Raw genomic sequence first — 115,343 nt, forward strand, 5'->3', positions numbered from 1 at the left:
ATTAATAGAAGTTCATTTTAAACTCTACACCAACAATCCGCGGTTCATTCACAAACACTGTGTTGTTGTTAAAGTCGACTGCCCCTTTGATATTGTCCTCATCGGTAATATTGCGACCAAACAGGGCAACACTGTAATCGTGGCTGAAGTTTTCATAACCTATGCGCAGGCCGCCTTCAAAGTTATCTTTAGTGCGAAATTCAACGGCGTCATACAGAAACAGATTGGTTTCGCCCTGGAAGGCCCAGTCGGTGAAGACAAAGAATTCCCCGTCATCGCCCATAGGCACTGCGTAACGGGCGGTGAAGTTAAAAATCTGCTTGGGGGATTGCGGGAAAGGGTTGCCGTCAATCAGTGCTTCACCATTGACCATCCTGTCCACCACAGTACATTGGCCCGAACCGCAAGGGGCGACGGTTTGGTCAGCGTCCTGTAATTCGGTATCGCTCAAACCATAACCCGCGGTCAGGGTCAGGTTGTCGGTGGCCAGAAATTCCAAGTCCACCTCAAAGCCTTTACCTACGCCTTTATCGGCATTAAGCAAGCTGTTGCCCTGTGCTTCGCCACCGATGGCAGATATTTGAATATCATCAATTTCATAGTAGAACACCGCCACATTCAGGCGCAGTGTATCGTCAAGAAGATCAGATTTCATACCCACTTCAAACGAGGTGATGGTTTCCGCATCTGCGGTGGTGGGGGCGCCTTCAAATGCCACGTTACGGCCCTGAATGGTCTGCGCCCTGAAGCCACTGGCAACCCGGCTGAATAGGCTTGTGTCATCGGTCAGATTGTAGTTCAGGGCCAGCTCCCAGCTTACCTGCCCATCATCCACATTTATGTCCTGATAATCCTGAATCTGACATTCCATAATGCCGTCACCATTAAAGTCGGCAATCAGGCAAAAACCGTCAACGTTTTGGGCGCCAACCCTGAAATCTTTTTCGTCATAGGTGTAACGTAAGCCACCGGTCAGGCTGAGCTTGTCAGATAAATCATATGAGCCCTGGCCAAATATTGCCCAGGTGTAGTTGTCATGATAAACGGTGCTGGCACCATACAGGCCATCGATGCTGGTTACGCCAAAAGAAGAGTCAAAGTAAAAAGCACCAAACTGCCAGTCGTAACCGTGGGTGCCTTCACTGGCGATACGCAGTTCCTGGGTAAATTGCTTTAGATCTTCCAGTCTGTCTTCGGTGACTGCATCAAAGGGGATAAAACCAGGGCCAGTTCCCGCAACGCCACCGTCAATATCGCCTTTGCCACGGCCATCCGCTGTATCGTAGGCGGTAATCGAGGTCAGGCTAAAGCCGTCAAAGCCTTTTTCCAGTTTCAGTGAGGCACCATGGCTGCGATATTTCTGGAAATTATTATCGCCTTTGTCATAACTCACCGTATCTCTGTCATAGTTGGCATTCAGCTTATTGCTGCCTTTGCTGACGGCGTTGGCGCGAAAGATAGAGGCAGTACCGTCCAGATCCCGGGTATGCAGATTAAACAGGGCGCTAAAATCGTTGTTTTCGTACATTAATTGCAGACGCGCGGCATTTTCATGAAAGCCACCCATAACGTCTTTTTCACCGGTATGGGCGTTGGAAATCCAGTCATCGCGGTTTTGCGATAAACCCGACAGACGGAATGACCATTCATCGTTAATGGCGTTACCTACCGCACCTTCCAGATTCAGGGTGCCATAGCTGCCACCGGCGCCTTTCACATAGGCATCAAAACTCTGGCCCGGCTTGGCGGTATCGAACTTAACAATACCTGCCGTGGTGTTGCGACCAAACAGACTGCCCTGCGGGCCACGGATCACTTCGACCCGTTGCACATCAAACAATGGGAAGCTTTTCAGGATCACGTTTTCCATAACCACATCGTCCATAATAATGGACACGGGTTGCGATGCGGCTAAATCGAAGTCGGAGTTGCCTAAACCACGAATGTAAAAGCGCGGAGCCACCCGGCCATTTGACGACTCGGCATAAAGACCTGGAATACGATTGGCCAGAGCCTGTACATCGTCGCCGGCGGAAAAAATGGCGTCAAAACGTTCGCCACTTAGCGCGGCAATAGAGATAGGCACTTCCTGAATACTCTGTGTGCGCTTTTGTGCCGTGACCTGGATTTTTTCCAGTGCCTGCGCCTCTTTTTGGGCTTGTTGTTCCTGAGCCAGAAGTGGTGATGATATCAATGCGGCCTGTACGGCCATAGCCACAAGGGCTTTGTTCAGTGTGTTCATTGTGGTTACCGGTTAGTGTGCGTGTTTTTTGGGCTTTTATTGCTAGCTTATTATTTCTTAGACGAAATACCACGTAGCGCAATGAAATCTCGCCTGGTTGGCTAATTTTATCACCCATAGGCCAAGTTGTTTGTTTTGTATCGCAAAAAACGCCTTGATTGAGAATTTCCGGATGATTGGATGATCAAACTTTCATAAGCGCGTCTTTTCTGAAATATTTTTGCCATATTGCCCCAATTCAGGGCAAATCAACGCAGTTAAAATCGCCCTTGTTCAGCATGAAACGCTTGAGTAGAACATGCCAGTGGTCTTTTAATCACATTAATAGATTGAATCGTTCTTTTTTAATTGTTTTATTGTGGGGCCATGGCTGGCTTACCCTTCGCTCAGATACAGATTCTGAGGCTAATACCATGAGCAAAACCATCAGCTTCGCCATACTGCACTTTAGCGTGGCTTTTACTATTACTTATCTACTAACCGGCGATGTGTTAGTGGGTGGACTGGTGGCGCTAGTTGAGCCCACCGTTAACACGCTGGTATTTTACTGCCACGAGAAGGTCTGGAAACGCATAGAGTTGCGCGCCAGTTCAAAGGGATTTTCATCTAGTGCTTATGATGCTCCAGCCAGGCTTTAAGGGCCGCCGGTTTAATGGGCTTGGCCAGAAAACTCACGCCCATGTTTTGCGCCCGGATCTTCAGGCTTTCATCTTTGGCGGCTGTGACCAATAAGGCCGGTAAGGGCGATTGCCACTGATGGCGCAGCTTCTCAATCAGGACCAGACCGTCGGTGTGCTCCTGATCCAACTGATAATCAATAATCAGCACATCCGGGGCCGGGTGGCTTTGGGCATAGGCCAGGGCGTCGTCCACAGACTGTAAATATTCGCCCTGACAGCCCCATTTACCCAGCAGTGTTTGCAGTGCATCCAGGTTGGTAGGGTTATCGTCCACACACAGGGCCATCGTGCCGTTGAATTGCTGTTGGGTATTGTCTGTCTGACTCTGGCTTTTTAGCATCATGCTATTGCCCAAAGGCACCATTACACTGAAACAGCTGCCTTTGCCTGGTTCGGATTGCAGTTGAATAGGGTGGTGAAGCTGTTCGCTCATTTTCTTCACCACACTCAGGCCCAATCCCACGCCTTTAATCTCACCACGATGGGCGCGGTAAAAATCGCTGAACACATCAGCCTGTTCGGCCTCGCTGATGCCAAAGCCGTTATCCCAGACCTGCACCAGCAAATGCATGCCACGCTTACGACAGCCCACCAGCACCCGGCCTTTAGGGCTGTATTTAATGGCATTGGAAATCAGGTTCTGCAAAATACGGCGTAAATAGGTGGGGTCGCTGTACACCACCGCTGCACAAGGGCGAATCCGCAGACTAACCTGATTAAGCTCGGCCTGCATACGAAACTCCTGTTCCAGCGGCCGGATTAATTCCATCAGGCTGATATGTGACAGGGTGGGGGTTAATGCACCTTGCTCGAGCTTGGCAATTTCCAGCAAGGTGGAAATCAACTGCTCGCTGGAGGTTAGCGAAGAACTGAGTTTGTGCACTATCTGTTGATTGTGCTCAGACAGTTGCTCCTCATCCAGCGACGACAGATATAAGCGGGCTGCGTTTAGCGGCTGCAGAATATCGTGACTGGCCAGCGCCAGAAAACGGGTTTTTGACTGATTGGCCTGTTCGGCGGTTTGCTTGGCGCGTTTTAGCTCGTCATTAATTTCCCGGATCTGCCGGGTACGATGATCAATGCGTTTTTCCAGATCAATATTGGCATCTTCCAGGGCTTTCTGAATTTCTACGTGCTCGGTAATGTCATTAAAGCTGGTGACGAAGCCGCCCCCCGGTAAGGGGTTACCATTCATTTCAATCACCCGACCATCAGAGCGCCGACGGATAAAGCGGTGAGGTGAGCCCTGCTGCATATGGTCAATACGCTTTGCCACCAACTCGTCGATATCACCGGGACCACATTCGCCATTGACGGCATTAAAACGCACCAGATTCTCGATGGGCTGACCAATTTCCACCATGCCCGGCGGATAGTTAAACAAGTCCAGATAGGCTTTATTCCAGGCCACCAGTTTCAGATCTTTATCCACCACACTGATGCCCTGGCTGATATTTTCGATACTGGAAAACAAGATAGCCTGATTGGTCTTCAGGGCTTCGGTGGTGTCTTCAAAAAAGGTGAAGACTTCTTCCACATCCATTTGCTGACCAGATACCAGCACTTTAATCAGGGTGCGGGACGAACTGCCCCCCAGCACACCGGCTAAGGAGCGTTCACAAAACTGAATAAAATCGTCACTGGGCAGGCTGCCGCCATCCAGTGGTTCCTGATGCTCCCTGGCATAACGTTCCATCAGTTGCGCCGTTCGGCTTTGGCCGATAAAGGTATTCAGCAGCTCCTGCAAATCTGCTACCCGGATTTTACTTTGTGCTGTCACGCGCCGGGTTGCTGGCGGCAGTGCGTTTGGGGTAACAAAGGCACTGGCCTGCATACGTTCTAACAAACTGTGACCCGCGCTTAAGGAAAACAGCAGGTAACCGGCCAGATTAGCCAGCCAGCTGATGACCACTCCCTGGGTGATAATACTGATACTGCTGTCGCCGCTGTGCTGCTCCGCCAGCGGGAACATCACAAACAGCACCCAGCAGCCGATCCCCAGCGCCAATCCAGCCAGAACCCCACTGGCATGGCCCTGACGCCAGTACAGCCCGCCGAGAATCGCTGGCATAAGCTGCACGACCAGCGAAAATGCCAGCAACCCCATGCTGGACAAGGCGCTTTGATCGGCCCAGTTGCCAAAATAGGCATAGGCTAGCAGCAGGATCAAAAAGATCACCAGACGGCGAATATTCAGCAGTTTCTGCTTGTAGGTTTTATCTTTCAGCCAACGCTGCGGCTGTTTGCGCAGTAGCAGCGGCACAATCACATCATTAGTGAGCATGGTGGACAGGGCCAGACTGGAAACCACGATCATGGCGGTGGCCGCAGAAATTCCACCCAGGAAAATCAATAAACTGAGTAAGTGTTGCCCCTGTGCCAGCGGCAATTGCATTAAAAAGGTGTCCTGATCCACGCCGCTGCCAGCAAACAATAAATTCCCAGCAATGGCCACCGGCACAATGGCCACGGCCGTTAACAGCAAATACAGCGGGAACAGCCAGCGCGCCATGGCCAGATGTGACATCTTATGGTTGTCGACCACCATCACATGGAACTGCCTGGGCAGACAGAATATGGCCGCCGCCGCCATCAGGGCCTGAACCACAAAATCAAAGACTGAGCCCTGCCAATCGTGCCACTGGGCCATTTGTGCCGACACGCCCTGGGTCGATACGTCCGGGCCGGTCAGTAAGGCAAAAGCAAAAAGGGCGGCGCAGCAAAGGCCGAATAATTTAACTAATGATTCCGCGCCTATCGCCAGCATCAGCCCCGAGCGGTACTGGGTAATGTCTGAATGGCGGGTACCAAAAATGACCGCAAAAACCGCCATAATCAAGGTGGCTGCCAGGGCTTTGTAGTTGCCTTCACCATCGGCACTGAGGCTGGCAAACACACTAAAACTGGCATCCACCGCTTTAAGCTGCAAGGCGATATAGGGAATGGTGGCCAGGGTCATCAATAGGGTAACCACCACCGCTATACTGCGTTTTTTGCCATATCTGGAAGAAATAAAGTCGGAAACCGAGGTGATATTCTGCTTTTTACTGACCAGCAGCATTTTTTGCAGCATGGGGTAACCAAACAGAAACAGCAAAATGGGGCCAAGCAGAATCGGCAGATACTGCCACTGGGATTTAGCCGCCTGGCCGACCGCGCCGTAGTAGGTCCATGACGTGCAATAAATACCCAGTGCCAGACTGTAGATCACCGGCTGGCGCGCTAGGCTGTTTGCCTTTGAGCCGGATTTGTCTCCTTTTTGCGCCAGCCAGAACAACAGTCCTACATAGGCAAGGGCGGCCAGGATCCAAAATATTGTCATGAGTCACTACGGTCTTGATTGTTTTTTTGCAACTCTAGCATGGTCAGCAGGGTTGGTCCCTGTTATTCGACCAAGGTCGGTGTTCGACTAAAGTCGGGCTAACAAGCCGTATTGTCGCTGCTAAATTAACAACTGTTTTACAACAAGAACGATAGGAGTAAACAAATGGCGGACGACAAGAATATGGCCCAAGCCTACTGGCAGGCCAATTTACGTTTGATCGCCGGCTGCCTGGTTGTATGGGCACTGGCGTCCTATGGATTCGGTATCTTGCTACGCCCCATATTAGCGGGGATCAGCGTAGGCGGAACAGATCTGGGGTTTTGGTTTGCCCAGCAGGGCTCAATTCTGACCTTTATTGCATTGATCTTCTTCTATGCCTGGAAGATGAATCAGTTAGACAACAAATTCGGCGTGCATGAGGAGTAAGGCAAATGAGTCAATTTGCAATTAACCTGATCTTCGTCGGCGCGTCGTTTGCTCTGTATATTGGCATCGCCATATGGGCAAGGGCTGGCTCGACCAAAGATTTCTATGTGGCGGGGGGCGGTGTGCACCCTGTGATGAACGGAATGGCTACTGCCGCTGACTGGATGTCGGCGGCGTCTTTTATTTCCATGGCGGGTTTGATTGCCGCCGGTGGTTACGCCAACTCAACCTTTTTGATGGGGTGGACCGGCGGCTACGTGCTGTTAGCCATGTTACTGGCACCTTACCTGCGTAAATTCGGTAAATTTACCGTGCCGGATTTTATAGGCGATCGTTTTTACAGCTCCGGTGCCCGCTTAGTGGCCGTGGCCTGCCTGATTATTGCTTCTGTGACCTATGTTATCGGCCAGATGACCGGCGCCGGTGTGGCGTTCAGCCGCTTTTTGGAAGTCGACAGTAATACCGGTCTGATGATAGCCGCGGTGGTGGTGTTCTTATATGCCGTATTGGGCGGCATGAAGGGGATTACTTATACACAGGTGGCACAGTATGTGGTGCTGATCATTGCCTACACTATCCCGGCCGTGTTTATCTCCTTGCAATTAACCGGTAACCCGATTCCGGCACTGGGACTGTTCTCTACCCATACTGAATCTGGACTGCCGCTGTTAGCCAAACTGGATATGGTGGTCAGAGAGCTGGGCTTTACCGACTATACCGCCGATGTGTCCAACAAGCTGAATATGGTGCTGTTTACCCTGTCACTGATGATTGGTACTGCTGGTTTGCCCCATGTCATCATCCGCTTTTTCACCGTGCCTAAAGTGGCGGATGCGCGCTGGTCCGCAGGTTGGGCGTTAGTGTTTATTGCACTGTTGTATCTGACGGCGCCTGCCGTGGCATCCATGGCACGCCTGAATCTGCTCAACACTATTTATCCTGCCGGTCCTACTGTTGATGCAATCAAATATGAAGAGCGGCCTAACTGGGTACAAACCTGGGAGCAGACCGGCCTGATTAAGTTTGAGGACAAAAATGGGGATGGCCGTATTCAGCTTTACAAAGAATCGCCAAGCTTTGCCGCGACCGCCGAAGCGCGGGGTTGGAAAGGTAACGAGCTAACCGTAAACAACGACATTCTGGTGCTGGCTAACCCTGAAATCGCTAATTTACCCGGCTGGGTGGTTGGCCTGATTGCGGCTGGTGGTCTGGCGGCGGCGCTGTCCACGGCGGCTGGACTGTTACTGGCGATATCTTCGGCGGTGAGTCATGACCTGATTAAAGGCTCAATCAATCCGCAAATCAGCGAGAAGAAGGAACTGTTGGCGGCACGGATATCCATGGCCGTTGCCATTGTCGTAGCGACCTATCTGGGCATGAACCCGCCCGGCTTTGCCGCGCAGGTGGTGGCGCTGGCCTTTGGTATTGCCGCCGCATCTATCTTCCCGGCACTGATGATGGGGATATTCTCCAAACGTATCAACAATAAAGGGGTGATTGCCGGTATGTTGTCCGGACTGGGATCAACGCTGGTATATATCTTTATGTATCTGGGCTGGTTCTTTATCCCTGGCACCAACTCTTTGCCGAATACACCTGACAATTGGCTGCTGGGTATATCGCCCCTGTCGTTTGGTGCAATCGGTGCGTTGATCAACTTTGCAGTGGCCTTTGCGGTATCTGCTGTGACCGAAGAGCCGCCAGAAGGTATTCAGGACCTGGTGGAAAGCGTTCGCTATCCACGCGGTGCAGGTACGGCGGTAGATCACTAAGCGGGCTTGATAAAACCCAGGTGGCGGGTCTGGTGACCCGCCTTTTCGATGAAGTAGAAGGAATAGCCTATGATGTGGGAATTGGTGGCAACGCTGGTGGCCGGTGTAGGTGCGGCAGGTATCGCGCTGATGATCCGAAAACTCAGCAGAAACAAATCACCCAAGTGGCTGATACCGGTATTTGCAGCGCTGGGCATGCTGGGCTTTCAGGTGCAGGCTGAGTACAACTGGTATAGTCATCAGAAGGGCTTGCTACCTGATGGCGTGCAGGTGGTGCGTAAAGTGGATGAACAGGCCTGGTACCGTCCCTGGAGCTTTATCTGGCCACAAACCGTGCGTTTTATGGCAGTGGATACCAATAACGCGGCGGTGAATGAGCTGGACCAGACCTTATTGTTAGTTGACCTTTACCTGTTTGAACGGCGGATGGCGGCAAAACGGGTTTCGCAGGTGGTAAGCTGTGAACGTCGGGCCATGGCCAGTTTTACCGACACCTTACCCGGCGAGAGTGCCGAAATTGAGCCAAACTGGATACCGTTGCCAACTGACGACGCATTACTGAGGATCCTCTGCACGGAATCACTATGACCGATTCAACTCTGGGATTTTTGCGCCGCTGTGCGCCATTTGACCAACTCCCTGAAGCGCTGCTGCAGTATTGTCAGCGTCACCTTAGCTTGCACTATTTATGTCAGGACAATGTGCTGGATGTGGTGCCCCGTGATACACCCCAGTTGTACATTATTAAGCAGGGCGTATTTGATTTAACTGGCAGCAATGGCCAACTGATAGAACGTCTGGAGCCAGGGGACTTGTTTGGCTACCCGTCGTTAATGACCAAACGCGCCATAACCAATAGCCTTAAAGTGCTGCAGGACGGTTTTCTGTTTGCCTTAGGTCAGGCTGAGTTCGACTATCTTTGCCAGCAGGACCGTCAGTTTGCGGATTACTTTGCCAGGGCGCTGGGCGACAGATTACTGACAGAAACCCGCCGGGACATCAGCACGGACTGGACCCAGCTTGCCATTGCCGACATTATCGAAAGGCCGCTGATCAGCCTCGATGGTCAGCAAAGCATGGCCGATGCGGCATTACTGATGACAGAGCAAAAAGTGTCCTGCCTGCTGATTTGTGAGCAGGAAGATCTGGTGGGGATTGTCACCGACCGCGATATTCGCAGCCGGGTGGTGGCGGCTCGCCAATCATTCGACTTACCTGTGCGCCAGTTTATGACCTCGCCGGTTATCAATATTGATAGCCAGGCACCGTTGTTTGACGCGATGCAGCTCATGACCAGCCATAATGTGCATCATGTGGCTGTGGTGAGCGGTAATCGCCCTTTAGGTGTGATCACCGCCACTGACTTAATGCGCCAGCAGCGCAGTGAACCGCTGTTTTTGATTAACCTTATCCGCAAAGCCGAGAGTGCAGAGCAACTGGCTGCCATTGCCAAGCAGGTACCTGAACATCTGAATCAGTTTGCCAACCGGGTGGTGGATGTGCGTCTGGTGGGGGACATGCTGGCCACCTTTACGGATGCGTTTAATATCCAGCTAATCCGCTTGTATTTACGTGAACAGGGCCCGGCGCCATGTGCATTTGTATGGCTGACCTTTGGCTCGCAGGCCCGGCGTGACCAGTCCCTAAGCTCAGATCAGGACAATGGCCTGCTGGTGGATGACAGCGCTGATGATTCAGCGATGCAGTGGTTTGCCGATATGGCAGACTTTGTCTGTCAGGGGCTGGCCGCTTGTGGCCTGAGTCTGTGCAAAGGCAATATTATGGCCAGCAATCCCGAACTGCGCCTGCCTTTGGGTGCCTGGTTGAAGAAGTTTCAGCATTGGACTTTAGAGCCAGAGCCGCAGGCACTGCTGCGCAGCAATATCTTTTTTGACCGGCGTATGCTGTATGGGGACAAGCGGCTATTTGAACAATTCGACAAGCAGATTGCGCACCTGGCCACTAATCAGATTTTCCTCGCCAATCTGGCCGCCAATGCCGCCGATTTGGCCGTGCCTATCGGTTTATTTAACCGCTTTCGCACCCATCGCATCGGTGAGCATCGGGAGGTGCTGGATATTAAAAAAAGTGCCATTGCCATTATCAACGACATTGTACGTATTCATGCCCTGCACAATGAAATCAGGCCCTGCAGTACGCCGCAGCGATTGCAAGTTCTGGCTGACAATCCGGCTATGAATAACAAGGATTGCCTGGATTTATTGGCGGCCTGGCGCTTTTTAGTGCAGTTAAGGTTGCAGCATCAGTTGGGACAAGCCGAGCCGGATAACCTGATTGCTCCTGATGCCCTGGACTCATTGGCCAGGCGCCAGCTTAAAACGGCATTCAGGTTAATTAAGGATGCGCAGGAAGGCCTGGCGCTTAAATTCTCCAGGGGCGCATTTTGAGAGCCGTGGCCAGACGCCTGCAAGATTGGCTGAAACCCAAGCCGAGACTGGCGGATTGGCGTGAATATCGTTATCTGGCGGTGGATCTGGAATTATCCAGTCTGGACCCTAATCGGGGGCAAATCCTGTCCATTGGCTGGCTACCGGTTAAACCACCGCAGATTTGCCAGGGGCAGGGGACGGAACTGCTTATCAAAGACCCCGGTGACCTCGGCCAGAGCCCGGTTATTCATGGCCTGACCCAACAGCAGCTGGCCAAAGGTATAGGTTTAAAACAGGCGTTGTTACAGTTGCTGGAGGCGTCCCGCCAGCACAGTGACAATATCTGGATACTGCATCACAGCGCCCTGGACATGGCCTTTATTCAAAAAGCTTGTGCGGCCTGTGATATAGAATTTTGCGTCCCGCGCATTGTTGACACACTGCGGCTGGAAAAACGTCTGCTGACGCGCCAGGGTAAACACCCGCAGTTCGAAGGTTTAACCCTGGATAAATGCCGGTCACGTTATGGCCAGGACTCTCATCCGGCCCATGCGGCGCTGGAGGATGCGCTGGCCACCGCAGAGCTGTTTTTATGTCATGCCTACCGCCATTTCGGTGGGCGGGACAGTTCCTTATCTTATTTGCTGTCACCTTGAATTTTTGCTGTGGTGGCGGACAATTAGGCAACGACTCATCTACCCTGGAGCTGATTATGACTGTTGCTGCCCATCAGGCTGACCTGATTGGAAATACGGATTTGCTGCGCATCGATTCATTGTCACAGCTGACCGGCTGTGAGATTTTTATTAAGTGCGAATATCAGAATCCCGGTGGTTCCATAAAAGACCGGGCCGCGCTGCAGATGGTGCAGGACGCTATGCAAAGCGGTCAGTTAAAGCGTGGCATGACCATAGTGGAGGGCACGGCTGGCAATACCGGGATAGGATTGGCGTTGGTGGCAAAGTCATTTGGTTTGCAAATGCTGGCGGTGATGCCCAATGACCAGGCCAAGGAAAAAGAACGGGTACTGGAACTGTATGGTGCCAAGCTGATGACGGTGGACCCTTGCCCCTTCAGTAACCCCAATCATTTTTATCACAAAGCCTGCAAGCTGGCCGCACAGCACAAAGACCACTGGTGGGCCAACCAGTTTGAAAATACCAGCAATATGCGCGCCCATTATCTGCATACCGGGCCGGAAATATGGCAACAGATGCAGCACAAGGTGGACATTCTGGTGGCATCTGCCGGTACCGGCGGCACTATTGCGGGTACCTCAGTTTACCTTAAAGAGCAACATGCTGGTCTGCAGGTCTGGCTGGTGGACCCGGATGGTTCAGGCTTGTATCAGTATCTGAAAAGCGGTGAGTTTGCTAATCAGGGCAGTTCAATGACCGAAGGCATTGGGATTATGCGTTTGGTGGAAAACTTTCGTCAGGCCAAAGTCGACAGAGCGATAAATCTGCCGGATCGGGACCTGCTGACGTTGTCCCGTTTTGTGCGCAATAAAGACGGTATAGTGCTGGGCAGCAGCAGTGCCCTAAATGTAGCCGGTGCGCTGGCTGCGGCGGTAATATCGGGGCCGGGTAAGCGTATCGTCACTTTTGCCTGTGATTTGGGGGAGCGCTCTGCATCCAAGCTTTACAACCCCCAATATCTGCAACAACGCGGCTTGCTGGACTATGACAAAGACATTCAGCATCTGTTGGCTCGTTACCGCAGCGATGCATTCGCTGCGTCTATTGTTGGCAAATGAATGTGATTAGGCGTCATCGCGGATTTTCGCTATTATCCCCAGCCTTGATGCAGTGACGGAGCCATAATGAGCATTGTGTACTTGAACGGGCAACTGATGCCGATGCAAGACGCCCGTATTTCGCCTATGGATCGCGGATTTTTATTCGGCGATGGTATTTATGAGGTGGTACCCTGTTTCGCCGGTAAGCCTGTAGGGTTTAAGCTGCATATGCAGCGCATGCAGCAGGGGCTGACCGAGCTGGGCATTGCACAGCATTTTTCAGACGCCCAATGGCAGGACATTGTTGCGCAACTCTTGTCGGCCAATGGCGGCGGCAATCTGGGGGTGTACCTGCATGTCAGCCGCGGTACACAGATGCGACGTGCCCATGCTTATCCGTCGGATGTGACGCCGACCGTATTTGCTTTTACCTTTGAGATTGGTCATGCACCAAGCGCCGACCCTACACAAGCCCGCACCTTCAAAGCCGTGACCGAGCAGGACCGACGTTGGCGTCGCTGCCATATTAAGTCCACCGCATTGCTGGGTAATATTATGCATTATCATCAGGGCCAGCAGCAGGGCGCCGATGAGGTACTGCTGTTCAATGAACAGCAGCAATTAACCGAAGCCGCATCCTGTAATGTGTTTGTGGTAAAAGACGGGGTGATAGCCACGCCACTGCTGGACCATCAGATTTTGCCTGGCATTACCCGCTATATTCTGCTTGAGGTGCTGCGCAGGCATAGCCGCTTTGATGTGCAGGAACGTAGCATTAGCCGGGCCGAAGTGCTGTGCGCCGATGAGATATGGCTGACCAGTTCCAGTAAAGAAGTGGCGCCGGTTATTGAATTGGATGGCAAGCCAGTCGGACAGGGTGGGATTGGCCCTTTATGGTCTGAAGTACAGGCATTATTCAGTGCACATAAATACGATTTTTAATGGCTATCAGACTGCTTAAATAAAAAAAGCTGCCACGGCAGCTTTTTTTATTGAGATGCGGCTGTTTTACAACATACCAACCATCGCAAAATCTAATGGTTACATGTCGTCAGGATTGCACTGTGGCTCGCAATAGCCATATAAGTACAAACTGTGATGCGTCAGCTTGATGTTGTTCTTCTTGGCCACCTCGGCCTGACGCTGCTCGATGATCTCGTCTTCAAATTCAACCACTTTGCCACATTTCAGGCATACCAGGTGGTCGTGGTGTTTTTTATGGCCAATTTCGAATACCGACTTGCCACCTTCAAAGTGGTGACGATCCAATAACCCGGCGTCATCAAACTGGTTCAGCACCCGGTATACGGTAGCCAGGCCAATTTCCTCGCCCTGGTCCAGTAGGATCTTATACACGTCTTCGGCACTAATGTGCTGGTTCCGGGGATCCTGCAGTATCTCCAGGATTTTGATACGGGGCAAAGTGACCTTCAGGCCAGCTTTTTTCAATTCTTGGTTTTGATCCATGCAACATGTGCCAACATTATTCTCGGTGGTCTCATTATAGGGAAGTCGGGCAAGATGAAAAGCCATTCCGTGGTAAATGTACAACAATTCGGCGTGCCTGTTTACACCGCTAAAGTTTGCCGATTCCACGTTGGCAAGATGTAAACAGCCTGTTACCATTCTGGTCAGACCAGGAAGAAGCCTAAACAGTCTGTTAGTCATTCGTTATTTGCTGCTTCATGGGCTATATAAAATAACTAAAAAAGAGGACGTGAATCCTCATATATTCAGGTAGTTATCCATGCGAATAACGGTTGTTGGCAAGATTGTCGCCGGGTTTGTGCTATTCGGCTTACTGTTGCTTTGCACTAATGTATTGTCCTATTGGGGACTGTCCAGTATCCGCGACTCGGCGCTACTGGTTGCCAAAGAGAAAATGCCGGTGCAGGCCAGGATGCTGGCTGTGCAAACTCAAATCCTGACCCTGGCAAAAGTGTCTTTGCAGGGCTATTTCCTCAATCAGGCTGATTCGTTGGCTGGCAACACTGAGGAGTTCAAGCAGCTTTCCACGCAATTCAGGCAACAACTGGATGATGTTGCCAAATTGCCACTCCTGGAAGGTGATAAACAAATGTTGAGTCAGGCCATTGAGGCTTCAAAAGGCTATCTGGATGAGTCTGGTGCCATGTATGCCGCCAGAAGCCACTCTCTGACCGCCCGCGAAAAAATTAGCGCACTTTACCGGGAATGGCAGTTTGCCGGAGGCGATGCCGGGGCTAATTTACTGGATATGGCCGAACTGGATGGTGCAGAAGAAGGGCGTCTGGCGTCTGTGGTTGGTGCGGGTGCCAGAGTCGATAATATTATTATTACCCTGCTCAACGCTGCTAAAGAATATATCGCCGTCACCGACGCCGAGCTGAGCGTCAATATTGAAGAAAATCTGGTACTGACCATGGGGGACTTGACCAACAATGTCGAATATATCAACAGACTGGCCGAAGGGCTTGAAACCGACGGCTTGATGGACGCCTTTAACAGCCAGTATCAGGAGTTTGTCAGGCAGTTTCAGGGCCCTGGCGGGGTGCTTGAAAGCCAGCGACAGCGTATCGAACTGGTAAAACAGGCTGATGCGCATATGCAAAATGCGGAACAGCAACTGAATACCGCCAGACAACACCTTGCCGCGCTGTTTGCCAAGGTGAATACCGATACGCTGGATGGTCAGAATGCCATTTTGGATGCAGTACAAAGTAATATTGTCAAAAGCCTGGTGATACTGTTGCTGGCTCTGGTACTGGTCGGCTTTATCGGTGTGGCTGCGGCGCGCAGTATTTCCCGGCCGATGGAAAAGATTCGCGCCAGCCTGAGTATTATCAGCAGCGGCGATCTTACCCATAAGGCCGACAGTAACGGCTCGGATGAATTTGCCGCACTGGCCGCCGATGTGAACCAACTCTGTGATAGCTTACATGCGGTGGTGGAACAGATTACCCGCCAGGAAACCTTACTGGAGGAGGCGACTCGTACCAGCGAGGGACTCGCGCAAAAGACCCTTAAGCAAGTGCAGCAGCAAACCTCGCAGGTGCGCCACACCGCGGACAATACCGAACAGGTCAGACACACCAGTAAAAGTAACCTGTCACAGGTGCAGGCCAGCTCCAGGCAGCTTGACCAGGTATTACAACAATCCGCCAGCGCCGGAGATCTGGTCAGCGAGTCGCGTCGTCAGATTCAGGCTCAGGCCGAGCAGGCTGAGCGCTCCGGACAAATTATCAACCGACTGGACGATAACAGTCGCAACATCGGCGGCATTCTGGATGTGATTAAGACCATTGCCGAACAAACTAACCTGCTGGCACTAAACGCAGCCATTGAAGCGGCCAGAGCCGGCGAGCAGGGCCGTGGGTTTGCGGTGGTAGCCGATGAAGTCAGAACCCTGGCTAACCGCACTCATCAGTCCACCGAGGAAATCGAGCAGATGATTGCCAGTCTGCAGTCCGATGCCAAACAAGCGGTCGTTGCGATTGAAACGGGTCAGAAACAAGCGCAGGGAAGTGTGGGTTTAATTGCCAAGGTGAACGAAGAAATCAGCGCCATCCGTCTGGTGGTGGAAGAACTGGCGGCCATTAATACGGCCATTGTCAAAGACACCGAGGAACAGGACGCGTTACTTGAAGAAGTGACGCTCAGTTTGCAGCGTATTGTAGAACTGGCTGAGCAAAGCGGTGACTCCACCCGCCAGTCAGGTGATGCTATCGCTGAGGTAGGTCAATTAATGCGACAACTGAGTAAGGCGGTATCGCGTTTTAAACTTTAGGCACAGAAAAAGGGGCGCCGGACAGCGCCCCATTGAGCTTAAAAACTATAAGTCAGCCCTGCGCCATAAGTGGCTGGTGCGCCTACCAACCTGGCTCCGGCATTCAATTCCAGAAAATACACCTTATCCAGAATATTGCGCCCATAAGCATACAGGGTCAGGCCGCTGTGTAAGGCCAGCTCCAGACGCAGGCCCAGTAGAGAATATGACGGTGTCATATTGCCCTCACCGGCATTCAGACGATTTGACTCTTCATCATGGTAGCTGTAATCCAGTCGGGCTCTGAAATGGCTGTTGGCCAGCTGTTGCTGATATTGCAGGGCCGCATTACCACTTAACTTGGGTGAGCCGGGCAGGGGATCGCCCAGGGTGTTTTGCACGTCATTGACCCGATTGGAGTGAAACTCGGTAATCTCTGAATCCAGATAAGTGATTGATGTATCCAGACTGATGACGCTGCTGTCAGCTTGCCATAACGGCAGACTCAGTGCACCTTCCACACCTTTGACCTCAGCTTTACCCACATTAGTGCGGCCGTTGGTGTCATTGGCCAGACGCGCGGTGGCCTGTAATTCCTCAAACTCGTAAGCGAACAGATCCAGGCTCAGGTTCAGACCATTTTCATCTACATAGCGTAGCCCTGCTTCATAGGCCAGCACTTCTTCAGAATCAAAGGGTTGGGTTTCTTCCAGGGTAAATATAGAAGTGCCGTCAAAGCCACCACCACGGTAAGCCGTGCCAATGGAGGCAAACAGATTTAACTGGTCATTGACATAATATTTGGCAGACAGCTTACCCGACAGATTGTTGTCGCTGAATTCCCTGTCCCAGGCAAAGTTGGAGGGGGATTTAAAGTAGCTTTCGTAGGTGGAGACTCCCCAGGGGTTGTGGTCAATATTGCTGCCGCGGAATTTTACTTTGTCCGTGGTATAACGCAGCCCGCCGCCAAGGCTGAAATCGTTACTCAGATACCACTCGGCGTTAGCAAACAGGGCGACACTGTTACGGCGCTGGTTGTAAGGCGAGCTGTACTGGGACATCACCGCGTAGCTGGTCCAATCGCTGACAAAATCCACCGAATCGCTGACCATAAATACGCCAGCCAGCCAGTCTACATCGCTGCCACTGTTATTGCTCAGGCGCATTTCCAACGAACTTTGTTCCAACGCCTCGTCAAAATCATAACGAAATTTGGGAAAAGATGTGCCGTCGCCATTGCCGGATACGTCCCGTTCGCTCTTTTGATACCCCATCAATAAATCCAGATTCAAAGCATTGGAGAGCTGATGAGAGAATTCACCATGCAAACCGCTTACGTCAATTTGATGGGAATAGTACTCAGAGGCGTAGAATTTCAGCGGGTCACTGTCTTCACCGGCATTCAGCGCCGGGCTGTCTTCATTCAGGGCAATACGGTCATACTGGCGGGTATCGCCATTGTCCTGACTCATAAAATAGCGCAGGGTCAGCTCGGTTGTGGGGGCAAAGCTATAGTTCAAGGTACCGCGCAGGGCGAATAAGTCTGCATCACCAAAGCCATCGCGTTTACCCGGATCGGCGACAGGCGGGATCACCCCTTCGAATCCTGCTGGTACAAAGCCGGCAAAGTTGCCAGCTCCCTGGCCGTCCATAAAGCCGCCGCCTTGTTGCATGGTGACCGCCAGCCTGGCGCCCAGTTTATCTGACAACGGGCCGCCAGCCTGGCGCCCAGTTTATCTGACAACGGGCCGCCTGCCGCAAACGTGCCTTTCACATGGTCATAGGAGCCATACTCAACTGTCGCATAGCCTTCTAATTCCTCGGTGGGTCCTTTGGTAATGGCGTTGATGGCACCGGCCGTAGTATTGCGGCCATATAAGGTGCCTTGCGGTCCTTTCACTACTTCGATGCGTTCCAGGTCGAACAATGGCATACCCAGATAAGCATTAGACGTTTGATAAATGCCATCAATATGCAAGGCTACCGAGGGGTTGCCGTTGGGTTTGTAGTCATCTGCCCCGCCAATCCCCCGAATGGTAATAAAACTGTTCTGTGGCCCGCCAAAAGCCGAGTTAATGGATATGCCGGACAGGCTGTCGACCAAATCGGTAAAATTGTTGATGCCTTTATCGCGAATGGCCTGACTGCCCAGCACTGACAATGCCACCGGGGTATCCTGCAGGGTACTTTCACGTTTCATGGCGGTAACGACGATTTCATCCATGGAATTTAATGTGGTGCTGCTTTGCTTATCCTTCGCTGCTTTAACGGCTCTGATGACTAAGGCGCCGTTTTGGTCCTGGTAGGCTTCAAGGCCTGACCCTTTCAGCATCTGCCTGATTGCATCAAGGGTTGACGCGCCCTGTTGAACGGGGGCGGCAAGTTTGTCTCTGACCAGACGGGTGGGGGCGATAATCACAATATCCAATTGCCGGGATAATTGATTCAGCGCCTGTCCCAGCGGTTGACCGGCTAAATCGTCGGTGTCAGCCCTGGCATAGTTGCTGTGACTGGCGAGTAATGCCGAAGCCACGACTAGCTGGCACAAAGTGCGTTTAAAAAACACCGGTTTGGTTCTCATCTAAAGGTACTCCATTGGGGTTATCTGACGTTGTGTGTCATGCCAAGGAGCCTGGTGCGTTTCAGATTTTCCAGAGAATCGTCAATTGTCATGGAAACTTCATATAACTGCTGATTATTCAAGCGGTTTAATCAATAACCGGGCCTGACGCTTCTCCAGTTGCAAGTCGTTGGCCAGTAGCAATCCTTGCAGGATCTGCTCGGCCTGATCAATGCGACCCGAAGCGGTGACCAGCAAGGTATTCAGATTTTCAGCGTCGATTTCGACGGGCTGGCTCAGGTAACGATTTAACTCCTGAACCACGTCTGCCAGAGGTGTGCCGTCGTACTCCAGCCTGCCCTGTAACCAGGACAGCGCTTGTCGGCTATCAAAAGTTTGCACGTTACCCAGAAAATGCCCCGCAGCATCAGCCACAAGCTGTTGACCGGCGGTAAGTTGTGCTTTTTGCACAACTTTACCCTTGTCCAGCGCGGTCATTTCAACCCGGCCTCGCTGTACCGACAAGCGCAACTGATTGTGTGTCAGGCTGATTTCAAATGCAGTACCCAGCACTTGTACACGTGAACCGCCGCTGGTAATCACAAAGGGCAGTTCAGCATTGTGGGCAACATCAAAATACAATGTGCCTTGGTGCATTTGTAGCAGGCGTTGCTGTGTGTCCTGCAGGTAACTGAATCTGGCGCTGCCCGCTGATATCACCTGACTGCCATCCTCCAGCGTCAGTGTGCTGTTCATCTTTGCCGGAGTGGCAAAATGCTGAACTTGCGCAACCGCCACGGGGGCGGGAAAAGGCAAGCGCTGCCAGCCTAACACCACAATAAGCAGCGCCGCGGCCATACCAAGCCAGGTGGCCAGGGCAACACCAGGCTGCTTCAGCGGTTTCGCGGCAGGCTGATTTGCGGTGAGGGCCTCAAGATTGTCCAGTAGCCCTAATTGACGCCACAATCTGTCAATGCGGGAAAAGGCCTGTTTGTGCGCATCTGACTGATTTAACCAGCGGCTGAATTGAGCCTTTAACGGTGCATCAGGTGCTGCTTCCTGTAAACGTATCAGCCATTCTCTGGCTTCGGTGTCGAGCCGTTTTTGTTGTTCTGTCACAATGATTAGTCCTGTTGCTGGCTGCTAGCCAGGTGCGCCAATGCGCTGTTTAACTGACGGCTGATATCCGCCAGGCTCCAACCTGTTTGTGTGGCAATGTCGGCGTAGGTTTGGCCTTGAATGCGACAGCGAATCAGAATGTCACGCTGCTTATCTGTCAGGGCTGTCATGGCCTGCTGCAAGGCTTGCAACTGCTGTTGTTGCAGCAACTGGCTTTCCGGACTGATGTTGTGCATGGCAACATCCGGATCATCCAGTTGTTCGGCCAGAAACTCGCGGGTTTTTATCACGTGGCTGATGGAGCGCAACCCCAGATTAATGGCCACTTTGTATAAAAAGGCTTTAGGGTTCTGAACGTGCTGCAGGCTGTCCATTTGCGATAGCTTGGTAAAGGCGTCCTGAGCAATATCCTGAGGGTCTGGCGGGCCATTGCCGTAGAGTTTACGCAGCCGCGTGCAAAGCGACGACCAGCAACTATGGTAGAGCTGCTCAATCAATCGGGTTTGCCGCACCTTTTGCAATGAGGTTGATGGGGCTGCTGGATTTAGCAACAGGTTATCGGGGCAGGGCTCTGCCTTGTTCATTATGCATCCACAACTGAGCATGGGATGCGAACAATAGTGCGAAGTTGTTACAGATTTATGGCGACGTTGATACAGGTGGCGGATTGCGCCAGTCATTCACCATGCAGAGGCATTAAAAAAGGGAGTGTGTACTCCCTTTTTTATCGATTGCGAAATATCATTCCAGTTCCGCCAGACACATCTCTTCATGGATCTGCTTACACCAGGCTTTAACGCGCTGCTCGGTCAATTCTGGCTGGCGGTCTTCATCGATGCCTAAGCCAACAAAGTGCTTATCATCGGCCATGCCTTTACTGGCTTCAAAGTGATAGCTTTCGGTAGGCCAGTGCCCCACGATAATGGCGCCACGGGCTTCCACTATGTCACGGATCATGCCCATGGCATCAAGAAAGTATTCTGCGTAATCTTCCTGGTCACCACAGCCGAAAATAGCGACTAGCTTATCGGTAAAGTCGATTTCTTCCAGTTCCGGGAAAAAGTCATCCCAGTCACACTGTGCTTCACCGTAATACCAGGTGGGAATACCGAACATCAGCAGGTCAAAGTTGGCAATGTCTTCTTTGCTGCTTTTGGCGATATCCTGAACATCTATCAGGTTTTTGCCCAATTCTTTTTGAATCATCTTGGCAACATGTTCGGTGTTGCCTGTGTCGCTACCGAAAAATAGTCCCACACTTGCCATATGTTTTGATACCTCTGTTTGACGCGGTTAGCCACCCACGCCGGATGATTGCCAGAATACTTGAATCAGCCCTTTTGCCAGGAAACCTGCTGCGCCGAGAAACAACACCAGATAAACCACAGCCCGACCCGCCATGGGGACATTGTTTTTCTTCAGCACATCGTGCACTGCAAAACCCATTAGCAGGAACAGGGCCACCAGGGTCAGGTTGAGGACAATAGTTTCAATCTGCTCGTAATACTGACTCAACATGGCTCTGATACCTCTCAAAAACGGCGCGGACTATAGCATACCGACGCCTCAAATGCTAATGAGTCTCATCTGTGCGAATAAAGTCGCGAACAATTTTACCAAAGGCGGCGGGCTTCTCTGCATGCAACCAATGTCCCACATCTGCAATGATGCGGCCCTGGCTGCTTGGAAACTGCGCCGCGATTGTATCCCTATATGCCGCCTGTAGATAGTCCGAACGACCACCTTTAATAAAAAGTGTAGGGCCATTATAGCTCAGGCCTTTAAATGGCCAGTCAATTATATCGCCGTAGCATTGTTGCAGCAGTGCCAGGTTAAATCGCCACTGCCAGGTATCTTGTTCATACGCCAAGCTTTTAAGCAGGAACTGGCGAACCCCGGCTTCGTTGATATGGGTTGCCATCTGGGCGTCAGCCTGGCGTCTGTCAGTGAGATTGGGCAAATTGACGGCATTCAGTCCGGCGAACACCTGGCTGTGACGGTCGTTGTACGCCACAGGTGCAATGTCTGCCACGATCAGGCGGTTAACCATGGCAGGGTAGTGCAACGCTATGGTCATGGCCACTTTGCCGCCCATGGAATGGCCAAGCAGAATGACCTGTTCTAGGCCCAGTTGCTTACATAAGGCCAGGATTTGATCACTGTAAGCCTGGTAGCTGAACGTCTGGCCATGCTCAGAGCGACCATGATCAGGCAGATCCACAGCAATAATCTGATATTGGTCTTCCAGCTCCCGTCTGATGCCGCCCAGATTTTCCAGGCTGCCAAACAGGCCATGTAGCAGGACCAGAGGCTGTCCTTGTCCACTGATTTGATAATTCAAATTCATAAGTGTTGAGATTTGCCCAGTTTTTAATGGGCGCCGTTATAACAAATGTGTCATTAAAATGGCAATTGGATTATGGCACTGTACCCGGCAGCCTGGAAAAGTATAATGATGCCCAGGTGAATAATCAGCAGTACTAAAAATGAAAACTATTGAAATTGATGAAGAGCTGTATCGTTACATTGCCGCACAAACTCAACATATCGGCGAGAGTGCTTCGCAAATCCTGCGTCGTTTGCTATTTAGCCAGGCTGGCATTGCCATAGAAGCGCAACCGGTTGCAAAGCAAGAGAAGAAAAAAGAACCGGTTGCCAAATCGGTGTTACCGGTTCAGGAAGGTGCCCTATTTGATTACCTTGAACAGTCTGGCGTCAGTGACATGGGCAGCGCGGTTGAGCGTTTTATTGAAGTGCTGGCGGCCCTGGCACGTTTTCAGGGTAAAGAATTTGCCAAAGTGCTGGAACTGAAAGGGCGTAATCGCACCTATTTCGCCACCACTAAAGAGGCGTTACTGGCGGCAGGTAGCAGCACCAATCCCAAAATGTTGCCAGGCAGTTGCTATTGGGTCGTGACCAACAACAACACCCGTAAAAAACTGACAATGGTTCTGGAAGTGGCCAATTTACTGGGGTATAGCAATGAGGATGCGACCAGGCTGGCTAAGTATCTGGATCCTGAATTTGTCGGCGACACAGAGTAACTTTGATTAACAGGTTTTGAGAAAAAGGAGAATCGATGGCACTTCATCCCCAGGCAGGACAACCGGCCGACCTTGACAAACTGGCAAATATCCCCAGGCTGGTGGCAGCCTATTACAGCAATAAGCCGGATAAGGCAGATCCCGCTCATGCCGTATCTTTTGGCACATCCGGGCACAGAGGTAGCGCTTTGTTGTGCACCTTCAACGATGCACATATTGCTGCTATCTGTCAGGCGCTGGCTGAATACCGCCTGGCCAATAAAATAGATGGTCCGTTGTTTATGGGAATGGACACCCATGCCCTGTCTGAACCCGCCTTTATTACCGCTGTAGAGGTACTCAGTGCCAATCAGGTGCAACTGGTGGTGGAAGCAAATCGTGGCTATACACCCACCCCGGCTATTTCCCTGGCCATTCTCAGACACAATGTCGGGCGTAGCAGTGGGTTTGCCGATGGCATAGTCATCACTCCTTCCCATAATCCGCCCGAAGATGGTGGTTTTAAATACAACCCTCCTCATGGTGGTCCGGCCGACACCCAGGTGACCGATCAGATTCAGACCCGTGCCAATGACCTGATTGCCAAAGACCTGCAGGGCGTTAAACGCATGGACTTTGCCCTGGCATTGCGCAGTGGCTATGTGCATGAACGCGATTTTGCTCAGGACTATGTGGAAGAGCTGGATAAGGTGGTGGATATGCAGGCCATTGCCGCTGCCGGATTAAAGGTGGGGACCGATCCGCTGGGGGGCGCAGGTCTGGCATATTGGGATAGAATCGCCGAGCGGTATAAGCTGGATATTGAAGTGGTCAATCGCCGTGTCGACCCGGCCTTTTCCTTTATGCACCTGGATAAAGACGGCAAAATCCGTATGGATTGCTCCTCACCTTATGCCATGGCAGGTCTGATTGCCATGAAAGATAAGTTTGACCTGGCCTTTGGCAACGACGCCGATTTTGATCGACACGGTATTGTGTGCAAATCGTCTGGTTTGATGAACCCTAATCACTACCTGGCTGTGGCCATTGATTATCTCTATCGTCACCGTCCGCAGTGGAACGATAAGCTCAAAATCGGTAAAACCCTGGTCTCGTCCAGCATGATAGACAGAGTGGCGCATGCCCTGAATCGGCCACTGGCCGAGATGCCGGTTGGGTTCAAATGGTTTGTACCGCATATGCTGGATGGCAGTATGGGCTTTGCAGGAGAAGAAAGTGCCGGAGGCATTTTCCTGCGTCGTGACGGCAGTGCCTGGGCAACGGATAAAGATGGCATCATTCTGTGTTTGCTGGCGGCAGAAATACTTGCCGTAACAGGTCAGGATCCCGGCCAGGCTTACCAAGGCCTGACTCAGAAGTTCGGGGCCCCCAGCTATAAGCGTATTGATGTGCCTGCTACTGCGATACAGAAGAAACGACTATCCAGCATGACACCTGATGTTGTTAAATCCACTCAGCTTGCCGGGGAAAATATCGACACTATTCTGACCCGGGCGCCCGGCAATAATGCTGCCATTGGCGGGTTAAAAGTCAGTACCGAGAACGGTTGGTTTGCGGCACGGCCATCTGGCACGGAATCTGTGTACAAGATATATGCAGAAAGCTTTAACGGAGATGACCATCTTTCGTCATTGATTAACGAAGCACAAAGTCTGGTTCAGCAGGTGTTTGAAGCGGAATGATCTATTTGTGATCTTTTGATGTTGTAATTATGTTACATGATGATTGAAAAATGCCCGGTTATGCCGGGCTTTTTTATTTGTTAACGAAAAAACAACAAAAATACCATTTTAATTCCGGGTAAAAACAGTAAACTCAAATTTGCTTTGTAATTAAATTACAAAATGCGCCATGTGGAAACAGTTCGACTAGACTCTTTGAGTCGGTTCCACTCATCAGGGTGAATCAGGGTAGATAAGCGGATGGCCAGGAACGGCGACAAATTTTGACTTTGAGTAGGCCCATGCGGCATACAGATGCGGTGGGCACCCGGAGGGCTTAAAAATGAATAAGGCTGTGAAAGCGCCATTGCTAACGCAAAAATCTGTGACGGATCTGGACAAAAACGACATTAAACAAGCCATTATCCGGCACTTACATTGCACTTTGGGGACAGACGAAAACAAGGCCAATAACCATGCCTGGTGGAAGGCAACCTGCGCGGCAGTGCAGGAACAGGTGATGGAACGGCTGCGTACCACGCAAAAAACCCACTATATGAATGACACCCGGGCGGTGCACTATTTTTCAGCCGAGTTTCTGATGGGACGGCTGATGTCTAATAATTTGCAGAATTTAGGCTTGTACGAAAAGGCCTGTCAGGCGCTGCTAGAACTAGGTGTCGATATTGCCGATGTGATGGAAGAAGAGCCAGATATGGCGCTGGGCAATGGCGGTCTGGGACGACTGGCAGCCTGTTTCATCGATTCACTGGCAACACTGCAGATGCCGGCAATTGGTTATGGCTTGCACTACGAACATGGCTTGTTCCGCCAGGAAATCCAAAATGGCGCGCAGATAGAACGTCCGGATACCTGGCGAGACTACGGTAACCCATGGGAAATTTGCCGCCCTGAATCCATTCAGGAAATTCCACTGTATGGTTATGTGGAGACCAAATACGGTGAAAAAGGCCAGATGCGCAAAGAGTGGCACCCTGGCTCCATTGTAAAGGGCATTCCATGGGACATTCCGGTGGTCGGTTTTGGCGGTAAAACCGTTAATGTCCTGCGATTATGGGAAAGCCGGGCATCAAATTACTTCAACTGGGATGTATTCAACGCGGGCGGCTATCTGGATGCCCAGCGGGAAAACGTGCAGGCCGAAACCATTTCCAAGGTGCTTTATCCCAATGACGAAACCGAAGCCGGCAAAGAGCTGCGTCTGATTCAGCAGTACTTTTTCTGTGCCTGTTCTTTGAAAGACATTATTCGCCGCTACAAGCGGGCGCACGGTGATGACTGGAGTCGTTTTGCCGACCAGGTGGTGATCCAACTTAATGATACCCACCCGGCCATTGCTATTCCTGAGCTGATGCGTATTTTGGTGGACAGAGCCGAAATGGATTGGGACAAGGCCTGGGCCATTTGTACTAACACCTTTGCCTACACCAACCATACCTTGTTACCCGAAGCACTGGAGCGCTGGCCGGCAAGAATGCTGGAAAAGATCCTGCCCCGCCATTTAGAAATCATCTATGAAATTAATCATAGGTTTATGGAGTTGGTAGACAAAACCTGGCCTGCCAATGACAGCATTAAACGCAAGCTGTCGATTATTGAAGAAGGCAGCGAGAAAATGATCCGCATGGGCAATCTGTCGGTGATCAGCTCTTTTGCCGTTAACGGTGTGGCTGCCATTCATTCCAAGCTGGTTAAGGAGCAGTTGTTTCCTGAATTTGATCAACTGTGGCCGGGTAAACTGACTAATGTGACAAACGGTATCACGCCAAGACGCTGGCTTAAGGCCTGTAATCCGCGCCTGGCAACACTGATCAGCAGCAAGATTGGCGATGACTGGCCGGTGCATCTGGATAAACTGCAAGGGCTGGCGAATTATGCGGATGACAAAGAATTTCAGAGCCAGTTTATGCAGATTAAGCATCAGAATAAGTTGGATCTGGCGGCGGAGGTGAAACTGCTGACCGGCGTGGAATTAGATGCCAATATGATTTTTGATGTGCAGATTAAGCGTTTGCATGAATATAAGCGCCAGCATCTGAATTTGCTGCATATTATGGCCTTATATCGCCGACTGCTGGAAGATCCGGATTATGATATGCATCCCCGTGCGTTTCTGTTTGGTGCCAAGGCGGCACCCGGTTATAAACTGGCCAAGGATATTATCTATGCCATTAACAAAGTGGCAGATAAGATCAACAACGATAAGCGGGTGAATCATAAATTACGCGTTGTGTTCCTACCTAATTACCGGGTCAGCCTGGCGGAAAAAATGATCCCGGCTGCGGATATTTCCGAGCAAATCTCTACGGCCGGTAAAGAGGCCTCGGGCACCGGCAATATGAAACTGGCCTTAAATGGGGCGGTCACCGTTGGCACCCTGGATGGCGCGAATATTGAGATTGCCGAAGAAGTTGGCGAGGAAAATATCTTTATTTTCGGCCTGACAGTGGAACAAGTGCACAAAATGCAAAAGGCTGGTTACAACCCCTATGACTACTATGATACCAGCCGCGAAATCAAAGCCATTCTAGACTGGCTGGAAACGGACTACTTTACGCCAGGCAAGCCAGGTGAATTGGTTTCTGTAAAGCAGAGTTTACTTGATGGGGGCGACCCCTATATGGTACTGGCTGACTTTGATGCCTATTCGCAGGCTCAGAAAAAAGCCGATAAAGCTTACCGGGACAAGGCTGGCTGGGCCAGAAAAGCCATTTTCAACACTGCCAGAATGGGCAAATTCAATTCCGATCGTTCTATTCTGGATTATGTTGAAAAAATTTGGCGACTATCGCCTTGCACGGTAGACTAGCGCCCGCTACGGCCAGGGTAGGCCGGGCTTAGCTTTTTGACAGGAATACGCCGCCCAAATACGTGGGCGGTCTAAAGCCCCCATTTGGGCTTTTTTTTTATCGCGCAAACAGGATAAACTTTGCACGGTAAGCAGAGGTGTTGCAGTACTCAATGAGTGTTTTTTACCAGTCCCTGGCCACCATTCCCAATCGCTATGCGTTTTTTGAACGTATTGAGCAGGCTGTTAGCGAATCGCCTGAGCTGTCGCTGCTGTTTATTGATGTGGTGCGTTTTTCCGACGTCAGTAGCAGTTTTGGCTACAAGGTCGGAGATATGATCCTCGAAGAAGTGGCCCGGCGCATTAAAACCTTGTTCGGTAAGCAATGCCTGCTGGGGCGTATCAGTGGCGATATTTTCGGTCTGATGCTACCCGGATGCCATGGCGATACCCAACTGCGCGGTTTTTACAGTCATCTGGTTGAACACTTTAAGACACCCATCAGTTTTGACGATAATGCGTTTGTGGCCGACTTTAATGTCGGTGCGGTAGCCAACCTGCCGGACAATCGCGATCCTAGTCGATTGTTTTCCGGCGCTGAGATGGCGCTTAAACAGGCTAAGCAGAATAAGTACGACAATTTCCAGGTCATTCGACTGCAGGAAAAGCCTGAGACCGGCCGGTCACTTGCCCTGAAAGCCGACCTTAAACGCGCCTTTGCCAATGATGAACTGGAGTTATATTTTCAGCCCAAGGTGGATTTGCACAGTTTCAAGATAGTTGGTGCTGAATGCCTGCTACGCTGGAATCACCCCCTGGACGGCATTATTGTGCCTGGTAGCTTTATCGAAGCTGCTGAGTCGTACAATATGATGAACGAAGTAGGGTACTGGGTGCTGGAAAGGGCCTTTCATAGCGCCATGCTGCTGGAGGGGCTGGGACTGGATATTCAGGTTTCTGTGAATATTTCTCCCACTCAGCTTTATGATTCAAAGTTTGTTGCCAAAGTGAAACGGTTGGCCGGGTTGTATCGGGTCAATCTGGCCAATATTGAACTGGAACTCACCGAAGATGTGGCATTGTCGAATTCGTTGTTGGTTAAACGCCAGTTGGGACAAATAAAAGCCCTGGGTTTGTCCATCGCTGTAGACGATTTTGGTAAGGGTTACTCTAATCTTGCCTATATTCGCGATATAGAGCTGGATACCATTAAAATTGATAAAACCTTTGTGATGGGGCTGGATCGCAATCCGGTCAACAAGGCCATTATTCAGGCGTCGCAACTTATCGCCGGTGCGTTAGGCTGCAAAGTGATTGCCGAAGGAATCGAGTCAGTGGAGCATCTGCATGCACTACGTGAGATTGGCATAGATAAAGGTCAGGGTTTTTTGTTTTCCAAAGCGGTGCCGTTTGAACGTTTGGTTGAGTTGATCCATACCGACCTGATGGTCGGGGATTCACTGGCATATCGAAACCGGACAGGGTGATGCACCGCGCAGCCTGCTTCTGCTAGAATAGCGGCCAAAAGCAGACTCCTCAGGATTTCTATGCCTCTACAGCAATTGCGTCAGCATGGCCAGTTTCTGGCCTTAAGCCGCCAACAGCCCAACCTTTTTGCCAGCCCGATTGAATTTAGCCTGGACGATGGCACCCAAGTGTTTATTCGCTCCCCAGGTATTATCAGCTTTACCCCAAGCAAGCCCGAAGGTAAGGATATTGTGCTTTCCAGCGGGGTACATGGTAACGAAACCGCCCCCATAGAAATATGTGATGAACTGGTACAAGGTCTGTTGACAGGACAGTTTAGCGCGCGTCATCGGGTATTGTTTTTATTTGGCAACCTGCCGGCCATGGAAATTGGCGAGCGCTTTGTCGAAGAGAACATGAACCGTCTGTTTAGTGGTGCCCATTCTAAAGGGCCGGGTCTGGTTAACGCCGAGCGAGTCAGAGCCAAAGAGCTTGAGGATGCCGTGGCAGATTTCTACCAGCAAGGCGAGCAGACAGGGCAGAATTATCGCTGCCATTATGATCTGCATACTGCCATCCGTGGTTCAAAGAATGAGAAGTTTGCCGTTTACCCCTATCGTCACGGGCAGCCATGGAAGAAGTCGCAACTGCAGTTTTTGTTTGCCTGTGGCGTGAATACCTTTTTGTTGTCAAATGGTCCCACCACGACCTTTAGCTATTACTCTTCCAACGAATTTGGCGCCGACGCCTTTACCGTCGAACTGGGTAAGGTGGCGGCCTTTGGCGAAAATGACATGTCGCGTTTTGCACAGGTCAGGGAAACCCTGTTGGCGCTGATCAGTCAGGACGAAGTGGCTTTGCCCGGGTACGATCCAAACGCACTGCATGTGTTTAGAATCAACCAGGTGATCAATCGCACTAAAGAAGATTTTCGCCTTAACTTTGCTGATGATGCCCCCAATTTTACCGATTTTCCCCTTGATTATGTATTAGCGGAGGAGGAGGGCGTGCAATACAAAGTGCAGGAACAAGGTGAAGCCATCGTTTTTCCTAATGCCAAGGTCGCCATTGGTCAGCGCGCGCTGCTCACGGTTGTTCCCACCAGTTTGTAAAGATTATTCGCTGTCTGTGGCGACAGTGCACTGGGTGTGCAATCGATACTTTGTGGTTGTGCTAATTATGGCTGAGACAGTTGGAATTGCTGTTTTTGCAACGATTGTCTCAGGGCGTCCACCAGGCTGTCACTAGTGTTTAAGCTGGCCGCCAGGTAGGTGAGTTGCTCAAGCTCCGGGATCATATAAGCAAAGCGCACATCGGAAGTCTCAAGTTGCATGGATTGCAGCATATCGTCGATGGCGTCTGGGTCGTCTATCACCAGATCGACTTTGTTTTTCAGCAAAAGGGTCCAGGATTGCTGAATATCTGCAGTCACCAGTAATTGCTTGCCCTCTTCAAAACCATGTTGTTTCAATACTTCCAGTGCCACATCCTGACGTTGCACGGCTATCATATAGGCTTTGGCGTCCTGCAGTGTCTGGATTTTTACCGGCAGACTGCGGCTAAGTTGCATAAAGCCAAGGGCATAACGGCCTACCGGACCTATCCATTTAAACAGCGCTTCACGCTGAGGCGTTCTGGCCATCGCATAGATAAGGGTGTTGGGAGTGCTCAGGGCCAGGTCGTAGGCGCGAGCCCAGGGATAGGCCCTGATCTGAGCCGCTTGATTGGCATCGGTTAACACTTTACGTACCCGTGCGGTCACCACGCCTGACACCTGGCCGTCGACCAGGGTCTGTGCGGGTGGGGATATTTCCGTTACCACCTTTAATGGCAATGCCCGGCTTTGCAAAGGCATGAGTGATGTAGCCAGCGCAATCAGCAGGCAAGCGGCAAGTGAAATCGGAAATGGATTGGGCAGTTTGTACAACTTTAGGTTATCTTTGGTGATTACAACCTTCAGGCTAGCTACTTATATTCTATGTTTCAACTGGATCCCCGACTTAATCAGGATTGCCATCTGGTTACCGAACTGCCTTTATGTCTGGTACTTATGATGAATGACAACCAGTATCCCTGGATGATACTGGTTCCCAAGATAGAGGGAGCCAGAGAGATTCTTGATCTATCCATTGCCCAACAACAGCAACTTTGGCTTGAATCCTCACGACTTACCCGGGTGATGCAGCAGCGTTATGCGCCCGATAAGATGAATATTGCTGCCCTTGGTAATGTGGTAGAACAGTTGCACCTGCACCATATTGCCAGGTATAAAAAGGATATCGCCTGGCCTGCCCCTGTGTGGGGAAAATATCCCGCTAAAGGATACGATGCGGCCACAGCGCAGCAGGAAATAATGGCAATGAGTGAATTATTAGAGGACATCAAGGCATGATTATCAGTACGACACATCATCTGGACGGTAAGGAAGTTGAGGCTTACCTGGGCATTGTGGTTGGCGAAGCGGTGATGGGGGCGAATCTGTTTAGTGACCTTTTTGCCTCTATTCGTGACATAGTGGGTGGACGCAGTGGCTCCTATGAGGATGAACTGACCAAAGCCCGTAAAATTGCCTTCGCTGAACTGGAAGCTGAAGCCAGAGCGTTAGGCGCGAATGCCGTTCTGGCGGTGGATATTGATTATCAGGTAGTGGGCAGCAAAGGCAGTATGCTGATGGTGAGTATCAGCGGCACTGCGGTACGCTATCGAGGTTAATGCGCCTTTCTTAATCGTCTTTATCCCAATCTGGGTTATTGCCCTGCTGTTGTTTGTCCTTAAGGCTGGGCAGTTTGTGCTTGGCGCTTTGTTTGAGCAACAGCAGATTGCTGACAATCACCCCCAGCACCAGGGCAATGATCAGGGCGACAGTCCAGCTCATGGTTTTTCCTCATCGGGCAGTTGAACGAATCGGCGGTAAATGTCCGGCAGATGCTCAAGGATCACCCTTTTGCCCTCAATATTCAAGGCCTGTATGCAATCGCTCAGGCAGGTCAGACTCAGCTGTTGCTGCATTAATCTCGCCGATGCTTTGTGGCTGAAATGCCAGGGCTCAGGTGCGACACCGCCTTGATATTTCGCATAAGGACGGAAAAAACCGAAGTCTTCTGCATAGCTGTCCAGCCAGCAGCACAGCGCATAACATGGGCCTTCAGCAGCATATTCTTGCGATACCAACTGAAAAGTACGGCCGCTTTGCTGTACGGACGCTTTATCATAAAGATCCATATCTGTACCCCAGTGGTGGCGACTGGCACCGGGCAGGGCCGACCAGGTCAGAATGGCATAGAGCTTTTGTTTATCGCTTAATGATTCCATTGGCAGCACCTGGCTGTTGATATCCAGCACCGGTCGTTGCCCCAGCCACTTTGCATTCCAGATGGCCAACTGGCGCTGACAGTCCCGGTAACTACTGACTATGTCCAGTCCTACACCATCGGCCTGGGCGGCCTTCTGCATTTTCTCCAGGGCTTTTGCTACATCTGGTTGCAGCCAATGGCCGGGACGCCATTCAATCAGATGACTGGTATCCCGTCCTGTGAGCTGCAACGCCGTTAACATAGCAAACCTTCCAGCAAGGCTTCATAGGTGTCTGCCAGTTTATACAGATCCTCGATTTTGACACATTCGTTCACTTTATGAATAGTGGCGTTAACCGGTCCAAGCTCAATGACCTGCGCACCGGTTGGAGCGATAAAACGACCGTCTGAGGTACCGCCAGCGGTGGATAACTCGGTTTCCAGCCCACAGCCCTTGCGAATGGCGATACGGGTTGCATCCACCAGTTTGCCGCTGTCGGTTAAAAAGGGTTGGCCGTTAAAGGTCCAGTCCAGCTCATATTCAAGATGGTGAGCATCCAATATGCTGCGGGTGCGTTCAATCAGTTGTTGGTCAGTGACTTCGGTGCTGAACCTAAAGTTAAATTGCACCGCCAGCTCTCCTGGGATCACATTACCAGCGCCGGTTCCGGCGCTGATGTTGGAGATCTGAAAACTGGTGGGAGGAAAGGACGCGTTGCCTTTGTCCCATTGTACTGCTGCCAATTCAGCCAATGCGGGGGCTGCCTGGTGCACAGGGTTGCGAGCCAGGTGCGGATAAGCCACGTGCCCCTGAATACCTTTTACCTGCAAATGGCCGGTGAGTGAGCCGCGTCGGCCGTTTTTTACCACATCGCCTACCTTGGCGGTGCTGGAAGGTTCGCCCACCAGACACCAGGTGATCTTTTCGTTACGGGCTTCCAGGGTGTCAATAACCCGGGTGGTACCGTTGATAAAGGGACCTTCTTCATCACTGGTAATCAGAAAAGCGATGGAGCCACAATGTTGTGGATGCGTTTCCACGAAACGCCGGGTGGCGACTAACATGGCCGCCAGACTGCCTTTCATATCGGCCGCGCCCCGACCATATAAGTAACCGTCTTTTTCGGTAGGCTTAAAAGGGGGGAATTGCCATTTATCCAGGGGGCCCGGGGGAACGACATCGGTATGTCCGGCAAAGCAGAACAGCGGCCCTTGCTTGCCTTTTCGTGCCCACATATTCAGGGTGTCTTCAAACGGTAGCATCTCGATATCAAAGCCAAGTGGGCGTAAAAATTCCGTCATCATGGTTTGGCAACCCGCATCGGCTGGGGTAACAGAATCTCGTTCAATCAGGGCTTTGGCCAGTGCCAGTACGTCATTTTGCATGGAACAGGCTCGCATACTGATCGGCCTTAAAGCCAAGGTGATATTGCTGATTATGCTGAAGCAACGGGCGTTTAATCATGGCGGGAAACTCGCACATCAGGCTCAAGGCTTTGTCCATATTCATATCGGCTTTTTGTTTGTCACTTAACTGACGATAAGTGGTGCCGCGGGTATTCAGCAGTGCTTGCCAGCCCAGACTGCTGGCCACTTCATGTAACCAGGTTGGATCCAGACCATCTGCACGGTAGTCATGAAATTCATAAGCAATACTGTGCTGTTCCAGCCAGGTTCTGGCCTTTTTGATGGTGTCACAATTTTTAATGCCAAACAGCTTGGTCATGGGCGTTATTATCTGAGTGAAAGTGGGCTGCAAGCTTAGCTTAAAGTCATACTGGTTTGAACCGTTCGCGGTTGAGGTTGCTATATCATTTGTTTGCCGGAATATGGAACTGGTTATCGAAAGTGCAGCGTCATGCAGGGCTCCTGACAGGCCAGCACGCTGTGGCAATGTGCCTGAATAGCATTGAGTTTTTGTGTTTGTGAGGTCAGGACCAGACAATGTGCTGAGCGTGCGCGGTTTTTCAAAAGCCTCAGATCAAATTCCAATAAGGTCTCTCCCTGACTGAAACTACCAGTCCTGGCCGACTTGGACCGAAAACCTTGGCCCATTAATTTATGGCTGTCTATGCCGACTTGAATGAGCAATTCCAGTCCCTGACGGCTTTTAATCCGTAGGCACTCGCCGGTGACCGAATGGTCCAGCCATACCCCATCGAACGGTGCCTGGATCTTGTAGCCACTGAGATCAATGGCAATACCCGCACCAAAAAGGCCATTGGCATAGGCCGGACTGGGGACTTCATCAAGCAGGCAGACTCTGCCGCTCACGGGTGCCAATACCGGCAGTTGCAGGCGTGATACATCGGGCTGCTCGTGGATTACAAAACGGCGGATATTCCACATCTTTATCTTATCTACCTTGCGGACGTATTTTGACGAATGTCGGCTTATGCCATGGTTGCCTATTCTGCGTAAGGCCTGTGAGACCTGCAAGTTAACAGATCCGTCGATCCTGACAAGGTTATCCACTATATCTGTGGATAACCTTGTTGAGTTCTCGTTATAAATGATATAACTTTATGAAATAAAAAGAAAAAGATATTCTGTTCGGAATTTCTACAGTGGTTAAATAATACGCTTATTGTGCTTAAATTTACCAATGTCAACGAAAATTTTGCCGGAAATTGCCCTTGACGGCGATCATTTCTGCCCGTAAAAGGGGCCAACTGTGAATAACACTTGCTAAGGACTGAGAATGTCTGTGTTGCAGCTGTATGCCGGACCATCGGCCCTAAGCCGTATTCAGGAAGAGGGGCTGCACTCTGAGCTGTTTGACTACATGTTAGGGGCATCGGGTGGACCCAAGTGGTTTGTATTAGCCGGACTGGACAGAGTGATCTTTCCGGAGTTGTTTAAACAGCGGCGGCGGCCATTGCATGCGATAGGGTCGTCAGCCGGTGCTTTTCGTTTCGCTTGCTTTGCCCAGAATGATTCTCTGTCTGCCCTGAACCGCCTGGCAGAGCGCTATTCACAAACGGTTTATTCTGCCAAACCTGATGCCCTGGAAATCAGTGATAAGGGCCGACAATTGCTTGATTACGTGCTGGGTGAAACGGGCGTGGATGAAATCCTCAAGAATCCGGTGATCAAAGCACACTTTATTGTTGCCCGTTGCCGCCATCTGCTGGCCAGCGAAGGTCGCATGGCGCAGATGACTGGTTTGCTGGCCAGTGCCGGTGCAAACTTTATCCGGCGTAACTGGTTGGCGGGTTTCTATCAGCGATTCAGCTTTGGTGCCGTGGATGCAGGCCTGCATATTGCGGATCCATGGGGAATGTCTTGTCAGCACATTGCGCTGAGTGCAGAGAATCTGCACAGTGCACTGATGGCGTCTGGCTCTATTCCGCTGGTATTGGAGGGGGTAAAAGACATCCCAGGTGCGCCACCTGGTATGTACAGGGATGGGGGGATTATTGACTACCACTTTGATTTACAGTTTGGTCCAACCAAGGGACTGGTTCTGTATCCCCACTTTAACGCCAGACCAGTACCTGGCTGGTTTGACAAATCCCTGAAATCTCGCAGACCGGCAGCAGCCAGTTATGACAAGGTATTGATGCTGGTGCCTTCTGCTGAGTTTGTCGCCGCATTACCCTTTGCTAAGATTCCGGATCGCAAGGATTTTGAAAGCATGCCAGCGCCACAACGCATTGCCTACTGGCAAAAGGTGTTGTTGGAGTCAGACAGATTAGGTGACGCCTTTATGCAATTAATTGACAAGCGGGATATTGCTCATTTGGTTAAACCTATTGATTTTTGCCATACATAAGCCATTTGCTTGAGGAAGCTTTGAAGGAAATTGGAAATGGAAAATGCAGTGCAAGCGCGTTTCAGTGACTACCCTGAACTGGCTCGCCAGAAACTTAGTGAACTTCGTTGCTTAATTTTGCAATGTGCACAGGAGCTGAAACTGGGGAAGGTTGAAGAGTCGCTGAAATGGGGCGAAGCCAGTTATAAAGTTAAATCAGGAAGCCCTATTCGGATCGATTGGAAAGCCAAAACGCCTGAAGAGTATTACGTGTTTTTTAATTGTAATACCAAGCTGGTGGATACTTTCCGAGAATTGTATGGTGATGTTTTGGCGTATCAGGGCAACCGGGCGATAGTATTAGGGCTGACAGCGCCATTACCGCTAAATACGCTCAAACATTGCATTCAACTTGCCTTAACCTATCAACAGATCCGGCATTTGCCGCTGTTGGGGGCTGCACCGACAGGCTAGTCAACACCATTGCCCGTAATGGGCACTGAGCATAGGGGCAAATATTGTGGAGCGCGTTATGCAACCAAGACAGATTGTCGAACATTGGGTTGAAGCCTTTAACCAGGCAGATGCAAAAAGGCTTTCCAGCTACTATGCAGAGAATGCGATTAATCATCAGGTTGCCAACCAGCCAGTCTGTGGTAGAGATAACATCTATGCCATGTCGCCTGATTCACGGATTGGAACACAATGAATCTCATCAGCTTAATTCGCCGCAAGTATGTGGAACTGACGTTCAGACGCTATGACCTGCGTATTGTTGAGGCTATTGGCGCACAACAATTTGAACATATTATTCAGGTCTACCGGAACAGTGGTTGGGAAATCACCAATGCTTATCCGGCCTTTTCACCCGACGCGGAGCGCTGGCACTGTAAGTTAAGAAAAGGTACCAGTGTGCTGGAGTGCGAATGGCAGCATCAGCGTTTTGGCAGTATTAGCGGTGCGGCCAGAATCATTAACGCACTGGCTAACGAGTTCGGGCTGGTTGTGCTCGAATATCCCACTTGGCAATAGCCCCAGCTATACGATTAATCAGCTTTTTGCGTGGCCAACAAGGTCTTAATCAGGCGTTTTAGCGCACCGGCCTTAACCGGCTTATGCAGAAAGCTAAAGCCTGCCTCAATAGCGCTGGCGCGAATTTCTTCATCATGATTGGCGGAGTTGAGTATCGTGACAACTTTGCTGCGCCAGTGATGATAAAGCTGGTGGGCAACCTCAGTACCAATTTCACCCTGGTCCAAATGATAATCCATTAACAACAGATCCGGCGCATCAGGCGTTTTTAGTTTTGCCTGTTCGGCAGTGGCCGCCACTTCAATGTCAGCCCCCCATTGGCTGAACAACTGCTGCATGGCCAGCAAAATCTGTTGTTCATTATCTACCACCAACACTTTCTTACCTTTCAACCACAGGCTGTTATCTTGCTGTTCAGGCGTCATTTGTCGGGATAGCATGGGCTGACGTTCCCCCATAGCAATTTGCAAACCAAAACAGCTGCCTTTACCCGGCTGTGAATCCAGATGCAGAGTATGTCCCAGTAGCTTACTGATCTTGTCTACTATGGTTAAGCCCAGGCCAAGACCTTGTTGATTATGGCTTTGTAACTGATGAAACTCGGCAAATATCTCCGCTTGCTGGTCTTTGGCGATGCCCGGTCCGGTATCCCAAACCTGTAATACTAACTGGCCCTGCTTGCGCCTGACGCCAACCAGTATCTTGCCTTTATCGGTATAACGTACAGCATTGGAAATAAGATTCTGAATCACCCTTCGCAGTAGTTTTTTATCGGAACAGACACTTAAGTGAGTCGGCCGATAGTGTAAAGTAAGCCCTTTTTGAGACGCCAACAAACTAAACTCCGCTACCAGCGCATCAAGTATTTCCGCCAGGGCAAAGGTTTGCTGATTCACTTTTAGCACACCTGAGTCCAGCCGTGTCATATCCAGCAGGGTAGTCAGCAGCTCTTCCGCACTGTTCAATGATTGCAACAAGCCACGAGCCAGTTCTTCAGTGGGCTGTCCCTTGCTTTGCTGAGCAATCATGCCAGCAAATAACGTGGCTGCGTTAAAAGGCTGCATCAGATCGTGGCCCGCGGCGGCCAGAAATTTGGTTTTGCTCTCGTTGGCCCTGTCTGCATCCAGTTTTGCTTGCTGTAATTGCACAGTGCGCTCTGCGACCCGTTGTTCCAGGCCTGATTTGGCGTCCTGCAAGGCACGCTGAATTTCAACGTGATCGGTAATATCGGCATAGGTGGTCACAAAACCACCGCCCGGCATTGGATTACCCTGAAGTTCAATGACCCGCCCATCGGGCTGGCTACGCAAATATTTATAGCTGCTCCCCTGGCGAATAAGTGCAAGGCGTTTACGTACCTCGGCATCCACATCTACGGTGTCGCCGAGCATACCGCGCGAAGCGTTAAACCTAAGTAAATCCTCCAATGGCATGCCTGCATGAATAAAGCCTTGCGGGTAGTTAAACAGGCTGATGTAGCGGCTGTTCCAGGCCAACAGTTTAAGGTGTCTGTCGACCACACTGATGCCCTGCTCAATATGCTCAACAGAGGCCTGCAGTAATTCATGGTTAAATTGATAGCTCTGGCTGGCTTCTTCCACCAATCCCACCAGCTCATCGATCGGAACACTGTGCTGCTCTGTTAGCGCCGACAGTAAAATACGCGCCCCGGCATTGCCAACCTGAGCGGCCAGTTCCCGCTCCACTTTTTGAATCAGCAAGCCACTGGCATAAGCTTGTTTGTCTGCATCAGCCAGGCTTTTCTGCAGTGTTGTTTGCTGCGTGTTGGGCAGGATCCGCTGTGTCACAGCCAGTAAGGTGCCAATGCGAATGGTGGGCACTGAAGGCTGCGATGCCTCAAGCATGCTGCTCGTTTGTTTAAACCTGCCACGCAGCCAATTTACCAGCATAAAGGCGATGAGATTGATGCTGAGACTAGCTACCACCCCCTGACTCATCATGTGATCGCTGGGCACGGCCTCAAAGTAATAGCTGGCTTTAATACTTGGCCATAACAGCCATACGACCCAGCCCCAGCATCCGGTTACGATGCCACAAAGCGCCGCCAGACGACTGCTGTTCTGCCAATAAAGTGCAAACAGCATGGCTGGGGCAAGTTGAGCCAGCAGCGCCATGGCGATAATGCCGCTGTTGACCAGTGGGGCGGCCTGACTTAAATATTGGGAATACAGGTAAGATAAGCCTATTACCAATACTACGGTAAAACGGCGAATATTCAGCAGCACAGAGGGGCGCAGTACCTGGTGCTGATCGGCGCGAAAGTGTAGTTTCAGCCACAGCGGGGTAATCAGGTTATTGGCGATCATGACCCCCATGGCCAGAGTTGCCACAATGATCATACTTGATGCGGCAGACAGCCCACCAATAAATGCCACCAGCGCTGACCAACTGCTATTGGCCAGCATGGGCAAGGCTAGTACATAGGTATCGGCATTGGTTTCGGGCAGCAATAACTTACCCGCTAATGCAATGGGCAACACAAACAGATTAATGCTCAGCAGATACAAGGGGAACAGCCATCTGGCGCGTTGCAGTTCTAATTCACCATTGTTTTCGATGAAGTTCACATGAAATTGCCGTGGCAGGCAGAACATGGATAAAAAGCCCAGCAGCATATGGCACAGGTATACCAGAGGGGCCGACTGGGTACTGGACAAGATCTGCCGGGTGTCCGGGTTAACTTGTACTTGTCCGAGCAGATCCAGTATGCCATCAAACATCTGATAGCAAACAAACAGGCCTACCAACACCAAAGCCAGCACTTTTACCAAGGATTCGAACGCAATAGCCAGCATCAATCCTGGGTGTTTCTCCGTCAGGCTCAGGCTGCGGGTACCAAACAAAATGGCAAAGATAGCCATCAGCAGTGCTACATAAAAACTGATGCCACCAGGCCATTGGGTTTGATCATTGGCCAGCAGGCTGACACTGGTGGTCACGGCGTCCAGCTGCAATGCCGTGTAGGGCATCACACCGATAAGACAAATCAGGCTGACAAAGGCCGCAATAAAATGGGAATGTTTATACTGGCTGCCCATAAAATCGGCCAGCGAACTAATATTGTGCTGCTGACATAATCGGATAATACGCACCAGCAACGGGTAGCCCAGGGCGAAAGCCAGCACACTACCCACATAAGTTGGGGTAAAGGCCCAGCCATAAGTGGCCGACTGGGCGGTAGTGCCGAAAAAGGCCCAGGATGTGCAATGCACCCCCAATGCCAGACTGTAGATAACGGGTCGTTGTCTTTGGCCCGCAGAACTGTGGTAACGGTCGCCCCAGAATCCTACCGCAAACAGCAGGGCCAGGTAGATTACCGCTAGCAAGGTCAGAAGCCAGATACTAAACATAAGGCAACAACATGAAAAATAAGGGCTTTGTTACTATACGTCGGAGTATTGGGGATTACCACAGCACCAAGGTACAACTAAACTGCCAGGTTTAAGTAACGGGTTGGCGTGATATTTGCGTTGTTGAGCTGAGATAGCGAATAAAACGTTGGTCATATCCTAAATGAAACCTCTAGTCACAATGTGTTGCCTTGTCCTAAGCCTCTTTATGCTGGCGGGCTGTGCTAACAAAGCGGCACTCAGCACGCAGAGTTACGCAGACCAGCAAGATAATCTGCATCTGCACGTGGAACGCATGATTCGACAAATGTTTGACACTGCCGGGCGCATACATCCAGGCTCGCCACTGGCCATCGGCACGATTCTGCCCGCCCAGTTGGAAGGTGGCAAAAGTTTGCCGGAGCACCGCGCTCTGAGCCTGCAGATTCAAGAGAGTCTGGTTACTTTTGCAACGCAGGCCGGACTGAGTGTGATCGAGTTTAAAACCTTGCCAGCGGTGCATATCGAAAGCGGGCGGGACCTGATGTTGTCCCGTGACGTAGAAGCGCTCAGCGAGCAAGTAGACCTGCAGTATTTTTTAACCGGTACTTACTCGCAGCAGCAACATAGCCTGATGGTTAACCTGCGCCTGATTGAATTGCCAGCCAAACGGGTAGTGGCCGCCGCCACGGATTACCTGCCCAATGATGTGGCCTGGCCGCAGGGCAAGGTCGTCAATCGAAATAATTTGATCTACCGCGGCCAGTACTAGGGGGCATGATGAAAACATTGATTCCAGTTGTGGCGTTGAGCTTATTTCTGAGTGGATGCACGACATTGGCTGACAACGAGCAGGAGCAAGCGCTGTCAAAGGCACACCAGGCCAGTCTGGGGTTTGGGCAGCAATATCGGCCGCAATTTCAGCAGCAACCGGGGCAAAATACCGAGAAGCGGGATCCGCAGTTGCACAACATCAATCACTACGTGCGCGGCATCATGCAGGATTTAGTCAACAACCTGCAGTTTGTCAGTGTCAGGACGCCAGTGGCGGTAAGCAGTTTTGTTTTCCTGGATGGCCCTTTTGACCAGGCTGATCTGTTGGGCAATCAGATTGCAGAAAGTTTTATGCATGAGATCCATCAGTTTGGTATTCCGCTTATTGATATTAAGACCAGTGATTTTATCCGGGTCACTGAGCAGGGCGATTTTGTCCTGAGTCGCGATTATCTGGAAGTCTCACCTAAGCAGCCGGTTCAATATGTGATCACCGGCACCTTGGCAAGGCATCAGGGCGGGTATCTGATTAATGCCAGGGTGGTGGGTATGAAATCCAAGATGGTGGTGGGATCAGCGCAGGGCTTCTTGCCGGCTGATGTGGCCAATGCGTTGTTAAACAGTGCCAAGCCCGCTGAAGGCGTTAAGTTACTTAAGGGGTGAGCCCCTTTTTCTGACCAGGAGTGTCAAGCATGCAAATTCAATCTGGCCTGAGCCTGATGGATTATCTTAATGATCCGGCCAAATCTCAGGAAGCGTTGGACAGAGCTGTGCAGTCTCAGAAGCAGAACCTCGCCAAGGATCTGCTAGAGGTAGACAACAGTCTGGATAATGCCAGTGACAAGCAAATGGATGAAACCCTGAAAAAAATGGAAGAGGGGCAGACCACGGTCAGTTTGCAAAGTCTCGACAATATGATTTCTTTTCATATGAAACCTGTGGCAGAGCAGTTGCAGGACCTGGCCAAACGCTTCGATGTGAATCAGTCCGTTGAGATAAAGCTACAGGACGGTAAATGGCAGGTTGAAGGCGCCGATGCAGAGGATGCCGAGCCGGGATTAAAGCGTCTGCAGCAATACCTGGATGCCGACCAGGGCCTGCAGAAGCGTATGGATCAGTTAAACCGTTTGTCAGAGTTTTATGAATGGGGCAATACCCGCGAGTACGCAGCCCAACTTAAGGAAGCCAAAGTGTCGCAAGAGGACGTGGTGGCGTTTTTAAAGACGAGCCGCACACATCTTATGGGACTGGACAGCTTTACGGTATCGAGCGCTGAAGTCAGTATCAATTCAAGGGGCGAAGCCCTGAAGCTATTTGAGGCTGCACAAAAATCCTTTGGTTTGAAGACAGCGCCTTCAGACCAAACTAGGTGATGCAGGATTTGTTTAATAAGAGGAGAACAGCGGTGAGAGCCTGTTTACTATGTGCCTTGATATTAATGACGGGTTGCCAGACAACAGGAATGGCTCCGCAGCCCACTGACGAAAAGCCGCAAGAATCGGCTTTCCAACCAGCGACATTCGCCGGTACGCCTCAATCTGAAGTGACAACTATCCATCATCTTGTGCATGGATTGATAGAAGACATGATGGCAAGCATGCGCAGTACGGGCAAAGTTAATTCTGTGGTGGTGGCAGATTTTGTTTTTTTAGATGGCCAGTATGACAAGAGCGGATTATTAGGAAAACAGTTGGCACAAAGTATGATGTCAGAACTACACCAAAGTGGATTAAAGGTGCTTGACCATAAAGTGACGGACTATATCAGAGTCACCAGAGATGGTGATTTAGTCCTTAGCCGCGATTACAAAGAGCTACGACCCGATGTACAAGCTCAATTTGTCATCGCCGGTACCTTGACCCGGCACCAAAACGGTATACTTGTTCAGGCAAGAATGGTGAATCTACTTGGCAAGGACATTGTAGCAGCAGCCCAAACCTTATTGCCGACCCAGCAGGTGAGAGCGCTTTTAGCCAGCATAGGCGGCGAAGACATGCTACCTGGTTCGGCTTTATGAGGAACTTGACAGTGAAAGTGACAGCTTTTTTTCTGTGCTTATTTTTGACTAGCATTGTGCTTGCCACAGAATCGCCCGAAACTTCCAACGAACATTGGGCTTCACAAGGACAGCGCTATGTACCTGAACATCATTACAAGCGGTTAGCTGATTATGTTGAACAAATGGTGCTATCTATGGATGACAACGCTTTGTCTCAGTCCAATGAGGGCATTGTGGTCGCGTCTTTTGTAGATTTGGACGAAAGTCTGACTCATACCAGCATGTTGGGAAACCAGTTGGCAGAGCAATTTATGCAGCAATTGCGCAAGCAGGGATATTCGGTGACAGAAAGCAAAGCGACAGGCAGGGTCACTATTACAGAGCGTGGAGATATTGTTTACTCAAGGGATAACCGTACGTTGCGTCAAGGCGAGTATTGTTGCGTATTGTCTGGCACGCTGGTTTATAGTCCAGTTGGTATTGAAGTAAACAGCAGATTGTTTGATTTGCAAAGCCAGGCCGTTTTGGCCAGTGCAAGTACGGTTATCCCTTATTTTGTGGTCAGTCATTTGGGGCGTCTTGAATAGTGGCTTAAGTTTCGGTTTGTATGTTGCGATTTAGCGCAGTCGATGTTTGACTTAATGCACCAACACGTCGCAGGTATTCGGTACAACAGGTTAATCCATGAATATAAAACCCCTGACGCTTTTAACGACATTGGTGATTGCCGCTTGCAGCAGCACACCGGCAAACCAAACCAACAGTCTTGGTGTGCTTAACAGTACATGGCAACTGGTCGAATTAACCGGGCAGAAGATATCTGTGGATGCTCCCCCTTATCTGGTGTTTAACGACGAGGGCAAGGTAAGTGGTTTTGCTGGCTGTAACCGCATGTTTGGTGGTGCCGAAATAGGGCAGGGAATGCAAATCCGCTTTAGTAATCTGGCTACAACTATGATGGCCTGCCCACAGTTGACACTGGAAGGGCAGTTTATGCAAATGCTGGAAAAAGTGGACAACTATAGTCTCAGTGGCGATAGCCTGAGCCTGAATAAGGCCAGAATGGCACCTTTGGCCAGATTTAAGCGGCTTAAGGAGTAAAAGCCGCTTTGTTTTAAGTTCGCTTGGCCAATATTGCCTGCGCAACTTTAGATTGATTGTCGCGGCCCAGTGCCTGGGTAATGGCGTGCCCGGCGTCAACCAGCTTATCCAGATCAATGCCGGTGTCGATGCCCATACCTTGCAACATATAAACTACGTCTTCGGTTGCCACATTGCCTGATGCCCCTTTGGCATAAGGGCATCCACCCAGACCGGCCACCGAGCTGTCCAGTACTGCAATGCCGTGCTGTAAGGCGATCAGAATATTGGCCAGAGCCTGGCCATAGGTATCATGGAAATGCACCGCCAACTGCTCCACCGGGATCTGCCTTACCAGCAATTCCAGTAGCCGGGCTGTTTTTAGTGGGGTGCCTGTGCCGATAGTATCGCCAAGCGATACCTCGTAGCAGCCCATCGCCAATAGCTGCTTGCTGACGTTTAACACTTTTAGTGGATCAATATCGCCCTCATAAGGGCAACCCAGCACACAGGATACATAGCCCCGTACCCTGAGCCCTTTATCTCTGGCGGCTTCCATCAGCGGCGCAAACCGTTGCAAGCTTTCTTCAATACTGCAGTTGATATTCTTCTGGCTGAAACGCTCGGAGGCTGCAGCAAAAATGGCCACCTCATCCGCCCCCGCTTCAAGGGCGGCATTAAATCCCTGCATATTTGGGGTTAAAGCGGAATAGACCACGTCGGTTTTGCGACGAATTCCTTTAAACACCTGGGCACTGTCGGCCATCTGCGGCACCCATTTAGGTGACACAAAACTACCGGTCTCTACCATGGGCAGGCCACAGTCGGCCAGACTCTCCACCAGGCGGATTTTATCAGCAAGGGCAATAGTGCCTTTCTCATTTTGCAGGCCGTCGCGTGGCCCTACGTCTACGATTTTAACTTTTCTTGGGTACATAACAGTTTATTAATACACCGTAATCCAAACGCACAGAGATGGCACATAAGAGCATGCGGCATCTCTGTGATGACAGCAGTCGCGTGATTAGCTTTCACTGGCCTCAAAATTAACCAGCTCCGCACCGCCATCCACCAGTTCGCCTGGCTGATAGAAAAACTCCACCACCTTGCCGGCAGAAGGGGCTTTGAGGCTATGTTCCATTTTCATGGCTTCCATAATCACCAGTACCTGCCCCTTGCTCACCTGTTCACCGGGCTTAACCATCAGATTCACAATAGTGCCGTTCATTGGCGCCGTCAGACCTGTGCCATGGGCATCACCGTCCAGTAAGCCCAGGTCTGGCAAAATATGGCGAAAATGCAGCGCACTGTGTTGGGTGTACAATGAGCATCCTTCCTCGTCGTCGGCACCCTGGCTGCTGAAGGTGACTTTTTGCCGGTGCCCATCAATGATGGCAGTCAGCATATCCCCTTCAATATGTCCCTGACACTGAACCGTGAAGCCTTCACCACTGATTTGATAAAGTGACTGGGCAGCCGTATTCAACTGCAGAACTTTAACCTGGTGCAAGGTATCGTGGATCTGAATATCCAGTTGCTGTTCATGGCTTTCGTTGGCGCGCCAGGCACTGAGACTTTGCCAGGGACTGAAAGGGTCCTGGCTGTTCTGTGTCAAAGACAGTTGCCTATGTTCCTGATTCAGCACTAAATACAGGGCTGCCAAAGGCAGTAAGCTGGCAATGTCGCCCTTATCTTTGATAAAGATTTCGCTCTGGTGCTTATCAATAAAACCGGTATCCAACTGCGCCTGCTTAAAGGCTTTGGTATTGGCCAGGTTGTACAGAAAGTCGATATTGGTGGTGACGCCCCTGACCCGGTATTCAGATAAGGCTTTAACCAGGCGCCGCAGCGCTTTGGGGCGATCTTCATCCCAGACGATCAGCTTGGCAATCATCGGATCATAATACACCGATACCTTGTCACCCTGGCGCACCCCGGTATCCACTCTGACATAGTCAGATTCATCCGGTGGCTGTAAGAAGTTTAGTGAACCCGTGGCGGGCAAAAATTCGTTGTCCGGATCTTCTGCATACACTCTTGCTTCAAAGGCGTGGCCGTTAATCTGCAGTTCGCTTTGCTTCAGGGGCAGCTCTTCACCACTGGCCACCCGCAGTTGCCATTCCACCAGATCCTGGCCACTAATCATTTCGGTAACCGGGTGTTCCACCTGCAAACGGGTGTTCATTTCCATAAAATAGAAACGACCATCGGTATCCAGCAAAAACTCGACGGTACCCGCGCCCACATAACCAATGGCCGCTGCAGCTTTGAGCGCCGCTTCGCCTATTTGTGCGCGTAGCACTTCGGTCATGCCCGGCGCAGGGGCTTCCTCTATGACTTTTTGATGGCGGCGCTGTACCGAACAATCACGCTCAAACAAGTACACGCCATTGCCATGCATATCACAAAATACCTGGATCTCCACATGGCGTGGCTGCGTCAGGTATTTTTCCACCAGCATATGCTCGTCGCCAAACCCAGCCATGGCTTCACGCTTGGCGGCGGCCAGTGCATCATCAAAGTCTTCGGCGCGATGAACCTGGCGCATGCCTTTGCCACCGCCACCTGCGGCTGCTTTTAGCAGCACCGGATAACCCATCTTATCGGCATGCTGTTTAAGTAGTGCCGGGGACTGATCCTCACCATGATAGCCTGGTACCAGCGGTACACCAGCCGCTTCCATGATCTTTTTGGCGGCGGATTTTGAGCCCATGGCATCAATGGCCGGTACGGGCGGGCCGACAAATATGATCTGGTTGTCTTCACACAAACGGGCAAACTCGGCATTTTCTGACAAAAAGCCGTAACCCGGGTGAATCATATCGGCGCCCACTTTACGGGCCACTTCAATAATACGTTCGGCCTGCAAGTAACTGTCCTTTGAGGGAGCAGGGCCGATATGCACCGCTTCATCTGCCATTTGTACGTGCAAGGCATCGGCATCGGCATCGGAGTAGACCGCCACCGTATGGATGCCCATGCGCTTAGCGGTTTTGATAATGCGGCAGCTGATTTCACCGCGGTTCGCGATTAAAAGTTTGATCAGCATATTTACTCCTGATACCAGTTAGGCCGACGTTTTTGCAAAAAGGCCTGCAGCCCTTCCTGTCCATGTTCCGATACTCTGACGGTGGCAATACGCAGACTGGTTTTTTCCATCAATTCTTCATCGTCACTGGGTTCGGTAACGTCAAAAATCAGCTGTTTGGCGGCTGCCACAGCATCGGGACTGTTATGCAGAATATGGCTAACCAGATTATCCACGGTTTCATCCAGTTCTTCTTCGGTTACCGCTTCGCTTAAAAGACCAAGGCGTCTGGCCCGACGGGCCGAGAATACTTCTGCGGTGGTGAAATAGCGTCTGGCTACCCGTTTGCCCATGGCATCAATAACATAAGGGCTAATCGTGGCTGGAATTAAGCCAAGCTTTACTTCACTCAGACAAAACTTACTGAGTTTGCTGCCAATGGCCATATCACAACAGGCTATCAGGCCTACCGCGCCGCCGTAGGCTGCCCCTTGTACTTTGGCGATAGTGGGTTTGGGCAAAAAATTCAGAGTATGTAGCATCATGGCCAAAGCTTTGGCGTCGGCAACGTTTTCCTCAAAACTGTAGGACGCCATGCGCTGCATCCAGTTGGCGTCCGCACCGGCGCAAAAACTTTTGCCGTTGGCTGCCAGAATGACCACCCGTACCTTAGGATCCTCGCCAGCCTGCTTAAAAAGCTGGGTAAGGTGGTGAATCAGCTGATCGTCAAAGGCATTGTGTTTTTCAGGACGATTAAGGGTAATGGTAGCCACCCCTTTGGCATCCAGATTGTAGAGTACATCAGACATATCAGCCTCCTTACATACGGAACACCCCGAAACGGGTGTCCTCCACGGGTTTGTTTAATGAAGCGGACAGGCATAAACCCAGCACCTGGCGGGTATCCGCCGGGTCAATTACGCCGTCGTCCCAAAGCCTGGCCGACGCATAATAGGGGTGACCCTGATGTTCATAATCATCAATAATGGGTTGCTTGAAGCTTTGTTCTTGTTCTTTGCTCCAGCTTTCACCATTGCGCTCTTTCTGATCGCGTTTGACCTGGGCCAATACGCCTGCGGCCTGTTCACCACCCATCACCGAAATACGTGCATTGGGCCACATAAACAAGAAGCGTGGGTCGTAAGCACGGCCACACATACCGTAGTTACCCGCACCGAAACTGCCGCCAATCAAGATGGTGAATTTAGGCACCTTGGCACAGGCCACCGCGGTTACCATCTTGGCACCATGTTTAGCGATACCGCCGGCCTCGTATTGTTTCCCCACCATAAAACCGGTGATGTTTTGTAAAAACACCAAGGGGATTTTGCGCTGGGCACAGAGTTCAATAAAATGCGCACCTTTTTGTGCGGATTCACTGAAAAGTATTCCGTTATTAGCGACAATGCCTACCGGATAACCGAAGATGCGCGCAAAACCACAAATCAGTGTGCTGCCGTATAAGGCTTTAAATTCGTCAAATTCTGAACCATCGACAATTCGCGCAATAATTTCGCGCACATCATATTGCTGACGGCTGTCTTTGGGGATAATGCCGTAGATGTCCCTGGCGTCATAAATGGGATCTTGTGGCTGGCTCAGATTCAGGCTCACTGGCTTGACCCGGTTCAATCTGGCCACCGCATCGCGGGCCAGTTTCAGGGCATGATGATCGTTGTTAGCCAGATAATCCGCCACCCCTGAGGTGCGGCAATGCACATCGCCGCCGCCCAGTTCTTCGGCCGTCACCACTTCACCCGTTGCGGCACGAACGAGTGGTGGTCCACCCAGAAAGATAGTGCCTTGCTCTTTGACGATAATAGATTCATCCGCCATGGCGGGTACATAAGCGCCACCGGCGGTACAGGAGCCCATCACCACGGCAATTTGCGGAATATTGGCCGCCGACATGTTGGCCTGGTTATAGAAAATACGGCCAAAATGGTCTTTATCAGGGAATACCTCATCCTGACGTGGCAGGTTGGCACCGCCACTGTCCACCAGGTAAATACAAGGTAAGTTGTTTTGTTCGGCAATGCTTTGGGCGCGTAAGTGTTTTTTCACCGTCAGCGGATAATAGGTTCCGCCCTTTACTGTGGCATCATTGGCCACAATCATACATTCGGTGCCAGACACCCGGCCAATCCCGGCAATAATACCAGCGGCAGGGACATAATCCTCGTAGACGTCCAGTGCCGCCAGTTGTGACAGCTCCAGAAAGGGCGCGCCGGGGTCAAGCAAGGCGTTAATACGTTCACGGGGCAATAGTTTACCGCGATCGGTATGGCGCTTATTGGCCTGTTCGCCACCCCCCTGGCGGATTTGAGCAATTTTTTCGCGCAGCTCGTTTACCTGAGCCTGCATATGCTCGGCATTAACGGCAAATTCCTGGCTTTTTGTGTTTATTTTCGATTCTATCCTGGGCATGTAGCCTCTCCCTCAGTGGGTCGGGATTAACCCGACAGCCAGCCAATGATTCACTTGCGAGCCGGAGGTTAATCCAACCCATACCGGCAAAGGTTGCAAAAATGAGCAAATCAATATTGTGGTGTTGGCCTCCGACCTACATAGATTCTTTAAACAGCTCGCGACCGATCAACATACGACGGATCTCGGACGTACCGGCGCCGATTTCATACAGTTTGGCATCGCGCAGTAGCCGGCCCGCCGGAAACTCATTGATGTAACCATTGCCGCCCAGCAACTGAATGGCATCCAGCGCCATTTTAGTGGCCAGCTCTGCCGAATAGAGAATAGCACCTGCGGCATCTTTACGGGTGGTTTCACCCCGATCGCAGGCCTTGGCTACCGTATAGACATAGGCGCGGGCCGCATTCATCTGAGTGTACATATCGGCAACTTTGCCCTGCACCAGTTGGAATTCACCAATACTCTGGCCGAATTGCTTACGATCATGAATGTAAGGCACCACCAGATCCATACAAGCCTGCATAATGCCAAGGGGGCCACCGGACAGCACCAAACGCTCATAGTCCAGGCCACTCATCAGCACCCGCACGCCGCCGCCTTCCTGGCCCAGGATATTCTCTGCTGGTACTTCACAGTCCTCAAACACCAGTTCACAAGTATTGGAAGAGCGCATGCCCAACTTGTCCAGCTTCTGAGCCTGGCTGAATCCTGGTGTGCCACGTTCCACAATAAAGGCGGTAATACCTTTAGGTCCGGCACTGACATCGGTTTTGGCATAAATCACAAAGGTATGGGCATCAGGTCCGTTAGTGATCCACATCTTGTTACCGTTAAGAATGTAACGATCACCTTTTTTCTCGGCGCGCAGTTTCATACTCACCACATCCGAGCCGGCATTGGGTTCGCTCATAGCCAAGGCGCCAATATGTTCACCACTGATGAGTGTAGGCAGGTATTTTTGCCGTTGTATGTCATTGCCGTTTTTATAGATCTGGTTAACACACAAGTTGGAGTGAGCGCCGTAGCTCAGGCCGATACCGGCGCTGGCGCGGCTGATTTCTTCCATGGCTACCACATGTGCCAGATAGCCCATGTCGGCACCACCATATTGCTCAGAGACGGTGACGCCCAGTAAACCCATGTCACCCAGCTTGGGCCAAAGCGCGTTAGGGAAGGTATTGTCTTCGTCCGCCTGGGTGGCCAATGGAGCAATTTCACCCTGTGCAAAGGCATAAACGTGATCGCGAAGCATATCGATGTCTTCGCCCAGGCCAAAGTTCATTGTAGGGTAGGGGGCATTCATGCGAGTTTTCCTCTTAATTGTTGTTCCAGCTCGGCGCGGCAACGCTCTTCCAGATCATCCAGTTCGTTCATCAGCATACGAATATCTTCCAGTTGCTGATTCAGTACCGCGCGCTTGTCAGTAATCATTTCCAGAATGACCTGATTCTGCGCTTTAGAGTTCTGATCACTGTCGTAAAGGTTAAACAGGGTTTTGGTTTCTGCCAGGGAAAAGCCCAAACGCTTACCGCGCAGAATCAGTTTTAGCCGCACCCTGTCTTTGTTCTGATAGATGCGTACCTGGCCGTTACGGTCGGGTTCCAGCAGGCCTTGCTCTTCATAAAAACGGATGGAGCGGGGCGTAATGTCAAATTCTTTTGCCAGTTCGCCAATACTGAATGTCGGGTTGGTGGTCATGCGACTTTACGTTTACGTAAGCTGTAAGTTAACCTAAAGGTAAAGTAACAGTAACAAGGCGTCAACAACCGCGTGCCTATCAACAAGGTGATGACGCCAGGCAATATTGTTCAGTTAGCTGTACGTTAGACTTATGGCAGCCCCGCCTGCCGGTGCAGTAAACTGAGCCAGATATACACCGCTATGCAGAAAAGAGGATTAAACATGAGCCAGGATTCAATCGTTATCGTTGCTGCTAAACGCACCCCTATGGGGGGATTTCTTGGCAGCCTGTCAGCCCTAAGTGCTACAGAACTGGGTGCCAATGCTATCGCCAGTGCCGTTCAAGGTGTCGGCGCTGAGCATGTGGAAGAAGTGATTATGGGCTGCGTTTTACCAGCGGGTCTTGGCCAGTCACCGGCCCGTCAGGCGGCTATCAAGGCCGGATTACCGCTGTCTGCCGGTGTCACCACCATTAACAAGGTATGCGGCTCGGGCATGAAAGCGGTGATGCTGGCGCACGACCTGATTAAAGCCGGTTCCATTAGCACTGCCGTGGCCGGTGGCATGGAAAGCATGAGTAATGCCCCTTACTTGTTGCCCAAGGCCAGAAGCGGTTATCGCATGGGCCATGGCCAGGTGCTGGACCATATGATGCTGGACGGTCTGGAGAATGCCTATGACGGTAAGGCCATGGGCTGCTTTGCCCAGGACACCGCCGACAAGGAAGATCTGACCCGGGAAAAAATGGACGCCTTTGCTTTGTCGTCATTATCCAAAGCCAGGCAGGCCATTGAGTCAGGCGCCTTTTTGCATGAAATCAGTGCGGTAACGGTCAGTACCCGCAAGGGCGATATTGAGGTGAGTCAGGATGAAGGTCCGGGTAATGCTATGCCGGAGAAAATTCCTAACCTTAAGCCGGCTTTTAAAAAAGACGGCACGATTACCGCTGCTAACTCCAGTTCTATCTCGGATGGTGCAGCGGCATTGGTGGTGATGAGCGAGGCCAAGGCACAGTCCCTGGGCTTAACCCCTCTGGCGCGCATTCTGGGCCATAGCACTCATTCCATTGAGCCGGAAAACTTTACCGTTGCCCCTGTGGGCGCCATGCAAACGTTGCTGGATAAGCTGGGCTGGCAGGCGAGTGATGTGGACCTGTTCGAAATTAACGAAGCCTTTGCCATGGTGACCATGCTGGCGGTTCGTCAGTTGCAATTAGACGAGGCCAAAGTGAACGTTAACGGCGGTGCCTGTGCGCTGGGTCACCCCATTGGTGCTTCCGGTGCCCGTATTCTGGTGACCTTGATTCATGCCCTGAAAAATCGTGGACTGAAGCGCGGTATGGCCTCGTTGTGCATAGGCGGTGGTGAAGCCACGGCCATGGCTGTCGAGCTCTGCTAAATCCTGACAGCGGAAATAAGGCGGAGCCCAGGCTCCGCTTTTTTATGCAGCTATTTTAAATACTTACCTACAAACTCTCTGTAATTGCAGCAGACAGCGCTATACTGGGCAGCATAATTCCCTGGCTTTGGAGCGCCGATGAAGTTTCGTTTCCCCATCGTTATCATTGATGAAGACTTTCGTTCTGAAAATATCTCCGGCTCGGCGATTCGCGATCTGGCGACCGCCATCGACAAAGAAGGCATGGAGGTGGTGGGATTTACCAGCTACGGTGATTTAACCTCTTTTGCTCAGCAGTCCAGCCGCGCGTCCTGCTTTATTGTGTCGATTGACGATGAAGAATTTGAAGACGGCACCGACGAAACCGTCGCCAAGGCACTGATGGCGATTAAAGGCTTTATTCGTGAAGTACGTCGCCACAACGCGCATATTCCCATTTTTCTGTATGGTGAAACCAAGACCGCCAGGCATTTTTCCAATGATATTTTGCGCGAACTGCACGGCTTTATTCATATGTTCGAAGATACGCCGGAATTTGTGGCCCGGCATATCATTCGCGAAGCGCGCAAATACTTAAATGCCCTGGCGCCGCCATTTTTCAATGCCCTGATGGAATACGCCAGCGACAGCTCCTATTCCTGGCACTGCCCAGGTCATTCCGGCGGCGTGGCGTTTTTGAAAAGCCCTGTGGGGCAGATGTTCCATCAATTCTTTGGCGAGAATATGTTGCGTGCCGATGTCTGTAATTCGGTGGATGAGCTTGGCCAGTTGCTGGATCATACCGGCCCGGTGGCCGCCAGTGAGCAGAATGCGGCGCGGATTTTTGGCTGTGATCATCTGTTCTTTGTGACCAACGGTACCTCGACTTCCAATAAGATTGTCTGGCACAGCACGGTGGCGCCCGGGGATATCGTGGTGGTGGACCGCAACTGCCATAAGTCGATTCTGCACTCCATTATTATGACCGGTGCCATTCCGGTATTTTTAATGCCGACCCGCAACCACTACGGCATTATCGGACCCATTCCCAAGTCAGAGTTTTTGCCTGAAACCATTGCCAAAAAGATTGCCGCCAACCCTTTTGCCCGTAATGCCGCCAATAAAAAGCCGCGTATTTTGACCATCACTCAAAGTACCTATGACGGCATTGTGTATAACGTGGAAGAGATTAAAGACGTACTGGGCGACAGTATTGATACCCTGCATTTTGACGAAGCCTGGTTGCCCCATGCGGCGTTCCACGAGCTTTACCACAATATGCATGCCATCGCTCAGGACCGGCCGCGCTCCAGCGATCCGCTGGTGTTTGCCACCCAATCCACCCATAAGTTGCTGGCGGGTCTTTCCCAGGCATCACAAATTCTGGTGCAGGACAGCGATACCCGTAAACTGGATAAACACCGTTTTAATGAATCCTATCTGATGCACTCCTCTACCAGTCCGCAATACGCCATTATTGCTTCTTGTGATGTGGCCGCGGCCATGATGGAACCGCCAGGGGGGCGCACATTAGTGCAGGAATCCCTGACCGAAGCCATCGATTTTCGTCATGCCATGCGTCAGGTGGATGACGAATTTGGCGAAGACTGGTGGTTTAAAGTGTGGGGACCAGATGAGCTGCCCGGTGACGGCGTACCCAAACAGGAAGACTGGGTAATTAAGGAATCCGATGAATGGCATGGCTTTGGTAATATTGCCACCGGCTTTAATATGCTCGACCCCATCAAGGCCACTATTATTACCCCCGGACTGGATATGGACGGGCGCTTTGATGAAATTGGCATTCCGGCCGCCATCGTAACGCGCTATCTGGCCGAACATAACATTATTATTGAAAAGACCGGTCTGTATTCCTTCTTTATTATGTTTACCATCGGTATCACCAAAGGTAGGTGGAACTCGATGGTCACTGAATTGCAGCAGTTCAAAGACGATCACGACCAAAACCTGCCACTTTGGCGGGTTATGCCGGAGTTTGCCGCCAAACATCCGCGCTACGAACGGGTGGGACTGAAGGATCTGTGCCAGCAAATCCATCAGGTATATAAAGAATTTGATGTAGCCAGGATCACTAAGGATATGTACTTGTCCGACTTTATACCGGCCATGACCCCAGCCGACGCCTGGTCACATATGGCCCATCGTAACGTTGAGCGGGTATCTATTGATGAGCTGGAAGGGCGTATTACCGCCATGCTGGTCACGCCGTATCCTCCGGGTATTCCGCTGCTGATTCCCGGTGAGTGCTACAACAAGACCATAGTCAATTACCTGAAGTTTGTGCGCGAATTCAATCGTCGCTTCCCGGGTTTTGAAACCGATGTGCATGGCTTGGTGCGTGAAGAAGTGAATGGCAAGGAAGAATACTTTGTTGACGTGGTGAAAAACCCTTAAGCACAGCACAAGGACGTTACCAATATGCAGTTACAGTGTGACGTATCAGCAGCCCGTAGCGATATGGACAAGCTAGGGCGGGTTCGGTTACCTGCTGTCTTAACACAGCAGGACTTAGCAGCCCTGCATCAGGAAATTGTCCAGATAAACAACTGGAATCTGGTCACCCGCATGCAGGGACGACATCTGGATTTGGATGCCAACGCTATGCAGATGCTGCCACAAGCGCAACTGCATGAGTTTCAGCAACGCCTGGCAGCGGAGCCAGGCTTTACCTATTTATTTGAAAACTACCCGGTATATGACAAATGGCATGCCGGGCAGTTAGCTGCGACCCCGCAGCTGGCGCGATTATTCAGCAGCCTTAACAGCGATGCGTTTTTAGACAATATGCGTGAGCTTTTGCGGGCTCCTGATATTGGTTTTGCCGATGCACAGCTGACCTGTTACCGCAGTGGTCATTTTCTTAAATTGCATGATGATGCAATAGAGGGCAAAGCCAGGGTGGCAGCCTTTGTCTTGAGTCTGACCGATAACTGGCAGGAAAGTTGGGGCGGTATGCTGGAGTTTTATGGTCAGGATGGGCAGGTCACCGAACGATTTTCTCCTGAGCTAAATTGTTTGTCGCTGTTTAAGGTGCCGATACCTCATGCGGTATCCCGAGTACAGCCTGGCATTCCCAACAGTCGCATTTCAGTGACCGGATGGTTAAGAAGTGGCAGGGACCCAGGCCCCTGAGCATCAGGGAAAGGTGATGGCTGGCAGTCCTGCACCTATGGCAATGTTCCATGGTCGTACCTGCCAGGACGTCACCAATCCCGCGACTACATAGGGATCCTGTCTGGCAAATGCCTCTGCCACTTCTGCTGAATCACTTTTAAATAGCAGCACGGCCTGATCCACTGGCTCAGCAAGCGCACCGCCAGCCAGCAACTGGCCCTTGCTGGTGGCCTTTTTAGCCAGGGCAATATGGGCATCGCGAAACAATGGGCGACGCTGCAAGTAATCCTCAACACGCTCTAGTAAGTAGTACAGAGCTTATCCTGTTTGTGCCAGCGCCGGCCTTTGTTCCCGTTGAATATAGGCCAGACGCCAGCCTAAGAAAACCGCTGCCGAGGTCAGACCGACAATAAAGCCAATCCAGAAACCGCTGGCGGCCATATGCGGCACCAACCAGTCTGTCAGGCCCAGAATACAGCCGGTGCTAAGGCCAATCACCCAGTAAGAAACAAAACTGATTAAGAACATGGCTTTGGCATCTTTATAGCCACGCAGGGCACAGCCTGAAATGACCTGAATGGCATCTGAAAACTGAAAAACCGCGGCCAGGAACATCAAATCGGCGGCCATTTCCACTACTTGTCGGTCGGTACTGTACAAACCGGCAATTTCATAGCGTAAGAAAAACGACAGGGAAGCCGTGAGTATCGCTGAGCACATACCCACCAACCAGGCACCCTGTACCGCGCGTTTAGCGTTTAATGGCTGTTCTTCTCCCAGCAGGAAGCCGACCCGGATGGTCAGCGCCAGGCCAATACTCAGTGGTGCCATAAACATTAATGAGGACAGGCTTAGCGCCACCTGATGGGCTGCCACCATCGTAGCGCCATAGGGGGCCAGCAACAGGGCAACCACCGCAAACAGTGACACTTCAAATAATATGGTCAGCGCAATGGGCACACCCAATTTCAGTATTTCGCTGATTTCCCCCAGACGCGGTGCATACCAGGTCTGAAACAGATGGAAGCGGCGCATAGACGCGGAATAGTGCGTATATAACCAGGTGCTTAGCATCATGGCGGCAAACACCAAAGACGTGGCGATACCACAACCGGCCCCACCAAATGCCGGCACGCCTAACTTGCCGTAAATAAATACATAGTTGGCGGGAATATTGACCAAGAGGCCAATGGCCATAATCACCATGCTGGGGCGGGTAACAGACAGACCTTCACAGTATTGCCTGAATACCTGATAGGCGGCAAAAAAGGGTGCGCCCACCAGTAAATACTGAACGTATTCCAGGGTGATGCGCTGAAGCTGTGGCTCCATATTCAACTGCCCCTGCAAATTAGGCACAAATGGCGCTGACAAGGCCAGTGGCAGGGACAACATCAGGGCCAGCCATAATGTCTGCTGGCCTTTTTCCGGGATCTCATCCAGTTTGCGGGCCCCTCTAAGCCTGGAAATAATAGGTGGCAGGGCCAGAATAATACCCTGCAAAAAGAACAAAATGGGCATCACCACACTGGCAGCAATGGCCACTGCCGCCATATCGGTCGCCGACACCCGGCCAGCCATAATGGTATCCGACACCCCCATCAGTGTTTGGGTGACCTGGGCAATTAACAGCGGCCAGGCTAGCTTAACGAGTTGGCGGATTTCGTGGTTCAGGCTCATTTGGGCAGATCGTCAAATATCGGAGCGTTGTTATACCACATTCGCCACCCAAGCATGCCGGGCTTTAATTGAGAAAATCCCCTTTTTGTCGCATTGGCGGCGTTATGTGCACCGAACTGGTGCGAAAGCGTATGGAATCTATCGTTAATAGCGTTACTTTGGTGGAAGAATTGCCTTAGCACTATGATTTTAAAGACTAAAAACAAAGTGGTGCGCATTTTGCGAAGGCCTCACTACTATTTTTCAGTTAATCATATTGAATGCCGTCAAGCGATGTGTGTTTAGAAAAACCACTGGATATTCTGCTGATTGACGATGACTTGGACAGGGCAGCCGCCTTTCGCTCCGCATTGGATAAATCACGTTATCAGGTGTCGCATCTGGTCAGCTCCCGCACCGCCTTGCTAAAAGAGGTGGACAGGCTGAAACCCGATATTATTGTGATCGATATTGAGTCACCGGATCGGGATATTCTGGAGAGCCTGAGCACCTTATCCAACTTCAACCCCAAACCAGTGGTGATGTTCTGCGATCAGGAGGACACCGGACTTATCAATCAGTCTGTGCAATCCGGCGTCAGTGCTTATGTGGTGGGAGATGTCAGTAGCAGCCGGGTGCGCTCAATTCTGGATGCGGCGGTCGCGCGCTTCAACCAGTTTCAGCATCTTAAACAGGAGTTGGACGAAACCAAGCGTAAATTGGACTCCCGCCGTTTGATAGACAAAGCCAAACACCTGTTAATGACACAAAAGTCCTTAACCGAACAGCAGGCATTCAGCAGCCTGCGCAAAATGGCCATGGACAGCGGACAAAAAATGGAAGATGTCGCCAGAACATTGATTTCTTTATTTAACACATTGGATTAAATAGATGTCTACAACTGACAAAGCGCCGCTTGAAATAGGTTTTATGCCCTTAACCGACAGTGCGCCATTGGTCGTCGCCAAGGAACTGGGGTTCTTTGCGCAATGTGGCATACAGGTTAACCTCAGGCGGCAAAACTCCTGGGCGACCTTGCGGGATAAGTTGCATGCAGGTGTGCTGGATGCGGCACAGATGCTTGCGCCGATGCCACTTGCCAGTCGGCTTGGGTTGGGGGGCACGCAACGCCAATTTATCACGCCGTTTGTGCTGAGTTTCAACGGCAATGGTATTACGTTGTCCGAGCGCTTGTATCAACAGGTCACCAGTCTGAATGCGATGTCCTGCCGAGCCCCAGCTATGCCGTTGCCAGCCGAAAGCTTGCGAGCCGTGATCCGTCAGCGGCAAAAAGCCGGGCAGAGTAAACTGCGTTTTGCCACGGTTTTTCCCTTTAGTTGTCATTTCTATCAGCTTTGCGACTGGCTGCGCAGCGGGCAAATTGTACCTGGGCAGGATGTGGACATTCAGGTGATCCCGCCCACCAGTATGGTGGCTGCTTTGCATGAAGGCAGTGTCGATGGTTACTGTGTCGGTGGTCCATGGAATGCCAAGGCCGTCAGGGTCGGGTTGGGGGTCACGGTGGTCACGTCCTGTGATATCTGGCCGGATATGCCAGAAAAGGTGTTGGGGATGCTGCAAAGCTGGCAAACACATAATCCCGACAGTTGCCAGGCCTTGTTACAGGCATTGGATATGGCCTGTCGTTGGCTGGCATTAGTGCCCAATCGCTTCGAAGCTGCGCGAATACTGTGTGATGAGGCATACCTGCATGCCGATCTGGATGTCGTGGCACCCGCTTTACTGGGCAGTTGTTTGGTGCAGGAGTCGGTGGCGCCCAGGTATATACCGGCCTACAACCGGTTTGCTAGCTCTGGCGAGACGCCGGACAATTGTCCCAACCCTGGCTATGCAGAGTGGTTTTTGTCTCATATGCAGTCATCTGGACAGCTGCAACAGAATATTGCCGGTCAGAATATTGCGGCCGAGGTGTACCGGGCCGATCTCTATCAAGGAGTATTTGCCGACAAGCTGAACGCTTGATTGCACTGACGCGGGGCAAGGTTGCACTCAAACCGACAAGTTGCTCCCTAACCTGTGACAGTGAATTATTCTAACTTTATGATAAATATACAAAAAATATTCTGGCATTCAATCTGCATTAGCTGTCAGGCAACAAGTGGAACGGTACAACTCCGCCAATGGGAATTGCCGGACATGGCACTGGTATCGCGGCAAAGATGCTGCAACGGCAACAATAATAATCAGAGCCGCCAGGCCCAATAACAATAAGATACCGCCACCACCAATCAGGCCCAGGTCTGTTGGTTTAACAACTTAGTGAGTCGGTCGTTTGGCAATGACGCCTGCCACCGACAAGGCAACGAAGCCCGGAGCGCTGTGCATAGCACGGCCTCTGGGCTTTTTTTTGAACTCAATATAGCCGGGCAGCCTGGGTATGGCGGGATGCGGGAGTGAAAAATGACATCAGCAGACACATTTAACTTATTGTCGTTCAAGGGCAGGATGAAGATATTACATCTGTCCTGGATGGCTTTTTTTATTACCTTCTTAGTGTGGTTCAACCATGCGCCCTTGTTACAGGCCATCGCTGTCGACCTGGGGCTGGACAGTCAGCAGATTAAAACCTTGTTGATCCTGAATGTGGCGCTGACCATCCCAGCCAGAGTCGTGATAGGCATGCTGACCGACAGGTATGGGCCACGACGGGTATACTCTGTATTGCTGGCGGTCTGTTCGTTACCTTGTCTGGCCTTTGCCCTGGCAGACAATTTTATTCAGGCCGCCATTGCCAGATTTTTGCTGGGCTTTATTGGTGCCGGTTTTGTTATTGGCATTCGCATGGTCAGTGAATGGTTTCCCAGTCATGAGTTAGGCACAGCCGAAGGGGTGTATGGCGGTTGGGGTAACTTTGGGTCGGCCGCCGCTGCTTTCAGCTTGCCCGCGTTGGCCTTGCTGTTTGGCGGCGATGAGGGTTGGCGTTATGCCATCGGCCTGACCGGTCTGCTGAGTCTGGTTTTTGCCTTTGTGTATTATGCCAATGTCTCTGATACCCCCAAGGGGGCAACGTATTTTAAGTCACGCCAAAGTGGGGCCATGGAAGTGACCAGTCGGCAGGATTTTTTTCTGCTGCTGATTATGAAGCTACCTATGTATGGCGCATTGGCTCTTTTGGTCTGGAAACTCTCTGCCAGCGGTGTCGGCCTGCTGTCAGACAGTTTTTGCCTGCTGGCTTATCTGGGGCTGGTGGTATTGTATGGCATCGAAGTGCAGCAAGTCTGGCGGGTGAATAAGTCGGTGTTTTCAACCCCAGTGCCTGAATTGCACCGTTATTCCTTTAAACAGGTGGCAGTGTTGAACATCCTGTACTTTGCCACCTTCGGCTCGGAGCTGGCAGTAGTGTCCATGTTGCCGTTGTTTTTTGCCGAAACCTTTGCCTTGGCGCCGTTAGTGGCAGGTATGGTGGCATCGGCTTATGCCTTTATGAATTTGATGTCCCGACCTGCCGGCGGTTGGTTGTCAGATCGTTTTGGCCGAAAATCCGTCTTGCTGATCCTCACCGGCGGACTGGCGCTGGGTTACCTTATGATGAGCCAGGTCGATAGCAGTTGGCCGCTGCACTGGGCCATTCTGGCGGTTATGCTTTGCTCTTTCTTTGTGCAGTCTGGCGAAGGTGCGGTGTTTGCTGTTGTGCCGCTGATTAAGCGCCGCCTGACCGGCCAGATAGCCGGTATGACAGGTGCCTATGGTAATGTCGGCGCGGTTACCTACTTAACTGTGTTGTCGCTGGTAGATTATGCCAGTTTCTTTATGGTGATTGCGGCCACGGCAGTACTGGGTTTTATGGTGCTGCTGCTGATGGATGAACCTAAAGGACATATGGCCGAAGTTCGTGAAGATGGTTCGGTAGAGTTGATCACCCTGTCATGAGCAACGCATCTGCAGTGAGCCTGGCTAACCCCGAGAGCCAGGCTGATACAACTGGCAAGTTGGACTTGTGTTTTGGTGGTGCCAGCCTGGCCGGGCAGAAAGTCATCAACGACGATGCCTTTGCCGCCCATTTACCCAGTGGCTGGTTGTTGCAAATCAAAGGTGGGGTGGCCTGCATTGCCGACGGGGCCAGCCATACCGGGCAGGGCCAGCAAGCGGCACAGTTAAGTGTGCAGCATTTTATTCAGGACTATTTGAGCACGCCCGACAGCTGGCCGGTTAAAACCAGTGCTGCCCGTATTCTGACATCACTGAATAACTGGCTGTATCATCATGGTCGCCAGGCACCAGGTCAGATGGGCATGTTAACCACTTTCAGCGCCCTGATCTGCAAGTCCAATACCGCACATTTGCTGCATGTGGGAGACAGTCGTATTTACCGCTACCGGGGTGCGGAGCTTGAGCTGCTGACAATTGACCATCGGCTGAACCGGCCACCGATGCCGCTGTGCAGGGCGCTGGGCATGGACAACTATGTGGAAGTGGACTATCGCCAGACCGATCTTAAGCCAGGTGACGTATTTCTGCTATGCACCGATGGGGTGCATGATGTCTTGCCGGATGTGCGCCTTAAAGCGCTGCTTGGCAATCTGCAAAGTGATCTGGAAGCCGGGGCGCAGAGCATAGTGGACGCCGCGCTGACGGCGGGCAGTGCGGATAATATCAGTGCGCTGTTGCTGCGGATTAACAGCCTGCCACAGCAAGATGAGCAGGAAATATTGTCTGAACTCACCTCGAAGGTTATCCCGCCGGTGTTACAAAAGGGCATGACGCTGGATGGTTTTGTGGTGCGCCAGGTTTTGCATCATGGTATGCGCAGTCATGTTTATCTGGTCAGCCATAAAGACTGGCCTTACCCTTTGGTGCTTAAAGCGCCGGCGCTTAACCATGACGACGATGCCGTCTATCTGGATAGCTTTATCAAAGAACAATGGGTGGCGACAAGACTGCAGCACAAAGGCATTATGAAAATGTACTCCGCACCGCCCAGTCGTTTTCTTTACCATCTTTGCGAATATCTGCCGGGGCAGACACTACGCCAGTGGATGCAAGACCATCCCAGTCCAACTTTAGGGCAAATCAGACCAATATTAACGCAACTGATAGACGTGCTCAGAGTTTTGCAAAGACAGGGGATGGTGCACCGCGATTTACGCCCGGAGAATATCATCATCGGTGTGCAAGGCCAGTTAACCCTGCTGGACTTTGGCGCTGTGCAAGTGGCGGGCTGGCAGGAAGCCGGAGCCGCTGTACGAGCGGACGAGCCGCGGGGCGCGATGGAATACAGCGCACCCGAATGCTTATTGGGGCAGCAGGCGAGCATGTATAGCGATCAATTTTCGCTGGCGGTACTGCTTTATGAACTGTTTAGCGGCAAGCTGCCTTTTTCCGCCCCCGCACTGTCTCGTAGCAGCCAGGACAAAGTCACGTCGCGACGTTATCACAGCCTGACGGCACACCGGCCGGATCTGCCTGCCTGGCTGGATTTAGTCCTGCAAAAAGCCACCCGCTTTGAACCGCGCCAGCGTTATGCTGCTCTGTCAGAATTTGCACAGGACCTGACTCAGCCCAGTGGCCGACTATTGGCCAGACAATCCAGCTTGTCCCTGCTGGAGCGGCAACCAGTACGATTCTGGCAGGCGGTGTCGGTGTTATTGGCGCTATTGCTGGTTTGTCAGTGGCTGATGTAAGGCATTGTTCTGGAAAGACGTAGGGTGCTGCACCAGTGAAGTGCAGACTTGCACCCAAGTGGTTTGCGATGACCTTGTTCAGGCCTGCTAATTTCTTGTAATGCGTTGATAATTAAGGATTTAATAAGTTGGCATTATGTCTGCTTAATGGTTTTCAGCGCTAAGGCCCGGACGCTTGGCCGTCCACGGACAGTTAGATCCACCCGGCCTTTAAAGCCGGTGTATAACAGGTCGTCGCCGCGTTAATACAATTTGTCATACGACCCGCACAGACGATGAAGTCTGCTGCCGGGCCGGGCAACGAAGCCCACAGATACGCATCCCATCAGGGATGGACGGTCTGTGGGCTTTTTTATTTTGGGCCAAAACCCATGGAGTTGAGCATGAGCAACACAAAGAAAATACTGGTGGTGGGCAATGGTATGGTTGGTCACCATTTTGTTGAACAACTGGTTGGTGCCTGTCCTGGCGCAGAGATCACAGTGCTAAGCGGTGAACCCAGACTGGCGTATGACAGAGTGCATCTGTCGGAATTTTTTGCCGGTAAAAGCGCCGAGGATCTGATGCTGACCAGCGAATCCCACTATCAGCAACTGGGAGTTCACTTTTTCTGCAATGCCTGGGTGGAGAGAATTGACCGCCAGGCCAAGCAGGTTTGGCTGAAAGACGGGCGCCATCTGGTGTACGACAAGCTGGTTTTGGCCACCGGATCTTATCCTTTTGTGCCGCCCATTCCCGGCAATGATCAGCCCCATTGTTTGGTGTATCGCACTATCGAAGATCTTGAGGCCATTCAGGCGTCGGCAGCGCAAAGTCGCGTCGGCGTGGTGATCGGCGGCGGGTTATTGGGGCTGGAAGCCGCCAATGCCCTGAAGCAAGCCGGGCTGCAAGCCCATGTGGTGGAGTTTGCCCCCCAGCTAATGGCGGTGCAACTGGATGAAGGCGGCGGTAAACAACTGCGCAGCAAAATTGAAGCGTTGGGTGTCAAGGTACACACAGATAAGGCCACGCAGCAAATTGTGGCAGGTAAACACTGTCGCTATCAGTTGCAGTTTAAAGATGGCGAGGCACTGGAGGCCGATCTGATATTGTTTTCCGCCGGTATTCGCCCGCAGGATTCGCTGGCGCGCCAGGCAGAGCTACAAACAGGCGAACGCGGCGGCATTATTATCGATGACCAGTGCCGCACCTCAGATCCTGATATTTACGCCATTGGTGAATGCGCGCTGTGGCAGGGCAGGATTTTTGGTCTGGTGGCCCCCGGTTATCAGATGGCCCGTGTGGCTGCCAGCCATATCAGCGCTGGGGAGCTGTGTTTCCAGGGCGCAGATATGAGCACCAAACTCAAATTACTCGGGGTTGAGGTGGCCAGTATCGGCGATGCGCATGGGAAAACCCCTGGGGCCTTGTCTTACCAGTATCAGAACCAGCCGCTGGGCATTTACAAGAAACTGGTGGTAGATGCCAGCCAGCAAAGATTGCTGGGCGCGGTGCTGGTGGGTGACAGCTCCGATTACGATACCTTGCTGCAATATGCGCTCAACGGTATGGATCTACCGGAATTTCCGGAAAGTCTGATTCTACCCGCAGCTGGCAGCAAACCCGCATTGGGTGCCGATGCACTCCCCATCACGGCCACTATTTGTTCCTGCCACAATGTCAGCAAGGGCGATGTTCTCGGTGCCATGGATGCGGGCGCTTGTGAACTTGGCGCGATTAAAAGCTGCACTAAGGCCAGCACGGGTTGTGGTGGCTGCGCCGGATTACTGAAAACCCTGGTGGATGGCGAATTGGCCAAACGTGGCGTGGAAGTGAAAAAGGATATCTGCGAACACTTTGCCTATAGCCGCCAGGAACTGTTCCATCTGGTGCAGGTGGAAAACATCCGTACCTTTGAGGCGTTGCTGGAAAAGCACGGCCAAGGGCTTGGCTGCGATATCTGTAAGCCTGTGGCGGCGTCGATTCTGGCCTCCAACTGGAATGAGTTTGTGCTGGCCACCCCGCATGTGGGCCTGCAGGACACCAACGACACCTTTTTGGCCAATATGCAAAAAGACGGCACCTATTCTGTGGTACCCAGAGTGCCGGCCGGTGAGATTACCCCGGATAAGCTGATTGTGATTGGCCAGGTGGCGAAAAAGTATCGGCTCTACACCAAAATTACCGGCGGTCAGCGTATTGATTTGTTTGGCGCCAGAGTCGAACAACTGCCGGATATCTGGCGGGAACTGATCGCAGCTGGCTTTGAAACCGGCCATGCCTACGGCAAGTCGCTGCGCACGGTGAAATCCTGTGTCGGCAGTACCTGGTGTCGTTATGGGGTGCAGGACAGTGTTGGCACCGCCATTGATATAGAAAACCGTTATAAAGGGCTGCGCTCACCGCACAAAATCAAAATGGCGGTATCCGGTTGTACCAGGGAGTGTGCCGAGGCGCAGAGTAAAGATGTGGGGGTGATCGCCACCGAAAAAGGCTGGAATCTGTATGTGTGTGGCAATGGTGGCATGAAGCCCCGCCATGCCGACCTGTTCGCCCAGGACCTGGATACCGACACCCTGATCCGCTATATCGACCGCTTTTTAATGTTCTATGTGCGCACCGCAGATCGCCTGCAGCGTACCTCGGTATGGCTGGAAAGCCTGGAAGGCGGCCTGGATTACCTGCGAGAGGTGATTATTGACGATTCTTTGGGCCTGGCTGAAGCGCTTGAAGCACAAATGCAGCAAATCATTGGCAGCTACCAATGTGAATGGAAAACCGCTATCGGCTCTGAACAGAATCTCAAGCGCTTCCGCCAGTTTGTGAATGCTGATAAGCCCGACAGCAATATCCAGTTTGTTGAAGAGCGCGGCCAGTGGCGCCCCGCCAGCGAACAGGAAAAACTCGCTTTCGCCGCTATTGATGTCCGCCAGATAAGCAGTGAACCCCAAAATGTCTGAGGAGCGCATGATGCAGTGGATAACCCTTTGTAAACTCGACGACCTTATCGACAATTCAGGCGTATGTGCCTATTTACCCGATATTGAAGGGCAGGGCAGGCAACTGGCTTTGTTTAGCCTTAGGCATGGCGATAAGCAGCAGCTGTTTGCGGTGGGAAACTGGGATCCTATTGGTAAAGCCAATGTGATCAGTCGCGGTATTGTGGGCAGTATCGCCGGGGAGCCGGTGGTGGCCTCGCCATTATATAAACAGCATTTTTCGCTGCTCAGTGGCCAGTGTCTTGAAGACAACAATATCGCGCTACCGGTGTTTGCGGTCAGGCTCAGCGGTCAGGATGTGCAGATTGCTAATCCGTCTCAGCCTGTGACAAAAGGAGTGTGCTGATGCAAGCGGCCGCCCGCCTTTGTGCCACCACCTGTCCGTATTGCGGTGTCGGTTGCGGTGTGGATGCGCAGCTAAGTACCGATGCACAAGGGCAAAAATACTTGGATGGCGTGCATGGCACGCAGAACCACCCCGCCAATTATGGTCGGCTATGTATCAAGGGTAGCAAGCTACCGGAAACGAACGGCCTGCAGGGCAGACTCCTCAGCCCGACGATATATGGCCAGCCAACCAGTTGGCAGCAAGCTATCGACACCGCGGCGCAGGGTTTTACTCAAGCCATACAAAAATACGGGCCGGATTCGGTGGCCATTTATGTCTCGGGGCAACTGCTGACCGAGGACTATTACCTGGCCAATAAATTAATGAAGGGCTATATCGGCAGCGCCAATATTGATACCAATTCAAGGCTATGTATGTCCTCGGCGGTGGCAGGCTACAAACGTGCCTTTGGTGCCGATGCCATGCCATGTTGTTATGACGATCTGGAACAAACCGAGTTACTGGTGCTGGTTGGCTCCAATGCTGCCTGGACCCATCCGGTGCTGTATCAGCGCATGGAGCGGGCCAGGGCCATAAATCCGGCGTTGAAACTGGTGGTTATCGACCCCAGAAAAACCGCCACTGCCGAACAGGCGGACCTTTTTCTGCCGATTAAAGCCGGTACCGATGTGGCGCTGTTTAATGGTTTACTGGCGTATCTTGCCGAACATCAGGGGCTGGATCAGGCCTTTATCCGTCAGCATACCCAGGGCTTTGCAGCCACATTAGACTGCGCCCGTGACTGGACCGTGGCAAAAGTGGCGCAGCTTTGTGAACTGGACAGCCGCGATATCCGCCTGTTTTATCGCTGGTTTTGTAACAGCCCAAGCGCGCTCAGTTTCTTTTCCATGGGGGTAAACCAGTCCAGCAGCGGCACCGACAAGGTCAACGCCATTATTAATTGCCATCTGGCCAGCGGCAAAATTGGTAAACCCGGTAGTGGCCCGTTTTCTGTTACCGGTCAGCCCAATGCCATGGGCGGCCGTGAGGTGGGTGGGCTGGCCACCATGCTGGCCGCGCACCTGGATATTCAGTCCGAGCGGGACAGGCAGCTTTTACAGCAGTACTGGCAGTCCCCTGCCATGGTCAAAGCCCCTGGTTTACCTGCGCTGCAACTGTTCAGCCAAATGGCCAAAGGCAAGATCAAAGCACTGTGGATTATGGGCACTAACCCCATGGTCAGCCTGCCGGACCGTCAACTGGTGGCGCAGGCGCTAGGCCAGTGCGAGCTGGTGGTGGTATCAGACGCTGTGGCTAATAACGATACCCTGGCCTTTGCCCATATTGCGCTTCCTGCTTGCCCCTGGTCGGAAAAAGACGGAACGGTAACCAATTCCGAGCGACGTATTTCCCGTCAGCGAGGCTTTTTAGTGCCTGCCGGTCAGGCCAAGCCCGACTGGCAGATCCTCTGCGAGTTTGCCAGGGCCATGGGTTTTAGTGGTTTTGATTACGCCCACCCCAGTGACATTTTTGCTGAATATGCGCGGCTGACCGGGCTTGCCAATCAGGGACAGCGGGCGCTGGATATCAGTGGCCTGGCGGGATTAACGCAGCGTCAGTATGAACAACTGTCTCCCATACAATGGCCGGTGAATAGTCATAATCCGCAGGGTTGCAAACGTTTGTTCAGCGATGGGCATTTTTACACCCAAAGCGGCCGGGCCAATTTTGTGCCACTGACGTACCAGCCGCCCAAGCAACTGACCAGCGAGGCTTTCCCATGGGTGCTGAATAGCGGCAGAGTGCGTGACCAGTGGCATAGCATGACCCGCACCGGCACCGCGCCTGAACTGTTGCAGCATCAGGATCGCCCCTGGCTGGCCATGCATCCCGAGGACGCCGCCGTCATGGGTTTACAGGAAGGGCAACTGGTGAAGCTAAGGTCAAAATGCAGTGGTGAGGCACAGGTGATGCTGCAAATTAAGCTGGAAAGTAGCCAGCGGCGCGGCGAATTGTTTGCGCCCATGCACTGGAACCAACAGTTTTGCAGCCACGGCGCTATTGGCGCCCTGTTTGCCGCGGTTGGCGATCCTTTGTCATTTCAGCCCGAACTTAAACACGCGGCAGTGGCGGTATTGCCGCAGCACTTCAGCCAATACGCCATCCTGCTGTGTCGCAATACTCTGAGTGCCGTGCAGTTAAATCAGTTGAGCCAATACTGGTTGCGCCTACCCCTGGCTGGTGGGCAATGCTATTTGCTGGCCGGTAAAGATCGACCCGATTGGCAAGGCATGTTGAGCGATTGGCTGGGTGCAGAACAAGGACTGGGGCGGAGCGGCCAGCACACCGGCTATGTGGCCCTGCACGGCCAGGCACTGCACTGGGCCTGGCAAATAAGTGAATTGCCCTGGCCTGTGCTGCCAAGCGCCTGGCTACAAAGCATGCTGGATAACGATGCGTTGGATGACACCGAGTTGTCCGCCTGGTTAAGGGCGCAGCCACCCGCGTCTTTTATGCAAGGCAGGCAAGTCTGCAGCTGTTTTAAGGTGCACGAACAGGCTATTTGCCAGGCCATAAATGATGGGCATAACAGTGTGCAGAAGCTTGGCAAGTACCTTGGCTGTGGTACAGGTTGCGGCTCCTGTAAACCGGAGCTGGCCAAGCTGGTGAGCAGTCAACAGCCAGCCTCAGCCAGCCGTTTGGCGCTGGAAACACAAGCGGCGATTATCTTTCAGGAGGCTATATGAGGTTGTCGTTGTTTAAATCCCTGCCATTTTTACCCCAGGCTATACACCGACGTTGGGGCTTTCGCATGCTGCTACCTGGCAAAAGCCAACAATCTGGCAGGGTCTACCTGGTGGGTGCCGGACCTGGCGATGCCGAGTTGCTCACCCTCAAAGCCTGGCGATTGTTACAGCAGGCCGATTTGGTGTTGTATGACGATTTGGTCAGTGACGAGTTACTGGCCATGTTACCGGCAAAACTGGATAAACGTTATGTGGGCAAACGCTGTGGCGTCCACAGCCTGAGTCAGCAGCAGATCTGCCGGTTGCTGGTTACCGAAGCGCAGGCAGGCAAATGCGTTGTTCGTTTAAAAGGCGGCGATCCCGCTGTGTTTGCCCGTAGCGCAGAGGAGTGCGCGGCCCTGGAAAACGCCGGAATTGCCTTTGCCATTGTGCCGGGGATTACCGCCGCTTCGGGTTTGTCGGCATGGTGTGGTATCCCCCTGACGCACAGAGACTGCGCGCAATCGGTACGCTTTATTACCGCCAGAATGAAATGTCCGCAAAGCGAACCCAACTGGGCCAATCTGGTGCTGGGCAGCAAAGAGGGGGAAACCCTGGTGTTTTATATGGGGTTAAACCGACTTGATTTAATTTGCCAGCGATTGGCCGGGCATGGCATGGCGGCAGATATGCCGGTGGCGGTGGTGGAAAACGTCAGCCAGCTTAATCAGCAAAGGGTAACCGGCCAGCTAGAAGATATTGCCGCTAAGGTGGCGGCCAGACAATTCCAAGGGCCTGCCCTGATTGTGGTGGGCAAGGTCGTCAGCCACAGGGTAAAGGTCAGTCCGGCGCTGCTGGATCAAGCTGCTGCCTTGTCAGGCAACAGGGGGTATTGATATGCCATGCAGGGCTTTATCACTCCACTGGCGACCTTGCATAAGTTTCAGGGCTTTGCCGATAAGTTTTTGGCTACCCCGGCCGGGGGCATAGACGACCAATGGCTGAAACTGGCAGCTAAGCTGTCTGATATAGAGCTTTCATTGATCTATCATAGCTTTAGTGCCGCCAATGGTGGGCTGGACTATGGACGGGAATGGGACGCCCAGGCCAGTGTCTGGTATAAACGGCATTATCAGTTTCTGTTAAAACTGGCCCGCTATCAGGCCGATGGTTTTGCTACGGATACCAGTAAACTTTGGTTGCAAATGAGCGTGGTTTATTAGTCAGGATGCATAGATCAACAGATGCGGGATCAGCTATGCTGAAGGCGTTTGCAACTATGACCGCCAAACCCCGGTCAGGGTAACAGACAATATTAACTACCGAGCCGTTACACCTAAGCCAAAGGTATGGTGTGACGGCCGCAGGTCACCATGGCCTGCCAGGGTTGCAAGAGAAATCGACCAGCCTCCCATATTTGGAAAGGTAAGATGCAAGAAAACAACGCTCTTATAGACAGGTACGGGCGCAGGTTTCGCTATCTGCGGCTGTCGATTACCGATGTCTGCAATTTTAAGTGCAGCTATTGCTTGCCCGATGGTTATCAGTGCGACAGCGAGCGGGATTTTCTTCGGCCAACTGACATTGCTACCTTGGTCAGCGCCTTTGCCGGCCTGGGTACCCGTAAAGTGCGTATCACGGGGGGCGAGCCGTCGCTACGCAAAGACTTGCCAGAGATTATCGAACTTTGTGCACAGACACCGGGTATTGAGCAGGTCGCTATGACCACCAACGGCTTTAAGCTCAAACAGCAGGTGGCCCGTTGGCAACAGGCCGGGCTGACAAAGCTCAACCTCAGTATCGACAGCCTGGATCCGCGCCAGTTTAACGCCATTACCGGCCATAACAGTTTGCAAGACATACTTGCAGGGTTGGAAGATGCGCTGGCGCTGGGACTTGAGGTTAAGGTTAATGCGGTGCTGCTGAAACCCTATAGCGAAGGGCAAATGCACAGCTTTATGGCCTGGCTTAAATCCATGCCGGTGACCCTGCGTTTTATTGAATTAATGCAGACCGGTGATAATCAGCTTTACTTTAAACACAATCACCTGTCCGGCCAGCCGATTAAACAGCAGTTGCTGGAACAAGGCTGGGTGCAGTTGTTGCGCGATAATACCGCCGGTCCTGCACAGGAATTTTCCCATCCGGACTATGCCGGTCGAATCGGGCTAATCATGCCCTACAGTAAAGATTTTTGCAGTAGTTGTAACAGGTTGCGCGTATCAGCCCTGGGCAAACTGCATTTATGTTTGTTTGCCGAACAGGGGCTGGATTTACGCGCGTTGATTCAACAGGGAGACGTGGCAGCGCTGCAACAGCAACTGATGGACTTATTAGGCCATAAAGAAGCCAGCCACTGGCTGGATCAAGGTTATACCGGCGCTACCCGTCACCTTGCCATGTTAGGCGGGTAACGGAGGACGATATGTTAACAGGAATGGTACTGGCGGGCGGGCGCTCAAGCCGCATGGGCCAGGACAAAGCCATGATGGAACTGGGCGGGCAAACGTTGTTGGCCCGGGCCACCATGTTACTGGAACACACCGGTTGTGACGAAGTGCTGGTCAGTCGTAACCAGCCGGGTTATGTGCAGGATCTGGTCTGTGAAGCCGGGCCACTGGGTGGTATCTATACGGTGCTGCAGCAAATTCCCAGCCGTGGTGGCCTGCTGATTGTACCGGTGGATATGCCAGCCCTGAGCACCGGTTTATTGCAAGCGCTGGTGGAAGTTGGCCGTATCAGCGGGCGGCCCTGCTGCTATCAAAATTGCTATTTGCCTTTATATTTGCCGGTCAGTGCCACCACCTGTGCCATAGTGCATCAGGAATTACAGGAAGGCGGTGGTTCGGTCAAATCCCTGCTTGACCATTTCGGCGGCATTCAGCTGGTTTGCCAGCGGCCCAGCCAATTGCAAAATATTAATAGCCCAACAGACTGGCAAGGTTATACCAGTCAGTTCACCCCAACCGAGAAGGAAGCCATTCGACCATGAGTCGACTTAGTCATATTAATAGCCGCGGTGAAGCCAGTATGGTGGATGTCACAGACAAAGCCGTGACCCAGCGCAGTGCCATGGCCGAAGGCTATATCTGTATGTCAGATGCCACCTTGCAGATGATTAGCCGCGGCGAACATGCCAAGGGTGACGTATTTGCGGTGGCGCGTATCGCCGGTATTCAGGCCGCCAAGCAAACCGCCAGCCTGATCCCCTTATGCCATCCATTGATGTTATCCAAAGTGCAGGTGGACTTTGATTTGCAGCCACAGCATGGCCGGGTCAGGATCAGCAGCTTATGTAAGCTGGCCGGTCAGACCGGCGTGGAAATGGAAGCCCTGACCGCTGTGTCGGTGGCGGCCCTGACCTTATTTGATATGTGCAAAGCGGTGGACCCGGCCATGTGTATTGAAGGGATCCGGGTACTGGACAAGCAAGGCGGCAAAAGCGGCCACTGGCAGGCGGAGCAACTGGCATGATTAAGGTGTTGTTTTTTGCCCAGCTGCGCGAAGTGCTGGATTGCGCCAGTCTGGAACTGGATACCAATGTCAGCAGCGTCGGTGAGCTACGCATCGCGCTGATGCAAAAGGGCAGGGACTGGCAGGATTTTCTGGCTGCGGGCAAGGCCCTGGCGGCGCTGAATCAAACCCTGGTGGCAGATGATGCAAGGCTTAAAAGCGGTGACGAAGTGGCGTTTTTCCCGCCTGTCACGGGTGGTTGATAAGCCCTGGCAGAGCTTGGTATGGGGAAAGGGCACAGATGAGTCGACAGATGGGTGTTTACTGTGGCTAAGTTACAAGAGCAAGACCATATAGCGGTGCAAAATCAGGACTTTGACCTGGCATTGGAATACCAGGCGCTGACTGAGGCAAATCAACGTGATGGTGCGGTGGTGCATTTTGTCGGCCTGGTGCGGGATAACAATCTGGGTCGCCAGATACAAGCTTTGGAGCTGGAGCATTATCCGGCTATGACCACTAAGGCGCTCACCGAACTGGTGGCTGAAGCGCGTCAGCGCTGGCAATTGGGCCGAATCCGCCTGATTCACCGGGTGGGCAAGCTGAGCCTGGGTGAACAGATTGTGTTTGTCGGGGTCACCAGCACGCACCGTGGCAGCGCCTTTGCTGCCTGTGAGTTTTTAATGGACCAGCTTAAAACCCGGGCTCCGTTTTGGAAGAAGGAATATACCAGCGAGGGGGCGCATTGGGTGGCTGCTCGGGATTCTGATCGGGTTAAGGCTGGTGAGTGGTAAGTTTTTATTCACCGCCGAGGCGCAGAGAACGCAGAGTTTCTAAAGGCATGGATTGAATTGGCTCCTGCTTTTCTCTGTGGACTCGGCGACTCTGCGGTGAGGTTTTTCGCTGTGACGCTGTGGAAAATCATCAAACTATTATCTACCGCGGAGGCGCAGAGAGCGCAGAGTTTTTGAAGGCATGAATAGGATTAGCTTCTGTTTTTCTCTGTGGACTCGGCGACTCTGCGGTGAGTTTTTTCGTGTTTTTCGTGTTTTTCGTGTGGTTCGTGGTGGTTAAATGGTCACCTGTAAAAGGCTTGGATACCTGACCTCCTTGTCTTATATGACACGCCGTCCTTGGCGCGCCAGTCACTTTTACAACAAGCGTCCTGCCTGTTGCCCTGCGGGCCAGCTAAAACTGTTCAATCTGGTTCCGGACCAGATTGTCTTTACTGCGAAGAAACGAGACGCAAAGACCAAATTTTCAGGAAAAATTTGGGACAGCATTACGCTGGTCCGAAGGAAAGCTACAGGGAGGTAGCTTTCAAAGCGCGCCCGCTGGATTCCCAACAACGACCGGGAATTTTTAAGCGGGGGGCAAAGCGGCTCGGGCCGATTAAGGGGCATCATCGGTTTATTTAACTAACAATTGGTCTTCCAACGGCCAACCAACCTTTTACCGCTACAAGTGCGAGGATTCCGGTGCATATGGCACCTTGTAACAACGGCATGACGAATTGAATCTAATATAAGTGGGCATTATCAACCAGCAGCTCTTCGTATTATCCAACATAATGAAGGTGCTGTATATAAGTCCAGTATTGGTGTCTGAGCCGTATAACAGCAATGGTACGGAACATGTCCGCCTTTCCCCGGCACCATCTTGGGGCAGCCTAAAAACTCTTGCTAGGCAACGGGTTATAAGCATGCTAAAAAATGACTATGTAAAAGTACGGCGAAACGCCGTATTTAAACATGGCGCTTAGCCGTCTAATAATATTGTTACAACTATTAGGAGAATCGATGAAAAAGTACTATTTGTTAATTTTAATTGCAATTTCAGGGGCTGTTCATGCGGATAATGGTACGAGTGAATACGTCTCATTAATAGACAAGCCATTTCAAATTATCTCGGCAGGCGATGAGTCACGAGTATTTGTATATGGGACACAAATTAATAATAGTGGCTGCACTACTCCTTCATCCCCTGTGCTTTTTATTGGCCCAAATGAAACAATAGGCAAGGAATTGTATTCAGCTTTGTTAACAGCAAAAGCTACTGGAAAAAAAGTCAAATTAATTACCAATGGGTGTTACTCTAATGTGTATCCAATTATATTTTCTATGTACTTGGATCAATAAGTTGTAACAAAGCCATTTGCAATAAATAGGAGGGTTACATGGAAGCAATGATGGCTAGGATCAAGGGGTCGTAGTTGTTGAAACAGTTTGAGTGAATTGAGCCGTGCCCTGGGCTGACGTTGTTGGGAATCCAGCGGGCGTGCTTGAAAGCCACGTCCCTGTGGCTTTTCCTTCGGACCAGCGTAATGCTGTCCCAAATTTTTCCTGAAAATTTGGTCTTTGCGTCTCGTTTCTTCGCAGTAAAGACAATCTGGTCAGGAACCAGATTGAGCAGCTTTAGCTGGCCCGCATGGCAACAGGCAGGATGCTCGAATGGGACTGGCTCGCAAGGGACTACGTGTCATATCCCACATGGACGTTGAGCAATTACTGTCTTGCCATGGAACTTCGCTAAAAGCTAGACGGTGATCCCCGGACGCTTACAGATAAACTCCAGCAATACCAATAAAGAATTGCATTTATCTGTCCGACGATCCCAAAAAGTTTTCCGCAAAGTGCAGGATCTCTGCTCTTCGTTATGCTTGTTGACCGTACCTGTTAACAGGTGCTATTAATGGCACCTGATTGTTGATTAGGTAATCGCTATGCCAGTGAAATTTTCAGAGGACGTAATCCCTCTGTCTGACTTGAAGATTAATCCCGGAAAAGTTGTTGGTCGGGCACAGGAAACGCATCGTCCCATCCTGCTTACCAGTCGTGGCCGCGGCATCGCTGTTGTTCAGGGACTCGAGGATTACGAAAAAACCGCTGAGGAATTGCGGTTTGTAAAGGCGGTGGTGCAGGGGTTGTTGGATGTTCGCGACGGCAACACCCTATCTTTAGAGGATGCCAAGAAAACCCTCGGTATCGAGTAAATGGAATTACGCATTGCGCAGTCCGCTCTTGAGGACCTACAGGCTATTCAGGCTTACTACACCGAGCAAGACGTGGCGCATATTGGTGATGATTTTGTAGCGGCTATCCTTGAGCATTGTGAGATGCTGCAAACTCACCCTGATGCTGGCCGAATGGTTCCGGAGTTTAACCTGAAGCATATTCGTGAATTGATTCATGCGCCATTTCGGGTTGTCTACCTCAGGCAGGCTAAAGAACTTGTACTTATTAGAGTCTGGCGGAGCGAGAGACCGCTTGAAATATAAGAAGATATTTCGTAAATGCGGTAAAAGGGCCCACTAGATTTGCAGCCCGGTGTCGAGATAAGAACGGGCTGGATTTGAACAAAGTCTATACACAAAAGGCAACAGGCAGTGGATCACCTCTGTCACTATCACCCTTTCACTTAGCCATTCCAGTCTATAACTTGGCAAAGGCTGGTTGAGCGTTTGCAACAACAAGTTCAGGTTCATTGATGTGGTCAGCTGAGCCAAAGCTTTGGCCCTAAGCGGCCGAGCCGCTTTGACCGCGCTTAAAAAATTCCCGGTCGGCACAGGGCGCTGCTAGAAGGTGGGTCGTTTACTAGAAGCAAATTGAGCGGAAGACGTGCCTGGGAGGGCATCAGGCATAATCAGAAGTTTATTGTTGCATGCCTGATACCAAAACCCATCCCGGTCTTTTTAATTAATGCTCTTTCCACCACGAAGATCAGAAGAACACGAAGTGTCGATGACCTCTATTGCCCTTCGTGCTCTTCGTGCTCTTCGTGCTCTTCGTGCCCTTTGTGGTGAATAAAATTTTGGAAAAAAGCTTGGCTAGAACCAACTTGAACAGCTTAAGCTGGCCCAAAGGGTAACAGGTATGCCGTAAATGGGAATGGCAAGCCAAGGAGGGCATGTCATTCAAACCTTGCCACGACAGTCTTCACCATGGATACTAAAACTCAGTTTGGCTAAACAATGCCATAGACACAGTTAAAATCAGACATGGACGGTTCTCCTCAATAGTTGCCAGTTAAGTTTGGTAAACCCCCCGGGAAAAGAGCGGTCCATTTCATTCGTTAGTGTACAAAAGCAAGGTCGGTGCAATAGCGATGTATTTTTTAGATATGGATATTAAATGACTAAATTCAGTGTGCTTGTTTTGCTTTACTTGTTGTCTCTTTGTACTGCGTGCACTCAGTCGTCAACTTTCGATAGCCATGCTGCAATTGATGCTCAGTTGCTTGCAAATGCGCAAAAGCACGAGATTCCTGGTCAGGCCGTGCTTGTGCTTCACAACAGCGATATTTTGTATCGCAATGCCATGGGTACCACAGCGACCGAAGACGGTGTACTAGTAACACCGAAGACGGTCTTTCCTGTCTACTCCATCACTAAGCTATTCACTATCACGCTCGCCATGAAGTTACAGGAAGAAGGTAAACTTGATTTCTCTGCTCCTGCTTCACGTTATGTCGACAATCTGCCGCTTTCGTGGCGCGGTATTCGTATAGAGCATTTTTTAAATCATACTTCGGGCATCCCTGAGTATTTTGACAGCAACGATTTCTCGCGCCCGTTTCCAGCCAGCCTGGATGCTGTATTTGCAACGCTAAATAACGTTCCACTTGCTTATGTGCCAGGTGAGCGCACAAGCTATACCAATACCAACAGCCTGGTGATTGCGGCTGTACTTGAGGCCATAACACACACACCGTACCGCGAGCTGCTGCGCCAGCGAATCATTGAACCGCTTAACCTTCAGGAGACGTGGCTCAGTCTTGCTGATGTGCCCGAGGAACGCCTTGTTAAAAGCTACCGAGCGGAAGCAGGTCAGGTTGTGCCTGATCTGTCCATCTCATGGCCGGAATACAGTATCGCACATGGAGGGGCGTACATGACGCTGGATGATTTAGGCCAGTTTATGTCCGCCGTAGCCCATGGTCGTGTTGTGTCAAAAGCAGAACTGCTTCGTTTATGGCAACCCTATAAACTTGCAAACGGTGCTACTGGTTTTTTTGCCAATGGTTGGGACTATGGTGAGTGGGGGCGGTGGCATGAAATTGGTCATGATGGTGGCACCAAGGTACGTGTGCGTATTCTGTTCGAAGATAATCTCGATGATCATTATATCGTTGTCTATTTGACCAATGGCAATAAGGATGGCGTTTGGTCGCACACGCTTGTTCGTTCGGTGCAGAGCATTATATTGCCGAGATAGTTGGCGCATAGAAAAGTCTGAACGATCAGATCAACGGTGTCAGGTTTATTGATAAACTGAGCCAAAGCTTTGGCCTCCGCTTAAAAAATTCCCGGTCGGTTCAGGGCGCTGCTAAAAGGTGGGCAATTTGCTGGGAGCTGTCATGAGAAGCGCAATTCGATATACGCCGCTGGTAGTTCTTCTTGGCCTCACAGCGCAAGCCTGTGCAAGTTCCGTGGTATCAATACCGAAAGTTAGTCATTATAACCAGGCAGCGGGTTTTGAGCTGGCATTAGTGGATAAGGACGGTCACTGCCAATTGGAAGTATCTAAAGCGGGGCGGGATTTGCAGATGCTTCCTTTAAAACTGCCTGCACCTTGTGGATTCCATCTGACTCCAGAAGGAAAAGTGCGGGTTACCGAGTTTAATGACCAAACCTATATTCTGCTGGAGTTTTCCCGTGTTATCGACAGTAAAAACTGCGATACCCGCCTGCAAGCTGTACGCTTTGTTAACAATAGGGTAGAAGCGTCAGATTTTACGGAAAGTGTAGCTGCATGCCCGCCATTTCAATGGGATAGCTACGTATTTACCGAGCTGTTTGCCGCAAACTAACGCCATCGACAATGAGCGCTTTATGCAAAGATTGTCACTTAACGGTTAGGCAAAAAGTGGAGTGCTCTTTTTATTGTTCACAGGACTGAATCATGGACGTCACAGCATCGCATTTAATGGGCCTGGTCCTTATGTCTATTGGTATATCCATCATGTTCAAAGGTGAGGCTAGTGTTGAATACGGCATCACTGATGGTGGCGAGCGGCCTAAGTTTATTAAATCAAAGTCCAAAAAATTGGTTGGTAGCTCAGCCAGGCTGGTCGGCGCTGGCATTTTCCTGCTGGGTTTGGCCACTATCCTGCTTTTTCCATCCGAACAAATACTCTTTACTATTTAGCACCGCCTAATCTGTTACTCGCTATAACAGCGCTTCCCTCCAAAATTGAGAGAAAGCTTATTATTAACTGCCTGGCAGCGCAGATATCAACATGATAAACAGGGTCAAAAACAAATTAAACGCCCGTTGCTGGCACAGCAGAAATAATCACCATAGATAAGCAAGCTCCCCTAAGCGACCCAAGCCGCTTTGACCCCGCTTAAAAATTGACGGTCGGTTCAGTATGCTGCTAAAAGGTGGGCAATTTACTGGGAGAAAATTGAGGGGAAGACGTGCCAGGGAGAGCATCAAGCATAATCAGAAGTTTATTGTGGTAATAAAATGAACGATCGCGAACAACATAAGAAGATGCGAACCTGCCTTGGGTCGATAATTGTAATGCTTCTCGCCGTGACGCAGGGGCGCAGAGAAAAGCTCGCTGAGGTATTCACTACTTTTAATTACTCTGAGTTCTCAGCGACTCTGCGAGAAGGGCTTCCTCGTGTTGAAGAAAGGTTTGAATCGCCAAGTCACTCTTGGCATTGTCCCGGCCATTCAACTCTTTGTAGCTGGGTTTCTCTTTTTTATTGCTTGTTGGTTGGCTTCTAGGACATGAGAACGGCTATCTTCGCTATCGGAAACGTTGTCGACGACAATTGGCCGCGCTGCGTAGCCAGGGCCTCAATCTTTGCCTGGGTTTTGACCTGTATCACGAACGTTAGGGCCAATTTGTCTCGGTAGCTTTATCACAAAATGGACGCCTTCGTTACTTGCCGTCAATTCGATATGCCCTTGTAGGGTAAGTTTGATGACACTGAATAATCTATGCATGCCAAGACCTGGGTGCATGTAATTACCATGCATGCTGGCGGCGAAAGGTTCGAAAATACGATCGCGCAGTTCTGGCCTGATGCCCTGACCGTTATCCTGATAATGCATCACAATAGTATCGTCCACTTCAGACACGTCAATCGTGATTTCCTGTTTGCTTCTGTTCTGCCCAGGCTCCAAAAAGCCATAGGTAAGGGAGTTATCTACCAGCTCCTGAATACAATCTGTTAATGCTATCCAGTTACAGTGAATTTTTAGCCCAGGCGTGCAATGAAACAGGATTCGGACACCTTGTCGCTGCGCCTGTTGGCGCAGTTTGCTTTCGACTTCAGCCAGGATGTGTTCCAGCTCGAACCATTCAGACTGACAATCCTGCGACGCTTCGGTAATTTTGCGCAAATTCTGCACCAGATTACCAACCCGTTCCAAGCTACTGACGATAAGAGCCAGCCCCTGATTCCAAGTATCCAGAAATTTTTCCAATTTCTGTCGTCCAAGCTGCTGATTCTGCAAGGATGTCCGGACATCGTGAACTTGGTCCAGCAGCATGGATGCAGTAACCTGGCCATTGCCTACCGGGGTGTTGATCTGATGGGCCATGCCCGCCACTAACCGCCCAGCCGTCGCCATTTTTTCCGACTCGACCAATTCCTGTTGGGTCTCCCGTAGCTCGGTCAATGCAGACTCCAAATCTCGGGTGCGGGCGTGTACCTCGCGTGTCAGTTCACGATTGCGGGCGGCCAGTTGGTGGAAATAGACCTGAAGACCGAGCCATCCCAATAGTATCAGGCCAAGCACATATCCGGCATAGGCCCACCAACTGCGGTACCAGGGAGGGAGTACCTGAAAAGCAAATACGGCTTCTTCACTGATCAACCCAAAGCGGTTTTTTGCGCGAACGTGAAACCTGTAGTGGCCTTCCCAGAGATTGCTATAGTCCGTGAACGCATCGCTCGTCCAGGGGGACCAATCTTTGTCTAAACCCTCTAGGCGATACTGGAAGCGATTGGCGGTCAGGGAGTTGTAGCTGGTGGCCGCAAACTCAAAACGCAGTCGGGGTTTGGGCGTTAAAGGGGTTGCATGTTGGATATGACGGGAGTCGCTGCTGCCGCCATACAACACAGCCCCATCGCGCTCACTAACATGGCGAAGCAGCACTCGAAATGGCTGTGTATAGTCTGACTCACGCAAGGTGTTGAAGCTGACTAAACCGTCTGCGCCACCGAGCCACAGGGTGCCATCCGGCTCGAGGAGCATCGGCACGACCGACTTGTTGTGCAGTGCGGCCAGCGGGCGCCGATCCCAGCGATAGCTACCTTCGGCTTGCTGGATTACAGCGCCAAGCTCGCTCAGACGCACCGCCTTATTGCTGCTATGTGCCCAGATACGTCCATCCGGACTTGTTACCGGTTTACCTGGAAAGCCTAACCGGCGCGGCTCACCATCAAAAAGCCCGGCAAAGCGGTGATCAGGAACAAAACGCTGACGGCTTTGATCGAACCGGAACCAGCCGTGCAGGGTGGTAAAAGCAGGCGATCCTTCGATCATGAAGACATTATTCCAATTGAGATCCGGCAATCCGTGCTCCATTCCGAAGCGTTCAATTTTTGCTGGATGAGCAAGGCTCCCTCCACTGGGCAATTGCAGCCGCAGCACGCCTGTCGATCGGGTGCCCAACCAGAGCTGGCCGTCTTCGGTTTCGAGCATGGAGCGGATTTCATCATCCATACCAGGAACTTTGCCGAGGTCCTGCCAGTCGCCGTCCCGGTATTCGATGGCAGTGAGCCCGTAAGTACAGATATAGATACGTCCAGGGTAGACGGCCGAGGGCACGAGACAGCTTTGCGATGTCTGTAAGGGCTGCAGATTCGTAATTTGGTCAGCGGAAATGTCGAACAAGCCATGTCCATTGGCCACCAGAAGGTGGGATTGAGCCTTTGCTCCAGTCTGCTCAAAGCTTAAAAAGTCCCAGGTTTGGCCGCGTATCCCTTCAATGGCTTTGAAACGGGCCTGGGAACCAGGGAGCAAAGCGAACAGTCCCTGCGATGTTCCGGCATAGAGTTGTCCTTGATGGCGATGCACTATATTCACTGTGCCAGGCAGGCCATTTGTTTCGTCATATTGGCTAAACTGACCGCCTGCTTCAATACGGCTGATGCCGCGATTCAGGGCAAGCCACAATCCTTGCTGCTGATCAAGGTAAGCGTAACGAATGGAATTGTCGGGCAGGCCAGCATTCCGATCCCAGTACTCGACCCATTTACCGTCGCGGTTGAGTATGTAAAGGCCGCCTTGCTCTGTGGCGACGCCCAATCGCTCCCCAGGCAACCATATGGCCTGGTAGATCAGATCCCGTTTGATGTCTGCGCCAGCCTCGGTTAGCCAGGGCGTCCAGTTCTGGCCATCGAACAACCAAAATCCTTGTGAGCGGGTACCCACCAGAAGTGTCTTACCGTCTTGATCCCAGGGTAGCACGCTGTAGATTAGCTCCCCGGCGAAGCGCTCGCCTCCCGCAAGCAGGCGCAGTTCATCGTCAATCAGCTCAAAGAGTCCAAAATTGACCTGGCGGATCAGCAGTCGCTGGCCAATCTGAAAGGTACGATGAAATGCCACTTCTGGTTCCCACGAGTGGAAAGCATCGCCGTCCCAACGTAACAAACGCGCTGATGTTCGAAAGTATACCCCGTCTGGCAAAACAAAAATCTGCCAGACATCTGAAAAACCCTGCATGCTCTCTGGCACCTGCTCAGTCAGGGAGTGATAGCGCATGTGGCCGTATTGGTCGGCTGCCAGATACCCGAGTTCGCCCATGGCGCCCACGAGCACTTTGCCATCATTGCCAAGCGCCAATGATCGGACGGCGGTGTCATTAGCTACTCGGATTAGACGCCAGCGTAAGCCGTCGAATTCCAGAATACCGTCAGTATTGCCGAAATACATAAGCCCATTGGGATGCTGCAGCACTGCCCAGTTCTGATTGTGGGCACCGTAATCACCCTGGCTAAAGTGTTGCATAAGCGGCCGACCCGCCTCCCGCGGATCTGGCATTGCCACAGCACTGATAGGCATCAACGCCAATATCAGCGCACAGAGCAGCCTGAATGAAGGCAGATCAGTAGCACAAAAACGGAGACAATTGGCCGGAGTATGTCTGTGCATAGCCTTCCCGGTTAGCCTGGCGTGAATTCAGTATAGTCTCAGAAAAACATGACCAGTCTGTTGTTAAAAGTCAACTTGATCATCAGGATCAGCTTCATAAAAAGGCGAGTTAGGTCAAAATCGTTGAAGGATGTCATCTCCAACCAGAACCGCTTCGTTCCCATTAAGAATTCCTGGCCCACATTGTTTGAGATCCTGCGGACCTGTCATAACTTCAATGGACGTTAGAAGTTCTTGTCTTGCCATAGCGTATTTTAAAATAGATACTAAAACTAAGTTTGGCTAAATCAATGCCATCGACATAGTTGTAATCAGACATGGACAGTTCTCCTCATCAGTTGCCACTTAAACGTGGCAGAACCCCGGGAAAGGGGAGTCCATATCATTCATTATATGCCTAAAATTCCAAGGACAATATGTCTTACAAAAGCCTTAGTGCTCGGATACCTGCCTACAAATTACACTTTGCAAGTGGTGAATTGCAGAGAACGTACCAAGACCTTGTATCTGTCGTGCAAGGTCTCAGAACTGAATTTTATAACAAGTATAAAGGGCAATTTACGGTTGCAAAGGTATTGCACGGTTATATTGATTTTACATATTTTTACCTACAAAACGATTATCTTAAAAAGCATAAACTCAAATTAGCCATTGTGTTTAACCATCAGCGGGTGCAATTTGAACTTTGGCTTCTCGGGCAAACAAAGGATGTTCAGATTAGTTACTGGAAAAAGTTACAGGGTGTTAAGTGGGTGAACAAAGATGCAATGCCAGAATGGTCAATCTTTGAAATTTTAATGCTTGCAGACCCTGATTTTGACGATACCAAGGCACTATCCGAGTCGATTTATAATGCTTTTTCTGCGCTGTCAGTGGAGATTTTTAACATATTGACAGTATATGAATAACGCATATACAAGTGGCAGCAGCGGAATTTTTAAAAGCCTTGCTTTAGCTAAATGCAAATTTGTTATTGCACTTTTGCCAGGGATAAGGGTATTTGTTGTTTGCAAAGTGAAAGATAATAACAAGGTTGGCTATGAGCGACATTCTAAAGTTGTTGGCGTTGTCGGGCAGTTTGCGCAATGGGTCTCACAATACCGACGCGTTATTGGCCCTGACAAGGCTGGCACCTGCTTCGGTACAGATTGCACTGGGATCCATTGCTGACTTACCATTGTTTAACCCCGATTTGGAAGGTGAGCCGCTTGGTGCGGTAGTGAGGTTGAAATCTGCCGTAGCACAAGCTGATGGAATCATACTGGCAAGTCCAGAGTACGCTCATGGTATCAGCGGTCCGATGAAAAATGCCTTAGATTGGCTGGTCAGTGGAGAGGAGTTTCCCAACAAGCCGACAATGTTAATCAACACCTCTCCCAGAGCTCATCATGCCCAGGATGCGCTCAAAGAAGTGTTAACCACTATGTCTGCGCGAATTGTTGACGCTGCTTTTGTCTCCATTCCCTTGCTTGGCAGCAAATTAGATGTGGATGGCATACTGTCTGACCCATACTTGGTGAAGGCACTACAAGATGGTTTGCGCCAATTTTGCCAAGGGATATCTTCGTTTCGGACGTCATAAAAACGAACAAGTCATATCACACTTGCCATGGCCACTTCCACTATGGATACTGGTTATATCAAAGCTAAGACATAGTTGTAATCAGACATGGACGGCTTTTTTCATAACTTGCTGCTTAAGCGTGGCAAACCCTCGGGAGAGGCGGAGTCTATATCACTCGTTAGTCACTTAGTATAAAGAGGGCTGAGTATTAACAAGCAGGTGTTAGTGGAATGCTGATCCCCGGGATTTTTTGATAACCTCGCTGCCTCAGTAACTGATCCCGGTGGTGCCAATGTATGGAAACTCATAACGCCAAAACCACCGCGTGACAAATAAATATATAACAACATTGTGCACGATAAGTTAAGCGGTATTATCCTGTCTATAACTTCTAAAAGGAATAGTCATGAAGTTTAAGATAAGTTTTTTAGTGCTCCTGGCATCGCTGGGTATAGCATATTTTTTATTCATCTCTTCTGATAATAAGGTTAATTTAAGTGAAGAAAACTCCAGCTTGGCTGATGGCTTGGGTGATAAAGGGAGTACTTCACAGGTATTGAGTTCAATAGAATCTTCACCTAATCAATTAGATGATCAGACAGAGCCTGAGTTAGCTAAGCCTGTAAGTGATTTATCACCATCCTATGATTCAGTAATGGCACCACCACAAGTGCAAAATGAGGCTGTAATTGAGAGCTTTGATCAGCTGTTAACAGAGAAGGATGGAAAGATATTTATGGACGCCAGACCTGTCGAATTGATGGAACTTGATAATCTATCATTGATGGTCTCGAACTTATCGGCCCACCTAACTTCTTCCAGTTCGGCCAGGGTCATGGCTGATTTATCGGGTAGCGTCAAAAGATATACAACGGAAAGAAACGATGTGGTTATGCATGATATGCAATGTTCAAATGTAGTATGCGGTTTAATGTTGGAGTCTTATGAAATGGTTTCCATACAAGATGCATTGAATGATATATCATCTTCTGAATCATTTAAGCAGAACACGCGTGGTGGTGTAATGAGAATTCTCGAAGAGAATGGCATCTATTATGGCGTCATTGTGACTTCAATTTCCGACACTAACATAACCATAAAATAGTTCGCCTCAAATTTATCTGGTTTTGGTTTTTATTCATGCTGTCAAAACTGTTTATGAAGGTTTTGTTTTTTCCTATGGTTACTTCAGGTTAAGAAAATACCATCTGATCTGGAGTCAACCCGAACAGCTTTACTCGCCCGGTTAGGCCACAGGGGAAAGCCTAAATGATACTGGCATCCATGAAGAACATGGCATAAAAGACATGGATATACAGCAATAACTAAGGATCGTCTATGTCACTATCACCCTTTCATTTAGCCATTCCAGTCTATGACCTGACCAAAGCCAGGCAGTTTTACCGCGACATCCTGGCGCTTGAAGAAGGCCGTAGCAGCGAGCAATGGGTGGATTTCAACTTCTTCGGCCATCAACTGGTGATCCATCTGCACCCGCAAACCGAGTCACAACAGCAGGCGCATACCAATGCCGTGGACGGGCATAACGTGCCGGTGCCACATTTTGGTGTGGTATTGCCCTGGCAGGACTGGCAAAGGCTGGCGGAACGTTTGCAACAACAAGGTGTTGCGTTTGTGATTGAACCTTATATTCGCTTTAAAGGGCAGGTTGGGGAACAGGCTACCATGTTCCTGTTCGATCCTTGCGGGAACGCGCTGGAATTTAAAGCGTTTAAGGATATTGGCCAGCTATTTGCCCGCTAAGCAATGCCTTGGTTGATTATGGCTTGATTCTGATTACCCGCATTAATGTCAATTTATTCGCGGGCCCGTATCATTGACAGGCCCGCCTGCTGTTTAGAAGCTGTAGGTAGCAGAAACACCGACATTACGCGGGTCTACTACAGACACATAGCCTGTTGGATATCTGCCGCTGGCGGGTTCCTGGCTCAGAAATGCTTCTTCGTCCAAGACATTATTAACGAAGGCCGATATCAGCCAGTTGCTATTCTGGTAGCTGGCGTACAGACGAACCAGGTTATAGTCACCGGCTATGCGTTCTTGCGTATTGGCGAAGTCACCATAGTACTTATCCACATGACTGGCCGATACACCGACGTTCAAGGCATTGGTTAGCCAGTATTTGGCGCCAATGTTGGCGGTGAGCTTTGGTGCGGAATTCAGCTCATTGCCATCTACGTCGGGATAGTCTTCACCGGCATCTTTGATATCTGTTCGCAGTAAACCCAGACCGGCACTAATCTCAAGCTCTGGGGTTAGGTTGGCCGACAGTTCCAGCTCGGCACCGTACGTGGCAACATCCTTCATGTTGACAATAAAGCGGTTGGAGCTGAGCGCCTGATAACCTTCATAATCGTTGTAGAACAGATTGCTGCGCAAAAATACGTGTCCGTCGGCAAAACTGCTACGGGTGCTGAATTCAAAAGTATTGACCTTTTCTTCACCGAAGTAATAGTACTCCTGTGCCGTGAAATTGAGTGCACCACCTGCTGCGTTATAGCCTTTTCGCGCACTCAGGGCGATGGTCGTGTGTTGTGCAGCCTGATACTGCAGGACCAGTTTGGGCAGGAAGATATTGGTGTCATTGTCCAGATCTGAATCAATGGGGCCGTAAACAAAGTTACGTACCTGAGACTCGCGCTCTAGTCTGGCGCCGAGAATCAAATCCAGACGTTCAGATAAAGCGAAGTCCACCTCACCGTATAGCGCTAGTGAATCACTCTTGTCATCACCCTGATACAAGTAGGCACCGGTACTAACGACATCGTGATCCCGCTCAAAGTACGCCAAGCCAATAAAGCCACTGAGGTTGTCACTTTGCAGACCAAAGTTGAGTTTGGCATCCAGGGTTAAGTTGTGCTCGTCAAACGACAGTTGCTGCTGTGCCTCTGGCGTAGGCTCATAGCTGTCAAAACCCCATTCGTAGTCCATATATGCCAGCAGTACATCCAGTGACATATTTTGATTGATTTTATAGTCAGCTCTGAGGCTGGTTGTCGCTACATCCGTCTCGATATTCCTGAAGTACAAGCGACTGAACTTCGACAGATCGTCCGCTTTGTAATATACGCGGCCGGTATCGCCCTTTTCATTGTTGGTGGAATGAGATAACAAAAAGGTTAAATCATCCTGTACCGTCCACTGTAACTTGCCTCTGAAGCGGCGGGTTTTGATCTCATTCAGGTCATAATCTGGGGGATTACCGACATAACCGGTATCATCGGTAATGGTATTGGCGTCCAGCATTTGGGCACTGACACGAAACGCCAGGGTATCTTCAATCAGTGGCCCGGATATGACCGCAGAGGTATCGACATAGCTGTCCTGATTGCGGTAACCAACGCGTACTGCGCCTTCCCATACCTCACTGGGATCTTTGGTCTTGATATAGATTGAACCGCCAATGCTGTTGCGACCATTACTGGTGGATTGCGGCCCGCGATAGATTTCAATCTGTTCCACGTCCCAGATCCCTGAGTCTCCGGTCAGATCAGCGACAAAGGGTTCTGCTACGCCGTCAATCAGAGTCGATACACGGCCTTTTGCGCCGCCAGAGATAGAATTAAACCCACCGGCCGCGCCGTTGCCCGATACGCCGCGAATATCCGGCACGGCGCCCGAAGGTGCGACGATATTGGGAATGTCGGAAATGGCTTCGGTGATAGACTTAAATTGTGTACTGTTTAATGCTTCTTCTGACAATACTGAAACCGACGAGGTGGTGTCTTTCAGGGTGCGATTGGTTTTCTCACCGATAACAACAATAGTTTCAAGTTTCTTATCGGCTTTATCCGGCGTCTCTGCGGCGCTTGCCATTGGGCTGGCGAAGCAGGCTGCAATCGCCGCAGCCAGCGACAGGCATTGCTTGTTACCAGGTCTGAACATGGTGTGTATCCCTTGAGTAGTTTAAGAACATTGCGTTTGGCAATTTGCCGGTGTTTGACATCCGTGTTCGGGCCGTAAATCAAGCCTTCATCTTAGGAAAAATTCGCCGCTCTGCGCTTATTCCCCTTGGTTCTTCCATGCAAAAATAATCAGTGTGAATTATGCCCATACGTTGTCTTGTGGGATCTGCGCCTGCCTGTTGCACAAATGCCGCCAGGTCGCCATGCAGGCTACCGCTAGTAAGCTACAGACCATACAGAAGGTAAAATCCACCCCAGCGGTTTGACTGCCGTCTAGCCACCAAAGAGTGGATAGCACTAGCAGTGTCAACAAAGCACATAAGATCGCCAGTAGATGTTTAGCAGCGACAATTGGCTTTAGGAAAAAAGCCAGCAGTAGACAGGACAAGAACCCCAGATAATAGCCCGCTTGTTGCCATGTACTGATATCCAAATGTTCGCGGGGTAGCCACTTAGCACATAGCAGTGACATTGCTACACCGATAAGAGTGCCAAGCGTCACACCCACAGTCAGTCGCGCCATGACTTTTACAGAACGATTTTGCTGTGTTTGTCCTTCGGTTTGCTGCTGTTTTTTGCGCCTGGACTCTATCCAGATGATATTCCCGGTTAAAAACAGCAAAGCGCCTGACAGGCCAAGGCCAAAATACAGCCAGTGCACCAGACCGCCGCCAAAACCGCCGAAATGCAAGGTGAAAAAGCCATTGACCACTTTGCCCATAATGCCCGAAACACTGGGCAGCATCGCGGTATATCCCGGCTCGGCATTGTAGGGATCGCTCAGTACATATGCGTATTTAGGTCCTCTGACCCATTGTCCCGCTAGTTCACCACCAATCAGCACTCTGGCAGCAGGTGTACCCAAGGCGGCAAAATTCAGCACCGCAGGTTGAAACTCAGGTTCAATGGCTCGCACCGATTGTTCTAATTGCTGGATACTGGCTAATGACGCTATGTTGCGGACACTCTGACTGGGAGCAGGGCGGGAAAATATCGGGGTGTCCTTGTAAACCCACTGCTGCATTGAGGCGTACAGCAAATCATGGTACGCGAAAACAATGGTGGTCAGGGCGATGATCAGGTGAAAAGGCAGGGCCGTAATGCCAAGCACATTGTGGAAGTCCACCCAGAAACGTCGGGTATTTTTTTCTTTTCTGATTGCCAGCAGGTCTTTAAACCAGCTTGGCAAAAAAATGATCAGACCCGAGACTATGGCTACGACATACAAGATACAGACCAGTCCCATAACAAAAATGCCGTAGGCATCGTGATCGTCGCCGCCAGGAATACCGGCGGTACGATGTAAGGTGTCAAGGAAGTCACCGATAGCTGAAACCTGGGTTTGGGAGGTGATCAGTTCACCATCACTGTCCAGACTGGCATGCCAGAGGCTGGCAGCGTGGCTGATGCTATCTTCAACTACCCAGCTAACTGGTGCGTGCTGTGGTTGTGTGGAGGGTAAATAGACGGTCAGATCTTTTGCTGCATCAGGATAGGCAAGCAGCATTTTTTGCAGCAGAGCGTCGTATTGGGTCATGTCTATTTGGGGCAGCCGGGCCTCTTGTTGTAAGGCCCATTGGTTTAGTGGGGCTTTAAACATGGTCAGGGCTCCTGCAATGAAGCAGATATAGAGCAATAATCCAGAAATGATCCCTGTCCAGATATGCACTTGCTGATAGCTTTTATAGAATTCCAAACGCATAACTTAGCCTCCAATACCAACTTGCCCGAGCACCCCATATAAACAAGCGCTCAAAATCAACAAGCTTAAAAATACCCGCCACGGCTTATGGGTAAAAAAGATAAAGCACAAAGGCATCAGCCAAAGTGGCGTGATCATCCACATAATAAACTGCGCTCTTACATCTGCCGCTTCACTGACGTCGTAGGTCAGCCCTATCAGACTGCTGGTGAACAGCGCCAGGGGAAAACCCAGCACCAGTGCCCCCAAAACTCTGCTCCACCATTTGGTCTGGTACTCCGCATAGCTTTTGCTTCTGACTAAGGTGGACTTCCCACCTTTGGTACTGGGTTTGCTCAGCCTGGCGGTAAAGGGCAATAGTCCGAGCAGCAACATCAGGGCAGTGAAAATAGTAAATACGGCGGAGAGGCCGGAGAGGTGAGAGCGCAATAGCCACCAGGCGGCGCATAGCAATATCAGACTTAGCAAGAGTGCAGGGTAAAACTTGATATAACGCTTTTTAAACCATTGTTGGTTGGGGCTGCCAAGATAGAGCAGCAGGGCTGACAATAGGCTTAACACTAAGGCGAGACCGCTTTGCCAATATACATTCATTGTGTCAGAGCCTGTTTCCCACTGCGTAGGCACGCTATTTACGTAAACACGATGCCGAAACTGCAGTCTGAATTATAAGTTAGTGCAAATGATAGTGATTATTGATGGCATGTTCAATAGGTTTGTCCTGGGGTTGCCGCTGCTACGTGTTCAGTCAACTTTGAAAGGAAAGCCGGGCTGAGCCCGGCGGTTTACTCAAATATCCCACTGCTGGTAAACGGCAGTCAGGCTCAGACTGTTTACCAGGCCATGGCCAATTACCAAAGGCCATAGATTGCGGTTAAAGAGCAGAAATAAAGTCCCCAGAGTCAGACCGATAAAGCCGGTAATAATCAAACCCTGCAGGCCCTGATAGTAGACATGCACTAAACCGAAAGACAGCGCCGGGAAAAACACAGACAAGGTGCGCTGAAACTTGATGCCGTTGAAAAGGGTCAACATACGGGTAATAAGAAAGCCACGAAAAAACATTTCTTCACACAGCCCTGAGCTTACCCAGATCAATCCAAGCCACAGCAAGTACATATTCAGGTTGCCCGGCACGTCGGCCAGACGCTCGGCAATGCCCGCATTGTCTTTCACCAGATTCAGGCCCAGCAGTTCACCGGTTTTTGCCACTGTCACACCGGTAAGAATAATGGCCGCTGCGGTCAGCAAGCATTTGGGCAGGATCATCAGCTTGGATTTCAGACTTCCTGGCACGGCAAAGCCAATCCCGGCTAGTCCTTCACCACGACGGTGTAAATAAATGGCCAGTATCAGCATGGAGCCGATCAGGGTAATGGGGCCGGAAAATTTCCAGGTTAGCGGGTCGACCAGCAGTTTAGATATCACCACCAGGGAACCGAAGCCAATGACTTCTTTCAGGGCCAGGGATTTGTCAGCAGATAGCATGGATAACGCTCTTATAATGTAGTGAAGGGCCATAATATGCAGCCCAACGGCACCGTTATAGAACGATTGTGCAAGCTGATTAAATATCTGTTACTGCAACAGCGCCTTCTGCCATTGCCTGGGGGTCATTCCGAACGCTTGTCGGAACTGGCGGGTAAAATGGCTTTGGTCGGCAAAGGCACAATCCTGCGCGGTTTCGGCCAGGGAGCGCCCCTGTTGCAGCATCGTCAGAGACTTCTCCAATCGGCGCTGAATCACAAAACGATAAGGGCTGGTGCCTAAGAGTTTGCGAAAATCACGACTCAGTTTAAAACGATCCTGTCCCGATACCTGTTCCAGTTCTTCCAGTTTCAGGTTGTATTGCCAGTTTTCAAGAATATATTCCCTGGCTCTGAAGGTAGCCTGGCAATCCACCGGGCTGGCTTTTTCCCGTTGCCCTGAGGCTTGTCTGAGTGCCTGGCTTAAATCGAAAACGATATCCTGATGTTCCAGTTTTTCCAAAGGCCTGGTCAGGTCTGCCAAACCGCGGTGCAGAGTTTGCAGCAACAAGGTATCGCGGCTGATTCCACCTTCAATAAAGGGCAGTGGCGTTCCGCCCAGGCATTGCTGCATCTGGTAAGGGTCAATACTGATGGAGCGGTAAATAAACCCCTCTTCGGTCACGGTTTTACCATCATGTAGCTCATCGGGGTGCAAAATTACGGCTTCTCCCGGCAGGGATTGTTGGCGGGCACCGCGGTAGTTGAAACTCTGCACCCCTTTTAAGGTTAGCGCCAGGGTGTAATAATCATGGCTATGGGGAGTAAAAGCGGTGTCCTGCAAGCGCGCCTCAAAGCGAATATCGTCGCCCTCCGCCTTGCTGATGGTTAGATGATGGTTGCGCATGCATGAATAGCTATATTGTTCAGTCGCACCAGCTTAACATTCAGATACTACAAAATAACCGCTCAAGTGTTACTAAAGGTAACGCCATCTAAGTCGCTAAAATCCTCTGGTCAAGCTTAGTGCACAGTACTACTATGTAATACAACGTGCTACAGCTACCGGTGAGGATATGAGCATTACCAGTATCAGGCTTAATAAAGATGTCGATAAGCCTTTAGAATCTTTGGCTAAGAAACTCGACAGGAGCAAGAACTATCTTATCAATCAGGCAATTAGGGAGTTTCTTGCCAAACATTCGCTGGAAGAGTCGCGCTGGCAGGACACGTTGGATGCGATGGCGTCGATACAAGCAGGCAAATCGCTTGACGAGGACGATGTCAACGCCTGGCTCAATTCCTGGGGAACAGCAAGCAGGCAGTCTAAACCGCAAAAATGAAAGTAAAATATTCGCTTGAGTCGATGGATGACCTGCAGCGCGTGGTTGAATTTATTGAAAGCAAGAATCCATATGCAGCACGCAGAATGGCTATTGATCTTCAGGAAGCGGTAGATCGGTTAAAAAAGTTTCCAGAAATAGGCTTGCCCGTTTTAAAGGCCAGCGACCCGGAAAAGATTCGTGATCTCTATGTAAAAGCCTATACCCTTCGCTACTTCATTCAGAATGACCACATTTATATTTTGCGGGTTTGGCACAACAGGGAAAACGAGAGAAGTCAGTAACAAGGTCTGTTAATTCGAACCCGCATAAATTTCTGTGCTATGCCTGTGTTCTTAGCGCCTCAGCGTTGAAAAACGCTTCCCGAAAAATTGACCGCATTTCCCCGTGATTTGGCCGTGTGTGGCTGTGCCCTTTGACTATTTTTATGGCACAAAGGCAGTTTGGCTATGACCGACCCGGTCTGGCATCATGGACGCAAAATAAAACAACAGATAACAATAAGAGGCAGAACACAGTGACAACAGGCAAACTCACCCCTATCGCCCTGGCCCTGGTTTTAGGGCTGGGCAGCACATCCTTGCTGGCCCAGGACGACAAGGCAGACACCAGTAAAAAACCGGATAAAGAACAGAAGTGGGATGTACTGAATCCACCGCTGGAAATGACCAGTGTCAGCATCAATACCAGCGAAACCACCTGGTCCAGCCTGGATATCAGCCCCGATGGCAAACAATTTGTGTTTGATATGCTGGGCGACCTGTACGTCAGCGATATCAAAGGTGGCAGCGCCAAATCGCTGACCAACGACCTGGCATTTAACTTTCATCCGGCCATCAGCCCGGATGGCAAACGCATTGCATTTATCTCTGATCGAGACGGTAATACCAATGTCTGGACCATGCAACTGGACGGCTCGGACCTTAAGCAAATCACCAAGGTAAAAAGCGACCTGGTGCATTCGCCCAAATGGAGCCCGGACGGCCAGTATATTGCCGTGACTATCGGTAAAGTGTCGACCCGCAGTATTCCGGCCGGGGAAATCTGGTTGTTCCACCATAGCGGTGGCACCGGCCTGCCGGTTAAAGAGCGGGATAACGGTAAAACCGAACAGCAGAATCAGGCCGATCCGGCCTTTTCACCCGATGGCCGCTATATCTATTACACCAAGGATATGAGTGCGGGCGGCTACTTTGAATATAACCGCGACCCATTAAAAAGCGTGTTCGCCATTCGCCGCTATGACAGACAAACCGGCGAAGACATTACTTTGGTCAGTGGTGTAGGCGGTGCGGTGGTGCCAACTCCATCTCCGGACGGTAAACAGTTGGCCTTTGTACGCCGGGTGCGGGAAAACACCGGCTTATTTGTCATGGATCTGGCCTCGGGCCGCGAAACCCTGCTGACCGATAAGCTGGAGCGGGATATGCAGGAAGGCTTTGGGTCGGAAGGGTACTTTGCCTATTTCGACTGGACGCCCGACAGTAAGCAGATTCTGTATTGGACCGGCGGCACCTTCCATCAAATAGATATGGCAGGTAAGGAAGTGGCCAAGGTCGGGGTTGAGGTTAAGGTGGATAAGCAGATTGCCAAGGCGCTGCGCTTCCCTGTGAATGTGGCGCCGGATGAATTTGACGTAAAAATGATCCGCTGGGCACAAAAATCGCCGGACGGTAAAACCGCTTTGTTTCAGGCGCTGGGTAAGCTTTACATCAAAGACATTAAAACAGGCAAGCTGAAACGCCTGACCAGCCAGGATGAGCACGATGAGTTCTATCCGCGTTTTTCCAATGACGGAAAGTCTATCGTTTATACCACCTGGAACGACGACAAACTGGGCGAGGTCAGAGTGATTCCCGCCAAGGGCGGGCGTAGTAAGGTGATCAGTTCGCAGCCCGGCCACTATGCCGAACCCAGCTTTAGCCTGGATGGCAGTAAAGTGGTGTACCGCAAGTTTACCGGTGGTTACCTGCTGTCTCCGGAATGGTCACTGGAGCCCGGTATTTATCTGGCGGATATAAAAAGCGGCGAAAATCGCAAACTGGTGAATAGTGGCGTTGCCCCGCATTTTGCTGGTGATGACAGCCGGATGTACTTCACAGAGCCGTCGTCCACCAACACCAAGCTGGTCAGCGTCGATCTAAACGGCAAGGACCGGCGTGAACATTTGGATGGCGGGGATCAGGCGGTGGAATTCCGTTTGTCGCATGACCGTCAATGGCTGGCTTTTGTTTATCAATACAATGCCTATATTGCCCCTTACGCTGAAACCGGCAAGCTGTTAACTGTGGGTCCAACCATGAGTTCGCTGCCGGTGACAAAAGTATCCAGCCGGGCAGGGGAGTTTCTGACCTGGCGGGCCGATAACCAGGCTTTGAGCTGGCACCATGGCGCGCTGTTGTTTGAACGTGAACTGAAAGATGCCTTCGCCTTTATCAACGGTGCCCCTGAAACCCTGCCAGAGCCGTTGAGTGAAGGACTGGATCTGTCGTTTAAGCATAAAGCCGATAAGCCAGGTGGTCTGAAAGCGCTGGTGGGCGGCCGGTTAGTCACCATGCGTGATGCCGACAATCGCCAGGAGGTGATAGAAAACGGCGTGGTGCTGATTGAAAACAACCGTATCAAGGCCATTGGTAAGCAAGGTGAAGTGACAATACCGCGTAGCGCCGAGGTGCTGGATATCAGCGGCAAAACCGTGATCCCAGGTCTGATTGATGCCCATGCCCATGGCTCGCAAGGCAGTGATGAAATTATTCCGCGTCAGAACTGGCGTAACTTTGCCGATGTATCCTTCGGTGTGACCACCATTCATGACCCGTCCAATGATACCTCAGAGATCTTCTCGGCAGCCGAATTGCAAAAAGCCGGAGAGATTATCGCCCCGCGTATTTATTCCACCGGCACCATTTTATACGGTGCCAATTCGCCGTCCTATAAAGCCATCTTTGATGATGCCGACTCGGCCAGATTCCATCTGCAACGCTTAAAGGATGTGGGGGCTATTTCGGTGAAAAGTTATAACCAGCCACGCCGTGACGTGCGCCAGCAGATTATTGCAGCGGGTAAAGAACTTGGCATGATGGTGGTACCGGAAGGCGCAGGACGCTTTTTGTATGACCTGACCATGGTGGTAGACGGCCATACCGGGCTGGAGCATTCCATTCCCTTATCCCACGGCTATTCCGATGTGACCCAGCTATGGGCCGCCTCGCAATCCGGCTATACCCCGACCTTTGTGGTGACTATGGGCACTATCATGGGTGAGGAATATTGGTACGATAAAACCGAGGTGTGGAAGAACGAGCGGCTGCTGCGCTATACCCCGCATTATATGCTGGATAGCCGCGCCATTCGCCGCCCCACCGCGCCAGATGAGCAATACCACCACTTTGATGTAGCCGGCTATGCCAAGAAGCTACGTGACAACGGCGTTTCGGTGCATATCGGCGCGCATGGTCAGCGTCCTGGCCTGGGTGCACACTGGGAATTATGGCATATGCAGCAGGGCGGTTTTACGCCTTGGGAGGCCATTCGCGGCGGTACTATAGACGGCGCCAAACATCTGGGCATGGATAAGGATATTGGTAGCCTGGAAGTGGGTAAGCTGGCCGATATGGTGGTGATTGACGGTGATGTACTAAATAACCTGCAACGTTCAGAGTATGTGGATTACACCGTACTCAATGGCCGCATTTATGATGTGAAAACCATGAATGAAGTGGGTAGCAAAACCAAACGTAAGGCGTTTTTCTTTGAACGTTTAAATGTACAAAGCATGCCGGAGCAAACCCAGCAGAATCTGGAAGCCAAGGCTGAAACCCTGCACTGGGTGCATAAACACTAAGCGACAAGCTTAACCAAGGCGGTCAATTGACCGCCTTGGTTATATTCGGGGGCTTACAGGCGCGTTACATTTTTGGCCTGCGGACCTTTGATGCCCTGCTCAACTTCGTACGAAACCCGCTGACCTTCTGTCAGGGTTCTGAAGCTATCACCGGTAATGGCATTGAAATGCACAAAAACATCCTTGCTACCGTCTTCAGGGGCAATAAAACCAAAGCCTTTTTCTTCGTTAAACCACTTAACTGTGCCAAATAATGTAGACATAAAATCTCCGTATATAAAAATTGTCGATGTACCTACGCATCGTTTGCCTCAATGACGGAATATCATCACCTTAACATGGCAAATTTTCAGTAACAGGAATGCAAGGGAGGGCAAAACAAGGTAAGCGCAATTCCTTTGCAAGATTGTTAGCTGAACGTCTCAAGGCTATGAATACCTTAGCAATGTTTGCTGGGATGTACAGAATCTGTGGCCCAAATATGCTTTAATGGCTTAGTTGCGTTAGACAGGAATAGCGTTAACTTGCAAAAACTAAGCGGCGTTTGGCTATTCCAAAAGGTCAACGTGGGTTGTTCGTATGATATGGCCGAGGATGTTTTTATGGCTTATGCAAAATTCTTATCCACCATGTGCTTATTATCTCTGCTGGGCACGAGTCTGGCGGTGACAGCTGATACAGTTCAAAATTGGCAAAACTACCCTAAGGCGGCAGATATTCCCGAAGGGCAGGTGCGTCTGTTTAAGGTGGCAGAAGGCGTTTGGAGCCATATTGCCAGCCATGATTTTAATGGGGTGTTATTTCCGTCCAATGGTTTAATCGTCAAAGACGGCGACGAACTGCTGTTAATTGACACCGCCTGGGGCGCAGACAATACCCTTGCTTTGTTGCATGAGATAAAAGCGCAGATTGGATTACCGGTCACTCGTGCCATTTCCACCCATTTTCATGATGACAGGGTGGAAGGTGTGGAGGTGCTTAAACAAGCCGGAGTGCAAACCTATGCCAGTGCGCTAACCCGTCTACTGGCCGAGGCTGAGGGCAATGAAATCCCGGAATATAGCTTGCAAGACCTTGTTGCCGCTGGAGATGCGCTATCTTTCGGCCCGCTAGAGATCTTCTATCCGGGTCATGGTCATGCACCGGACAATCTGGTCGTCTATGTACCTAAGGCAAAGGTTCTGTTTGGCGGCTGTGCGGTGCATGAACTGGCGCGCCACAATGCCGGCAATACCTCGCATGCCGATCTTGCCCTGTGGCCGGTTTCGGTAGCAAAGATTTCGACGCGCTACCCAGATACAGAGACCGTGATCCCCGGTCATGGTTTGCCCGGCGGCCAGGACCTGCTGGCCCATACCATTAAGGTTGTTGACGCGCAGCCGGGTAATACTGCGGCAAAATAACTATCTGCGCAGCCAGTTGAAGGATGTTGTTTTGCAAATCAGAAAGTTAAATTGTCTGCGCGGTCTGGCCGCGTTAATCGTCTTTATTACCCACTTTAGCGATATTACTGGTTGGCTGGGCGGCAAGTTGGGCGGTGCTGCGGGCCAATATGGTGTGATGCTGTTTTTTCTGCTCAGTGGATTTTTGATGTCCCACTTGTATTTTGACAGAGGATTTAACCTGCAAAATATCCAAGGTTATATTCTGGCCCGGATGGCAAGGATTTTGCCACTGTATCTACTGGTGGTATGCGCCTCCTACCTGCTTTCAATTAACGGTACAGAAGGGCTGTATGCCATTAACAGTGCTGACGCACTTATTTCGCATCTGCTGTTTCTAAGCGGTGAAAGCGTGCTTTGGACCATTTCACCTGAAGTACAGTTTTATCTGTTGTTTGTTGGGTTCTGGGCTTTGGCGGCCAAAAGGGCGGGATACATTTATGTTTTAGTGGTGGCGGTTCTAATCGCGCTGTTTTTTGCTAACTTCCCGCGTTGGGTTGGCGAGTTCTATGGCGTGCCATACAACCTGTTCCAGGTATTGAGAAGCCTGCCATATTTCTTTGTGGGTATGCTGTTTGGTATGCACTACAAGCACATCAAGGTGCCGGATTATCTGCAAAAGCATGGCTTTGTGTTGGTGTTAGTGTTGATTCCGCTGATGTTCCCGGCGTTTTCCCCCATTGCGTCCGATGCCAAGACCAGGATGTGGTTAAGCTATGAAGTCCTGCTGGTTATGAGTGCGGTGTTCTTCTGTGTGGTGTTTCTGGTACCAAACAACAATATTTTGCTGGCCAATAAGTTGGGGGATTATGTTGGTCAAATATCCTTTTCCCTGTATCTGTTACATATGCCGATTATTGCCAAGGTAAACCAGTATGAATTGGCGATTGAACTAAAGTTGGTGGTGTCTGTTGCGCTGAGTTTGCTGGTAGCATCGCTTTGTTATCGGTATTTTGAGATGCCAGCCGCCAGGCTGATACGAAACTGGGCCAATACTAAACCTGAATCAGGGCCTGTAAAACAACCCGATACCGCCTCTTAGATTATGCAGGAGTATAAAATGGCAACAACTTACCAGGGAGGGTGTTTATGCGGGCATATTCGCTTTACTGCTGTGGGCGAGCCGCAGAAGCCGCATAGCTGCTCATGTAAAATGTGTCAGCGCCACTCTGGCTCCATCAGCCAGTTCTGGGTGGAATTTGACAAACACCAGGTCAGTTGGAACGGCCCAGGTGGTGAGCCAGCATTATGGCGTTCCTCAGATTATTCCAGTCGCAGCTTTTGCCCACAGTGCGGCAGCACCCTTGGGGCCATAGATGATGCACCTATTGTGGCGCTGGTGCTGGGCAGCTTTGATAGCAACAACCGAAAGACGCTTAAACCTACCAGCCATTCCTATAAATCCGCGTTGCCTAAGTGGGCGAAAGCAGATGCAGCTAAATGTAACGCATTAAGCGGTACTGATAAAAATAAGGAAGACAGATGAAAAGATATGCCCTGATGTTGTTAATGCTGCTTAGTTTTAACCTCGTTGCTGAAGAAAAGCCGCTAACTCCCACGAAGTCAGGGCTTTACGATATTGGTGGATTTAGCCTGTATCTCGAATGCTATGAACGGAACAAACCCACCCTGATATTGGAACAAGGTTTTGGCCGCAACGGTTCTGACGGGGTTTGGCTGGCGAATATACAGCGGCTGCAAAATGATTTTAGCATTTGCCTGTATGACCGTGCTGGTCTGGGTAAAAGCGAAAAAGGGCCGGTGCCTTTTACGGTTAATGATATGGCAGAACGCTTGCAAAAACTGCTGGTGGCAGGGGCTGTGCCGCCACCGTATTATTTTGCCGGTGGCTCTTACGCATCCTACATTATCAGCGCATACCATCAACGCTACCCAGATAATGTGCTGGGCGCGGTATGGATTGATCCACCACCTTTTGGCTATTTCCACACCAAGGCTACCCGTTGGCCGAAAGATTTTCACAGCGATAACCCGGAGCTGATGGGACTCTATCGTTTTGAGCAAAGTGTGCGTGATCCGCTGTTTGAGCGGGTACCGGAAAACGTTGACCATATAAAAAGTTACCAGCAGCTATCCGCGGCCACAGGATTTGGCGATAAGCCACTGATTATTGTGCGGGCAAAGCAGGACAATAAGCCCTATGACCCGGAATTTGTGCCAGCGCAGATAGCCGAGAAAATGACCATGCTGTACGCAAATGCGGAGGTTAATTTTCAGAAACAGGCAACGGCTGCAAAAGTAGTGTATTCAGACTCAGACAGACACCATTTACATATTAGCGATCCGGATTTGGTGGTGAGCAGCATTAGTGCGTTGTTGAACAACCAATCCAGCAACCTGCAGTGATAAACCAATGCGATGGTTAACCAGCAAATATCTCTATGCGCTTAGTAGGTTTGTTCTGGTGGTAGCAGTCGGCTTTGGTCTTCAGCGCTACTCAGGATTACACTTTAGCTCTCCCTACCTGAGACAATCAGCGGTAATATCAATTCCAAGTCAATTTGTAACTTATTTTCAAACTCTGCTAACGACTATGTTAGGGTGAACCAAAGTACCAAACAGGAGCAGGGCAATGACAGTCAAACGAATCGTCGCCAATATTCGTACTGAAGATCCCGATGTGGCCAGCGCCTTTTACGCCGCTATCTTTGAGCTTGACCTGGCGATGGACCATGGTTGGATCAAGACCCTGAGTAGCGGGCAGAGTATGACCACACAGCTGAGTGTTGCATCTGAAGGTGGGTCGGGAACTGACGTACCGGATCTGTCTATCGAGGTGGATAATCTGGACCTTGTCCTAAGCCGGGTAAAAGCGGCGGGGATTACCATTGAATATGGACCAGTGTCGGAACCCTGGGGGGTAACAAGGTTTTATATTCGTGACCCGTTTGGCACGCTGATTAATGTGTTAGCACATCAATAAGTTTAGGGAATGGAGATGAAGGAAACGCAATGGCCGATATTCTGGCGCGATCCACGTATGCCTTTTCTTGAGCTCAGGGTGGTAAGGGAGGGGCGTAAAGTCTGCTATGCGCCTCATAGTCACACCCAATGGTCGTTGGGGGCTATTACGGAGGGATGCAGCACCTTTGTATACCGGGATACACAGCAGCAGGTCAGTGCCGGTACCTTAGTGATGATGAATCCCAACTGGGTACATGCCTGCAACCCAATTGACCAGCATCCCTGGGCTTATCTGATGCTGTATGTGGATACTAAGTGGCTGACCCAGCTACGCCATGAAGCCGGGCTGCTGGCTACTCCGCAGTGGCAGGATATTTCTACCTCGGTCATCACCGACCCCAAGTGGTATGCAGGCTATTGCCAATTAGCTGACTGTTTGCTGGATACAGATAGTGCGCTACTGGATAAGCAGGTCGCGGTAATTGAGTATCTGACCGCCTTACTGTGTGAATTAGCTGATAATCAGATGCCTTTGGTTGCTGCTGCGCCGGAAAATATGCAGGAACTGGCTGACTATATTGCTGCGCATGCTGATGAGGAGATTTCCCTGGACGGGCTGTGTGAACGTTCAGGCTATAGTCCTGGCCATTTAGTGCGGGCATTCAGACAGCACTTCGGACTGACGCCGCATGCCTATTTAATTAATTGTCGTATCCAACTTGGCCAGCAGGCCCTGAAGCAGGGCCTGCCCATTGCTGAAACGGCTTTACAGGCCGGGTTTGCCGACCAGCCGCATTTTCAGCGTACCTTTAAAAAACTGCTGGCCGCCACGCCCCGGCAATATCAGCAGAGCTTAGTCAATCAGCAGATACAGGGTGCTGAGCGCAAGTAATATGGCGAGACTGCGGTTGATGATAATCAGCGTGCTGGGTGTTTGCATAAAACGTCTTAAATACGCCCCGGCATAAACCCAGCAACTCAAAGACAACCAGCATACTGGCAGATAAATCGCAGCAAACAGCAGGATATGCTGCAGGTCGTTGTTGGTGTAAGCGCCGATACCGGAAGCCGACGCCAACCAGGCTTTGGGGTTTAGCCACTGCATTATCGCCCCTGTCATAAAGCCCGGTCTGTTGCTGTCCTGTTCTTGCGTAAGCTGACCGTTATCTTTGAAAAGCTGGAAACTGAGATAGAGCAAAAAAGCGATGCCCAGCCATTTTAAGGCGTTGTTTAGGCCAGGGAGCAGGCTTAACACAGAGTAAAGCCCCAGGCCGATGGCAATAAACAGCAATATGAAGCCAAGGGTGGCACCGCTGACAAAAATCAGCCCAGTGGCGATGGGATGACGGGTACCGCTGCTAAGACAGACCAGATTGACCGGACCGGGGGAAATCGACGCGGCCAGGGCAAAGGCCATCATAGGTAGAATCAGTGAAAATGACATGGTAAAAACGTATTGATTGGGGTGGCGTTAGTCTGTGACAGACAAGACGCGCTGTATTGAACAAAATTGCTCTGGTAACGTCAGTTTGGAGTATCACCGTGTTATATAGCCGCTGGTCTTTTGCGGTAAACGAAGATGCCAGCACTTTGGTATTGCCTGACGGTTGTCGGGATCTGATTGTGGTTCGCCAAAATGGCAAAGCAGACAGGTGGTTTTTTAGTGACTGGGATTTTCGCCCCAGACAGGTTTGCGTTGCGGCGGGTCAGCAATTTTTCGGCTACCGGCTGCGTCCCGGTCTGGTATTAGAGCATCAGGCATTGCAAAGTATTGAGCATGAAACTACCGATTTACACGGCGCCATACCTGGCCTGCTTAAACCTGACTGGGACCTTCTAGGCGCCATTGATGCGCTAAGCAGTGGGCGATATTCGGTTCGTCAGGTGGCGTTGCAGGCCGGTGTGACCGAACGCACTTTTCAGCGATATTTCAAGCGGGCCGCACTGCCAACGCCTGAATACTGGCGGTTACTTGGTCGGGCCAGGCGTGCCGCTGCCAGGCTCAATAGTAGCTCGTCCATCACTGACTTGGCTGCTGAGTTTGAATACAGCGATCAGGCCCATATGACCCGTGACTTTAAGCGCTGGTTTGGCAAAACCCCAAACCAGCTAAAGCAATCACCGGAGGTGCTGGCGATGCTTTCTCATGCCGGGTTAGGCAACTGGACCGGCGAACATATTTCCACCAGATAGCCGTTGGGATCGCGCACATAGGCGGTGGTTTGTCCCCAGGGTTCCTGTCTGGCGTCCTGCACTAATATGGCGCCTGCCTTAAGGGCGCGCGACAGTGCCTCTGGCACATTGTCGGTTTCCAGTGCGATTTCAAACACCGGTCTTTGCGGATCGGGCTGTTGCGGGTTCTTACCCAGGCTACGCATCAATTGCTGAGAGGAAAAGGCCAGTTTGGTGTCACCGGTTTGCAGTTCGCCGTAATCGCCGCTTTCATGCAGAAAACCTGTTTTCAGGTTAAATGCCTGCTGATAAAACCCCAGTGTGTCGGCCACATTCTCAACATATAGGATGGTGTATCGGAAAATCATATTTTTGCTCCTGTTTTTTGCCATCTTCCTGCTTTTCAGTGGGCGGGTATTGAATAAATGCGACAGGTCGTCGCACGGCTTTTTGATACCATGCCCGCACAATTAACGATATGCTCTTAGGGCAATCACTTTCACTTGTGGGCAGTTCTGGCCCGGTAACGGAGATAACGATGAAAAAAGTGGCAATATTACTGGTTTGCAGCGCCATGTTAACGGCTTGTGCCCCGGAAGTGGGTAGCAAAGACTGGTGTGAGAATATGAAAGAAAAACCCAAAGGTGACTGGACAGCCAATGAAGCCAAAGATTTCACCAAGCACTGTATTTTTAGCAGCGACGAAGAATAGGTTGCCACAAATTTGAACCGTAGCCGGGGATGCCCGGCTTTTTTGGCTGTCAGCACAGCATATTCACGTCAGCAGAACTTAAGTTCGGCAGCCACCCGCCAAAGGCTTGGCATGCCGCTGAAAACTTATTCCTCGGTTAATCTGTGTAAAATCCCGCATTCATCAATTCTGTTGCGTTTGCAGCTATTGGCAAGCTTCGTCAGGCTGTGCTCCAGTTTTTCCAGCTCCTGTCGTGCCACCTGAACCCGCGTTAATTGCTGCTGAATAATCTGGTCTACCTGCGCGCAGGGCGCGCTGTTATCTGCCTGCACCGCCAGCATCTGTCGGATGTCGTCCAGTGAAATATGTAAATCTCGGCAGCGGCGGATAAACACCAGCCGGTGCACATCGTCAGATTTGTATTGACGGTAGCCGTTGGCGGCACGTACCGGCGGGTTAAGCAAGCCAATATCTTCATAATAACGAATGGTTTTGGCCGGTACGTCAGCTTGTTTAGCCAATTGATTAATTTGCATCTTGACCTTCCAGTTGCTGGAACCTTTATTCTAGGGTACATGGACTTTTATGTTTTACAAAGGAACCCTTATGGCAGGCTGTTGTGCCCCGAATGCTGCAGATGATCAACAACGTAAACTTTTATGGCTGGTGCTGATACTCAATGCACTGATGTTTGTAGTGGAATTTATCGCTGGTTGGCTGGCCAGCTCCAGCGGTCTGATGGCTGACTCTCTGGATATGCTGGCGGATGCGCTGGTTTATGGGGTCAGCCTGTATGCGGTGGGCAAAGCCATGAGCTATAAAGCCAGGGCAGCCATGTTAAATGGTACGCTGCAATTGATTCTGGGTGGCCTGGTGCTGGTGGATGTGGTAAAAAACATCTGGCTCGACGCCAGCCCGAATGTGAACCTGATGTATTCTGTCGCGTTTCTGGCGTTGATGGTGAACGTACTGTGTTTTTCATTGCTGTATCAGCATCGCAGTGGCGATATTAACCTGCGAGCCAGTTGGATTTGTTCACGTAATGATATGCTGGCCAATGGTGGTGTGTTACTGTCAGCCGCGCTGGTGACCTGGCTGGGTAAAGCCTGGCCGGATTGGCTGATAGGCAGCCTGATTGCTCTGACTATTATGCTTTCTGCATCCAGGGTAATCAAAGACGCCAGGCAGATCAGCGCACAAAGTAAAGCAACCTGTTGTCAGGTGTAAGAGGCAAGGATGAAGGCGAAACAAATTATCTACGCGTTACTGCTGATAATGACACACAGCTTTTTTAGCTGTGTGGCGTCGCCTTTTCACGTGCCGGATCCTGAACATCCGGGCTATACCCACTTAAGTCATATGGAAGCGCCGGACTACCATCAACCTGGCGCCGATGACCCCGGTACTGACCATCAACACCAAATTCACGTACATCTGTCCTGTCATAGTGGCTATGAGACGGCGCTGAACTTCCCGGTTTATGCGGCGGGAAATGCGCTGTATTCACCCAGACATTATCTTAATCTGTATTACCAACCGCCGGTACCGCCCCCCAATTATTTGCTCTGAAATCCATTTAACCGGGCCTTTTGGGCTCAGATAATGTATTGAAATAAGAGAGCAAATTATGAATTTTGAGAATTTCCGCGTCCGTATTGCGGTGGTGGGATTATTGTGTCTGCTGGCCAGGCCTGCTACTGCCGCTCTGGGACAAAGTGCGTTGTCACTGAAGGATGCCTTGCAAGCCAGTTTGAAATATCACCCGACTCTAAGCCAATACCCCTATGAAATACGGGCCATGGAGGCCGAACGCCTGCAGGCAGGATTGACGCCTAACCCCAGTGTCAGTGTCGAACTGGAAAATGTGCTGGGTAGCGGCGACAGCCGCGGTTTAGCGGGGGCCGAGTTGACCCTGACATTCAGCCAGTTGGTCGAAATGGGCGACAAGCGTGACATGCGGCTGGCCCTGCAAGACCAGCAACAACAAAGTACCACACTGCGTTATGAATGGGATCGTCTGGAGGTACTGGCCGACACGGCGGAAAAATTCTACCAGGTACTCCGATACCAGCAGTTGCGATTGTGGAATCGCCGCCGTATTGAGCAAATTGGCGATTCACTGAACGTAATACGCCAGCGTGCGGGCGCGGGGGCGGTGTCCGATGCTGATGTATCACGTATGGCCTATCGTCTGGCCGAAGTGGAGCTGGAGCAGGGCCGTCTGGACAGTCAATGGCAGGAGGCATGTTTTGCCCTGAGTCAGTTGTGGCTGCAAGCACCGACATTTACTGAGGTTGCAGGGGATATGGCGCGTTTACCGGCGCTGCCAACGCAGATCGCGCTGGACCAGGCGGTCAACAGTGCTCCTGAATTGCGGCTATTGCAACAACAATACCTTGTGCAGCAAGCCCGGCTTAATCTTGAGCAAGCCAATGGTCAGGCAGATATCACACTGAATGCTGGTGTGCGGCACAATCGTGCCAATGCCGATACAGGGCTGGTATTTGGCCTGTCCATGCCGCTTAACTGGCAAAACCCAAACCAAGGCAATATCGACGCCGCTCTGGCCACAATGGATGGCCTGAACATGCAGCAGGCGCAGCGCCGCCAGAGACTGCGCACGCAGTTACAACTGTTGTTAAGTCAGGCTAAAAGCAGCGAAAAACGCCTGGCGGAACTGCAAACCAGACTGCTGCCACAGGCCCAACAACTTTTACAGGCAAGCCGGGCAGGCTATCAACATGGGCAAATCTCTGTGCTGCAACTGCTTGATGCCCAGGAAGTGTTGTTCGGTGCCGAACGGCAGCGACTTGACGCCCAACTTGAGGTGTTTGAACTTTTACTGGCAATGCAGCGTTTAAGCGGCCAGCCGCTTATTGATACGCCAACCCTTGCTCTTGTCGCAGACGCTGCAATTCAGCAGCAACTTAGCGGAAACGTAAAATGAACAATCTGATTATGCAACGACTCGCCGCGATTTGTCTGGCATTGGCTATGTTATGGATCCCGGCCAGTATGGCGTCTGATGACCACGGTCACGGGCCGCAACAAGAAGCACCAAACAACACCGGGCCTAATGGGGGGCGTTGGTTGGAAGACGGCCCGCTGGCCCTGGAAGTACTGATATATGAAAATGGGCTGCCCCCCGAAATGCGCATATTTGCCTACTGGCAAGGCAAGCCGCTGGCGGTGCAGGGGCTAACCCTTGAGGTACAACTGCACAGACTGGGGGAACCCATAGACAGCCTCGATTTTATTGTTGAGGGGCGCTATTTAGTGAGTAAACAAAAGGTTGCTGAACCCCATTCTTTTGAGGTGGAGGTCAAAGCCCGCTTCGAAGGTAAAGACTATCAATGGCATTACGACAGCGTTAGCGATCGTACCGAATTGTCAGACCGGGCCATCCAGGTAGCCGATATACAGACCGATGTGGCCGAATCAGGAATACTGAATTTCAAGGAAAGCTTGTTTGGTGTGATCAGTCCCACTATTGACCGGCGTTTTTCCCTGATGGCGCCGTATCCCGGCGTGGTGGAGGCTTTATTGGTACAGGTGGGGGACAAAGTGGAAAAAGGTCAGCCATTGCTGCGTATTCGCAACAGCCAGACCTTGCAAAGCTACCATTTACCCAGCCCGGCCACGGGCGTGGTCACCGAACAGTTTGTCAGCCTCGGGCAGTTAGCGGCAGCTCAGGTCCTGATGGAAGTGGCAGATTTGACGAAGGTGTGGGTGGAATTATCGGCCTTTCCAGAAAACATTGAAAAAATGCAGGTTGGTCAGCGCGCCCTGGTGCAGGACCTGCACCAGCATCTGCAGGCCGAAGGGCAGGTCTTTTACATTGCCCCGATGATGTCAGGCGGGCATATCGCCAGGGCGCGATTGCTGATAGACAACCAGGATGGACACTGGCGACCAGGCATGCATGTAAAAGCCGATGTTATTACTGGAAGTCGCGAGGCGGAGGTGGTTATCAGCAGCGACGCCCTGGTGGACCTGGAAAGCCGCCCTGTGGCCTTTGTGCGGGTTGGCAATCAGTTTGAAGCAAGGCCCCTGGTGCTGGGCGAAAATGACGGTCAGCAGGTAGAGGTACTGTCTGGTCTTAGACCGGGAATGCAGTATGTGACCCGCAATGGCTTTGTACTTAAGGCCGATATTCAAAAAGCCGGCGCAAGCCATGCGCATTGAGGTGAACTATGGTTGATGCAATGATCAAGTTCGCCATTGAGCGACGTTTTCTGGTGCTGGCGCTGACCTTGTTGGTGGCAGGATATGGTGTCTATAACACCCTGCGTTTACCCATTGATGCGGTGCCGGATATTACCAATGTGCAAGTGCAAATTAACACCAAGGCTGATGGTTTTACCCCGCTGGAAGTTGAACAGCGGGTGACCTATCTGGTGGAAACCGCCATGGCTGGCATTCCCCGCCTGGACTATACCCGCTCTTTATCCCGCTACGGACTGTCGCAGGTGACCGTGGTGTTTGAGGAAGGTACGGATATTTACTGGGCCAGGCAACAGATAGGCGAGCGCCTGCAAAGTGTCAGTGCCGAATTGCCGGACAATGTTGAGGCCGCTCTTGGCCCCATTGCCAGCGGATTAGGCGAAATCTTTACTTATGTGGTGGAAGCCGAACCAGGGGCATTGCGCGATGATGGTCAACCCTATAATGCTGAGGATTTGCGTACCTTACAGGACTGGGTAATCCGGCCGCAATTGCTCAAGGTCAGTGGCATTACTGAGATCAACAGTATTGGTGGCTTTGAACGCCAGTACCAGGTCGCGCCGATCCCCGGCAAGTTATTGGCATTCAAGTTGGGTATTGCTGATGTTATCGATGCGTTGCAGCGAAATAACCTCAACAGTGGTGCGGGCTACATAGAGCGTTTAGGGGAGCAGTACCTGGTGCGCTCACCCGGGCAGCTCAAGAGCATAACCGACATTGAACAGTTAGTGGTGGCTAAACGCGATGATGCACCGGTGCGTATCAAGGATGTGGCCAGGGTCAGTCTGGGACAGGAATTACGCAGCGGTGCGGCCAGCCACAACGGCCGGGAAGCGGTGCTGGGCACGGCCATGATGCTGATGGGGGAAAACAGCCGCATTGTTGCCCGCCGGGTAGCCGACAAATTAGTTGAGGTGCAGCAGAGTCTGCCGGCGGGCGTCAAGGTTCAAGCTGTGTATGATCGAACCAGTTTGGTGGATAAAACCATCAAAACGGTGCAAACCAACCTGTTTGAAGGGGCGGTGCTGGTTATCGTGGTGCTGTTTCTGTTGCTGGGTAATATCACGGCCGCCCTGATTACCGCTTTAGTGATCCCGCTGAGTATGTTGTTTGCCATCACCGGCATGGCTGCTAACCGGGTGTCTGGCAATCTGATGAGCCTGGGCGCCATTGATTTTGGCATTATTGTCGATGGTGCGGTGATTGTGGTGGAAAATGCCCTGCGCCGCCTGGGCCTGGCCCAGCATCGGGCCGGCAGATTGCTAAGCCTGCAGGAGAGGTTGCAGGAAGTGTACTTAAGTACCAGGGAAGTGTTTAATCCCGCGGTTTTCGGGGTGATGATCATTATGCTGGTGTATTTGCCCATCTTTGCCTTAAGTGGTGTGGAAGGCAAGATGTTCCACCCTATGGCCTTTACCGTGGTCGCTGCGCTGCTGGGGGCGCTGGTGTTCGCCATTACTTTTGTACCGGCCGCCTTGGCGGTATTTGTGCGCGGTAAAGTGGTGGAGCAGGAAAATCCTCTGATGGCCGGGGCACGTAAGCTGTATCTGCCGCTGTTGAGATTATCCTTAAAACATCCCCTGAAACTGGTGCTGATGGCACTGGTGTTAATGGCATTCAGTATCTGGCAGGCCAGCCGGCTTGGCAGCGAATTTTTACCGCAATTGGACGAAGGGGATATTGCCATGCACGCCTTGCGGATCCCCGGTACCGGTATGCAGCAATCTGTAGCAATGCAATTACAGGTAGAGCAGGCCATCGGCGAGTTTGAAGAGGTTAAAGAAGTGTTTTCCAGGATTGGTACCCCGGATGTGGCCAGTGATCCGATGCCGCCCAATGTGGCCGATACCTTTATTATGCTTAAGCCAAAAGCGCAGTGGCCTGATGCCAGCCTCAGCAAAGCCGAACTGGTGCAGCGTATACGCGAACGGGTAGAGGATGTACCCGGCAATAACTACGAGTTTACCCAGCCCATTGAAATGCGCTTTAACGAACTGATTGCCGGGGTCAGAGCCGATGTGGCGCTGCGTATTTACGGTGATGATCTTGAGGTGCTCAAAGACAGCGGTCAGCGCGCAGAGACACTGTTGAAAAAGGTCAGCGGTGCAACCGATGTCCGCCTTGAGCAGTTGTCTGGCTTGCCGACCTTGTCGGTTGCGCCGCAGCGCGACCATATGGCACTGTTGGGCTTGACCGTCGCTGATATTCAACAGGCCGTTGCCGTGGCAGTAGGAGGGCTGCAAACCGGGCTTATCTACGAAGGAGACCGACGTTTTAAATTGCTGGTCAGAATGGATAAAGACCTGGCATTGGATGTCCAGCGCTTAAAGCAAATTCCGGTTACCCTAAATGCCAGCCAGAATGCTGAGCTGGCCTATGTGCCATTGGGGGAGGTGGCTGACATTTCGCTGGCATTAGGGCCAAATCAGGTCAATCGGCAAAACGGTAAACGCAATGTGGTGGTCACCGCCAATGTCGAGGGCCGGGATTTAGGTGGTTTTATTGCCGAGGTCCGCACCTTGATGAACAGCGAATTAGGCCTTGAGCCGGGATACTGGCTGGAATATGGCGGCACCTTTGAGCAGTTGCAGTCTGCCAGTCAAAGATTAAGCCTGGTGGTGCCAGTGACCTTGTTGTTGATTCTGGGCCTGCTGTTTAGCGCATTTGGCTCGCTGCGCGATGCGCTGATTGTTTTCAGCGGTGTGCCGCTGGCCCTGACCGGCGGCGTGCTGGCGCTCAGCCTGCGCGGTATGCCTTTATCGATATCCGCCGCGGTGGGTTTTATTGCCTTATCCGGTGTGGCGGTGCTAAATGGTGTGGTGATGCTGACCTTTATTCGTCAGCTTAAGGATGAAGGTAAGAGCATCTATGACGCCATTTGGCAGGGCGCCAGCCAGCGTTTACGACCGGTATTGATGACGGCACTGGTGGCCAGTCTCGGGTTTGTGCCCATGGCGCTAAATACCGGTACAGGGGCTGAAGTACAAAGGCCGCTGGCGACGGTGGTAATTGGCGGGATCATCAGTTCTACTTTGCTGACGTTACTGGTGCTTCCGGCACTTTACCGACTTGTGCACCGACATCGTGCTGCACTGCAAATAGCCTGATGTGGGGCGCCTAAGCGCCCCAATTTCACCAAATTATCATATGCCCGCTGCCTATAGGTGGTTATGATAAGTCGCCGAATCTTATCAAGGACGTACTATGCGTTGCCCGATTAAATCGCCTTTTGTCCGCTATCTTGAGCAACTACAGGGAATTTTGCACAAAGTGCCGGACAATCTGTTTGCTGAAAGCTTGGCCGCGGGCATGTTACCCCTGGGCGTACATGCCAGGGTGGCAAGTAACTTTGCCTTGCGGGGGTATTGCCCATTAGTTGGTAAGCCGGTGGTAACCTTTGATGTTGACAGTATCGACCGACAGGCCATTGAACGGCAAGTGGCGCAAACGCTGGCTTGTCTTGAGCAGCTACCTGATGCGCCAGTGCTGGACAACGAAATTCTGCATGATGATAAGGCTGGATTTACCCTGCTGAGTTTACCGCAGCCAGAGTTTATTTATCACTATATCCTGCCAAACTTCTTTTTTCATATCAGCATGGTATATGCCATCGGCAGGGCAAAAGGTGTTGAAGTCGGCAAGGGGGACTTTGACGGTTATCATAGTTATCCGCAGGGTTTTTACTTTCCGTCCTAGATAGCCCTGACAACGTTAAACACGGCATTATCTTTTGCGGTCAGAGGAGATGTTATACCTCTTCTGACCGCCTGGGACTATTCCACTAAGGCTTCAGTCAACGTGAGTTTGCCGTGGATGTTCCATTAGAAGCTATGATGCAGACTCAGGTTGACACTGCGAGGGGCGCCATAACGATACTGACTGAAAAAGCCAATCTGACTGTAGTAGGTTTCATCCAGCAGGTTATCCACGTTCAACTGTAAGTAGGTGCTGTCCAGCAACTGATACTTGGCCATCAGATTAACCAGGGTGTAGGCACCCTGACGTAACTCAACCGGACCGTTGATGGAGTAGGTTTTGTCCTGCCAGTTGGCACCACCACCCACGGTCAGTTGTGGCAAACTGTCAACAAACTGATAAGTGGTAAAGAGCTTAAGCTGTTTACGCGGGTGGTCGGTGTTAACGTCTGCACCCGCGGCATCCTCTGCATCAAACTGAGAATAACCGGCATGGATATTCCAGCCTGCTAGCGGACGACCCACCATTTCCAGCTCAAAGCCTTTACTGGTGACGCCCTGCGCAGCAACATAAGCCTGCTTGGTTGGATCGCCATGAATAAACTGGCCAGGGTCGACCTGACCCAGATCGTCCTGCTCAATCCGAAACAGTGCCACGGTGGTATTTAGCGCATCAGCAAGAAAGCTGCTTTTTAGTCCTATTTCGTAGCTTTTCCCTTCTACTTCCTTTAAAAATTCGCCATTTTTATCCTGCAGATTCTGTGGCTGGAAGATCTCTGTGTAGCTGGTATACAGGCGATGCTGATCGGTTATATCGTACAGCGCGCCGGCATAAGGGATCAGCACATCATCGTTACCAAAGTCGGTGGCTGTGCCGTAACTGACACCGGTGCGTTGCCAACTGGCCAGCCGTGCACCGGCAATCAGTTTGAAATTGTCACTGACCGACAAACGGGTTGCGCCGTACAAGCCTTTTTGTTCAGTGTCCATGGCCTGAGCCACGCTGGGTGTTGTTCCCCATTGTGGCTCGGCAAAGCTGCCATCCCACTCATAGAAGTTATCAATAGGGGCAATAGCACCTGGTAGCACATCAAAGGAGTATGTGTCGGCGTCCTGTTCGCTGTACAAGTAACCTAATACAAAGTCATGGGTTTGCCCCAGCAGGCCATACTGGCCTTTGAGCTGAATATCAAAGCTGTCCTGTATGCTTTCGCCACTGCTTTTGTAGGACCAGGTGGTTAAGCCCGCACCGCTGTCTTTTTCCAGCACCCCGGAAATGTATACCAGCTTAGTGTCCTGCTCGTACTTCAACCTGTTGTAATTTGCCACCAGTTCCCAGCCATTGGATAACAAATGATGGACGTTTGCGAACAGGTTAGTATTGGTGGTTTCCCATTTGGTCCAGTCCGCCGAGGTGGAAACAGACCTGTGCCAGTCTGTTGCTGTGCCGTCACTGAAGAAGCTTGGCAGGGCGCCCCAGGTGGGGGAGGTCGGATCGTTGTTTTGATAGCTGGCGCCCAGGCGCACTAATGTGTTGCTAGTCAGATCACCTTCTATTACGCCATACAGCACGCTGCTTTGGGTCTCAAATCTGTCTTCATGGCCGTCACCTTCTTCATATTTGGCCACCAGCCTGCCGCGCAACGTACCGCTCTGGTTAAGGCCTGAAGCCAGATCCGTGCTCAGTTCGCGGTTGTTTCTGCTGCCTATCGCAGCATTCACATAGCCGCTGAAATCCACCGCATTAGCATGCTTACGCACCAGATTGATAGACGCGGATGGGTCGCCCGCGCCGGTTAACAAGCCTGTGGCACCGCGCACAAATTCCACCCGCTCATAGATTGCTACATCGGCAATGGTTTCACCCGAATCACCGGCTAAGCTCCAGGACAAGGGCACGCCGTCAATCTGATAGTTGCTGATATCAAAGCCTCTGGCTTGCAGTGTGTTGCGCACATTGTCGATTTCTTTACTGGCTACGCCAACGGCGTTGATGACCGTATCGGTAATGGTATCCAGGGCCTGATCCTGGATACGCTGCAAGGTTATCACGCTGACCGACTGTGGTGTTTCGCGCAGTGTTAAGCCAAGGCCGGTAGCGGTATCTATCACTTCGGCCACGGTGTAAGAGCCGACAACCTGGACTTTTTCAATGTCTTCCCTGGGGCTTGCTTTTTCCTCAACTTCCTGAGCTGTTGCCTTGGGGGCCGTGACAAACAGGGCAAACGCCACAGCAGCGGTCACTGGCAAAGTGCGGAAAGTGGGATGAGTGGACATGTCAGACTACCTCGAAAATATTTGGATTAAATAAAACAAATGATAAGGGTTATCATTTGCTTGAATGTTAGCTCAGATTTACCATGTGGGTAAAGCGCTTACACGGGCTGGGTATAAAAAAAGCAAAGTTTTCCTCACATCAATGGATACCAATGATATGATCTCGCGCCGAAAAAGGATGGGTTGGAAGGGGATTCCGGCCCCGGAATGCTAGGTGGTTTATGCGTTTTCTTTCGGTACTGTTTGTTATTTTTTCTTGCCTGAACATGCATGTAGAGGCGAAAGAGGTGATTCGTTCATCGGTTTCCCCTGAGTTTATGCAGGGGCTGCATGCCAAGTATCTGCAATATATTGCCAGTCAGATGGATATGCAGCTGGATCTGAGCCCCATGCCCTTTGCCAGGCGTTTACTGGCGCTGAAAAATGGCGATATTGACATTATGGTGGGGGTGACCCGCGATAGTGAAAAGCAGGATGAATTTATCTACCTTAGCCCCAGTTACGAGCAACTGCGTCACACCTTTTTTGTTCGCAAGAAAGATCAGCAACGTTTATCCAGTCTGGATGACCTGGGTAATATGAAAGTGGGGGTGACAATTTATGCCAAGTATTTTGACAACTTTGAGCGTAAACAAGATTTTGCCCTGGTGGGGGTATCCACCCTTAAACAAAAAATCCAGTTATTGATGAAAGGCCGCATTGATACCTTTATCCACTATCAGGAGAGCACCCTGCCACTGCTTGATAAAATGGGCCTGAAGGACGAGGTGGTTAAGGCCAGATACCAACCTACCCATTACAATGACTATTATGTCACCATCAGCGCCAATTCCAGGCTGCTTTATCTTAAGGACAAGTTTGCCGAGGTTATCGCCCATGGTGTTGAGACGGGGGCCTTTACCCGTATTCGTGAAGCCCATTATCAAATAGAAGAATAACGCCAGCCGCCCATTCGGCTATGCCGAATGGGCTCTACTGACTCAGGACGCTAAGCAGCGATCCAGCAATAAGTTGGCGCTGTGTGCACTACCTATCACCATTTCCTGTTTAACTTCAGCCAGTTGCCATAAGATTTGGCGTAACGTATCGGCTTTTTCCTTAGGTATTGGGCCTGCCTGACACAGTTTGGTGATATCCAAGCCCAATGTCAGACTGTGTTCGATATCCTCTATCAGTGCCGCAAGCGGCTTAAGTGCTTTATGCTCAGCAATCAGCGCTCTAACGGCCGGCAATTGCTTTTGCCAGGCAAGGAATTTTTGCC

At 51.1% G+C, this 115,343-nt stretch carries 108 protein-coding genes and 1 riboswitch (1 of these 109 running past the window's edge); of the genes, 71 read left to right on the forward strand and 37 right to left on the reverse strand.

The features are described 5' to 3' along the window. Window position 1 precedes the first annotated feature (1 nt). Entirely contained in the window at window positions 2-2,242 is a 2,241-nt protein-coding gene (locus ABD028_RS12590; RefSeq protein ID WP_343845280.1) for a TonB-dependent receptor, read from the reverse strand. 413 nt (window positions 2,243-2,655) lie between these two features. Between ABD028_RS12590 and ABD028_RS12595 the strand changes: the two genes are divergently transcribed. Next, the gene (locus tag ABD028_RS12595; protein ID WP_343845282.1) at window positions 2,656-2,880 is read left to right on the forward strand and encodes a DUF2061 domain-containing protein; all 225 of its coding nucleotides are present in this window, start codon (window positions 2,656-2,658) and stop codon (window positions 2,878-2,880) included. Here the strand turns inward: ABD028_RS12595 and ABD028_RS12600 are convergent. Next, a complete protein-coding gene (locus ABD028_RS12600; RefSeq protein WP_343845284.1) occupies window positions 2,849-6,244 on the reverse strand; it encodes a hybrid sensor histidine kinase/response regulator in 3,396 nt (1,131 codons plus the stop codon). The two genes, ABD028_RS12595 and ABD028_RS12600, sit on opposite strands and share 32 nt — an antisense overlap. Window positions 6,245-6,409: 165 nt before the next feature. On the opposite strand from ABD028_RS12600, the gene ABD028_RS12605 reads away from it, so the two are divergent. The 7 genes from ABD028_RS12605 to ABD028_RS12635 all read left to right on the forward strand — a co-directional run bounded on the left by ABD028_RS12605 (window position 6,410) and on the right by ABD028_RS12635 (window position 13,515). Beyond that, window positions 6,410-6,673: a DUF4212 domain-containing protein gene (locus ABD028_RS12605; protein ID WP_343845286.1), complete on the forward strand. Its 264-nt coding sequence runs from the start codon at window positions 6,410-6,412 to the stop codon at window positions 6,671-6,673. A 5-nt stretch (window positions 6,674-6,678) separates the two neighbouring features. Next, entirely contained in the window at window positions 6,679-8,445 is a 1,767-nt protein-coding gene (locus ABD028_RS12610; RefSeq protein WP_343845288.1) for a sodium:solute symporter family protein, read from the forward strand. Between the two features lie 69 nt (window positions 8,446-8,514). Then, on the forward strand, window positions 8,515-9,033 hold the full coding sequence (locus ABD028_RS12615) for a hypothetical protein (protein ID WP_343845290.1): 519 nt from the start codon (window positions 8,515-8,517) through the stop codon (window positions 9,031-9,033). Beyond that, entirely contained in the window at window positions 9,030-10,853 is a 1,824-nt protein-coding gene (locus ABD028_RS12620) for a putative nucleotidyltransferase substrate binding domain-containing protein (protein WP_343845291.1), read from the forward strand. The genes ABD028_RS12615 and ABD028_RS12620 overlap by 4 nt, the downstream gene beginning before the upstream one ends. A 5-nt stretch (window positions 10,854-10,858) precedes the next feature. Further along, window positions 10,859-11,491, forward strand: a complete 633-nt coding sequence (locus ABD028_RS12625) for a 3'-5' exonuclease (RefSeq protein ID WP_343845585.1) — start codon at window positions 10,859-10,861, stop codon at window positions 11,489-11,491. 56 nt (window positions 11,492-11,547) lie between these two features. Beyond that, window positions 11,548-12,591: a cysteine synthase A gene (locus ABD028_RS12630; protein WP_343845292.1), complete on the forward strand. Its 1,044-nt coding sequence runs from the start codon at window positions 11,548-11,550 to the stop codon at window positions 12,589-12,591. Window positions 12,592-12,657: 66 nt separating this feature from the next. After that, window positions 12,658-13,515, forward strand: a complete 858-nt coding sequence (locus tag ABD028_RS12635; RefSeq protein ID WP_343845293.1) for an aminotransferase class IV — start codon at window positions 12,658-12,660, stop codon at window positions 13,513-13,515. Between the two features lie 99 nt (window positions 13,516-13,614). Here the strand turns inward: ABD028_RS12635 and fur are convergent, their stop codons facing one another. Continuing rightward, the gene (gene fur / locus ABD028_RS12640) at window positions 13,615-14,040 is read right to left on the reverse strand and encodes a ferric iron uptake transcriptional regulator (RefSeq protein WP_102795485.1); all 426 of its coding nucleotides are present in this window, start codon (window positions 14,038-14,040) and stop codon (window positions 13,615-13,617) included. Window positions 14,041-14,320: 280 nt separating this feature from the next. On the opposite strand from fur, the gene ABD028_RS12645 reads away from it, so the two are divergent. Further along, window positions 14,321-16,339 carry a methyl-accepting chemotaxis protein gene (locus ABD028_RS12645; RefSeq protein ID WP_343845296.1) on the forward strand — a complete coding sequence of 673 codons (2,019 nt, stop codon included), beginning with the start codon at window positions 14,321-14,323 and terminating at the stop codon, window positions 16,337-16,339. Window positions 16,340-16,377: 38 nt separating this feature from the next. On the opposite strand, the gene ABD028_RS12650 is transcribed toward ABD028_RS12645, so the two are convergent. From ABD028_RS12650 to ABD028_RS12680, 7 genes are all read right to left on the reverse strand, one after another. Then, complete coding sequence (locus ABD028_RS12650; RefSeq protein ID WP_343845298.1) at window positions 16,378-18,027, reverse strand: TonB-dependent receptor; 1,650 nt, start codon at window positions 18,025-18,027, stop codon at window positions 16,378-16,380. Continuing rightward, the gene (locus ABD028_RS12655; RefSeq protein ID WP_343845300.1) at window positions 17,910-18,899 is read right to left on the reverse strand and encodes a TonB-dependent receptor; all 990 of its coding nucleotides are present in this window, start codon (window positions 18,897-18,899) and stop codon (window positions 17,910-17,912) included. Before ABD028_RS12655 ends, ABD028_RS12650 begins: the two co-directional genes overlap by 118 nt. 114 nt (window positions 18,900-19,013) lie before the next feature. After that, window positions 19,014-19,997, reverse strand: coding sequence for a FecR family protein (locus ABD028_RS12660; protein ID WP_343845302.1), 984 nt, complete (start codon window positions 19,995-19,997; stop codon window positions 19,014-19,016). A 5-nt stretch (window positions 19,998-20,002) separates the two neighbouring features. Then, the gene (locus ABD028_RS12665) at window positions 20,003-20,581 is read right to left on the reverse strand and encodes an RNA polymerase sigma factor (protein ID WP_343845304.1); all 579 of its coding nucleotides are present in this window, start codon (window positions 20,579-20,581) and stop codon (window positions 20,003-20,005) included. A gap of 157 nt (window positions 20,582-20,738) precedes the next feature. Beyond that, complete coding sequence (gene fldA / locus ABD028_RS12670; RefSeq protein WP_102795071.1) at window positions 20,739-21,263, reverse strand: flavodoxin FldA; 525 nt, start codon at window positions 21,261-21,263, stop codon at window positions 20,739-20,741. 27 nt (window positions 21,264-21,290) lie between these two features. Further along, complete coding sequence (locus ABD028_RS12675; RefSeq protein ID WP_102795072.1) at window positions 21,291-21,515, reverse strand: DUF2788 domain-containing protein; 225 nt, start codon at window positions 21,513-21,515, stop codon at window positions 21,291-21,293. Between the two features lie 55 nt (window positions 21,516-21,570). Then, window positions 21,571-22,344 (reverse strand): alpha/beta fold hydrolase, encoded by a 774-nt coding sequence (locus ABD028_RS12680; protein ID WP_343845307.1) that lies wholly within the window; start codon window positions 22,342-22,344, stop codon window positions 21,571-21,573. Window positions 22,345-22,483: 139 nt separating this feature from the next. Between ABD028_RS12680 and ABD028_RS12685 the strand changes: the two genes are divergently transcribed. The 5 genes from ABD028_RS12685 (at window position 22,484) to astE (ending at window position 30,090) form a co-directional block, all read left to right on the forward strand. Continuing rightward, entirely contained in the window at window positions 22,484-23,041 is a 558-nt protein-coding gene (locus tag ABD028_RS12685; protein WP_343845308.1) for a hypothetical protein, read from the forward strand. 35 nt (window positions 23,042-23,076) lie between these two features. Continuing rightward, the gene (pgm, locus tag ABD028_RS12690) at window positions 23,077-24,723 is read left to right on the forward strand and encodes a phosphoglucomutase (alpha-D-glucose-1,6-bisphosphate-dependent) (RefSeq protein WP_343845310.1); all 1,647 of its coding nucleotides are present in this window, start codon (window positions 23,077-23,079) and stop codon (window positions 24,721-24,723) included. Between the two features lie 322 nt (window positions 24,724-25,045). Then, the gene (locus ABD028_RS12695; RefSeq protein WP_343845312.1) at window positions 25,046-27,532 is read left to right on the forward strand and encodes a glycogen/starch/alpha-glucan phosphorylase; all 2,487 of its coding nucleotides are present in this window, start codon (window positions 25,046-25,048) and stop codon (window positions 27,530-27,532) included. A 152-nt stretch (window positions 27,533-27,684) separates the two neighbouring features. Continuing rightward, entirely contained in the window at window positions 27,685-28,998 is a 1,314-nt protein-coding gene (locus ABD028_RS12700) for a putative bifunctional diguanylate cyclase/phosphodiesterase (protein ID WP_343845313.1), read from the forward strand. 60 nt (window positions 28,999-29,058) lie between these two features. After that, window positions 29,059-30,090, forward strand: coding sequence for a succinylglutamate desuccinylase (gene astE / locus ABD028_RS12705; protein WP_343845315.1), 1,032 nt, complete (start codon window positions 29,059-29,061; stop codon window positions 30,088-30,090). 65 nt (window positions 30,091-30,155) lie between these two features. Here the strand turns inward: astE and ABD028_RS12710 are convergent, their stop codons facing one another. Further along, the gene (locus tag ABD028_RS12710) at window positions 30,156-30,905 is read right to left on the reverse strand and encodes a substrate-binding periplasmic protein (protein ID WP_343845317.1); all 750 of its coding nucleotides are present in this window, start codon (window positions 30,903-30,905) and stop codon (window positions 30,156-30,158) included. A gap of 51 nt (window positions 30,906-30,956) precedes the next feature. Between ABD028_RS12710 and ABD028_RS12715 the strand changes: the two genes are divergently transcribed. Next, entirely contained in the window at window positions 30,957-31,370 is a 414-nt protein-coding gene (locus ABD028_RS12715) for an HIT domain-containing protein (protein WP_102795080.1), read from the forward strand. After that, window positions 31,367-31,690 carry a heavy metal-binding domain-containing protein gene (locus ABD028_RS12720; protein ID WP_102795081.1) on the forward strand — a complete coding sequence of 108 codons (324 nt, stop codon included), beginning with the start codon at window positions 31,367-31,369 and terminating at the stop codon, window positions 31,688-31,690. Before ABD028_RS12715 ends, ABD028_RS12720 begins: the two co-directional genes overlap by 4 nt. Before the next feature lie 10 nt (window positions 31,691-31,700). On the opposite strand, the gene ABD028_RS12725 is transcribed toward ABD028_RS12720, so the two are convergent. From ABD028_RS12725 to ABD028_RS12745, 5 genes are all read right to left on the reverse strand, one after another. Further along, entirely contained in the window at window positions 31,701-31,853 is a 153-nt protein-coding gene (locus ABD028_RS12725) for a DUF2897 family protein (RefSeq protein WP_102795082.1), read from the reverse strand. Further along, window positions 31,850-32,533: a M15 family metallopeptidase gene (locus ABD028_RS12730; protein ID WP_343845320.1), complete on the reverse strand. Its 684-nt coding sequence runs from the start codon at window positions 32,531-32,533 to the stop codon at window positions 31,850-31,852. The genes ABD028_RS12725 and ABD028_RS12730 overlap by 4 nt, the downstream gene beginning before the upstream one ends. After that, window positions 32,527-33,657, reverse strand: coding sequence for a succinyl-diaminopimelate desuccinylase (dapE, locus tag ABD028_RS12735; RefSeq protein WP_343845586.1), 1,131 nt, complete (start codon window positions 33,655-33,657; stop codon window positions 32,527-32,529). The genes ABD028_RS12730 and dapE overlap by 7 nt, the downstream gene beginning before the upstream one ends. Continuing rightward, window positions 33,647-33,997, reverse strand: coding sequence for an ArsC family reductase (locus ABD028_RS12740; protein WP_343845322.1), 351 nt, complete (start codon window positions 33,995-33,997; stop codon window positions 33,647-33,649). The genes dapE and ABD028_RS12740 overlap by 11 nt, the downstream gene beginning before the upstream one ends. A gap of 113 nt (window positions 33,998-34,110) precedes the next feature. Continuing rightward, window positions 34,111-34,620 carry a PTS sugar transporter subunit IIA gene (locus ABD028_RS12745; protein WP_343845324.1) on the reverse strand — a complete coding sequence of 170 codons (510 nt, stop codon included), beginning with the start codon at window positions 34,618-34,620 and terminating at the stop codon, window positions 34,111-34,113. Window positions 34,621-34,972: 352 nt separating this feature from the next. On the opposite strand from ABD028_RS12745, the gene ABD028_RS12750 reads away from it, so the two are divergent. Genes ABD028_RS12750 through ABD028_RS12765 form a run of 4 tightly spaced genes read left to right on the forward strand, consistent with a single transcriptional unit; the run spans window position 34,973 to window position 37,057 of the window. Beyond that, window positions 34,973-36,046 (forward strand): patatin-like phospholipase family protein, encoded by a 1,074-nt coding sequence (locus tag ABD028_RS12750; RefSeq protein WP_343845326.1) that lies wholly within the window; start codon window positions 34,973-34,975, stop codon window positions 36,044-36,046. A gap of 36 nt (window positions 36,047-36,082) precedes the next feature. Then, window positions 36,083-36,499: a DUF1801 domain-containing protein gene (locus ABD028_RS12755; protein WP_102795088.1), complete on the forward strand. Its 417-nt coding sequence runs from the start codon at window positions 36,083-36,085 to the stop codon at window positions 36,497-36,499. 58 nt (window positions 36,500-36,557) lie between these two features. Beyond that, window positions 36,558-36,734 (forward strand): YybH family protein, encoded by a 177-nt coding sequence (locus ABD028_RS12760; protein ID WP_172449234.1) that lies wholly within the window; start codon window positions 36,558-36,560, stop codon window positions 36,732-36,734. Beyond that, complete coding sequence (locus ABD028_RS12765; protein WP_343845329.1) at window positions 36,731-37,057, forward strand: hypothetical protein; 327 nt, start codon at window positions 36,731-36,733, stop codon at window positions 37,055-37,057. Before ABD028_RS12760 ends, ABD028_RS12765 begins: the two co-directional genes overlap by 4 nt. Window positions 37,058-37,071: 14 nt before the next feature. Here the strand turns inward: ABD028_RS12765 and ABD028_RS12770 are convergent, their stop codons facing one another. Continuing rightward, window positions 37,072-40,428: a PAS domain-containing hybrid sensor histidine kinase/response regulator gene (locus tag ABD028_RS12770; protein WP_343845331.1), complete on the reverse strand. Its 3,357-nt coding sequence runs from the start codon at window positions 40,426-40,428 to the stop codon at window positions 37,072-37,074. Between the two features lie 208 nt (window positions 40,429-40,636). On the opposite strand from ABD028_RS12770, the gene ABD028_RS12775 reads away from it, so the two are divergent. From ABD028_RS12775 to ABD028_RS12800, 6 genes are all read left to right on the forward strand, one after another. Continuing rightward, window positions 40,637-41,179 (forward strand): FlgO family outer membrane protein, encoded by a 543-nt coding sequence (locus tag ABD028_RS12775; protein ID WP_343845332.1) that lies wholly within the window; start codon window positions 40,637-40,639, stop codon window positions 41,177-41,179. Window positions 41,180-41,187: 8 nt separating this feature from the next. Further along, window positions 41,188-41,844 carry a FlgO family outer membrane protein gene (locus ABD028_RS12780; RefSeq protein ID WP_425542105.1) on the forward strand — a complete coding sequence of 219 codons (657 nt, stop codon included), beginning with the start codon at window positions 41,188-41,190 and terminating at the stop codon, window positions 41,842-41,844. Between the two features lie 29 nt (window positions 41,845-41,873). Further along, window positions 41,874-42,554, forward strand: a complete 681-nt coding sequence (locus tag ABD028_RS12785; protein ID WP_343845337.1) for a hypothetical protein — start codon at window positions 41,874-41,876, stop codon at window positions 42,552-42,554. Beyond that, entirely contained in the window at window positions 42,554-43,198 is a 645-nt protein-coding gene (locus ABD028_RS12790) for a FlgO family outer membrane protein (RefSeq protein ID WP_343845339.1), read from the forward strand. Before ABD028_RS12785 ends, ABD028_RS12790 begins: the two co-directional genes overlap by 1 nt. Window positions 43,199-43,362: 164 nt before the next feature. After that, on the forward strand, window positions 43,363-43,767 hold the full coding sequence (locus ABD028_RS12795; protein WP_343845588.1) for a FlgO family outer membrane protein: 405 nt from the start codon (window positions 43,363-43,365) through the stop codon (window positions 43,765-43,767). 97 nt (window positions 43,768-43,864) lie between these two features. Further along, window positions 43,865-44,281 carry an META domain-containing protein gene (locus ABD028_RS12800; protein WP_343845340.1) on the forward strand — a complete coding sequence of 139 codons (417 nt, stop codon included), beginning with the start codon at window positions 43,865-43,867 and terminating at the stop codon, window positions 44,279-44,281. A 13-nt stretch (window positions 44,282-44,294) separates the two neighbouring features. On the opposite strand, the gene ABD028_RS12805 is transcribed toward ABD028_RS12800, so the two are convergent. From ABD028_RS12805 to ABD028_RS12830, 6 genes are all read right to left on the reverse strand, one after another. Further along, window positions 44,295-45,197: a hydroxymethylglutaryl-CoA lyase gene (locus ABD028_RS12805; protein ID WP_343845341.1), complete on the reverse strand. Its 903-nt coding sequence runs from the start codon at window positions 45,195-45,197 to the stop codon at window positions 44,295-44,297. Between the two features lie 87 nt (window positions 45,198-45,284). After that, the gene (locus tag ABD028_RS12810) at window positions 45,285-47,309 is read right to left on the reverse strand and encodes an acetyl-CoA carboxylase biotin carboxylase subunit (protein WP_343845343.1); all 2,025 of its coding nucleotides are present in this window, start codon (window positions 47,307-47,309) and stop codon (window positions 45,285-45,287) included. A gap of 2 nt (window positions 47,310-47,311) precedes the next feature. After that, on the reverse strand, window positions 47,312-48,097 hold the full coding sequence (locus ABD028_RS12815) for an enoyl-CoA hydratase/isomerase family protein (protein WP_343845345.1): 786 nt from the start codon (window positions 48,095-48,097) through the stop codon (window positions 47,312-47,314). Window positions 48,098-48,107: 10 nt separating this feature from the next. Further along, window positions 48,108-49,715, reverse strand: a complete 1,608-nt coding sequence (locus tag ABD028_RS12820; RefSeq protein WP_343845348.1) for a carboxyl transferase domain-containing protein — start codon at window positions 49,713-49,715, stop codon at window positions 48,108-48,110. A 136-nt stretch (window positions 49,716-49,851) separates the two neighbouring features. Further along, window positions 49,852-51,021 carry an isovaleryl-CoA dehydrogenase gene (locus tag ABD028_RS12825; protein ID WP_343845350.1) on the reverse strand — a complete coding sequence of 390 codons (1,170 nt, stop codon included), beginning with the start codon at window positions 51,019-51,021 and terminating at the stop codon, window positions 49,852-49,854. Continuing rightward, window positions 51,018-51,416: a MerR family transcriptional regulator gene (locus tag ABD028_RS12830; RefSeq protein ID WP_102795108.1), complete on the reverse strand. Its 399-nt coding sequence runs from the start codon at window positions 51,414-51,416 to the stop codon at window positions 51,018-51,020. The genes ABD028_RS12825 and ABD028_RS12830 overlap by 4 nt, the downstream gene beginning before the upstream one ends. A gap of 204 nt (window positions 51,417-51,620) precedes the next feature. Between ABD028_RS12830 and ABD028_RS12835 the strand changes: the two genes are divergently transcribed. The 3 genes from ABD028_RS12835 (at window position 51,621) to ABD028_RS12845 (ending at window position 55,928) form a co-directional block, all read left to right on the forward strand. After that, window positions 51,621-52,796 carry an acetyl-CoA C-acyltransferase gene (locus ABD028_RS12835; protein WP_343845353.1) on the forward strand — a complete coding sequence of 392 codons (1,176 nt, stop codon included), beginning with the start codon at window positions 51,621-51,623 and terminating at the stop codon, window positions 52,794-52,796. A 138-nt stretch (window positions 52,797-52,934) separates the two neighbouring features. Further along, window positions 52,935-55,190 (forward strand): arginine/lysine/ornithine decarboxylase, encoded by a 2,256-nt coding sequence (locus ABD028_RS12840; RefSeq protein ID WP_102795110.1) that lies wholly within the window; start codon window positions 52,935-52,937, stop codon window positions 55,188-55,190. A gap of 24 nt (window positions 55,191-55,214) precedes the next feature. After that, a complete protein-coding gene (locus ABD028_RS12845; protein WP_343845355.1) occupies window positions 55,215-55,928 on the forward strand; it encodes a 2OG-Fe(II) oxygenase in 714 nt (237 codons plus the stop codon). Between the two features lie 3 nt (window positions 55,929-55,931). Here the strand turns inward: ABD028_RS12845 and ABD028_RS12850 are convergent, their stop codons facing one another. Beyond that, entirely contained in the window at window positions 55,932-56,225 is a 294-nt protein-coding gene (locus ABD028_RS12850; RefSeq protein WP_343845590.1) for a YciI-like protein, read from the reverse strand. A 3-nt stretch (window positions 56,226-56,228) separates the two neighbouring features. After that, window positions 56,229-57,590, reverse strand: coding sequence for an MATE family efflux transporter (locus ABD028_RS12855; RefSeq protein WP_343845357.1), 1,362 nt, complete (start codon window positions 57,588-57,590; stop codon window positions 56,229-56,231). 260 nt (window positions 57,591-57,850) lie between these two features. Here ABD028_RS12855 and ABD028_RS12860 point away from each other — a divergent pair, with 260 nt between their 5' ends. The 20 genes from ABD028_RS12860 to ABD028_RS12955 all read left to right on the forward strand — a co-directional run bounded on the left by ABD028_RS12860 (window position 57,851) and on the right by ABD028_RS12955 (window position 78,842). Then, complete coding sequence (locus ABD028_RS12860) at window positions 57,851-58,456, forward strand: ANTAR domain-containing response regulator (RefSeq protein WP_343845358.1); 606 nt, start codon at window positions 57,851-57,853, stop codon at window positions 58,454-58,456. Between the two features lie 4 nt (window positions 58,457-58,460). After that, a complete protein-coding gene (locus tag ABD028_RS12865) occupies window positions 58,461-59,552 on the forward strand; it encodes a CmpA/NrtA family ABC transporter substrate-binding protein (RefSeq protein ID WP_102795116.1) in 1,092 nt (363 codons plus the stop codon). A 438-nt stretch (window positions 59,553-59,990) separates the two neighbouring features. Next, window positions 59,991-61,460 carry a NarK family nitrate/nitrite MFS transporter gene (locus tag ABD028_RS12870; RefSeq protein WP_343845359.1) on the forward strand — a complete coding sequence of 490 codons (1,470 nt, stop codon included), beginning with the start codon at window positions 59,991-59,993 and terminating at the stop codon, window positions 61,458-61,460. Beyond that, a complete protein-coding gene (locus tag ABD028_RS12875) occupies window positions 61,457-63,211 on the forward strand; it encodes a bifunctional protein-serine/threonine kinase/phosphatase (RefSeq protein ID WP_343845361.1) in 1,755 nt (584 codons plus the stop codon). The genes ABD028_RS12870 and ABD028_RS12875 overlap by 4 nt, the downstream gene beginning before the upstream one ends. 383 nt (window positions 63,212-63,594) lie before the next feature. After that, window positions 63,595-66,150 (forward strand): nitrite reductase large subunit NirB, encoded by a 2,556-nt coding sequence (gene nirB / locus ABD028_RS12880; RefSeq protein WP_343845362.1) that lies wholly within the window; start codon window positions 63,595-63,597, stop codon window positions 66,148-66,150. Between the two features lie 7 nt (window positions 66,151-66,157). Beyond that, window positions 66,158-66,535 (forward strand): nitrite reductase small subunit NirD, encoded by a 378-nt coding sequence (gene nirD, locus ABD028_RS12885; protein WP_172449235.1) that lies wholly within the window; start codon window positions 66,158-66,160, stop codon window positions 66,533-66,535. Next, window positions 66,535-69,264 carry a nitrate reductase gene (locus ABD028_RS12890; protein ID WP_343845364.1) on the forward strand — a complete coding sequence of 910 codons (2,730 nt, stop codon included), beginning with the start codon at window positions 66,535-66,537 and terminating at the stop codon, window positions 69,262-69,264. Before nirD ends, ABD028_RS12890 begins: the two co-directional genes overlap by 1 nt. Beyond that, complete coding sequence (gene cobA, locus ABD028_RS12895) at window positions 69,261-70,139, forward strand: uroporphyrinogen-III C-methyltransferase (protein ID WP_343845366.1); 879 nt, start codon at window positions 69,261-69,263, stop codon at window positions 70,137-70,139. Before ABD028_RS12890 ends, cobA begins: the two co-directional genes overlap by 4 nt. Before the next feature lie 6 nt (window positions 70,140-70,145). After that, complete coding sequence (locus tag ABD028_RS12900; protein ID WP_343845368.1) at window positions 70,146-70,466, forward strand: hypothetical protein; 321 nt, start codon at window positions 70,146-70,148, stop codon at window positions 70,464-70,466. 85 nt (window positions 70,467-70,551) lie between these two features. Then, window positions 70,552-70,687, forward strand: a riboswitch (molybdenum cofactor riboswitch). Beyond that, window positions 70,674-71,657 (forward strand): GTP 3',8-cyclase MoaA, encoded by a 984-nt coding sequence (gene moaA, locus ABD028_RS12905; RefSeq protein WP_343845369.1) that lies wholly within the window; start codon window positions 70,674-70,676, stop codon window positions 71,655-71,657. It overlaps the preceding riboswitch by 14 nt. Window positions 71,658-71,668: 11 nt before the next feature. Next, window positions 71,669-72,235 (forward strand): molybdenum cofactor guanylyltransferase, encoded by a 567-nt coding sequence (mobA, locus tag ABD028_RS12910; protein ID WP_343845370.1) that lies wholly within the window; start codon window positions 71,669-71,671, stop codon window positions 72,233-72,235. Next, window positions 72,232-72,717, forward strand: a complete 486-nt coding sequence (gene moaC, locus ABD028_RS12915) for a cyclic pyranopterin monophosphate synthase MoaC (protein WP_343845372.1) — start codon at window positions 72,232-72,234, stop codon at window positions 72,715-72,717. Before mobA ends, moaC begins: the two co-directional genes overlap by 4 nt. After that, the gene (gene moaD / locus ABD028_RS12920; RefSeq protein WP_343845373.1) at window positions 72,714-72,959 is read left to right on the forward strand and encodes a molybdopterin synthase sulfur carrier subunit; all 246 of its coding nucleotides are present in this window, start codon (window positions 72,714-72,716) and stop codon (window positions 72,957-72,959) included. Before moaC ends, moaD begins: the two co-directional genes overlap by 4 nt. Before the next feature lie 63 nt (window positions 72,960-73,022). Beyond that, window positions 73,023-73,490 (forward strand): molybdopterin synthase catalytic subunit MoaE, encoded by a 468-nt coding sequence (moaE, locus tag ABD028_RS12925; protein ID WP_343845374.1) that lies wholly within the window; start codon window positions 73,023-73,025, stop codon window positions 73,488-73,490. 1,005 nt (window positions 73,491-74,495) lie between these two features. Then, the gene (locus tag ABD028_RS12930) at window positions 74,496-74,834 is read left to right on the forward strand and encodes a hypothetical protein (protein ID WP_343845375.1); all 339 of its coding nucleotides are present in this window, start codon (window positions 74,496-74,498) and stop codon (window positions 74,832-74,834) included. A 584-nt stretch (window positions 74,835-75,418) separates the two neighbouring features. Beyond that, window positions 75,419-75,688: a type II toxin-antitoxin system Phd/YefM family antitoxin gene (locus tag ABD028_RS12935; RefSeq protein WP_102795133.1), complete on the forward strand. Its 270-nt coding sequence runs from the start codon at window positions 75,419-75,421 to the stop codon at window positions 75,686-75,688. Next, a complete protein-coding gene (locus ABD028_RS12940) occupies window positions 75,689-75,973 on the forward strand; it encodes a type II toxin-antitoxin system RelE/ParE family toxin (protein WP_343845376.1) in 285 nt (94 codons plus the stop codon). A gap of 853 nt (window positions 75,974-76,826) precedes the next feature. Beyond that, window positions 76,827-77,909 (forward strand): serine hydrolase domain-containing protein, encoded by a 1,083-nt coding sequence (locus tag ABD028_RS12945; RefSeq protein WP_343845377.1) that lies wholly within the window; start codon window positions 76,827-76,829, stop codon window positions 77,907-77,909. 142 nt (window positions 77,910-78,051) lie between these two features. Then, complete coding sequence (locus ABD028_RS12950) at window positions 78,052-78,504, forward strand: hypothetical protein (RefSeq protein ID WP_343845379.1); 453 nt, start codon at window positions 78,052-78,054, stop codon at window positions 78,502-78,504. A gap of 92 nt (window positions 78,505-78,596) precedes the next feature. Continuing rightward, window positions 78,597-78,842: a hypothetical protein gene (locus ABD028_RS12955; RefSeq protein ID WP_343845380.1), complete on the forward strand. Its 246-nt coding sequence runs from the start codon at window positions 78,597-78,599 to the stop codon at window positions 78,840-78,842. Window positions 78,843-79,502: 660 nt separating this feature from the next. Here ABD028_RS12955 and ABD028_RS12960 read toward each other — a convergent pair. Then, window positions 79,503-82,667: a sensor histidine kinase gene (locus ABD028_RS12960; protein ID WP_343845381.1), complete on the reverse strand. Its 3,165-nt coding sequence runs from the start codon at window positions 82,665-82,667 to the stop codon at window positions 79,503-79,505. Window positions 82,668-83,227: 560 nt separating this feature from the next. On the opposite strand from ABD028_RS12960, the gene ABD028_RS12965 reads away from it, so the two are divergent. The 4 genes from ABD028_RS12965 to ABD028_RS12980 all read left to right on the forward strand — a co-directional run bounded on the left by ABD028_RS12965 (window position 83,228) and on the right by ABD028_RS12980 (window position 86,139). Next, a complete protein-coding gene (locus ABD028_RS12965) occupies window positions 83,228-83,719 on the forward strand; it encodes a DUF7000 family protein (RefSeq protein ID WP_343845382.1) in 492 nt (163 codons plus the stop codon). Window positions 83,720-83,850: 131 nt separating this feature from the next. Then, entirely contained in the window at window positions 83,851-84,393 is a 543-nt protein-coding gene (locus ABD028_RS12970; protein ID WP_343845383.1) for an NADPH-dependent FMN reductase, read from the forward strand. A gap of 388 nt (window positions 84,394-84,781) precedes the next feature. Continuing rightward, on the forward strand, window positions 84,782-85,480 hold the full coding sequence (locus ABD028_RS12975) for a hypothetical protein (RefSeq protein WP_343845384.1): 699 nt from the start codon (window positions 84,782-84,784) through the stop codon (window positions 85,478-85,480). A 233-nt stretch (window positions 85,481-85,713) separates the two neighbouring features. Beyond that, window positions 85,714-86,139: a VOC family protein gene (locus ABD028_RS12980; protein ID WP_343845385.1), complete on the forward strand. Its 426-nt coding sequence runs from the start codon at window positions 85,714-85,716 to the stop codon at window positions 86,137-86,139. Window positions 86,140-86,232: 93 nt separating this feature from the next. On the opposite strand, the gene ABD028_RS12985 is transcribed toward ABD028_RS12980, so the two are convergent. From ABD028_RS12985 to ABD028_RS13005, 5 genes are all read right to left on the reverse strand, one after another. Continuing rightward, complete coding sequence (locus ABD028_RS12985; protein ID WP_343845386.1) at window positions 86,233-88,281, reverse strand: TonB-dependent receptor; 2,049 nt, start codon at window positions 88,279-88,281, stop codon at window positions 86,233-86,235. A 159-nt stretch (window positions 88,282-88,440) separates the two neighbouring features. Further along, window positions 88,441-90,003 (reverse strand): PepSY-associated TM helix domain-containing protein, encoded by a 1,563-nt coding sequence (locus tag ABD028_RS12990; RefSeq protein ID WP_343845388.1) that lies wholly within the window; start codon window positions 90,001-90,003, stop codon window positions 88,441-88,443. Between the two features lie 3 nt (window positions 90,004-90,006). Continuing rightward, window positions 90,007-90,597, reverse strand: coding sequence for a hypothetical protein (locus tag ABD028_RS12995; protein ID WP_343845389.1), 591 nt, complete (start codon window positions 90,595-90,597; stop codon window positions 90,007-90,009). Window positions 90,598-90,792: 195 nt separating this feature from the next. After that, window positions 90,793-91,491, reverse strand: coding sequence for a CPBP family intramembrane glutamic endopeptidase (locus ABD028_RS13000; RefSeq protein ID WP_343845391.1), 699 nt, complete (start codon window positions 91,489-91,491; stop codon window positions 90,793-90,795). Window positions 91,492-91,581: 90 nt separating this feature from the next. Next, on the reverse strand, window positions 91,582-92,376 hold the full coding sequence (locus ABD028_RS13005; protein WP_343845393.1) for a helix-turn-helix domain-containing protein: 795 nt from the start codon (window positions 92,374-92,376) through the stop codon (window positions 91,582-91,584). Between the two features lie 169 nt (window positions 92,377-92,545). On the opposite strand from ABD028_RS13005, the gene ABD028_RS13010 reads away from it, so the two are divergent. The 3 genes from ABD028_RS13010 to ABD028_RS13020 all read left to right on the forward strand — a co-directional run bounded on the left by ABD028_RS13010 (window position 92,546) and on the right by ABD028_RS13020 (window position 96,656). Then, window positions 92,546-92,812 carry a CopG family ribbon-helix-helix protein gene (locus ABD028_RS13010; protein WP_343845395.1) on the forward strand — a complete coding sequence of 89 codons (267 nt, stop codon included), beginning with the start codon at window positions 92,546-92,548 and terminating at the stop codon, window positions 92,810-92,812. Continuing rightward, window positions 92,809-93,096 carry a type II toxin-antitoxin system RelE/ParE family toxin gene (locus tag ABD028_RS13015; protein ID WP_343845397.1) on the forward strand — a complete coding sequence of 96 codons (288 nt, stop codon included), beginning with the start codon at window positions 92,809-92,811 and terminating at the stop codon, window positions 93,094-93,096. Before ABD028_RS13010 ends, ABD028_RS13015 begins: the two co-directional genes overlap by 4 nt. Window positions 93,097-93,329: 233 nt before the next feature. Continuing rightward, window positions 93,330-96,656 carry an amidohydrolase family protein gene (locus ABD028_RS13020; protein WP_343845398.1) on the forward strand — a complete coding sequence of 1,109 codons (3,327 nt, stop codon included), beginning with the start codon at window positions 93,330-93,332 and terminating at the stop codon, window positions 96,654-96,656. Window positions 96,657-96,709: 53 nt separating this feature from the next. Here the strand turns inward: ABD028_RS13020 and cspE are convergent, their stop codons facing one another. Then, the gene (gene cspE, locus ABD028_RS13025) at window positions 96,710-96,919 is read right to left on the reverse strand and encodes a transcription antiterminator/RNA stability regulator CspE (RefSeq protein ID WP_343845400.1); all 210 of its coding nucleotides are present in this window, start codon (window positions 96,917-96,919) and stop codon (window positions 96,710-96,712) included. Between the two features lie 366 nt (window positions 96,920-97,285). On the opposite strand from cspE, the gene bla reads away from it, so the two are divergent. The 6 genes from bla (at window position 97,286) to ABD028_RS13055 (ending at window position 101,915) form a co-directional block, all read left to right on the forward strand. After that, the gene (bla, locus tag ABD028_RS13030) at window positions 97,286-98,059 is read left to right on the forward strand and encodes a subclass B1 metallo-beta-lactamase (protein WP_425542109.1); all 774 of its coding nucleotides are present in this window, start codon (window positions 97,286-97,288) and stop codon (window positions 98,057-98,059) included. Window positions 98,060-98,090: 31 nt separating this feature from the next. After that, window positions 98,091-99,140: an acyltransferase family protein gene (locus tag ABD028_RS13035; protein WP_343845402.1), complete on the forward strand. Its 1,050-nt coding sequence runs from the start codon at window positions 98,091-98,093 to the stop codon at window positions 99,138-99,140. Window positions 99,141-99,158: 18 nt separating this feature from the next. Beyond that, window positions 99,159-99,584, forward strand: a complete 426-nt coding sequence (locus ABD028_RS13040) for a GFA family protein (RefSeq protein ID WP_343845404.1) — start codon at window positions 99,159-99,161, stop codon at window positions 99,582-99,584. Continuing rightward, window positions 99,581-100,465, forward strand: coding sequence for an alpha/beta fold hydrolase (locus ABD028_RS13045; protein ID WP_343845405.1), 885 nt, complete (start codon window positions 99,581-99,583; stop codon window positions 100,463-100,465). The genes ABD028_RS13040 and ABD028_RS13045 overlap by 4 nt, the downstream gene beginning before the upstream one ends. A gap of 226 nt (window positions 100,466-100,691) precedes the next feature. Further along, window positions 100,692-101,042 carry a VOC family protein gene (locus ABD028_RS13050; protein WP_343845407.1) on the forward strand — a complete coding sequence of 117 codons (351 nt, stop codon included), beginning with the start codon at window positions 100,692-100,694 and terminating at the stop codon, window positions 101,040-101,042. A gap of 15 nt (window positions 101,043-101,057) precedes the next feature. Continuing rightward, window positions 101,058-101,915: a helix-turn-helix domain-containing protein gene (locus ABD028_RS13055; protein WP_343845409.1), complete on the forward strand. Its 858-nt coding sequence runs from the start codon at window positions 101,058-101,060 to the stop codon at window positions 101,913-101,915. Here ABD028_RS13055 and ABD028_RS13060 read toward each other — a convergent pair. Next, the gene (locus ABD028_RS13060; protein WP_343845411.1) at window positions 101,877-102,467 is read right to left on the reverse strand and encodes a LysE family translocator; all 591 of its coding nucleotides are present in this window, start codon (window positions 102,465-102,467) and stop codon (window positions 101,877-101,879) included. The genes ABD028_RS13055 and ABD028_RS13060 overlap by 39 nt on opposite strands. A 56-nt stretch (window positions 102,468-102,523) precedes the next feature. Between ABD028_RS13060 and ABD028_RS13065 the strand changes: the two genes are divergently transcribed. Further along, window positions 102,524-103,216, forward strand: coding sequence for a helix-turn-helix domain-containing protein (locus ABD028_RS13065; RefSeq protein ID WP_343845413.1), 693 nt, complete (start codon window positions 102,524-102,526; stop codon window positions 103,214-103,216). Here ABD028_RS13065 and ABD028_RS13070 read toward each other — a convergent pair. Continuing rightward, window positions 103,168-103,563, reverse strand: coding sequence for a VOC family protein (locus tag ABD028_RS13070; RefSeq protein ID WP_102795152.1), 396 nt, complete (start codon window positions 103,561-103,563; stop codon window positions 103,168-103,170). The genes ABD028_RS13065 and ABD028_RS13070 overlap by 49 nt on opposite strands. 170 nt (window positions 103,564-103,733) lie before the next feature. On the opposite strand from ABD028_RS13070, the gene ABD028_RS13075 reads away from it, so the two are divergent. Further along, window positions 103,734-103,907, forward strand: a complete 174-nt coding sequence (locus ABD028_RS13075; RefSeq protein WP_343845415.1) for a DUF3012 domain-containing protein — start codon at window positions 103,734-103,736, stop codon at window positions 103,905-103,907. Between the two features lie 125 nt (window positions 103,908-104,032). Here ABD028_RS13075 and ABD028_RS13080 read toward each other — a convergent pair whose 3' ends face one another. Next, entirely contained in the window at window positions 104,033-104,422 is a 390-nt protein-coding gene (locus ABD028_RS13080; protein ID WP_343845417.1) for a MerR family transcriptional regulator, read from the reverse strand. Between the two features lie 70 nt (window positions 104,423-104,492). Here ABD028_RS13080 and ABD028_RS13085 point away from each other — a divergent pair, with 70 nt between their 5' ends. The 6 genes from ABD028_RS13085 (at window position 104,493) to ABD028_RS13110 (ending at window position 111,806) form a co-directional block, all read left to right on the forward strand. After that, window positions 104,493-105,113 (forward strand): cation efflux transmembrane domain-containing protein, encoded by a 621-nt coding sequence (locus ABD028_RS13085; protein ID WP_343845419.1) that lies wholly within the window; start codon window positions 104,493-104,495, stop codon window positions 105,111-105,113. Between the two features lie 9 nt (window positions 105,114-105,122). Then, window positions 105,123-105,455 (forward strand): hypothetical protein, encoded by a 333-nt coding sequence (locus ABD028_RS13090; RefSeq protein WP_102795156.1) that lies wholly within the window; start codon window positions 105,123-105,125, stop codon window positions 105,453-105,455. 58 nt (window positions 105,456-105,513) lie between these two features. Continuing rightward, on the forward strand, window positions 105,514-106,833 hold the full coding sequence (locus tag ABD028_RS13095; RefSeq protein ID WP_343845421.1) for a TolC family protein: 1,320 nt from the start codon (window positions 105,514-105,516) through the stop codon (window positions 106,831-106,833). Then, complete coding sequence (locus ABD028_RS13100) at window positions 106,830-108,071, forward strand: efflux RND transporter periplasmic adaptor subunit (RefSeq protein WP_343845423.1); 1,242 nt, start codon at window positions 106,830-106,832, stop codon at window positions 108,069-108,071. The genes ABD028_RS13095 and ABD028_RS13100 overlap by 4 nt, the downstream gene beginning before the upstream one ends. Window positions 108,072-108,079: 8 nt before the next feature. Further along, window positions 108,080-111,217 (forward strand): efflux RND transporter permease subunit, encoded by a 3,138-nt coding sequence (locus ABD028_RS13105; protein WP_343845425.1) that lies wholly within the window; start codon window positions 108,080-108,082, stop codon window positions 111,215-111,217. A 97-nt stretch (window positions 111,218-111,314) separates the two neighbouring features. After that, the gene (locus ABD028_RS13110; protein ID WP_343845427.1) at window positions 111,315-111,806 is read left to right on the forward strand and encodes a DUF1993 family protein; all 492 of its coding nucleotides are present in this window, start codon (window positions 111,315-111,317) and stop codon (window positions 111,804-111,806) included. Window positions 111,807-111,931: 125 nt separating this feature from the next. Here the strand turns inward: ABD028_RS13110 and ABD028_RS13115 are convergent, their stop codons facing one another. Beyond that, window positions 111,932-114,082, reverse strand: a complete 2,151-nt coding sequence (locus ABD028_RS13115) for a TonB-dependent siderophore receptor (protein ID WP_343845429.1) — start codon at window positions 114,080-114,082, stop codon at window positions 111,932-111,934. A gap of 221 nt (window positions 114,083-114,303) precedes the next feature. Here ABD028_RS13115 and ABD028_RS13120 point away from each other — a divergent pair, with 221 nt between their 5' ends. After that, the gene (locus tag ABD028_RS13120; RefSeq protein WP_102795162.1) at window positions 114,304-115,020 is read left to right on the forward strand and encodes a substrate-binding periplasmic protein; all 717 of its coding nucleotides are present in this window, start codon (window positions 114,304-114,306) and stop codon (window positions 115,018-115,020) included. A 42-nt stretch (window positions 115,021-115,062) separates the two neighbouring features. Here the strand turns inward: ABD028_RS13120 and ABD028_RS13125 are convergent, their stop codons facing one another. Then, window positions 115,063-115,343, reverse strand: the end of a protein-coding gene (locus tag ABD028_RS13125) for a family 20 glycosylhydrolase (RefSeq protein WP_343845430.1). It continues 2,092 nt past the right edge of the window; the window shows 281 of its 2,373 coding nt (coding positions 2,093-2,373); its start codon lies off the right edge, out of view; it ends in the stop codon at window positions 115,063-115,065.

The sequence above is a fragment of the Bowmanella denitrificans genome, assembly GCF_039522935.1.
GTDB classification, from domain to species: Bacteria; Pseudomonadota; Gammaproteobacteria; order Enterobacterales; family Alteromonadaceae; genus Bowmanella; species Bowmanella denitrificans.

Coding starts and splice junctions, on each gene's coding strand:
- ABD028_RS12590 (WP_343845280.1), bottom strand. CDS start 2,242: ATGAACACACTGAACAAAGCCCTTGTGGCTATGGCCGTACAGGCCGCA.
- ABD028_RS12595 (WP_343845282.1), top strand. CDS start 2,656: ATGAGCAAAACCATCAGCTTCGCCATACTGCACTTTAGCGTGGCTTTT.
- ABD028_RS12600 (WP_343845284.1), bottom strand. CDS start 6,244: ATGACAATATTTTGGATCCTGGCCGCCCTTGCCTATGTAGGACTGTTG.
- ABD028_RS12605 (WP_343845286.1), top strand. CDS start 6,410: ATGGCGGACGACAAGAATATGGCCCAAGCCTACTGGCAGGCCAATTTA.
- ABD028_RS12610 (WP_343845288.1), top strand. CDS start 6,679: ATGAGTCAATTTGCAATTAACCTGATCTTCGTCGGCGCGTCGTTTGCT.
- ABD028_RS12615 (WP_343845290.1), top strand. CDS start 8,515: ATGATGTGGGAATTGGTGGCAACGCTGGTGGCCGGTGTAGGTGCGGCA.
- ABD028_RS12620 (WP_343845291.1), top strand. CDS start 9,030: ATGACCGATTCAACTCTGGGATTTTTGCGCCGCTGTGCGCCATTTGAC.
- ABD028_RS12630 (WP_343845292.1), top strand. CDS start 11,548: ATGACTGTTGCTGCCCATCAGGCTGACCTGATTGGAAATACGGATTTG.
- ABD028_RS12635 (WP_343845293.1), top strand. CDS start 12,658: ATGAGCATTGTGTACTTGAACGGGCAACTGATGCCGATGCAAGACGCC.
- fur (WP_102795485.1), bottom strand. CDS start 14,040: ATGGATCAAAACCAAGAATTGAAAAAAGCTGGCCTGAAGGTCACTTTG.
- ABD028_RS12645 (WP_343845296.1), top strand. CDS start 14,321: ATGCGAATAACGGTTGTTGGCAAGATTGTCGCCGGGTTTGTGCTATTC.
- ABD028_RS12655 (WP_343845300.1), bottom strand. CDS start 18,899: ATGAGAACCAAACCGGTGTTTTTTAAACGCACTTTGTGCCAGCTAGTC.
- ABD028_RS12665 (WP_343845304.1), bottom strand. CDS start 20,581: ATGAACAAGGCAGAGCCCTGCCCCGATAACCTGTTGCTAAATCCAGCA.
- fldA (WP_102795071.1), bottom strand. CDS start 21,263: ATGGCAAGTGTGGGACTATTTTTCGGTAGCGACACAGGCAACACCGAA.
- ABD028_RS12675 (WP_102795072.1), bottom strand. CDS start 21,515: ATGTTGAGTCAGTATTACGAGCAGATTGAAACTATTGTCCTCAACCTG.
- ABD028_RS12680 (WP_343845307.1), bottom strand. CDS start 22,344: ATGAATTTGAATTATCAAATCAGTGGACAAGGACAGCCTCTGGTCCTG.
- ABD028_RS12685 (WP_343845308.1), top strand. CDS start 22,484: ATGAAAACTATTGAAATTGATGAAGAGCTGTATCGTTACATTGCCGCA.
- pgm (WP_343845310.1), top strand. CDS start 23,077: ATGGCACTTCATCCCCAGGCAGGACAACCGGCCGACCTTGACAAACTG.
- ABD028_RS12695 (WP_343845312.1), top strand. CDS start 25,046: ATGAATAAGGCTGTGAAAGCGCCATTGCTAACGCAAAAATCTGTGACG.
- ABD028_RS12700 (WP_343845313.1), top strand. CDS start 27,685: ATGAGTGTTTTTTACCAGTCCCTGGCCACCATTCCCAATCGCTATGCG.
- astE (WP_343845315.1), top strand. CDS start 29,059: ATGCCTCTACAGCAATTGCGTCAGCATGGCCAGTTTCTGGCCTTAAGC.
- ABD028_RS12715 (WP_102795080.1), top strand. CDS start 30,957: ATGTTTCAACTGGATCCCCGACTTAATCAGGATTGCCATCTGGTTACC.
- ABD028_RS12720 (WP_102795081.1), top strand. CDS start 31,367: ATGATTATCAGTACGACACATCATCTGGACGGTAAGGAAGTTGAGGCT.
- ABD028_RS12725 (WP_102795082.1), bottom strand. CDS start 31,853: ATGAGCTGGACTGTCGCCCTGATCATTGCCCTGGTGCTGGGGGTGATT.
- ABD028_RS12730 (WP_343845320.1), bottom strand. CDS start 32,533: ATGTTAACGGCGTTGCAGCTCACAGGACGGGATACCAGTCATCTGATT.
- dapE (WP_343845586.1), bottom strand. CDS start 33,657: ATGCAAAATGACGTACTGGCACTGGCCAAAGCCCTGATTGAACGAGAT.
- ABD028_RS12740 (WP_343845322.1), bottom strand. CDS start 33,997: ATGACCAAGCTGTTTGGCATTAAAAATTGTGACACCATCAAAAAGGCC.
- ABD028_RS12745 (WP_343845324.1), bottom strand. CDS start 34,620: ATGTGGAATATCCGCCGTTTTGTAATCCACGAGCAGCCCGATGTATCA.
- ABD028_RS12750 (WP_343845326.1), top strand. CDS start 34,973: ATGTCTGTGTTGCAGCTGTATGCCGGACCATCGGCCCTAAGCCGTATT.
- ABD028_RS12755 (WP_102795088.1), top strand. CDS start 36,083: ATGGAAAATGCAGTGCAAGCGCGTTTCAGTGACTACCCTGAACTGGCT.
- ABD028_RS12760 (WP_172449234.1), top strand. CDS start 36,558: ATGCAACCAAGACAGATTGTCGAACATTGGGTTGAAGCCTTTAACCAG.
- ABD028_RS12765 (WP_343845329.1), top strand. CDS start 36,731: ATGAATCTCATCAGCTTAATTCGCCGCAAGTATGTGGAACTGACGTTC.
- ABD028_RS12770 (WP_343845331.1), bottom strand. CDS start 40,428: ATGTTTAGTATCTGGCTTCTGACCTTGCTAGCGGTAATCTACCTGGCC.
- ABD028_RS12775 (WP_343845332.1), top strand. CDS start 40,637: ATGCTGGCGGGCTGTGCTAACAAAGCGGCACTCAGCACGCAGAGTTAC.
- ABD028_RS12780 (WP_425542105.1), top strand. CDS start 41,188: ATGAAAACATTGATTCCAGTTGTGGCGTTGAGCTTATTTCTGAGTGGA.
- ABD028_RS12785 (WP_343845337.1), top strand. CDS start 41,874: ATGCAAATTCAATCTGGCCTGAGCCTGATGGATTATCTTAATGATCCG.
- ABD028_RS12790 (WP_343845339.1), top strand. CDS start 42,554: ATGCAGGATTTGTTTAATAAGAGGAGAACAGCGGTGAGAGCCTGTTTA.
- ABD028_RS12795 (WP_343845588.1), top strand. CDS start 43,363: ATGGTGCTATCTATGGATGACAACGCTTTGTCTCAGTCCAATGAGGGC.
- ABD028_RS12800 (WP_343845340.1), top strand. CDS start 43,865: ATGAATATAAAACCCCTGACGCTTTTAACGACATTGGTGATTGCCGCT.
- ABD028_RS12805 (WP_343845341.1), bottom strand. CDS start 45,197: ATGTACCCAAGAAAAGTTAAAATCGTAGACGTAGGGCCACGCGACGGC.
- ABD028_RS12810 (WP_343845343.1), bottom strand. CDS start 47,309: ATGCTGATCAAACTTTTAATCGCGAACCGCGGTGAAATCAGCTGCCGC.
- ABD028_RS12815 (WP_343845345.1), bottom strand. CDS start 48,097: ATGTCTGATGTACTCTACAATCTGGATGCCAAAGGGGTGGCTACCATT.
- ABD028_RS12820 (WP_343845348.1), bottom strand. CDS start 49,715: ATGCCCAGGATAGAATCGAAAATAAACACAAAAAGCCAGGAATTTGCC.
- ABD028_RS12825 (WP_343845350.1), bottom strand. CDS start 51,021: ATGAATGCCCCCTACCCTACAATGAACTTTGGCCTGGGCGAAGACATC.
- ABD028_RS12830 (WP_102795108.1), bottom strand. CDS start 51,416: ATGACCACCAACCCGACATTCAGTATTGGCGAACTGGCAAAAGAATTT.
- ABD028_RS12835 (WP_343845353.1), top strand. CDS start 51,621: ATGAGCCAGGATTCAATCGTTATCGTTGCTGCTAAACGCACCCCTATG.
- ABD028_RS12840 (WP_102795110.1), top strand. CDS start 52,935: ATGAAGTTTCGTTTCCCCATCGTTATCATTGATGAAGACTTTCGTTCT.
- ABD028_RS12845 (WP_343845355.1), top strand. CDS start 55,215: ATGCAGTTACAGTGTGACGTATCAGCAGCCCGTAGCGATATGGACAAG.
- ABD028_RS12855 (WP_343845357.1), bottom strand. CDS start 57,590: ATGAGCCTGAACCACGAAATCCGCCAACTCGTTAAGCTAGCCTGGCCG.
- ABD028_RS12860 (WP_343845358.1), top strand. CDS start 57,851: ATGCCGTCAAGCGATGTGTGTTTAGAAAAACCACTGGATATTCTGCTG.
- ABD028_RS12865 (WP_102795116.1), top strand. CDS start 58,461: ATGTCTACAACTGACAAAGCGCCGCTTGAAATAGGTTTTATGCCCTTA.
- ABD028_RS12870 (WP_343845359.1), top strand. CDS start 59,991: ATGACATCAGCAGACACATTTAACTTATTGTCGTTCAAGGGCAGGATG.
- ABD028_RS12875 (WP_343845361.1), top strand. CDS start 61,457: ATGAGCAACGCATCTGCAGTGAGCCTGGCTAACCCCGAGAGCCAGGCT.
- nirB (WP_343845362.1), top strand. CDS start 63,595: ATGAGCAACACAAAGAAAATACTGGTGGTGGGCAATGGTATGGTTGGT.
- nirD (WP_172449235.1), top strand. CDS start 66,158: ATGATGCAGTGGATAACCCTTTGTAAACTCGACGACCTTATCGACAAT.
- ABD028_RS12890 (WP_343845364.1), top strand. CDS start 66,535: ATGCAAGCGGCCGCCCGCCTTTGTGCCACCACCTGTCCGTATTGCGGT.
- cobA (WP_343845366.1), top strand. CDS start 69,261: ATGAGGTTGTCGTTGTTTAAATCCCTGCCATTTTTACCCCAGGCTATA.
- ABD028_RS12900 (WP_343845368.1), top strand. CDS start 70,146: ATGCAGGGCTTTATCACTCCACTGGCGACCTTGCATAAGTTTCAGGGC.
- moaA (WP_343845369.1), top strand. CDS start 70,674: ATGCAAGAAAACAACGCTCTTATAGACAGGTACGGGCGCAGGTTTCGC.
- mobA (WP_343845370.1), top strand. CDS start 71,669: ATGTTAACAGGAATGGTACTGGCGGGCGGGCGCTCAAGCCGCATGGGC.
- moaC (WP_343845372.1), top strand. CDS start 72,232: ATGAGTCGACTTAGTCATATTAATAGCCGCGGTGAAGCCAGTATGGTG.
- moaD (WP_343845373.1), top strand. CDS start 72,714: ATGATTAAGGTGTTGTTTTTTGCCCAGCTGCGCGAAGTGCTGGATTGC.
- ABD028_RS12930 (WP_343845375.1), top strand. CDS start 74,496: ATGAAAAAGTACTATTTGTTAATTTTAATTGCAATTTCAGGGGCTGTT.
- ABD028_RS12935 (WP_102795133.1), top strand. CDS start 75,419: ATGCCAGTGAAATTTTCAGAGGACGTAATCCCTCTGTCTGACTTGAAG.
- ABD028_RS12940 (WP_343845376.1), top strand. CDS start 75,689: ATGGAATTACGCATTGCGCAGTCCGCTCTTGAGGACCTACAGGCTATT.
- ABD028_RS12945 (WP_343845377.1), top strand. CDS start 76,827: ATGACTAAATTCAGTGTGCTTGTTTTGCTTTACTTGTTGTCTCTTTGT.
- ABD028_RS12950 (WP_343845379.1), top strand. CDS start 78,052: ATGAGAAGCGCAATTCGATATACGCCGCTGGTAGTTCTTCTTGGCCTC.
- ABD028_RS12955 (WP_343845380.1), top strand. CDS start 78,597: ATGGACGTCACAGCATCGCATTTAATGGGCCTGGTCCTTATGTCTATT.
- ABD028_RS12960 (WP_343845381.1), bottom strand. CDS start 82,667: ATGCAACACTTTAGCCAGGGTGATTACGGTGCCCACAATCAGAACTGG.
- ABD028_RS12965 (WP_343845382.1), top strand. CDS start 83,228: ATGTCTTACAAAAGCCTTAGTGCTCGGATACCTGCCTACAAATTACAC.
- ABD028_RS12970 (WP_343845383.1), top strand. CDS start 83,851: ATGAGCGACATTCTAAAGTTGTTGGCGTTGTCGGGCAGTTTGCGCAAT.
- ABD028_RS12975 (WP_343845384.1), top strand. CDS start 84,782: ATGAAGTTTAAGATAAGTTTTTTAGTGCTCCTGGCATCGCTGGGTATA.
- ABD028_RS12980 (WP_343845385.1), top strand. CDS start 85,714: ATGTCACTATCACCCTTTCATTTAGCCATTCCAGTCTATGACCTGACC.
- ABD028_RS12985 (WP_343845386.1), bottom strand. CDS start 88,281: ATGTTCAGACCTGGTAACAAGCAATGCCTGTCGCTGGCTGCGGCGATT.
- ABD028_RS12990 (WP_343845388.1), bottom strand. CDS start 90,003: ATGCGTTTGGAATTCTATAAAAGCTATCAGCAAGTGCATATCTGGACA.
- ABD028_RS12995 (WP_343845389.1), bottom strand. CDS start 90,597: ATGAATGTATATTGGCAAAGCGGTCTCGCCTTAGTGTTAAGCCTATTG.
- ABD028_RS13000 (WP_343845391.1), bottom strand. CDS start 91,491: ATGCTATCTGCTGACAAATCCCTGGCCCTGAAAGAAGTCATTGGCTTC.
- ABD028_RS13005 (WP_343845393.1), bottom strand. CDS start 92,376: ATGCGCAACCATCATCTAACCATCAGCAAGGCGGAGGGCGACGATATT.
- ABD028_RS13010 (WP_343845395.1), top strand. CDS start 92,546: ATGAGCATTACCAGTATCAGGCTTAATAAAGATGTCGATAAGCCTTTA.
- ABD028_RS13015 (WP_343845397.1), top strand. CDS start 92,809: ATGAAAGTAAAATATTCGCTTGAGTCGATGGATGACCTGCAGCGCGTG.
- cspE (WP_343845400.1), bottom strand. CDS start 96,919: ATGTCTACATTATTTGGCACAGTTAAGTGGTTTAACGAAGAAAAAGGC.
- bla (WP_425542109.1), top strand. CDS start 97,286: ATGTGCTTATTATCTCTGCTGGGCACGAGTCTGGCGGTGACAGCTGAT.
- ABD028_RS13040 (WP_343845404.1), top strand. CDS start 99,159: ATGGCAACAACTTACCAGGGAGGGTGTTTATGCGGGCATATTCGCTTT.
- ABD028_RS13045 (WP_343845405.1), top strand. CDS start 99,581: ATGAAAAGATATGCCCTGATGTTGTTAATGCTGCTTAGTTTTAACCTC.
- ABD028_RS13050 (WP_343845407.1), top strand. CDS start 100,692: ATGACAGTCAAACGAATCGTCGCCAATATTCGTACTGAAGATCCCGAT.
- ABD028_RS13055 (WP_343845409.1), top strand. CDS start 101,058: ATGAAGGAAACGCAATGGCCGATATTCTGGCGCGATCCACGTATGCCT.
- ABD028_RS13060 (WP_343845411.1), bottom strand. CDS start 102,467: ATGTCATTTTCACTGATTCTACCTATGATGGCCTTTGCCCTGGCCGCG.
- ABD028_RS13070 (WP_102795152.1), bottom strand. CDS start 103,563: ATGATTTTCCGATACACCATCCTATATGTTGAGAATGTGGCCGACACA.
- ABD028_RS13075 (WP_343845415.1), top strand. CDS start 103,734: ATGAAAAAAGTGGCAATATTACTGGTTTGCAGCGCCATGTTAACGGCT.
- ABD028_RS13080 (WP_343845417.1), bottom strand. CDS start 104,422: ATGCAAATTAATCAATTGGCTAAACAAGCTGACGTACCGGCCAAAACC.
- ABD028_RS13085 (WP_343845419.1), top strand. CDS start 104,493: ATGGCAGGCTGTTGTGCCCCGAATGCTGCAGATGATCAACAACGTAAA.
- ABD028_RS13090 (WP_102795156.1), top strand. CDS start 105,123: ATGAAGGCGAAACAAATTATCTACGCGTTACTGCTGATAATGACACAC.
- ABD028_RS13095 (WP_343845421.1), top strand. CDS start 105,514: ATGAATTTTGAGAATTTCCGCGTCCGTATTGCGGTGGTGGGATTATTG.
- ABD028_RS13100 (WP_343845423.1), top strand. CDS start 106,830: ATGAACAATCTGATTATGCAACGACTCGCCGCGATTTGTCTGGCATTG.
- ABD028_RS13105 (WP_343845425.1), top strand. CDS start 108,080: ATGGTTGATGCAATGATCAAGTTCGCCATTGAGCGACGTTTTCTGGTG.
- ABD028_RS13110 (WP_343845427.1), top strand. CDS start 111,315: ATGCGTTGCCCGATTAAATCGCCTTTTGTCCGCTATCTTGAGCAACTA.
- ABD028_RS13115 (WP_343845429.1), bottom strand. CDS start 114,082: ATGTCCACTCATCCCACTTTCCGCACTTTGCCAGTGACCGCTGCTGTG.
- ABD028_RS13120 (WP_102795162.1), top strand. CDS start 114,304: ATGCGTTTTCTTTCGGTACTGTTTGTTATTTTTTCTTGCCTGAACATG.